The following is a 113502-nucleotide window of genomic DNA, read 5'->3' as shown; positions in this document are numbered from 1 at the left end:
CAGAAGCTGAAGGTTTGCCACGCGGGTTCGGCGAAAAAGCGCGCCTGCGCGATGGCCCAGAAGCGGCGCGTGCCGAGCACTTCGCGGATGCGGCGTTGCTCGCCCGGGCGGTTCGTCACGGGCGTTTGCCCTTCGATGATCGCGTTCTTCTCCTGCTCGCCGATCTTCGGATGCTCGCGCGGCCCGCGATACAGCCAGTACCAGAACGCGGCCCAGACGAAGCCCATCGCGCCGGTCACGACGAACGCGCTTTGCCATCCGTAGCGCAGCGAAAGAAAGACGACGAGCGGCGGCGCGAACAGCGAGCCGAGCGACGTGCCGGCGTTGAAGTAGCCGACCGCGACCGACTTCTCGCGATTCGGAAACCATTCTGCGACGACCTTCATCCCCGCCGGAATCGCGACGGCTTCCGAGAGGCCCATGAGTCCGCGCAGCGCCGCGAGCGACACCCAGCCGCCGGCGAGCGCGTGCGCCATGCCGGTCGCGGACCAGAGGCACGCGAACAGCGCGAAGCCGAGCCGCAGCCCGATTACATCGATGATGAGTCCGCACACCGGCTGCATGATCGTATAGCCGACCTGAAACGCGGCGACGACATAGGAATACTGCTGCGTGCTCATGTTCATGAGCGTTTTCAGCTCGGCGGCCATGACGCCGAGCGCGTTGCGCGAAAGATAGTTGACGATCGTGCCCGCGCAGACGAGCGCGATGATCCACCAGCGCAAGCCGATGACTGTTTTCAAGATTGAGTCTCCGTTGTTCTCGACGGGCGATGAGCGGCGGCGCGCCGTGCCCTTTCTGTTCGGCTATCGCGATGATCGAATTCGAACGTTCGGCATCGAAAAGCCGGTTCAATCCTACTCTCGGCGACCGAAATTTATCTCAATTGCGACAAATAGTTTCGTTTCATCGATCGAATGTTCGTTTGCGATCATGTGGCGTCGAGCCAATGCGCAAGCCCCGGGCAAACGCCTACGCCCGATTTAACCGGCCATTACCCTTTGCGCGCGCGGCTTCCTAAACTTCACTAAAAAGGGGAGGCGCTCATGTCAAAGCTCATTCACACGATGATTCGCGTGCAGGACCTGCAACGCTCGCTCGATTTCTACGAGAAGGCTTTCGATCTCGGCGTCGCGCACCGGCTGGACTTTCCGGACTTCACGCTCGCCTATCTGCGCAACGACGAAACCAACGCCGAGCTCGAACTCACCTGGAACAAGGGACGCGCCGAGCCATACACACATGGCGACGGCTACGGCCACGTCGCGGTGAGCGTGCCGGATGCGAAGGCGGAGCGCGAGCGTCTGATCGGCCTCGGTCTCTCACCCAACGACGTGCGCGAATTCAAGAACGACGACGGCTCGCTCATCGCGCGTTACTTCTTCATTCAGGATCCGGACGGCTACAAGATCGAAGTTCTCGAACGGCATGGACATTACGAATAGTCAGATAGTCAGCGGCATCACGCGGGACCACACACATAAATAAGCTGTTGCAGTGCCCCACAAGGAGAGAGACATGCGAGACACGATCATCCCGATCGTCGCGCAGCGGCGCGCGCACGACGGTGAAGAGCATCACGACCACGACGACATCGCCGCGCCACCGAACATCGCACTGACGCGACGCGAATTTCTGCGCGGCACCGGCGTGCTGGTCGGCACCATCGCGGCGACCTCGATCTTCGCGAGCCTCGCGCCGAGCCGCGTCTGGGCGCTCGAAATGCAGGGGCTCGACACGCATCAGGGCGAAGTGCTGCTGCAAGTCACGCGACAGATCTATCCGCACGCAACACTCGATGACGCCGTCTACGCGCTCGTCGTCAAGGATCTCGACGCCAAGGCGAAAGCCGATCCCGCCGTGCGCCAGCAACTCGCCGACGGCGTCGCGCAGCTCGACGCCAAAGCCGGCTCCGACTGGACGAGGCGCGGCGCGAACGACAAGGCGCAGGACGTCGCCGCGCTCGCGGGCACGCCGTTCTTCAACACCGTACGCAGCACGGCCGTCGTGTCCCTGTACAGCAACGCGCTGGCGTATCAGCACTTCGGCTATGGCGCATCGAAGGGCGATGGCGGCTATCTCTATCAGGGTTTCAACAACCTGTCATGGCTGCCCGATCCGCCTCTCGCGAACAGCGGTCCGATTCCGAAAGACAGCTAACCCATTCGAGCGATCCGACGGAAAACGGAGACAGACATGTACACGGACAACAAGGTGCAGTTCAGGCACAACGACGATCACGTCGTGGTGATCATCGGATCGGGCGCGGGCGGCGGGACGCTCGCCAACGAACTCGCGCAGAAGGGCGTCGACGTGGTCGTGCTCAAGCAGGCGCGATGCACACGCAAGGCGATTTCGCGACGGAAGAGTGGAGCGCGTTCAAGCAGCTTTCATGGCTCGACAATCGCACGACATCGGGCAACTGGCGCGTCGCGAAAGATTTCCCCAACCTGCCCGCGTGGATCTGCAAGACCGTGGGCGGCACGACGGTCCACTGGGCGGGCGCGAGCCTGCGCATTCAGCCGCACGAGTTCAAGGCCAAGACGACTTACGGCGACGTGCAGGGCGCCAATCTGCTCGACTGGCCGGTGACGCGCGCGGAGCTCGATCCCTACTACGACCGCGCCGAAAAGAAGATGGGCGTCACGCGCACGAACGGCAATCCGGGCCTGCCGGGCAACAACAACTTCAAAGTGATGTCGGCGGGCGCGGCGAAGCTCGGCTACAAGGAGTGCAACACCGGCCATATGGCGATCAACAGCACGGTCCGCGACGATCGCACGCACTGCTTTCAGCGCGGCTTCTGCTTTCAGGGCTGCCGCATGGGCGCGAAGTGGTCGACGCTCTATACCGAACTGCCGCGCGCGCAGGCGACGGGCCGCATGGAATTGCGCCCGCAATCGCATGTCGTGAAGATCGAGCACGATGCGCGCGGCAAGGCGACGGGCGTCGTCTATTACGACAAGGACGGCAAGCTGCAACGGCAGAGGGCGCGCGTCGTCGCGGTGGCGGGCAATGCGATCGAGACGCCGCGGCTCCTGCTCAACTCGCAGTCGAGCAAGTTCCCCGATGGCCTCGCGAACGGCTCGGGCCAGGTCGGCCGCAACTACATGCGGCACACGACAGGCTCGGTCTACGGCGTGTTCAACGACAAGGTCGAGATGTTCAAGGGCACGACGATGGCCGGCATCATCGAGGATGAATCCGTGTTCGATCCGAAGCGCGGCTTCGCGGGCGGCTATCACATGGAGACGCTTTCGCTCGGGCTGCCCTTCTATGCAGCGTTTCTCGACCCCGGCTCGTGGGGGCCGAACTTCGCGGCGGCGATGGATCAGTATCAGTACACGGCGGGCATGTGGATCGTCGGCGAGGACATGCCGCGCGAACAGAACCGCATCACGCTCAACACCGACGTGAAGGATCAGTACGGCTTGCCGGTGCCGAACGTCCACTTCGACGATCATCCGAATGACGAAGCGATGCGCCAGCACGCGTACAAGCAGGGCAGCGCGGTGTACGAAGCGGCGGGCGCGAAGGCGACGTATCTCGTGCCGCCGTATCCGTCGACGCACAATCTCGGCACCGCGCGCATGAGCGCGAAAGCCGCCGACGGCGTCTGCAATTCGCATGGCCAGACGCACGAAGTGGCGAACCTGTTCATCTCCGATGGCAGCCAGTTCACGACGGGCGCGGCGGAAAACCCGACGCTCACGATCGTCACGCTGGCGATCCGTCAGGCCGACTACATCGCCGGCCAGTTGAAGCAGCGCAGGGTTTGACGTGATTGCCGATGATTGCGTAGCGGAATAGTTTGTTCGGTCGGCCGTCGTGCGACGAGCATGGCGGCCCGTTTCCTGGAGATCAACGTCATGTGTCGGGTGTACATCAACGCCGATCCGATCCTCTATGAATCGCGCACGCGTTCGCTGCGCATTCATGGTGTGATCACTACGGTCCGGCTCGAAAATCTCTTCTGGGACGTGCTGCACGAAATCGCCGGGCGCGAAAATCTCACGACGAGCCAGTTCGCCGTCAAGCTCTACGACGAACTGATCGCGCTGCGCGGCGAAGCGCCGACCAACTTCGCGTCGTTTCTGCGCGTGTGCTGTTTGCGCTATCTGTCGATGCGCGAGGCGAAGCAGGCGGCCGAAGGCGAGGCGGCGGGCGCGGTGGCCCTGCGTGTGCTGAAAGCGGGCTAGTTCGACGCATTCCTCATTGAACGCGAGCGCGCCGGGCTTCGGCGTGCCCCTTTCCGTCAGCCAAAGCGATGGTGACATCGGCCAAGCGCCGCCCGCCGTCCCATTCAGCATCTAGCATCCTGTTCGACCGACAACGAACGACGACGCATCCGCGGTGATGCACGCCCGGACGCCGTTTGCCGCGGAGTCTCGAGCATGCTTTTCAATTCCTATTCGTTCATCTTCGCGTTTCTTCCCGTGGTTTTCGTCGGCGCGTTTCTGCTCGGGCGTTATAGCCATCGGCTCGCTGCGCTCTGGCTCGGGCTGGCGTCGCTTTGGTTTTATGCAATATGGACGCCACGCTTTGTCGTGCTCTTGCTCGGTTCCATCCTGTTCAACTATGCCGCCGCGTGGTGGATCGGCAGGGAAAGCGAAAGGAAAAGCGGCCATCCGAAGCTGATTCTTATCGGCGCCATAACAATCGATCTGGGTCTGCTCGGCTACTATAAATACGCCAACTTTCTCATCGATTCATCGAATCATCTGCTGGGGATGAATCTTGCGGCGCTCGACATCATTCTGCCGTTGGGAATCTCGTTCTTTACGTTCACGCAGATCGCCTTTCTCGTCGATGTCTATCGCGGCATCGCGCGCGAATATAACTTCGTCAACTACTTACTGTTCGTCACGTATTTCCCGCATCTGATCGCAGGACCGGTGCTGCATCACAGTCAGATGATGCCGCAGTTCGGCAATCCGAAAACCTTCCGGATGAATCCGGAGAACATATCCGCCGGATTGACGGTTTTCGTGCTGGGGCTCGCGAAGAAAGTTCTGATTGCAGACACGCTAGCCAAAGGCGCCGTGCCGCTTTTCAGCGCGGCGAGTGCGGGCGTGCCGCTGACTTTCTTCGAAGCCTGGACGGGCGCGCTCGCGTACACGCTCCAGTTGTATTTCGACTTTTCCGGCTATTGCGATATGGCCGTGGGCATCTCACTGCTCTTCAACGTCAAACTTCCGATCAATTTCGATTCGCCCTATAAGGCGGCCAGCATCATCGACTTCTGGCGGCGCTGGCACATGACGCTATCCGCGTTTCTGCGGGATTACCTGTATATACCGCTCGGCGGAAGCAAACACGGCGGCCCGCTGCGCCGCTACGTCAATCTGATGATAACGATGCTATTGGGCGGCTTGTGGCACGGCGCCGGATGGACGTTCATCGCGTGGGGCGGATTGCATGGCGCGTATCTGATCGTGAATCACGGCTGGCGCGCCGTGTCTCCGCGTCTGGGAATAGATGGTTCGAGCCGGTTCGCGCGAATCGCAGGCGTAGCGCTGACCTTTTTAGCCGTCGTCGTGGGATGGGTTTTCTTCAGGGCCGAGAACTTTCAGACCGCCTGGAACATGCTCGCGGGCATGGCGGGTTTTCACGGTGTTTCGCTACCTGCGTCTTTGGAACGGCATATCGCTCCCGTTCTCGGTTCGAAGCTGCGTTTCGACGGCTTTCTGCCATCCGTCGGCATTCCGTCGATGGTGCTCGTCACGCTGCTGTTCGGCTTCGTTCTCGTGTGGGGATTTCCGAACCTGCAGCGTTTGCTGGAGCGCTACAGGTCGGCTGAACTTTCATTCACGCGCGTCCGGAACCGGATATTGCCGCGCCGGGTCGACGCCACGTTATTGGCCGCAAGTCTTTCGGCGTTGCTCTTTTTCGTCGTGGTTCTGGCTATTGGATCAGCGGGTCCATCGGAGTTTCTCTATTTCGAGTTCTGACCATGACGTATCTGAAAATCTTCGCGACGTCGCTGGCCATTATCGCGATCGCCTGGTTCTCGGCGGCATTGATGCTCGCGCCCGCGCCAATTGCCGGCGAGTATTGGGTACGGGAAATGACGGTCGTGAAGCGGAGCATCGCGCAGCATTACAAGGGACAGCGAAAACTGATCGTAGCGGCCGGATCGAACGTGCTTTTCAGCGTGGACACGACGCAACTGAGCAAGGATCTCGGCATTCCGGTTTTGAATTACGGATTTCACGCGGGACTCGCGCTCGATGAAATCCTTGGCGAAGTGACGTCCGTCGCCGAGAACGACGACACCGTGATTCTCGCTTTGGAGCGCGAATACTATTGCGACGATGCCAACAAGGAGAATGCCACCTGGAGAGCGCGAAACGCCATCGCCTGGGATCACGACCGCTGGCGGACGTGGTCGGTATTCCGGCGGCTGGACGCAATTACATCGATGGGTCCTGGACTCATCTTCGAACTCGCGCAGGCTCGAATTCGCGAGACATGGTTTCCGAAATCCATCGAAGACAGGCTTCGCGCATTTCACGATCAGGAAATCGTGACGAGATTCATCGATGCGCCGCCGCCGACATCATTCGCCTATTCCGCGTATCACCTCGACGGCCTGGGCAACATGCAGCAGATCGATGGCTCGAATTACACGGGACGTCCGGAATCGGCGGAACAGGAAACGGAAATCTGTCCGGATAGCTTTCTCGTGCTGAAGCGATTCGTCCATGCGATGCACGACAAGGGCGTGTCGGTCTACTTCGCCAATACGCCCTATGTGCAGACGAGCACGACGCGCGCGGATCGGGTCGAAGAGGCATCGAAGCAATTCGCCAGCGCCATTTCTCCGCTCGGAACCGTGCTCGACGACCGGAACCAGCTTCTTTTCAACCGCAAACTGTTTCTGAACACCGACCTCCACATGAACACCGAAGGCAGGACATTGAGAACCGGATTGCTCGAAGACTCGATCAAAAGCCATCCCGCATTGAAGCAATGGCTCGACTTGCGATGAACGCGAAGTTGTCGCGAGCGGCTATCGGCAGGCCATAACTTCCTTCCATTTCGAACCAGGAGACAATGCGAAGCGGGGGTATCTGCGAATTTTGCGCGTTGCTGGCACGATTTCCGTCACGCTGCTAGATTACCGTGCAACAGAATCGTTGATCGAGAGACTACGATGCCTGACAAATCCGCTTCCCCGCGTTCGCCTCTTCCCGCGCTGATCCTCATCGCGGCCATCGTCGCCGTGCTGGTCGCGGCCTTCGCCTACACGGCGGGCTGGCTCACGCCGAATCGCCTCACACCGGCGAAGATCGTGGGCAGCCTCGCGCCACCGGGCGGCGCGGTGCCGGGCTTCAGACGCAATCATGCGAAGGGCATCTGCTTCAGCGGCGATTTCGAATCCAACGGCTCGGGCGCGGCAATCTCCAAAGCCAGGATGTTCATGCCGGGTACGTATCCCGTCACGGGGCGCTTCAATCTCGCGACGCCGGACCCGAAAGCATCGGATGCGATGGCGCGCGTGCGCGGCCTGAGCCTGCGCATCGTGATGCCCGACGGCAGCGAGTGGCGCTCCGCGATGATCGATGCGCCGTTCTTCCCCGTTGCGACACCGCAGGCCTTTTTCGACCTGCAACGCGCGCTCGCGAACAAGAGCGATCCCGAGTCGATGCAGAAGTTCGCCGCCGCGCACCCGGAGATCGCTGCGTTCGGCGCGTGGGCCGGCAGTGCGCCGTGGACGGCATCGTATGCGGACGAGCGTTACAACAGCCTCAACAGCTTCGTCTTCACGAACGCGGAGGGACAGGATCAGACGGTGCGCTGGTCCTTCGTTCCCGCCGCGAAGCCCGAGACGCTGACGCCGGACGAATTGAAGCAGAAGGGCGCGAATTTTCTCGATGCCGAGATCACGCAGCGCGTGCAAGGCGCGCCGCAACGCTGGGCGATGGTCGTCACCGTCGCGAATCCCGGCGATCCGACCGCGGACCCGAGCAAGGCGTGGCCGGAAGACCGGCATACGGTCGAAGTGGGCACGCTCGTCGTGAAAGCCATCGAACCGGAGCCGGACGGCCCTTGCCGCGATCTCAACTTCGATCCGACCGTGCTGCCCTCGGGCATGCGCGTATCGGACGATCCGTTTCCTGCCGCGCGCTCGGCTGCCTATTCCGTATCGTTCAATCGACGCACCGCCGAGGACAAGGCCTATCCGCACACGCCTTCGCAAGGAGCGCAGCAATGAACGCGATCAACGAGCGGTTCTCGCCGCTGCAACGCGCCCTGCACTGGATCATGGCGATCTGCATTCTGTCGATGCTGTTCATCGGCGTCGGCATGGTGTCGACGGTGAGGCCGGACTATCTGACGCTCGTGTCGATACACAAGCCGCTCGGCATCGCGATACTCGTGCTCGCGCTGATCCGTCTCGCCGTGCGAATCGCGCGCGGTGCGCCGCCGCTGCCCGCGAACATGCCCGAGCCGATGAAGCTCGCCGCGCATCTATCGCACTATGCGTTCTATGTGTTGATGATCGCGTTGCCATTGCTCGGCTATGGCATGTTGTCGGCGGCGGATTATCCGGTCGTGATAGGCGGCTATCGCCTGCCGTCACTTTTGCCGCATAGCAATTCGTTGCACACGCTGCTCTGGAACGCGCATCGGTTCCTCGCGTTGTGCTTCTTCGCGCTGATCGTCGTGCATCTCGCGGCGGCGCTGTTTCATGCGCTCGTGCGTCGCGATGGCGTCTTTCACGCGATGGCGCCGTGGAAATAGACGCGCACGTTCAGGGGCGCCGCTGCTGCACGACTTGGGCGAGCGCCCGCACGCCCGGCTCGATCAGCTCCGCGCGTATCGCTGAAAAACCCATGCGGAAGCATCGCTGACCATCGGCGGGATCGGCGAAGAACACGCTGCCCGGTTCGATGAGCACGCCGAGCGCTTGCGCGTCTTTCGCGAGACGCGTCGCGTCGAGCCACGGCGGACCTTCGACCCAGCACGAAGCGCCGCCCGTCACGTTCGATGCGCGCAATTCCGGCAGATGCGTGGCGAGCGCATCCATCAGCACTTCGGCGCGTTCCTTGTAGACGCGCCCGAGCTTGCGCAATAGCGTGTCGTGATGACCGAGCGCGAGAAAGGTCGCGAATGCGCGCTGGATGTACGCGGCCGGATGACGAATCATCAGACGGCGCAGCGCGCGCAGCTCGCGTATCAGCTCGCGCGGCGCGACGATATAACCGAGCCGCAGTCCTGGCGCGAGCGTCTTCGACAGCGAACCGATATAGACGACGCGCTCTGCCGTATCGAGGCTCTTCAACGCGGGATGCGGCGTGCCCGAGAACGTGTTCTCGCTCTCGTAGTCATCCTCCACGACGATGAAATCATGCTTCACCGACAGGTCGAGCAACTTGCGTCGCCGCTCGATGGGCATCGTGACGGTCGTCGGACATTGATGGCTCGGCGTGACATACACGTAATCGCAAGGCGCGATCACGCTTTCATCGTCGATGACGGCGCCGTCTTCGTCCACTTCGAGCGGCACGATTTGCGCGTTGTGATGCTGGAAGATGTTGCGCGCATCGGGATAGCCGGGGTTCTCCATGCCGACTTTCGTCTGCGTGCCGCACAACAACGCGCCGATGAGATAGAGCGCCTGCTGGCAGCCGTTCGTGACGACGATCTCTTCGGGCATCGCGAAGACACCGCGACGCGGCAGCACGCGCGTGCGTATTTGTTCGACGAGCGTTTCGTCGTCGCGTTCGATGAGATCGGGCGCCCAGTTGCGGATTTCCATCACCGACAAGCCGTGCATGCAGCTCTCGCGCCAGTCGCTCGTCGGGAAGAGTTCGGTGTCGAATTGCCCGTAAATAAAGGGATATTCGTAACTCTGCCAGTTCGACGGCTTGACGATATTGCGTTGATGCGACGGGGCGTGCCGGATGCGCGCGCTCCAGTCGGGATGACCTTGCTGCGTCTCGATGCTCGATGTTTCCGCGACGCCCGCTGCGGTGAAGCCGCGTTGCAACTCGTCGGTCGCAGGATTCACGAAATGGCCGCTGCGCTCGCGCGAGACGAGATAGCCTTCCTCGACGAGTTGCTGATACGCGAGCACGACGGTGTTGCGCGACACGTTGAGCTGATCGGCGAGTTCGCGGCTCGAAGGCAAGGCGGAATCGGGCGCGATATGACCGCTCAGAATCGCATTGACGATCATCTGGCGGATCTGGTTTTGCAGGCTCATCCCCGAGACCCGCGAGCGCTCGAAGAGCTGCGCCCAAAGCATCGCGGTAGGACGGATGGGCATGCATGTCTCCTTGTGGAACGTTTATTGGATGTGTCGATATTACGTGGGGCTTGCCTGTCGCGCCAGTTGAAAAATAGCCCGAAGGCAGACGAGCTGTTAGCCGCGAATCCGTTCGCGCGATGACGCTGAAGTAAAAAATGATCCCGGATAGCGGATGCGGCGCGACGATTGAATAGAATCGCCTGCGTTTTCTCACGGATGACGACTTCGTAAGTTGGTTCTATTGACGATATCGGCGGCGCGCTGGCGTGATCTCCAAGCCGAATCGAACAGTCACCCCATCGAGCTTTCCGATAAGTATGCCCAAGGTTCTTGTTCTAAGCGTGAGCGCGGGCGCCGGCCACGTTCGCGCAGCAGAGGCGCTGTGCGCTTATGCAAAGACTCATCCCGCAAGTGTCGAAGCCGTGCATCTCGATGTCATGGACTTCGTTCCCGCAAGTTTCAAGGCGCTTTACGCGGAGTTCTACATCAAACTGGTCGCTCGCCAGCCGGCCCTCTGGAGTTATCTCTATCAGAAGACGGACAACGCTTCGCCACGATCATTCGGCGAACGTCTTCGACGCGCGGTCGAGCGGCTCAACTGCCGCGCGCTGATAACGGAGATCGAGCGGCATCGCGCCGATGCGATCATTTGCACGCATTTCCTGCCTGCCGAGTTGCTTTCGCGTGAACGTCGTCTCGGCAACATTCATACGCCGGTGTGGGTGCAAGTCACGGACTTCGATCTTCATCGCATGTGGGTCGTGCCGGGCATGCAGGGATATTTCGCCGCAAACGACGAAGTCGCTTGGCGCATGACGAACCGCGGCGTTTCATCGGCATCGGTTCACATCGGCGGGATACCTGTCATGCCCGCCTTCAGCGAGCCTCTCGACCGCGCGGCGTGCGCGGCGCAATGCGGCCTGGACCCTGCGCGCATGACTCTGTTGATGATGTCCGGCGGCGAAGGTCTTGGCGCGCTCGACGCACTCGCCGAACGTCTGCTGAACATGGACGGCGATTTTCAGTTGATCGCTTTGGCGGGTCGCAACGAAGCGATGCGCGCCGCGTTGCGAAAACTGTGCGCGTTCCATCCAGCACGTTTGCACGTTTCCGGCTTCACGCCCAACGTCGAGCGCCTGATGGCGTGTTCCGATCTCGTCATCACGAAGCCTGGCGGGCTGACCACGTCCGAGTGCCTCGCAATGAAACTGCCGATGATCGTCACCTCGCCGATCCCGGGGCAGGAAGAGCGCAATGCGGATTACCTGCTCGAACACGGCGTCGCGCTGAAAGCCGTCGATGCAGTGGCGCTGGAGTATCGCGTTCGCGCGCTGCTCGACGATCCGGCCCGGCTCGATGCGATGCGCGAGCGAATCGCGCCGCTCTCGCGTCCGTATGCAGCACGTTTCGTTCTGGATACGGTGTGCGATGCGCTCGGCAATCCGGATACAAAGGTGGCGGCATGAACGCACGTGTCCTCGTGCCTGGCGGGCGCACGCTCGCGCTCGTCGGCTGGGTCGCGCTGCTAGGCTTCTTGTTCGCCAACGTCGAAATACAGATCGAAGGCAACGCAGGTTGGGCCGCGAGCTTGCCGACATGGCGCATCGAACATCACTGGTTGCTCGACATCTTCTGGGGCGGCAGACCGATGACGGGGTATCACGCGTGGGTCTTTCCATTCGTCGCGTTGTTCTTTCATCTGCCCGTGATCTTTTTCGGTCGATGGTCATGGCGCATCGAGGCGCGCATCGTCGCATGCGTCATGACGTTCTGGCTGATCGAAGACTTTCTCTGGTTCGTTCTCAATCCCGCGTTCGGCATCGATCGCTTCGATGCGCTTCATGTGCCCTGGCACAAGCACTGGATCGGGTTCGCACCCACCGATTACTGGACCATGAGCATTGCAGCGCTCGTGTTGTTTCATCTGTCGCGTGAGCCTGGCACGGGGCGGTCGTCGCATGAATAAAGTCTTCCGCATTTTGTTTTACGGCGCGGGCTTCATCGCTGCGGCATACGTCCTGCAGTCGAAGATGGCGGCAGCGCCCGCTCCGGCCACGTCTGCATCCATGACGGTCGAACGCCCGCTGAACTGGGCCGAACCGATCGTGTACGCAGGCGTCGACAATCTTCATCGCATCACGCCTTCGCTTTATCGGAGCGCGCAGATATCGGCGGCCGATATCGTGCAACTGCGCGCACTGGGTATCCGCAAGATCGTCAGCTTCCGTTCGTTTCATTCCGATGAGGATGTTCTCGAAGGCAGCGGCATCGCGCTGCAGCGCCTCCGTATCAACACATGGAACATCAAGGACGAGGACATGATCGCCGCGCTCAAGGCGCTGCGCGATGTCGACCGCGATGGTCCGATTCTCATTCACTGTCAGCATGGCGCGGATCGCACGGGGCTGGTATCGGCGCTGTATCGCGTGGTGTATCAAGGGTGGACCAGGCAACAGGCCGAAGATGAGTTGCTGCATGGCGGCTATGGATTTCATCCGGTGTGGGGAAACATCAGAAGCTATCTGCAGCACGTCGATGTCGAATGGTTGAGGCGGCAGGTTGGCGTTGCGGGGAGTCCCGCGTGATGCGCGCCTCCATGATTCGCATGGTGCTGATCTGCCTGCGACGTATCACCGTGCCTTTCGAACGCGCCGACGTCGCCGTGCTCTTCCGAAATGCGCTCCAAGATGACGGCACGCCAAAGCCCATTCTCGCGGCGCGGCTCGAGACCGCCTTGAAGTGTCATCGTGCGGGTCTTTGCTCGCTATTTCCACCTTCCACGAGCGCAGCTCGCGTTCGAGAGCCTTGGCGCAACGGTCTTGCCGGGTGCGTTTCCGCGTGAAGTCAGGGCGATGGACGCGTATTCGATTTGGCGCGAAGTGCCCGCATACGCCGTCTATTTTGCCCGGCTCTCGCTCGACGAGCACGCCGAGCCGGTGTCGTTCAGGCCGGTGAAGTTTTTGATGAGTCTCTTCTTCTGAGCTGCAAGTCAACTCGCGCCCCGCACCGAAAACGCCATCTCCCTTCTCTGCCGCAACCCGACCCACGCCGCCGACATCGCACTGACGATGCCCGCTGCGAGGCAGTATCCCGCGATCATCCACGGATCGCCGCCGTTGCGTTGCAAGAGCCACGTCGCGATGATCGGGCTGATGCCGCTCGCGAAGATCCCCGAGAACTGATACACGAACGAGATGCCCGAGTAGCGCACTTTCGCATCGAAGAGTTCGGAGAAGAGCGCGGCTTCCGGACCATAGATCGATGCATAAACCACGCCGAGCGGAATCACGACCGCGAGCCACGCGAGCATCGTATTGCCGCCGCTATTCTTCATGAGCCAGAAGCCGAGGAACGCGGAAAGCCCGGTCGCAAGCGATCCCCAGAAGTAAATGCGCGCACGCCCAACGCGATCCGACAGCCGTCCGAAGAACGGAATCGTGAAGATCATCACGAACGCGGCGACCATTACGCCGAGCAGCGCGTCCGTGCGTTGCAGATGCAGCGTGCCGGTGAGATAAGAAATCGAAAATACGCCGAACACGTTGAAGAACACGCCATCGATGAAGCGTGCGCCCATGCCCGCAAGCGTATTGCCGGGATACTTCGTGATGACATCGACGATCGGCATGCGCGCTTCGCTGCCCGTCTTCTGGATGCGCGCGAACTCCGGCGTTTCCATCACGTTCAGGCGGATATACATGCCGATGAGCACAAGCGCGAACGACAGGAAGAACGCGATACGCCAGCCCCACGCGAGGAACTGCGCGTCGGTCAGCATGAGCGAGAGCCCCGCGACGACGCCCGACGACAGACACAAGCCGAGCGCGAGCCCGATCTGCGGAATGCTCGCATAGAAGCCGCGCTTGTTCTCGGGTGCGTATTCGAACGCCATCAGCACGGCGCCGCCCCATTCGCCGCCGAGACCGATGCCTTGCAGCACGCGCAGAAACAGCAGCAGCGATGGCGCCCATATGCCGATCTGCGCATACGTCGGCACCATGCCGATCAACACCGTCGCGACGCCCATGATCGTCAGCGTCATCACGAGCATGCTCTTTCTGCCGACGCGATCGCCGAAGTGCCCGAAGATCACGCCGCCCAGCGGCCGGCTGAGAAAGCCGACGGCGAAGGTGCCGTAAGCGAGCATCGTCGAGATGAGCGGATCGCTGCCTGGAAAATAGAGCTTGTTGAAGACGATGCCGGCGACCACGCCGTATAGAAAGAAGTCGTACCACTCGATCGTCGCGCCGATCAGACTTGCGACGACGACCTTTCTCATCTGTTTGCCATCGGTTCGGGGCAGTGCGTTCATGGTTTGTCTCCGTGATGGGTTCGAGACTTGTGCTCAGTCTCTTTGGCCTGCATGGGCCATGGGCTTTTCCGCAACGACCTGGGTTACGTCTTCCACATGCGTGACGTGCTGATAGCGCTGGTCTTCGAGAATCATGTCGGCCGCCTTCTCCGCGATCATGATGACAGGCGCATTCGTGTTGCCCGATACGAGCTCCGGCATGATCGACGCATCGACCACACGCAGTCGTCCGATGCCGCGCACCTTCAGGCGCTCATCGACGACCGCGGATGCATCGTTGCCCATCTTGCAGGTGCCCGCCGGGTGATAGATCGACTGACTGAACTTGCGCGCGACGTCGAGCAGATCGGCATCGGTTCGATACTCCGAACCAGGAATGAACTCCGACACGATGTGCTTCGCGAGCGAAGGCGCCGCCGCGATGCGTCGCGCCACCTTGATGCCGCCGATCACGACGGGATGATCGCGTTCGTCGGAAAGATAATTCGCATGAATCGCGGGATATTGCAGCGGATCGTTCGAGCGAATCTCGACGCTGCCGCGGCTGTACGGCCGCAACTGACACACCGAAGACGTGAACGCCGAGAACGGATGCGCGCCTTGTCCGGGCTTGTCGGCGGAAAGTGGTTGCATGTGAAACTGGATGTCGGGACGCGCGACATCCGGCGACGAACGCGTGAAGATCGCGACCTGGCTCGCCGCGAGCGTCAGCGGCCCGGTGCGCGAGATAACGTATTGCAAGCCGATGAGCGCTTTCTTCAGCGGATTGTTGATCTCGTCGTTCAACGTCCGCTCGCGCGTCTTGAACACAAGCCGCACTTGCAGATGATCCTGCAGATTCCGGCCCACGCCCGGCAGTTCGTGCCTCACTTGCACGCCTGCGCCGTTCAACACGCTCGAAGGCCCGACGCCCGAGTTCTGCAGAATCTGCGGCGACCCGATCGCGCCAGCCGCGAGAATCACTTCGACACGCGCGCGTACTTTCTTCACGACGCCTTCATGCATGTACTCGATGCCGACCGCTTCCTTGCCGTTGAACAGCACCCTGCGCGTTTGCGCCCGCGTCTCGACGATAAGATTGCGCCGGTCGCGCACCGGCTTGAGAAAGCCCTTCGCGGTGCTCCAACGAAAGCCCTTGTAGGCCGTCTGCTGAAAATAGCCGACGCCTTCTTGCGTCGCGCCGTTGTAATCCTCGTTGAACGGGATGCCGATTTCCTGCGCCGCCGCGATGAAGTGATCGGCGATCGGACGGCGCAAGCGCAAATCCGATACTTTCAACGGCCCGCCCGCGCCGTGATATTCGCTCGCGCCGTGCTCCTGATCTTCCGATTTCCTGAAGTAGGGCAGCACGTCCTTGTAACTCCATCCCGCGTTGCCGAGTTCGGCCCAGCGATCGTAGTCCTCGCGCTGACCGCGCACATAGAGCAGCCCGTTGAGCGAACTGCAGCCGCCCAGCACCTTGCCGCGCGGCCAGTCGATGCTGCGTCCTGCGACGGCATCGTCCGGTTCCGTGCGATAGCACCAGTCGAGCTCGGGATCGTGCATGGTCTTGAAGTAGCCGACGGGGATATGAATCCACGGGCTCGCATCGGGCCCGCCCGCTTCGAGCAGCAGCACGGTGTTGGACGGATCGGCGCTCAGACGGTTGGCGAGCACGCAACCTGCCGAGCCCGCACCGACGATGACGTAATCGACTTCCTGCTGCATGACACCTGTCTCCTGAGGTCTTCTTTTGGAACGAATCGTTTCGCTTGCGTTTCGTTCAATGTGGAAGAAGCGGGCAAGGAAGCCAAGAGAAAAGCGCGGAAGCTCGCGAAAGTGAAACGGAAAGTGCGAATTCCGATTCAGAAGCGAAAGGGGATTGGGGTTGTCCCTGAGCCGCGATTTATTGATTCGCCATCCGAAGTAACGATGCTGCGGCGCGTCAGAAAGTGGCCGTGAGCTCGGCGGCGGCTTCCTGCAGGCGCGGCACGAACGTCAGCGCACGGGACAGCGCCATGCGCGAGACCGGCCCATGCACGGCGATGGCCGCGATGCACTTGCCGCGCGAGTCGAAAACCGGCACGGCGACGCAGGCGATGCCCAACACGAACTCTTCGTTATCGACGGCGATGCCCTTGTTCGCGATGCGATCCAGTTCCGCTTCGAGCAGGTTCGGATCGTCGAGCGTGTTGGGCGTGAAGCGTTCGAGCCGCATCGCGCGAACGAGCGCGCTGCGTTCGTCGCGCGGCATCATCGAAAGAAGCAGCTTGCCGCTCGCGCTGCAATGCGCGGGAACATGCGATCCGGGCTTGAGCTCCAGTCGCAGCGCCCACGGCGATTCGCAGCGGTCGAGATAAAGCACTTGCGTGTCGTGCAGCGTGCTCAGGTTGCACGTTTCGCCGAGATCGGCGACGAGACGCTCCAGAATCGCATGACGCTGGCGCCGCGCGCCGCTGTGCATCATCACGTCGACGCCGAGCCGTTCGAGGCGCGGGCCGATCACGTAAGCGTTCTTCTGGCCCGGCTCGCGCGCGACGAAGCCGCCCGCTTCGAGCGATTGCAACATGCGATGCAGCGATGCCTTCGGTTGCTCGATGATGTTCGCCAACTCCGCGAGCGACAGCGCGCCCTTCGCCGCGACCAGATGTTCGAGCACGCTGAATGCGCGCAGCGTAGGCGTTTCGTTGCGCGCGGCGCTTTCGGCGAGCGGCGCGCTATCCGTCGATTCAGGGTGAGCGAAGGCTTCCGTATCGGCTCGCGTGTCCATGTTGCGCGCTCACGCCGGGTGATGCCGCGCTGCCTGCGCCTGCACGCAAGTCACGGCGATTACGTGAAAGATATCGTCCGCGCTGCAGCCGCGCGACAGATCGTTGGCGGGCTTCGCAAGCCCTTGCAACAACGGGCCGATAGCCTTCGCACCGCCGATGCGCTCCGCGAGCTTGTAGCCGATGTTGCCCGCTTCCAGACTCGGGAAGATCAGCGTGTTGGCGTGTCCTTCGATCTGCGAGTGATGCACCTTGCGCATCGCGATTTCGGCGACGATCGCGGCGTCGAGCTGCACGTCGCCATCGATGGCGAGGCCGGGGCGCGCTTCCTTCACGCGCCGCGTCGCGTCGATGACCTTGTCGACGGCCGCATGATGCGCGCTGCCGCTCGTCGAAAACGACAGCATCGCGACGCGCGGGTCTTCCATCAGCAGACTGCCTGCGCTGTCGGCCGCGGCCATCGCGATTTCGGCGAGTTGCTCCGCATTCGGCTCGACGACGAGCGCGCAATCGGAAAAGACGAGGCCGCCTTTCATCGCATGAAAGGGCTCGCAGAGCATCATCAGAAAGAAGCTGGAAACGAGCTTGAATGAAGGCCGAACGCCGATGATCTGAATCGCGTTACGCACGACATCCGCCGTCGTGTTGACCGCGCCGGAGACCGATCCGTCGGCCTCGCCCATACGCACCATGAGGTTCGCGAAGCACAGCGGATCGCGCACGGCGGCGCGCGCCTGATCGGGCGTCATGCCCTTTTTCTCGCGCAACGCGAAAAGCTCTTCCGCAAAGCGTTCGCCAAGCGATGATTGAGAAGGATCGATCACCTCGATGCCTTCGAGATCGATGCCCGCGCCATCCGCGACCTGATACGCGCGCGCTTTCGCACCCGCGAGCACGATGCGCGCGATACCTTCCCTGTGCGCGCGTTGCGCCGCCTGAAGGACGCGCGTGTCTTCGGCTTCGGAGAGGACGACGCGCATCGGCAGGTCGCGAGCCTGATCGATGATGCGATGCATGGCTTTCATGGCGGGCTCTCGATGGTCGGTCGGAAAACGCCGCTGCGCGGGCGCGCAGCGGCGTGAGGCAGGACTTAGACGTAGTCCTTGTACTTGTCCAGCATGCGTACCGGCTTCGAGAGCGCATCGCGGCGGAACGGATCGCCGAGCTCACGCGTGCACATGATTTCGATGATCGTCGTCTTGCCATGATTCATCTGCAGATCGATGGCCTTCTTCAGCGCCGGGCCCACATCCTCCAGCTTGTCGACGACGATGCCTTCCGCGCCCATCGCCTTCGCGATCTCGGCGAAGCTTTGATTGTCGAGCTCGCCCGCGACGAAGCGGCGGTTATAGAAGTCCACCTGATTCTTCTTCTCCGCGCCCCATTGACGGTTATGGAAGACGACGGCCGTCACCGGAATGTTGTGGCGCACGCATGTCATGGTCTCCATCAGGCTCATGCCCCACGCGCCATCGCCCGCATACGACACGGCCGGACGATGCGGCGCCGCGACCTTCGCGCCGATGATCGTCGGGAACGCATAGCCGCAATTACCCCAGCTCATCGCCGCGAAGAAGCTGCGCGGTTTGTTGAAGCGCAGATAGCTGTTCGCGACCGAGTTGATGTTGCCGATGTCCGTCGAGACCATCACGTCTTCCGGCATCGCCTTTTCGAGTTCGCGCAACACCTGACGCGGATGCAGATATTGGCCGCCGCTGAAGGGCTTCTCGCCCTTTTGCTCTTCGATCATGTCGAGGCTGTACGGATCGCGCTCGTGCGTCCACTCGTCGAGCTCCTTCTCCCACGCGGCTTTTTCAGAAGCGATGGTTTTCGCGCGGGCATCCTTCGTCGCATCGCAATCGAGCTTGCGGTCCGCGAGACGTTGCGTGAGCGCGATGGCAGTCGCCTTCGCATCGCCGCAAATGCCGACGGAAATCTTCTTCACGAGGCCGAGCATCTTGTGATCCGCATCGATCTGGATGACCTTCGCTTCCTTCGGCCAGTAGTCGAGACCGTGCTGCGGCAGCGTGCCGAACGGTCCGAGGCGCGAACCGAGCGCGATGACGACATCGGCCTGACTGAGCAGCTTCATCGCCGCCTTCGAGCCTTGATAACCGAGCGGGCCGCACCACAACGGATGATTCGCCGGGAACGAGTCGTTATGCAGATAGCTGTTGACGACCGGCGCGCCCAGACGTTCGGCGAGCGCCTTGCACTCTTCGATGGCATCGGACATCACCACGCCGCCGCCCGAGATGATGACGGGGAATTTCGCTTGCGCGAGCAGATCGGCCGCTTCGTTCAGGCTCTGGTCGCCACCGGGGCCGCGATCGAGACGCTGCGGCTTCGGAATCTCGACCTTCACCTGGCCGTAAAAATAGTCGCGCGGAATATTGAGCTGCGTCGGTCCCATTTCGGACATCGCGCGATCGAAGCAGCGCGCGGTGAATTCGGCCATCCGCGCCGGATGCGTGACGTGGCCCTGATACTTCGTGAATTCCTGGAACATCGGCAGTTGCTTCGCTTCCTGGAAACCGCCGAGGCCGATGCCCATCGTGCCGGCTTCCGGCGTGACGATCACGACCGGGCTGTGCGCCCAGTACGCCGCAGCGATGGCCGTCACCGCATTGCTGATGCCCGGACCATTCTGACCGATGACGACGCCGTGACGACCGGACACGCGCGAATAGCCGTCGGCCATATGACCCGCGCCCTGCTCGTGCACGACCGGAATGAGACGGATGCCGGCGGGCGCGAAGATGTCCATCGCGTCCATGAATGCCGAACCCATGATGCCGAACATCTCGGTCACGCCATTGGCGGCGAGCGTTTCGACGAATGCTTCGGACGGGGTCATCGCCTGCGGACCGCTGGGCGCCGCGCCGGTGGCGGCGAGGGTGGTCTTGGACGGACGTGCTTGGTCGTGCTCGCTCATGAATGTCTCCGGGTGAAATAAAACGGAACGTTCGGTTCCGGAATTCGTATCGTGAAGACATCGTAGGACAGGCCGATTCCGCGGTCAACCTGTTTTTCGAATAAATGGAATGATTCGTCTCTAAAAAAATCGGAATGACGTCGTTCAAAAGAAGGGCGAATCGCCGCCGATGCCCGTGCGGCGGGCTTCGGCGGGAAGTTCGGCGGGAAGTTCGGCGAAAAGCGGAGTCAGCGTGCGGCGGGGCGTTGACGCGTCATGAGCGTCAGTCCGTCGGACGTATCGATGAGCGTTGCGAGTTTCACGGCGGTTTCGCGCAACTGCGGAACCGCCTGCAGCAGATCGTTCAGATTCGCGCGCGCGGTCGGCGCATGCGCGGCGAGGCACGCGAGCGCGCGCCCGGTGGAGGCGTCGGTGATGGGCACCGCGACCGCGACCATGCCGAGCACGAACTCCTCGTTATCGATGCCGATCCCGCGCGCCGCGAGCCGGTCGAGCTCGGCTTCGAGCAACGACCGGTCAGTCAGCGTGCGATGCGTCTTCTTGGTGAGCGTGAGGCGTCCTAGAATCTGGCGGCGCTCGGCCAGCGGCATCTGCGAAAGAAACAGCTTGCCGCTCGCCGTGCAATGCAGCGGCACGCGCATGCCGGCCTGCATGTGCAAGCGCAGCGGCTCGGCCGTTTCGACGCGCTCGATGTAAAGGACGGTATCGCCGTCGAGCGCGGTGAGATTGCAGCTTTCGCCGATCACGTCGACGAGCGAGCGCAGGATCGACCGGCATGCGCGCGTGAACGAATTGTTGGCGAGCGTGGCGAGTGCAAGCTGGGCGGCGCGCGGCCCGAGCGCGATGCCGCGATCGGTGCCGCGCGAGTCGGGCATGTGCGTGACATAGCCCTGCGCTTCGAGCGAATCGATCAGCCGGAGCAATGTCGCCTTGGGAATGCGTACGCGCGCCGCCAGTTGCGACAGCGTGTAGGCGTGGCCGGCGGCCGCCAGTTGTTCGAGCACGGCAAGCGGGCGAAGCGTCCGTGCTTCATCGCCGGCGTGTTCGGAAGGATCGAGATGTGTGACGTCGCGCATGAATCGGAAACGGAACGGTTGGTTTCGGATTACGACTACTTTACGCCGGGAAGCGGCGGCGACGCCACGATTTTCAGAACGTCCGGTTGCGTTTTTTATACGGCTGATCGGGAACGGGCCTTCAGAATGTCTTGCCCAACTCCACCGCGGCTTCCTTCAGACGCGGCACCATTTCCAGCGCGCGCGAGAGCGGCGTGCGCGACACAGGCGCGTGAACGGCGATCGCCGCGATACATGTGCCGTGCGCGTCGGCGATGGGCGCGGCCGCGCACACGATGCCCTGCACGAACTCCTCGTTGTCGATCGCCACGCCCTTCTTCGCGATGCGGTCCAATTCCGCTTCCAGCATTTCCGTGTCGGTGATCGTGTTTGCGGTGTAGCGCTCGAGTTTCATCGCGCGCACGAGCGCATTGCGTTCCTCGCGCGGTTGCAGCGCGAGTAGCAGCTTGCCGCTCGCGCTGCACCAGACGGGTACATGCGAGCCGGGCTTGAGGTCGAGCCTGAGCGGCCACGGCGCTTCCACGCGATCCAGATACAGCACTTCGTTTTCATGCAGCATCGTCAGATTGCAGGTCTCGCCGAGATCGGAGACGAGCCGGGTGAGGATCGCATGACGCAAACGCCGTGCGCCCGCGTGCGTCATCACGTTGAGACCGAGTTGCGCGAGACGCGGGCCGACGACATACGCGTTTCGGTCGCCGGGCTCGCGAATCACGAGTCCGCCCGCTTCGAGCGACGCGAGCATGCGATGCAGCGAAGGCTTCGGCATACCCATGTCGTCGGCCATGTCCGTCAGCGACACGGGGTTGCCCGCCTGGACCAGATATTCCAGCAGCGCGAAGGCGCGCAGCGTGGGCGTGTCGGGCTTGTCCATCGGCATGATTTCCATATCAATTTGTCGACATTATTTTAAATGAGGTGCCGATCGCCGCCTCATACGCCGTTTGGATAAAAATAAACGAAATGAATTGTTCCGAAAAAGAATAGTTGCTATGCTGAAGTCTCTGCTACGGGAGACGAAGCCTCATGATGCGCGACACATGGATGGACGAGCCGGATCGGAAGGTGTCCGTGCGCTCGCTTTTCGGAATCGACACCGATCTGGACGTTCCTGCGTTCAGCACGCGCGATCCGCACGTTCCGGAAATCGACGAGGCGTACCGCTTCAATCCCGAGGTCACGCTGGCGATTCTCGCCGGCTTTGCATTCAACCGGCGCGTGATGGTGCAGGGGCTGCACGGCACCGGCAAGTCGACTCACATCGAACAGGTGGCGGCACGGCTCAACTGGCCTTGCATGCGCGTCAATCTCGATGGCCACGTGAGCCGCCTCGATCTCGTCGGCAAGGACGCGATCGTGGTGCGCGACGACGTGCAGATCACCGAGTTTCAGGAAGGCATCGTGCCTTGGGCGCTGCAACGGCCGGTTGCGCTCGTGTTCGACGAATACGACGCCGGCCGTCCCGACGTGATGTTCGTGATTCAACGAATTCTGGAACGCGACGGCAGTTTTACGCTGCTCGACCAGAACCGCGTGATCCAGCCGCATCGTTTTTTTCGGCTGTTCGCGACGACCAACACGATCGGCCTCGGAAACCTGAACGGCATGTATCACGGCACGCAGATGTTGAATCACGCGCAGATCGATCGCTGGAACGTCGTCGCGACGCTCAACTATCTGTCGCGCGAGGAAGAGGCCCGCATCGTGCTCGCGCGCGTGCCGCAGCTCGATGACGACGCGGGCCGCGCGCTCGTCGATTCGATGGTGAGCATGGCGGGCCTCACGCGGCGCGGCTTCGCGGCGGGTGATCTTTCGACGCTGATGTCGCCGCGCACCGTCATTAGCTGGGCGGAAAACCGCGAAGTTTTCCGCGATACGAAGCTCGCGCTGCGTCTCACTTTCCTGAACAAATGCGATGAAGCGGAACGGCCGATCGTCGCGGAATATTTTCAGCGCGCGTTCGGCGAGGAACTCGATACGCCATCGCAGTGGCACGACGAGTCGGCGCGATGAACGACTCGCGCGAACGCGCGCGACGCGATGCGCTGTGCGCGGCCACCGTGCGAGCCCTGACCGGCGACGACGCATTGCATTACCGCGGTGGCAAGTTGTATCGGCATCTGCGGCCGGTGCCGTTGCGTGCGCCACATTTGCGCGGCGAGCACAGAGAGGAAGATGACGCCGATTCGACGCGCGGCGCGGCCGATGCGTCCGCGTTGCGCATCGCGCATTCGGATGCCGCGCTGCATCGCGAACTCGCTCCCGGTGAACCCGTCGCGCGCATGGTCTTCGACATGCTCGAACAGTTGCGCTGCGAAACGCGCGTGCCTTCCGGCATGGAAGGCGTGAAGCGCAATGTGCGGCATCGCTTCGATGCGTGGTCGCTCGCGTGCTACGAATCGGGCTTGCTCGACAGCGAAATCGGCTTGTTGATTTACACGGCCGCGCAAATGGCGCAGTCGCGTCTTTCGGGCCGCGCCGTGCTCGAAGAAACCGAAGGGCTCATCGAAGCGACCCGTGCGGCGCTCGCGCCATCGCTCGGCAATGCGCTTGCGGGCATGCGCCGCCATCGTCACGACCAGCGCGCGTATGCGGTCCATGCGCTGGAAATCGCGCGAACGATAGGCGAAATGGTGCAGGAAGTGCGGCACACGTTCGTCGAGAGCGATTCATCCGACGACGAAGAAGAAGATGCCGCGCGCACCATGCTCGGCACCTGGTTCGATACCGACGACGAACATGGCGAACTCGAACGGCTGGCGCTCGCTGCGAGTGGCGACAGCAGCGCGCGCGAGGCGACGGGCGAGGCGTATCGCATCTTCACCACGCGTTACGACAAGACCGTTCGCCCATCGACGCTGATCCGGGCCGCGTTGTTGCGCGAATATCGCGAGCGGCTGGACGCTCTGATTGCCGCGCGGCATATCAACGTGCCGCGTCTCGCGCGCATGTTGCAGGCGTCCATCACCGTGCCGCGTCGCGATGGCTGGTCGTTCGGCGAGGAAGACGGGCGCATCGACGGCCGGCGGCTCGCGCAAGTGGTGGCATCGCCGGATGAGCGGCGTGTCTTCAGACGCGAGCGCGAACGTCCGCACGCGGACTGTGCGGTGGGCTTTCTCATCGACTGCTCGGGCTCGATGAAGGCGAGCATCGAGCCGGTCACGGTGATGATCGACGTGCTCGTGCGAGCGCTTGGCATGGCGGGCGTCACGACGGAAGTGCTCGGCTTCACGACCGGCGCATGGAATGGCGGGCGCGCGAAGCTCGACTGGCTCGCGAAGGGCCGGCCGAAGTATCCGGGCCGGCTCAACGAAGCCTGCAACATGATTTTCAAGGAAGGGGATGCAGGCTGGCGTGCCGGGCGACGCGATATCGCGGCGCTATTCAAGGCCGATCTGTTCCGCGAAGGTATCGACGGCGAAGCGGTGGATTGGGCATGCTCGCGGCTCATCGCGCGTGACGAAGCGCGCCGCATCCTCGTTGTCATCTCCGATGGAAGCCCGATGGACAGCGTGACCGCGCAAGCCAACGATCCGAACTATCTCGATCAGCACTTGAGAGAGGTCGTCGAGAAGCACGAAGCATCGCGCGCTGTGGAAGTGCTCGGCCTTGGCGTCGGCCTCGATTTGAGCACGTACTATCGGCATCACTTCGCAGTGGATCTGAGCGTTGCGCCGGACATGACGCTATTCGCGAAGCTCGCCGCATGGCTCGGTGCGCGGCGCAGAGGCACGACTTAACGCGCGATGTATGTCGTCGGTTTCGAACAGGCCGATGAAGACGATGGCGGTTTCGTCGACATCGCGGCATGGCATGACTTGCCAGCGCTTGCCGACGACGTGAATCTCGGCACACGTTCCATCACGAGCCGCGCGATGCTCTTCGCGCGCAAGAGGCGATCGCCGATCGACGCGCACGTGGCCTTGGGCAAGCGGCGATCGAAACGCTCATCGGAGCGAAAGGCAATGCTGCGCAGATCGGCGGGAAGATGACTCGAAGGCATGAATGCTTGCCCTTCGATGCCTGAGAGCGCTTCGGCATGGGTCACTCCGCATGATCATTGGCCTCCCGAGACATTCGGTGCGAGAGAGAAGGGATTCGGCTCAGTATGACCAGACAAAAAGCGCGCGCGGTAGTGCCAGACGCGACCAATCGCTGGGGCCAGCGGCGGCGGCATCCTGGCACTAACGATGGTTTCGGCGTGGCTCTAAGCGGTACGTCGAGTTCGGTGCAGTATGAGGGTACTTTCCAAGGAGTCATCGGTGGCTACTCTCGACTACGTTGCGCCGGCCTTTCGTGGCGCGTGCGCCCCATACGATCCGCTCTACGACCCGCTCGTTTCGCCCATCGGCCGTCAGCCGATGGATTACGCGCCCACCTACTGGGTCGCGACCGCAGGCGAGCCGCCCGAAGACGACGGCCCCTTGCCCGGCGATGCCGACGTCGACGTGTTGATCGTCGGCGCGGGATTCACCGGCCTTTCGACGGCGCTCTTTCTGGCGCGCGAACATGGCATCCGCGCGACCATCGTCGATGCGAATCGCACGGCATGGGGCTGCACGAGCCGCAACGGCGGGCAAGGGCAGAACGCGAGCGGACGCCTCTATCGCTCGCAATGGATCGAACGCTGGGGCAAGCAGACGGCGCTCAGGCTCGATGCCGAGATCCGCGAAGGTTTCGACACCTTCAAGCAATTGATCGGCGAGTTCACATGCGATCCGCAGCCGGGCGGGCATCTGTACATCGCGCATCGCGCGCGCAAGATGGACTTTCTCGCGAACGAATGCAAAGTGATGCGCGACGTATTCGGCTACGACGCGCGCATGCTGAGCGCGAAGGAAGTCGCGCAATCGTATGTCGACGATCGCGAGAATTGCGGCGCGCTGCTGGAGCCCGATGGCATCGGCGTACATCCGTTGAAGCTCGCGTTCGGCTATATGCGTATGGCGCGCTCGCTCGGCGTGAAGGTGCATCCGGGCACGCCGGTCCTCAACGTCGAGACGATTCGCGGCGTGCATCATGTCCGCACGCCGCGCGGCGTGATTCGCGCGAAGGCGATCGCGTTCGCGACCGGCGGCTATACGCGCAACGACATGCATCGCGCGCTATCCGCGAAGATCATGCCGATACTCTCGAACTCGCTCGTTACGCGGCCGCTTACGCAGGAAGAACTCGCATCGACCAATTTCCTCTCGCGCCAGGTCATTACCGATACGCGCACGCTGCGCTTCTACTATCGGCTGTTGCCGGATAACCGCGTGCAGATCGGCAGCCGCAGCGCGATCACCGGCGCCGATGCGGCAAACCCTCGCCATATGGACGTGCTCATCGAGGGCTTGCATCGCAAGTTTCCATCGCTCAAAGGCATTCGCATCGATTACTCGTGGTGGGGTTGGGTCGATGTGAGTCACGACATGATGCCGCGCGTCGCGCAACCCGATCCGCAGCAGAGCATTTTTTATGCAGTCGGTTATGGCGGAAACGGCGTGTCGTTCTCGGCGCATGCGGGGCGGCGTATGGCCGAGCGCGTCGCGGGAAAGTGGCAGCACAGCCGCGACGATCTGCCGATCTACGACTCCGCGCTCGAATATCCGAACGTGATGGGCATGGTGAAGTGGAAAGGCTTCGCGCCGTTCCGCCGCGTCGGCCAACGGTTTCTGTATCACAAGTATCTGACGCAGGACGAGAAGCGCTGAACGCATTTTGGTCTCTTTCGCAACGCACTGAAAACATCGACACATGAGCACACAAACGAATCAGGATTACATTCGCCTCTTGCAGACGTTCAACGATGCATGGAACCGCCACGACATCGACGCGCTGATGAACTGCATGGCGGACGAATGCGTTTTTCACGGCGTGGCCGGACCCGATGCGCTGGGCCGCACGTTCAAGGGCCGGGACGAAGTGCGCAAGGGCTTCACGCTTGCGTGGGAAACCTTTCCCGATGCATCGTGGAATGACGGCGAGCACTTCGTGAGCGGCAATCGCGGCGTATCGGAATCGACGTTTTGCGGCACGAAGGCGGACGGCTCGCGCATCGAGGCGCGCATGGTGGACGTCTTCACGTTCAGCAATGGCAGGATCGCGGTGAAGAACGCCTATCGAAAGGATCGTCCGGCGCTTTGAAGCGTCATTGAACGAACGCCTCGACCCGCCGGCAACGAACCCGCGGGCGAGCGCCGAATCGGTACAAGCAAATCAGGAGACGACATGCAATCGAGTACGGAGCAGAGCGATCTCAAGTGTGGCCTCAAGCAGCGCCACATGACGATGATCGCATTGGGCGGCGTCATAGGCGCCGGACTATTCGTCGGGAGCGGCGTGGTGATCCAGCAGGCCGGACCCGCGGCGATTCTCTCGTTTCTCATCACGGGCGGCCTCGTGGTTCTCGTCATGCGTATGCTTGGCGAGATGGCCTGCGCGATGCCCGCCGTCGGCTCGTTCTACGAATATGCGCGGCTCGCGTTCAAGACGCAGCGCGGGCCGGGCCGTCTCGCCGGGTTCCTGACGGGCTGGATGTACTGGTACTTCTGGGTCATCGTGATCGCGCTCGAAGCAGTCGCGGGCGCGAAGCTCGTGCAGTTCTGGATACCGGATGTGCCTGCATGGATGATCAGCCTCGTGTTGCTCGTCGTGCTCACGCTGACCAATCTCATTTCGGTCGGCAGTTATGGCGAATTCGAGTTCTGGTTTTCGTCGATCAAGGTCGGCGCGATCATCGTGTTCCTGTTTCTCGGCGGCCTGTACGTCTGCGGCTTCTGGCCCGCATCGATGCACACGACCGATGTCGCCGCGACGTTCCTCGGCCATGGCGGCTTCATGCCGAAGGGCATCGGGCCCGTGATGACGGGCGCGGTCGCGGCGACCGGCTTCTACTTCGGCGCGGAAATCGTCACGATCGCGGCGGCCGAAGCGAAGGAGCCTGCGAAGGCAGTTGCGAAGGCAACTAATTCCGTCATCACGCGAGTGCTCGTGTTCTATGTCGGATCGGTGGCGCTCGTCGTCGCGCTGGTGCCGTGGAATTCGCATCAGATGGCGACGCCTTATGTCAGCGCGCTCGAAGTCATGGGCATGCCCGCCGCAGCCAACGTGATGAACGCGATCGTCCTCACCGCCGTGCTGTCCGCGCTGAACTCGGGCCTCTATGCGGCATCGCGCATGCTGTTCGCGTTGACGCGTCACGGCGATGCGCCGCTCGGACTCGCGAAGGTCAACAAGCGCGGCGTGCCGACGCGCGCCATTCTGCTCGGCACGGTGTTCGGGTATGTGTCGGTGGTGATGTCGTATGTATCGCCGGATACGGTGTTCGCGTTCCTCGTGAATTCGTATGGCACGGTGGCGATCTTCGTGTATCTGCTGATCGCGTTTTCGCAACTGCGCTTGCGCGGCCGTATGACGAGCTTCGAAGTAAGCGACCTGCGCGTACGCATGTGGGGATTTCCCTATCTCACGTGGCTCGCGATCTTCGGGATGATGGCGATTCTCGTCGCGATGGCCTTAATTCCCGATCAACGCAAGCCGCTGTGGCTGGGCGTCGCGAGTCTCGGCATTCTGATCGTCGCGTATGTCGTGTTCAAGCGCGGCCGCAAGGAAGTCGAGGTCGAAGACGAACACCATTCGACGCGGCATCTCCAGACCAGCGAACGATAAGCACTGAAGCAAAGGCCGGTTTGCCGAATCGAAAACCGGCCTTCAATCCTTGAACGTCTTCGCGGTTTCTTCTGCAGCACGGCGCAGATCGGGTTCGAACGCAAGCAACCGATCGAGTGCCACGCGCCCCACCGGCGCCTGAATCGCAATCGCCGCACACGCGCGATTGCGATCGAGCATCACCGGCACCGCGATCGCAACGAGTCCCTGCAAATGCTCCTGATTGTTGATGGCGAGCATGCGGCGGCGTGTCAATGCGAGCTCCTTGCGCAGTGCGTCGCGATCGGTGATCGTGCGCTCCGAATACGAACGCAACGGCAAGCGTTCGATCATGCGTTCGCGCCGATCCTTCGGCAAAAAGCTCAGCAGCAGCTTGCCGCTTGCGGAGCAATGCAACGGCACATGCGAACCTGGCTGCAGATGCATGCGCAGCGGCCATCCCGTTTCGACGCGATCCACATAGACGACGTCGTTGCCCGCGAGCATCGTCAGATTGCATGTTTCGCCGACGCGCATGACGAGCTGTTCCAATAGCGCATGACGCGCCGCAGCGGGACCCGCGTGCATCAGCACGTTGATGGCGAGCGTACGCACGCGCGCCGAGCATTCATAAAGCTTGTCGCTTGCGCCGCGCGTGACGAGCCATGCGTCCATCAACTGCACCAGGATGCGATGCACGGTCTGTTTGGGCAGACCCAATGCATCGACGAGCTCGGTCATGGAAAGCGGGCGATTCGCCTCGGCGAGCGTTTCGAGCACGCGAAACGCTCGCACGGCGGCGGCATTCGATTGATTCGAAGTCACGCTTGTCTCCGTCTGCATACTTTTCGGTTTTATTTCATTGTGCGTCGAAAACACCGGTTTTCGGGACTCTGAAAAGTCCCGAAAAGCTGAATTTCCGATGCTCGCGCTATCGCTGCACGCGTTAGTCCAGAAAACGGGACCGCGCGACGGACGCGGCTGACTAGATTGGAAAGCACCTTCAATCTTCCAACAGCCGAGGTTTATCGCATGAATCACATGGCAAGCGGCGCGACGCTCGCACGTCCTCACGACGATGCGCCGAATCAACCAGAACCCGATGTGGAGCGCATCGTTGCCGCGCTCGTGGCGCGAGCGCGCGCCGCGCAACGACGCTTCGAACAAGCGGGCCAGGAGACGCTCGACTTAGCTGCATCGGCCGCTGCGTGGGCCATCATGGAGCCGCAGCGCAACCGGCAACTCGCGGACCTGGCCGTGCGCGATACGGGCCTCGGCAACGCCGACGACAAATTCCGCAAGAACCATCGCAAGACGCTCGGCCTGCTGCGCGATCTTCACGGCGTCGCGACGACGGGCGTGATCGCCCGCGACGAGGAACACGGCATCGTCGAAATTGCGCGCGCGGTCGGCGTCGTGGCGGCGATCACGCCATCGACGAATCCGGCCGCGACGCCCGCCAACAAGATCATCAACGCGCTCAAGTGCGGCAACGCGGTCATCGTCGCGCCCTCACCGAAGGGCTATTCGTCGTGCGTGTTGCTCATCGAGTTCATTCATGCGGAGTTCGCGAAGGCCGGTCTCGATCGCGATCTCGTGCAGATGTTGCCGCATCCGATCGGCAAGGCCGCGACCGCCGCGTTGATGAAGCTCGCGGATCTCGTCGTCGCGACGGGCTCGCAGGCGAACGTCCGCATGGCCTATACGAGCGGCACGCCCGCGTTCGGCGTGGGCGCGGGCAACGTCGCATCGATCGTCGCGGCGAGCGCGATTCCCGATGATGCAGCGCGCAAGATCGCGGTGTCCAAGACGTTCGACAACGCGACGAGTTGTTCATCGGAGAACAGCGTCGTGATCGAAGAAGCGATCCATGCGCGCATGCTCGATGCGTTGACGAAGCAGGGCGGCGTGCTGCTCGACGCTGCGCAGAAGGCGCGGTTGCAGGCGGCGATGTGGCACGACGGCAAGCTCTCGGCGCGCTGCACCGCGCGCTCGGCGACGGCCATTGCGCGCGAAGCGGGCCTCGACGATATCGCGGCGCGCGAGCCGAAGTTCTTGATGGTCGAGGAGAGCGGCTACGGTGCCGAGTATCCGTTCTCCGGCGAAAAGCTCTCGCCCGTGCTGACGGTCTATCGCGCGCGCGACATCGACGCCGCAATCGGCATCGTGCGCGGCATCTACGAATACATGGGCGCGGGACATTCAGTCGGCGTGCACGGCGCGGACGATGCCCTCGCCGTCCGGCTCGGCACTGAATTGCCGGTGGCGCGCGTGATCGTCGATCAGGCGCACTGCCTCGCGACCGGCGGCAACTTCGACAACGGCCTGCCGTTCTCGCTGTCGATGGGATGCGGCACTTGGGGCGGCAACAACTTCTCGGCGAATCTCGGCTATCGGCAATACCTGAACGTGACGCGCATCGCGTATCGGATTGCGGAGCGCGTGCCGGAAGTCGACGCGTTGCTCGGCGATTACTTCAGGAGGATCGGGCGATGAGCGCGCTAGCGGATCGAATCGTTCCTTCCGATCGTGCGCCGGTCGTTGCATCCACGTTGCGCGCATTGATCGACGCTCGCGCCGGACGCGCGCCGGACAAACCCTTCCTGCTCTCCGCGGTCGGGGACGACATGCTGACCTTCGGCGCGTTGCGCGAAGCATGTCTCGCGCTGGAAGAGCGTTTTCATGCTGCGGGCCTGCGTGCGGGCGATGTCGTGTCCGTCTTCATGGGCAACGGCATTCAGACCGCGCGGCTGCTGCTGGCGGCGATGTATAGCGGCCTGGTGGCGAATCCGCTGAATCTCTTGTGTCAGCCTTCGCAGGTGCGCTATATCGTCGAGCATTCGGAGACGCGCGCGATCTTCGTCGCCGATGACACGCACGACACCATCGTCGAAGCGATCGACGTGTTGCGTCGCGAAGGCATGGACCGTGACGTCGCTGTGGTGCGTACGTCGCCCGATGCGAACGCTTTACCCGATATCCCGACGCTTCCGTCACGCACGATCGGACTCGTGCGCGACGAAACGCCCGGCACGCATATCGTCGCGAGCGATGCGGGCGCGATGAATCCCGGCGATACGGCGCTGCTCATGTACACGTCGGGCACGACGGGCGCGCCCAAAGGCGTGCTGCTGAGTCATCGCAGCCTGCTCGCCAACATGCGCAACATCAGCGACGAACATCGGCTATCCGATGATGATCGCGTGCTCGTATCGTTGCCGCTCTATCACATCAACGGTCTCGTCGTCGCGCTGCTGTCGCCACTGTGGCACGGCGGATCGGCCGTGATGACGCCGCGTTTCTCGGCGCGCACGTTCTGGAACGAGGCATCGCAGTTCGGATGCACATGGATCAACGTGGTGCCGACCATCGTCGCTTATCTGCTGAACGGCGAGGGCGCTGAGGGCTGCGATCTGTCGGCGCTGAAATTTTGCCGCAGCGCGTCGGCAGCGTTACCGGCCGATCATCATCGGGCGTTCGAGAAGCGCTTTCGCATCGGCGTCATTGAAACGATGGGCATGACGGAGACCGCCGCGCCGATATTCAGTAATCCGTACGACGAAACGTTAAGGCGAATCGGCAGTATCGGCTTGCCTTCCGGCGGCGAAGCGAAGATCGTCGACATCGATGGACGTGAGTGCGCGCCCAACGAAACCGGCGAGCTCGTGCTGCGCGGCGAGCAATTGATGAGCGGCTACTACAAGCGTCCGGAAGAAACGCGCAACGCGTTCACGGAAGACGGATGGCTGCGCAGCGGCGATCTCGGCTACCGCGACGAGGCGGGCTTCTTCTACATCAATGGACGCGCGAAGGAACTGATCATCAAGGGCGGCGAGAACATCGCGCCGCGCGAGATCGACGAAGCGCTGCTGCGTCATCCCGGCGTGCTCGAAGCAGCGGCCGTCGGCGTGCCCGATGCGGCGTATGGCCAGGACATCGTCGCGTACATCGTGCCGAACGGCGGCGCGGCATCGCTCGATGTGGCCGACTTGCGCGCGCACTGTCTGCGCGAACTCGGCCGTTACAAGACGCCGCGTGAATTCCGCTTCACCGATGCCTTGCCGCGCGGACCTTCGGGCAAGGTGCAGCGCCTGAAGCTCGTATAGCTGACACGGCTCGATATTCCACATCAGATGGACCAAAGGAAGGAGACACTGTGAACAAGCAACGTCAGCGCGTGAAGACGCGCCATATCATTCTCGGCGTGATGTGTCTGATGTACTTCATCTCGTACATCGATCGGGTGAACATCGCCGTGGCAGGACCGTTGATCCGGCAGGAGATGGGCCTCACGTCCGTGCAGCTCGGGCTCGTGTTCTCCGCGTTCGCGTATCCGTGCGGTGATGCAGATCGTCGGCGGATGGCTTGCCGATCGATTCGGCCCGAAGCTCGTATTGACCGTGCTCTCGTTGATATGGGGCGCGGCGACGCTCGCGACGGGCTTCGCGGGCAGCATCGGCATGCTCGTGCTGTTGCGCCTTGCGTTGGGCATCGGCGAGGGCGGCGCGTTTCCGACCGCCACGCGCGCCTTCACGTTCTGGATGCCGGTGCGCGAACGCGGCTTTGCACAAGGCATCACGCATAGTTTCGCGCGGCTCGGCGGCGCGGTGACGCCGCCGCTCGTGCTTGCCGTGGTCGCAGCGAGCGGCTGGCGCGAGGCATTCGTTCTGCTGGGCATCGCGAGCCTTGCGTGGACGGTGCTGTATCTCTTCGTCTTCACCAATTCACCCGATGAAAACCGCCGCGTGACGCCCGAGGAAACCGCTGAGATCGGCTATCGCGCGGGGGAATGCGCGCGCGCGAGAAAGCAGCCGACGCCGTGGCGCATGCTGATTCATCGCATGTGGCTCGTGACCTTCGTCGACTTTTGCTATGGCTGGCTGCTGTGGGTGTATCTGACGTGGCTGCCTTCGTATCTGAAGGAATCGCGCGGCTTCGATCTGAAGCATCTCGCGCTGTTCACCGCATTGCCGCTGCTTGCCGGTGTGATCGGCGATACGCTCGGCGGCGTGCTGTCGGACCGCATCTACCGGATCACGGGAAAACTGCGGCTCGCGCGCTGCAGCATTCTCGTCGTGGGCATGGGCGGGTCGCTCGCCTTCCTTCTGCCGATGGTCAATGCGCCGAGCCCGATCATGGCGGTGTGGTTCCTGACGGCATCGTTCTTCTTCCTCGAGATCACGAATCCGGTGCTGTGGACGTTGCCGCTCGATATCGCGGGCAAGTATGCGGGCACGGCGGGCGGCATGATGAACACGGGCTTCGGCATCGCGGGAATGGTGTCGCCGGTCGCGTTCGGTTATCTGATCCAGCAGACAGGAAGCTATAACGTGCCGTTCACGATTTCAGCGGGATTGCTCGCGGTCGGTGCGGTCGCGGCGCTTTTCATCGATACGAGCAAGACCGTGGAAGCCGATGAAGCGCGTGCGGCGCGCAGTCGCGAGGAGATGGGCGTGCCGGCGTTCGCGGGAGGGGCGGGGCAGTGGCATGAGTAGCGGCGTTCGCGCGTCGCATTGTTACGGTTGAGACGCTCGGCTCTGTTACGCTCCGGCATCCTTATTGAACGACGGAAGAGCGATGGAGCATGACATCAGGGAGCGAGCGACGGCGCTCGCCAGCGCTGCTCAGGCTGCAATCGAGCGTGGCAAACGCGACCAGGCAATCGCCTTGTGGCACGGGACGTTCGATATCGAACCTCACGAGGCTCATTACGCGATCGAGGCCACCAATGGCCTCATCCGATTAGGTGAGCCGCTTCTCGCGCTGGAAATGTGTACGCGATGGATCGCGCGGAACCCCGACAACGCGATCGTCCGCGTACAGCGCGGCATCATCTATCTGAACGAATGCGGGGATCGGGAAAGCGCGATCGAGTGCTTTGTCGAGGCGCTCGAATTCGATCCCGACAACTGCGACGCACATTCCGCCCTCGCGCAGATTTACCTGTTCGCTGGTCGACCGGAACTGATGCGGTTCCATGCGAAGCAGGCGCTTATCCGGGCCGACGAGAAGAGCGCGCTGCATCTTCGCGGACGATTCCTCTCCGATTATGCCGGGGTCATCGAACGTGCGGGCGCGCTGCTCGCGCAGACACCCGACGACGTCGACATCTGGCTGATGTTGGGGAAAGCGCTGTACATGCAGAGCCGTTATCTCGAAGCGCTGGATGCATTTAGCCGAGCCGAAGAGATTGCACCGCACCGAGTGGATGCCTTCGGTCCGCTTGGGGACGTGCTCATTCTGCTCGGACGCGAGCGCGAGGGATGGCGCAAGCTCGAAGGGGTGTCGAGCGATGAGTATGTTCTTGCGCTTGATCCGGATATTGCCCCGTATCTTTCAAAATGGTGGCGGGGTCAATCGCTGCAAGGCAAGCGTATCTTGGTCGCCTACCATGCGGGCGTCGGCGACAATCTGATGCTCGCGCGTTACGCGAGCCGGCTGACAGCGGCGGGCGCGTCGGTTCACTTCGTTTGCCGGCCGGAACTGCACCGGCTGTTTCGCGATCTCGACGGCGCGCAAAGCGTTGCATCTGGCTGGCGGCCGGACGAACTGGCGAATTACGATTACTGGGTCTTCGACTACTTGCTGCCCGCATACGTGCACGAGACAGCAGCGGCCATCTCCGACAGTCGACGCGGATACATCGAGGCGCCAGCTGATGCCCGCGCTCGCTGGGACAGCTTCATGCAGCCGTATGCGGGCAAGCTGAAGGTGGGACTGTGCTGGTATAGCGGGCCGCACAACTTCAGCGGCATCGACCGCTTCGTGCCTGCGCGCGCATTGAAGCCGCTGTCGGAGATCGAGGGTATCGAATGGTTCGTGCTGCAGAAGAACCAGGCGAACGCCAGTTTGACGAGGCAGTCGGGCATTCGCGCGCACGACGTGTCGTCTCAGTGGACGGACTTTGCAGATACCGCCGGCTTCATCGATCATCTCGATCTCGTGATATCGGTGGACTCTTCGCCGTTGCATCTCGCTGGCGCGCTCGGCAAGCCGACATGGGGAATCTTGCCGTCCGCGCCCGAGTGGCGCTGGGGGCTGCAGGGCGAGCGAACCGAATGGTATCCTGCCGTGCGTCTGTATCGACAGAAGAAGCTGCATGACTGGGAGCCGGTCATCGGCCGGATCGCGCACGATCTTCGCGAGTTGGTCGGCGAGCGGGGGGCTTCGGTGTAGCGCGCGAATCAGCCCGCGCGCAAGCTGATTCAAATCCTGCCCTCGCGCACGCGCCGCTCCAGCCGGAAAACGCCGGGCGGCACGAAGTACGTTCCGAAGCGCACGAGGCCCGCGCGCTTCAGATGACAGGTCATTTCGAAGCTCACTTGCAGGCCCGGCTCGGACGTATCGACCATCGCGACGTCGATCGCGCGGATGCGCGGCTCGTACTTCAGCAGCGCGACTTCCATCTGCTCCTTCAGCGCCTGTGAAGAAGCCGGCAGCGCCTTGTAGATGTTGGTCAGATCGGGCAGCCCGTAGTCCGGCAGATGCTTGAGGGCACCGGCGCGCGTGTTCAGGATGCGTCGCACGTTCTGCTGCACGCTCAGGACTTCGAGCGTGCGGTCATCGAAATCGCTGAGCGGTTCGCCGTCGATCTGACCGAGCAGCATTTCATATAGGGACGGGCCTGGCATCTTTTCTCGCTTCAGGCGGTTGCGGGCACGGACGAGTCGCGATCGATGAACTCGATCGTCAGATTGCCTTCCTCTGAATAGGCGAGACGAATCTCCGCGGGTGCGGCGCCGCTCGCCATGCGCGTCAGGAGTTCGCGCGAGACAGTCGGCAGAATGCGCTGGTCGAGGAAAGCGTCGATATTGCGAGCGCCCGAATCGCGCGACAGGCACATTTGAGCGAGCGATGCGATCAGCGATTTCTCGCAGGCGAGCGTCACATCGTGCTGACGCTTCAGGCGATCGGCGATCTTCGCGATCTTGAGGCGCACGATATCGCCGAGCGCGCTTACGTCGAGCGGGCGGAACACGAGCGTCTGGAAACGCGCGAGCAGCGCCGGCTGGAAGTGCTTCACGAGCGGATCATGGATGGCGTCGAGCAACGCGGCGTGCGCGATGCCGGGCGTGTCCGTGGTCGCATCGTGAATCTGTTCGGAGCCGAGGTTGGACGTCATCAGAATCACGCAGTTGCGGAAGTCGATTTCCCGACCTTCGCCGTCACGCATCGAGCCACGATCGAACACCTGATAGAACATGTCGAGCACGTCGCGATGCGCCTTCTCGACTTCATCCAACAGCACGACGCTATATGGGCGCTGACGCACCGCTTCGGTCAGAACGCCGCCGCGGCCATAGCCGACGTAACCCGGCGGCGAGCCCTTCAACTGCGACACCGTGTGCGCTTCCTGATACTCCGACATGTTGATCGTGGTGAGCGCGGCCTCGCCGCCGAACAGCACATCGGCGAGCGCGAGCGCCGTCTCCGTCTTGCCGACGCCCGAGGGTCCGGTCAGCAGGAACACGCCGAGCGGCGCATGTTCGCTCTTGAGCCCCGCCTTCGCGGTGCGCAGGCTTTGCGCGAGCATGCCGAGCGCGTCGTCTTGCGCGACCACGCGCTTCGCCAGTTGATCTTCGAGCGTGAGCAGATTGAGCAGCTCGTCTTCGACGAGATTGCCGACCGGCACGCCCGTCCATTCGGCGACCACGCGCGCGATGGCCTGTGCGTCGACATCGGCGAAGATCAGCGGCGACTTGCCTTGCGCATCCGTGAGGGCGTGCTTCGCTGCGGCGAACGCATCTGCATGCGGCTTCGTCTTGCCGTCGCCGCGTTGTTCCAGCAGCGCGCGCACCAGCGACAGTTCGCGGTCGTAGCGCGCCTGAACGTCCGCGAGTTCCTGATTCGCTTGCGCCAGTGAGGCGCGGAGCGCGTCGCGATGCGCGGCTGTATCGTCGATGCCCGCCCGTTCGTCGGCATCGATGCTCGCGCCTTCGAGTTCCAGCGCGGCCACGACCGCGCGCGCGCGCTGCAGTTCGGCGGGCGGCGCGTCGAGACCCATACGCACGCGCGCCGCGGCGGTATCGATGAGATCGACGGCCTTGTCCGGCAACTGGCGCGCGGGGATGTAGCGGCGCGACAGTCTGACTGCCGCAACGAGCGCTTCGTCGCGGATATGCACGTTGTGATGCCGTGCGTAGCGCGTCGCGAGGCCACGCAACATGAGACAGGCGGCATCGTCGTCCGGCTCTTCCACCTTGACCATCTGGAAGCGCCGCTCGAGCGCCGCATCCCGCTCGAAGTATTCCTTGTATTCGGACCACGTCGTCGCGGCGATGGTGCGCAACTCGCCGCGCGCGAGTGCAGGCTTCAGCAAGTTCGCAGCGTCCGAGCCGCCGGCCGAGTTGCCCGCGCCGATCAGCGTGTGGGCTTCGTCGATGAACAGCACGATCGGCGTCGCCGATGCCTTGACTTCATCGATCACGTTTTTCAGGCGCTGCTCGAATTCGCCTTTCACGCCCGCACCGGCTTGCAGCAGCCCGAGGTCGAGCGTGAGAATGCGCACGTCGCGCAAGAGAGACGGCACACTGCCTTCGGCGATGCGCAGCGCGAGCCCTTCGACTAGCGCCGTCTTGCCGACGCCCGGCTCGCCCACGAGGATCGGGTTGTTCTTGCGCCGCCGCACGAGCACGTCGATCATCTGCTGGATCTCGCGATCGCGGCCGAACACCGGATCGATTTCGCCGCGACGCGCCTTCTCCGTCAGGTCGATGGCGAAGCGCTCGAGCGCCTGGCCTTCGGTCGAGCGCGGGGCCGCCTGCTTGACGGGCGCTTGAGCATCTGCAACTGGTGCGCTTGCGTCGCCTTCGTCTTCCTGCGCGGGCGCGTTCTCGCACGACGCGCGTCCGAGACGCGGCACGAGCCGTTCGATCTGCGCATCGGAAAGCGAAAAAAGCGGCCACGCGTCCTGCGTCCGCATGACATGCGGTGCGCCGATGAGCGCGCGCAGCAGATGCGCCGAGCGGATCGTGCCGTCGATATCCTCGCGCGATGCGAGATTCCACGCGTCCTGAAGCACGCTCGCGAGCTGGATGGAAAGCGACGGCATGCCCCGCAGATTGCGCGGCAGGCGGTCGATTGCGGCGAGCAGTGCGTTCCAGATCGCATCGACATCGATTTCATAGTGACGCAGGATCGCGGGAATGTCGCCTTCGTCCGCCTCGATGAGCTTCAGCAGCCAATGCTCGACGGTGATTTCGTCGGAAAGGCGCGTCTGGCACAGGCTCGCGGCCGCTTCGAGCGTGCGGGCGCAGTGCTGGTTGAGCCGGCGAAGCAGATGAGTGGAGTCGCGCATTGTCATATGAAGTCGGTGCCGAGGTGAATGAAAGAGGGCGTACGGTGGGGATGAATTGCAGAAGAAAAGCCAGCCCGCAAGCAGGCTGGCTTCGACGGCTCACGTTGTCATGAGCCGCTGGGTCACGCGCTTACGCGCGCTCGTTCCACGTGTCCTTGTGGATGATGTTGCCGTCCTTGAACGACCAGGTGATCTGCTCGTAGCGCAGTTCGACTTCTTCGAGATGGTTGTGCTTCTCGAAAGCCGGGTTCTTGATGTCGAGCATCTTCGGACGGACCGCGACGACCTTGACGTTGTCGAGCTTGGTGTTGAAGTATTCCTTCTCCTTGCCCGCGTCGTCGATCTTGTACCACTTGATCTCGACCGACTTCAGCGTCTGGCCGCTCGTCACCGCCTTGTACAGATACGGCGTGGACGAATCGGTTTCCTTGGTCAGCGTGATCGGCGCGTGCACGCGCGTGCCGGTGAGCTTGCCGGTGTTGCCATCGGTCGGGATATGCACGCCATGACCGAACTCGACGATCTCGACGCTGCCTTCGCGGCCTTGCACGGTGACGGAACCCTTGATGTCGGCGCCGCCGTCATCCTTCAGCCACATGTATGCGGGAATTGCCATTTACTACTCCTCTTTGGTACTGCCAAGCAATGCTCAGAAAAACAACTCCTGAGCGACAAGATCCCGAAGAGAGAACTCCGGGAATTCGATTAACGATGTCAGTTCGCGACGTTCGCGGTGTCCGGTACGAGAGTGATTTCCACGCGACGGTTCTTCGCGCGCCCTTGTGGCGTGTCGTTCGCGACGATGGGGCGTGTGTCGCCGTAGCCCTGAACCGCAAACTGCGTAGCCGGTATGCCGGACGCTTCGATCAGCCAGTCGCGCAGAGCCGCGGCGCGCGCGTTCGACAACTTCAGATTGCTCGCGGCATTGCCCACGTTGTCCGTATGGCCCGCCACGAGGATCCGCTTGCCCGGATGCGCCTTGATCATTTCGACGGCTTCGACGAGCACGCGCGTCGATCCCGGTTTAAGTTGCGCCTTGCCGCTGTCGAAGAGCGACATGCTGTCGAGCGTCACCACGGCGGGCGGCGGCGCAGGCGGCTGATAGCTGGCGATGGCGGTATTCAACGTCGGCAGCAATTGCGCGCCGCGATAGAGCCCGAAGGACAGTCTGAGCGGCACGCCCGTGCGCGCGTAGCGATCCAGTTCATCGCGATCGGCGACGAGCGCCTTCAACGCGTCGCGGCGCGCGGCGTCGTGCTCCGGCGTGACGGCTGCGTAGCGGTCCATGTCCGCCTGCAGGCGCTCGAGCAGCGCCGCATTGTTGCGGCCCGCGCCGAGGATCGCGGCGCCTGCCGCCAGTGCCACGATGCCGATGGCATGTGCGAAGGCGGCCACGCGCGGCGACGTCACGATGCGGCGGGGCATTGCTTCGATCAGCGATTGCGGCAACGGCCACGGAGCCGGGCTTGCATCGACGCTCGCGGGCGCGACGTGCGTTTGCATCTGCACGTCCTGCTCCCACGGTTTATGTGCGTCGCTGGCGGGCCCGCAGTCGATCCAGCCTGCGCCGTAGAGCGCCCAGGGCGTGGCCGGCTGGCGCGGATCGGTCAGCGTGCCGAACACCATGCGTTGCGTCCAGCCGACGATGGATGCCAGTGCGGCCGCATGGGCGGACGCGTAACGATCGCCCGCATGGCGGCAGGCATCGTCTTCCGCATTGCGGATCAGCGCTTCGAAGCGCCGGGCGTCGACGAGCGGCGTCCCCGACGACACACAGTGCCATCGGCGTGCCGCGTTTGCGTCGCTGGACGCGATACGCGTCAGGCGCTGATACACCGCGACATAACCCGGCAAGCGCACGCTCACGATGCGCGAGGAATCGGCGAGCGCCTGGCGCGCCACGCGCAGGCTTTGCGAGAGCACATCGGCGTCGGCGTGGAGCGCGGGCGCAATGCTCAGCACGACGCCGTCGGGCGCCTCCCGGCGCGTTAGGTGCGCGCGCCGAACTTCAACGGGTGGTTTTGCGAGACATGCTGAACGAGGCGCTTTCACATGGTGTCGCTCTCGATATGATGGAAGACCTCTCGCGCTTCAAAGGGGACACATTCCAGCGATTCACCTTGGCCAACCCCATCTCCGATGGTCGAACAACATACAAAATCTGGGAGCTAATAAAGGCCTACCGTGAAATCGTGCCCTACGCTCCGCGCCTGAATTTTGTCGATCACATGCAAGTCTTCCTGCGCTGGATGGCGGTTCGATACATGTCGCCGGAATTCCGCGCCACGGTGACGAATCAGTTCGATGCTTTGGCTACCCAACACGAAGCTCTGTTGAAGGAACGTAAGGACGCAGAGGCGGCCTATCTGGCTTTGCGCAAGCAAACGCCCACACCTGATGCGGTTACTTTGGGCAAAGCACAGAATCGCATGGATGCGGCGGCTAGAGCCGAGATGGAATCGCTACGCAACGCAAGTGTCGAGAGGGCCAGACCGTCCGTGGGCGTTTGGGAGCGCATCCAGGCCGAATCGGATGACATGATGCAGCGCGAATCGTACGTGGCGGGAATGACCGGTGCAGCGAAGCAAATCCGTGCCGGCACGTCAGCCGCGGAGCAGCCCTATGACGCCGACTCGGAATTGAGCGCTTCGCTTGTCGAGAGCTATATGGGCGCGATGATTACGCCCGAGCAGGAACTTCTGGTTCAGGCGTGGAAGATGGGGTTGAGTGGCAAGAATCCGCTTCCGCCGAAGGTCATGGCGTTATTCGACCTGCTCGTGCATGACACGATGCTCACGAGCTGGCACGATCATGTTCTGTCGCCCACGCTTTATTTCCAGACTCGCGGTGTTGATATGTTCGGCTCAACGGACTTCGATGCCGAAGAGAAGGAACGCGAGCGCGTAGAGAAGAATGCGGACCGCGCTTCGCGGATCAGCCGTGGGTTGAACCCAGCTCCGCGAATGCCTGCGCGCATCTGAATCAGTGCGGTGGTTGCACGCCTCTGGAGCAATGACCGCGTGCCAATTTTCTCGAGAAACAAGACATGTCAGGCATCATCCGAATGGGCGACCGTCACACGGGAGACGGCGCGGTCACGCAAGGTTCGTCCACCTGCGTATTCATGGGCCGCCCCGTCGCCCGCCTTCACGATCGCGTCACATGCCCCAAGCATGGCGACGCCGGGCATCACGGACATGAAGCTGATCTCATCGGGCCAGCAACTGCACTACTTCAACCAGATGGAACAATGGGTGCCGTTCGAATGGCCGGCGCAGGCGCTGGATAACAACGCGCAGCTTCAGTGGGAGACTGAGGAAGGCGGCTTGCGTTCGACGATGTACTCGCAGGGTCGCTTCGCATTCATCCGGCTGCTCGAGCGCGCGAGAGTTTCGCAGCAGGATAATGCGCGCTATCTGCTGTCGTGGACGCCGGACCAGGGCGCGGGGTCCTCGCTCTCGGTGCAGTTGCGCGCCGAAGCGGGCGCGGGTCCGCTTGACGTGCTGGCGCTGCGTCACTTCACACTGCCCTCGCGCATCTTCGTGACGAAGACGCTCGCCGAGAAGGCAACCGGGCAGCCGCCGCCGCCCTTGCCACCTGGTGCGCTGGCTGCCGCGCAGAAGGTTGGCGTCCCGTTACCGGGGGCGAACTGATGCACGCGGCGCGTTAGTCCACGCCGATCTGGAACGCGCGAGTGCGTGGTCCGAAGCGCCCCATCGGCGAATACATCGAACTGTGCAACCGAAAGCGGCCCCCCACTCGAGCCTGGCGGATCAAACGCCGGACGAGGCATACTTTGCGACGCTAACCGCGATTAAATCGGCAGCATGATCGCCCCGGACGTTCCACCTAAAAAACTCAGAAAACCCTCCGAACGAGCGAGGCCCCCTCTGGCCTCCGCTCAACAGGAAAGAGAAAGCCCCGCGCAAAGCGGGGCAACCATCCTCTCAAACCTCCAACTGCTCCAGCACCTTCCCCTTCGTCTCGATCCCCATGAAATGCACCGCCGCCGCCGCGACGACCGGCACGACCGCGAGCGCATAGAACGCGATGTCCATGTTCCCGCCCATCAGCGTCTTGCCGACGAGCGCCGGCGCGAAGATCGCCGCGATCTTGAGCCATGCGCCACCGAGACCACAACCGAAAGCGCGGATACTCGTCGGATATAACTCCGGCGTATAAACATAAGCGGTGATAAACCCGCAAGCCATGAAGCCGAGCGCGAGCGCGCAGAACGTCGCAACCACATACACAGACTGCGCGACGAACACGCCCGCGCATACCAGCGACACCGCGCACAACACGAACGACCAGTTGATGACCGGCTTGCGCCCGACCTTGTCGACGATCAGCGCGCACGTCAGCGAGCCGATCACGCCCAGCACCGACGCCGCCACCGCAAGATTCAGCGCAAGCTGCAGCGGCGCGTGATAAACCGTCTTGTAGATCGTCGGCAACCACGTCGAGAGACCGTACTGCAGCACGCCGCACGTCATCCACAGCAGCGCGACGGCGATCGTGCGCTTCAGATACGCCGGCCCGATCAGATCGAGACGGCGCCGCTTCGGATGCCGATTCGCCATCGCTTCGAATTCGGCGAGATTGCCGAGCGGCGGCAACGGCTGCTTGACGGTCGCTTCGAATGCGGAAAGCGCATCGCCCGCTTCCTTCATGCGGCCGCGTTCACCGAGCCAGCGCGGCGATTCCGGCACCAGCGCGCGCAACATGAAGAACAGCACGAGCGGAATGCCGCCGATGAAATACATCGCTTCCCATCCGAATCGCGGAACGATCCACGCGCCGAGCGCATTCGATGCAAGCAGGCCGATCGGAAACACGATCTCATACAGCAGCACGAAGCGCCCGCGTCCATGCGCGCGCGTGATCTCGTTGATGTACGTCGCCGCCACCGGCAACTCGCCGCCGAGTCCGAGCCCCTGCACGATGCGCAACGCGACGAACACGGCGAACGAAGGCGCGAAGCCGCATGCAATGCTCGTCAGTCCGATGATCCCCGAGCTCCACGCGATCGAACGCACGCGCCCGAAGCGTTCCGCAAGCGAAGGAAACAGGAATGCGCCGATCAATTGTCCGATCGATCCCGACGCGATCAGAAAGCCGACCTGTCCCGGCGTAAGCCCCCAACGCTGGATGAGCAGCGGCAAGGTCGCCGCGATGACGATGACATCGAAGCCATCGAAGAACGTCGCCGCGCCGATCAGAATCCGCGCGCGCACCTGCATCGCATTGGCGGGCAGCCGTTCGATGCGCGCGATGATCGATCCCTTCGTGACCGCGTGAGCGGCCGCGCTCGCGTCCGCGACTGTCGTGGCCGTGCCGCCGTGCTCAACGGCCGTGTTGCTCATGCTCCTCATGCCTGCTCCCGTCAATGTGTTATGCGAGTGCCTTCGCCGTATCCGCGAGCGACGCGATATCGACCGCGCGTCCCTGGCTCATCCATTTCTTCGCGACCTTCAGATCGCGCGTCGCGTTGATCGCGATGACGCCGCGCAATACATCGCCTTCGAAGAAGAAGAGCGATGCACGACGCGCGTCCAGATCGCCGCGCACGACAGGCGTCGCGCCCGGCGGAATGTCGCCGAGAATCTGCAGGTTCACGTCGTACTGATCCGACCAGAACCACGGAATCTCCGCATACGGCGTGCGAACGCCGAGCACGGCGCGGGCCGTCGCGATCGCCTGGTTCTGCGCGTTCGCCCACGATTCGAGACGCACGCGGCGCTTCAGCCACGCATTCGGATGATTGGCGACATCGCCGCAAGCGAACACATGTGCATCGTGGGTCGCGCCGAATTCATCGACGACGATGCCGTCGTTCACTTCGATGCCCGCGCTTTCCGCGAGCGCCGTGTGCGGCGCGAGACCGATGCCCGCGACGGCAAAGCCGGCGTCGATGAACGTGCCATCGGCCATCGAAGCGCGCACGCCGCCTTCGCAGTCTTCGAGCGATACGACCGATGCATTCAAACGCACATCGACACCGTTATCGCGATGCAACTTCAGCAGAAAGTCCGACACGCTCGCGGGCACCGAACGTCCGCACAGACGCGGCGCACCTTCGATCACGGTCACATCGACGCCGAGCTTCTTCGCGGTCGCCGCGACTTCAAGGCCGATCCATCCGCCGCCGATCACGAGGAGGCGCTTCGCATGACTCTCGCGCAGACGCTTGCCGATATGCACCGCATCGTCGAGTGTGCGCAGATAGGCAAGATGCGAAGTCTTCACGAGCGATGCCGGCAGACGGCGCGCCGCACCGCCCGTTGCGATGACAAGCCGGTCGTACTGCACTTCGCGTCCGCTCGCGGTACGCACGATGCGCGCGTCGCGATCGATCGACGTCGCGCGTTCCGGCTGCCACGCTTCGACGTTCAACGCGGCGAATGCATCGTGATCGACGAGACGCACGGTTTCGATATCCGCTTCGCCCGCGAGCACGGCCTTCGACAACGGCGGGCGCTCATAAGGAAGATGAATCTCGTCGGCGATCATCACGAGGCGGCCATCGAAGCCCTCCTTGCGCAACGTCTTCACGATCCAACCCGCCGCCTGTCCGCCGCCGATCACGACGACTGTCTGAAGATCAGCCATTTTTCCGCTCCGTCATGAACTTGCCTTCGGGCGCCTTCGCCTCTTTCTGGCGGCGCGTGTTGCCGTCGAGACCTCCATCGACGGCCCATTCCGCAAACACGGTCGGACCCGGCTCGAACTCGCGCGGCTGCCATTCGGGCGTGAGCACGTCTTCATCGGCGTAATACTCGATGAGACCGCCAGCCGGATTCTTGAAGTACCAGAAGTACGCCGACGAAACCGGATGACGTCCCGGTCCGAGTTGCGTGGTCCATCCGCAGCGGCTGATATGCAGGCCGCCGCCGAAGACTTCGTGGATGTCGCGCACCGTGAACGCGACGTGATTCAGGCCGCGTTTTCCATCGGGTAGTTGCAAGAGAAACAAATCGTGATGACCGCCATGCGGCGCGCAACGCATGAACGCGCCGCGTCCCGGATAGCGATCCGATGTCTCGAAGCCGAGCAGCTCGTGATAGAACTTTTCCTGCTCCGCGACGCAGTTCGTGAAGAACACGACGTGTCCCACTTCGACGGGTTCCGCGCGCTCATAGACGGGGCTCGGCGTATCGATGCGCTGCGCGTTGCCCCACACGTTCGACAGTGAGCCCTTCACGTCGATGTCGCGCTTCTTCGTCACTTCCACACGAATCGCCATGCCGTTCGGATCGATGCAACCGACCGCATCGTCGGTTTCGATGTGACCGGGCTGGCCCGCGAAGCGTCCGCGCAACGCGTCGAGTTCGGCGCGCGTCGCGACGGACCACGTCACTTCGCGCAACGTCGGACCGCCTTCGAATGCGGGCGGCAGCGCGGGATCGTCGGCCAATGCAAGCAGCACTTCGCAGCCGTTGAGCGTTTCGAAACGCGCGCGCGCTTCATCGTGCGCGACTTCCTTCAATCCCCAGTCCGCGAAAAAGCGCCGGCAGGTGTCGAGATCGGTCACGCCGTAGGTGATGCGTTCAATGCCAAGGATCGTCATGGCAGCTCCTTCAGTTCGCCCACGGCAGCGGGGCATCGTTCAAGCCCCAGTACAGGCTCTTTTGCTGCATGTATTCGCGCAGGCCGAGACGGCCTTTCTCGCGTCCCATGCCGCTGTCTTTCCATCCGCCGAAAGGCGTCGAAATCGAAAACTGCTTGTACGTGTTGATCCAGACCGTGCCCGCGCTCAACGCGCGCGCGAGGTTCCATGCGCGCTTGTAGTCGCGCGTCCAGATGCCGGCGGCGAGACCGAACACGCTGTCGTTCGCTTGTTGCAACAACGCGGCTTCGTCGTCGAAGGGCAGGGCGGCAAGCACCGGGCCGAAGATTTCTTCCTGACACATGCGCGCATCGTTCGCGAGACCTTCGATGATCGTCGGCAGATAGAAGAAGCCTTTCTCGCGGCCATCGCCCGTCGGACGTTCGCCGCCGCACAACAGCGTGCCGCCTTCTTCGAGACCGAGCGCGACATAGCGTTCGATGCTCTCGCGATGCTGCGATGTGATGAGCGGACCCATCTGCGTGATTTCGCGCGTGGGATCGCCGACGCGCAGCCCGCGTGCGCGATCGACGAGACGCGACATGAACTCGCCGTACACCTTGCGTTCGACGAAGAGCCGCGATCCCGCGATGCACGATTCGCCCGATGAACTGAAGATGCCGTACAGCACGCCGTTCACTGCGTGATCGAGATCGGCATCGGCATAGACGATGGTCGGCGACTTGCCGCCCAGTTCGAGCGATACCGGCATCAGCTTTTCCGCGGCAAGACGCGCAATACCGCGACCGACTTCGGTGCCGCCCGTGAACGCGACCTTCTTGACGAGCGGATGACGCACGAGCGCATCGCCGATGACCGAGCCCTTGCCGGGCAACACGCTCACGACCCCTTTCGGCACGCCCGCTTCCTCGCAGATGCGCGCGAGCGCAAGCGATGCCAGCGGCGTCACTTCAGCGGGCTTCAGCACGACCGCGTTGCCGGCCGCGAGCGCAGGCGCGAGCTTTTGCGCATCGGATGCGATCGGCGAATTCCACGGCGTGATTGCCGCGATGACGCCGAGCGGTTCGTGCACGCTCATCGTCAGATAATCGCCGCGCGAAGGCGTGAGTTCTTCTTCGAGCGTTTCGAGGCACGCTGCGAAGTAGCGGAACGTGTTGGCCGCGCTCGTGACCAGGGCGCGCGTTTCGCTGATCGGCTTGCCGTTGTCGCGGCGCTGCAATTGCGCGAGCGCTTCATGACGCGCTTCGATCAGATTCGCGATGCGATGCAGAACCGCAGCACGCTGATGCGGCTTCAGTCCGGCCCAATCGGCCTGCCTGTAAGCGCGATCCGCGATCTCGACGGCTTCGCGCGCGTCGTCGGCATCGGCGGTGCTGATCTCCGCGTTGACGGATTGATCGGCGGGATAGATGCTCGCGTACTGATTGCCGCGCCCTTTGCGCCACTCGCCGCCGATATAGATATCGCCGGACGCTACGAGCGAAGTGTCGGGATGATTCATCTTTCTGAAGCTCCTTAGATGACGCAACGCGCGGCGCGATTGCGCAACGCACGGATCGCGCTGAATGCAGTCAACGCCGATGTCTTCGGATTCGACGGCAACGGCTTGCCGCACATTTCCAGCGACATCTCGCCGAACGCGCCGCGTGCGACGATGCGATGCACGTTGCGCTCGACAGCCGGATCGGCGATGAGACGCACGCGTGTGCCATCGAGCCCGAGTCCCGCCAACGCAATGGTCGCCGCGACGTTCGCGTTCTTCGGATAGAGACGCGCCGCATCGCGTGCAGTGCCTTCGAAGATGACCTTCTCTTCAGTCAGCGACTTCAGATCGCAGAGCGTTTCAGCAGGCGTGCCGAGCCAGCCGAGCGGCGGCTTGCGGCCGGTGTACTGCACGTCGTCCAGGCCGCCTTCCTTCGCGGCGGCGAGCGCATCGACGCCGCCGATCGCACCCGAGAGCAGCGTGATCGTGGCCGCGCCTTCATTGGCGGCATTGGCGAGGGCATCGAGCAAGCCGGCTTCCGACAGCGCGCCGATCGATGCGACCGCGCAATCCGTGCCCGACTTCAGCAACGGCACGACATGATCGACGAGCGCCGCATGTCCCGCGCATTCGAGCGCGAATTCCGGATGACTGGCGAGCGCATCGACGTGCGACACGACATCGACGTTATCGCCGAGCACGGCGCGCACGTTGTCGCGATCGCGTTCCGGCACGATCACATGCGAGATGCGAACGAGCGGATCGTTGTCGAGCGCGCGATACACCGCCGAACCGATCGCGCCGAAGCCGATCATCGCGATGTCGATCGCTTGCCGTGCATGGAGGGGATCACGCATATTCCGGCTCCTTCGGCTCTTCCTTCTTGACGGGCGGCCCGGCGAACGCGGTCGCGAACGAGCCGACCGACAGCATGTCCACTTCGACCAGCACCGGGCCATCGATCGCGAGCCCTTCGCGCACGATGTCATCGGCCTGATCGAGCGACGTGATGCGGCGATGCGCAAGGCCGAGACTCGCGCAGAACTGCGCGAAATCCGGCTGATGCAGATCGACGAACATGCGGCGTCCGCCGTAGTTCGCGTCCTGAATGTTGCGGATCACGCCGTAGCATTGATCGTTCATCAGCACGATCATGACGTTGGCCTTTTCCTGCACGGCGGTTGCGAGCTCGCCGACATTGACCATCAGACCGCCATCGCCGACGAGCGCGACCGTCTTCTTCGCCGCGCCCGAAAGCGCGGCGCCGATCGCCATCTGCATGCCTTGCCCGATGCCGCCGCCGAGCGCATGCACGCCCGCGCGCGGATTGAAAATCTTCAGCAGGCGATTGCCCCACGTGCTGTTGGAGATCGTGACGTCGCGGACCCAGTTGTAATCGCGGCCCACCGCGCGTTGCAGCGAATCGACGAGACGCTTGTACGGTCCAAGTCCCTTCGACACTTCCGCGACGGCCGTTTCGCGCGCTGCCGCGAGATCGCTCGCGAACGCGGCATCGATGCGGATGCGGCCTTCGAGCAGCGTCGCGAGTTCATCGAGCACGCGCGATGCATCGCCATGCACGAAGAGTTCGTTGCGATAGCCGCGGTTATCGGCGAGCGCATCGGCGTCGATGCGATAAAGCGGCTGCGGCAGCGCGAGCTTGTACTTCAGCGTTTCGTTGCCGCGCAGACGCGAGCCGACGACGACGAGCGCATCGCAGGTCTTGTAGAACGCTTCGACGGACGGATGCACGTTGAATGCGCCGAGCGTCGCCGGATGATCTTCCGGCAGCACGCCGCGACCTTGCACGCTCGTCACCACGCCGAAGCCGAGCTTCACGAGGCGCTCGACCGCGCCGCGTGCATGACGCGTGCCGCCGCCGAGCCATAGCAACGGACGCTTCGCGTTCGTGAGCGCATCGGCGAGCTGCTTCACGCGCAGACTGTCGTGCGTGAGCATGCCGACGTGCGGCGCGGCGAGATCGGCGGGCCATTCGATTTCAGCGGCCTGAATGTCGATGGGAATCTCGACGCTCACCGGGCCCGCAGGCGCAGTGAGCGCGACGCGCACGGCTTCGCGAATCGTCGGCAACGCGGTGTCCACGGTGCGTACGCGAAACGCCGCCTTGGAGATGGATTGCAGCATCGACAACTGATCGGGCGCTTCGTGGATATACGCGAGATCCTGATCGAGATACTCGGTTTCGATCTGCCCGGTGATATGCAGCAACGCCGTGCCCGCGGTCAGCGCTTCGACCATCGCGCCCGCTGCGTTGCCGGCAGCCGTGCCCGTCGACGTGAACGCGACGCCGAGTTCGCCGGATACGCGCGCGAGGCCGTCGGCCATGTTCAGGGCGCCCGCCTCGCCGCGCGCGCCGACATAGCGGATGTTGCCGCGACGCCCGATCGCATCGAGGATCGGCATGTTGTGAATCGAGATCACGCCGAACGCCGTGCGGACGCCGCATTGTTCGAGGAACGCGGCGATCAGTTCGCCGACCGTGGTTTTTTCAGACATGACGAGCAAAGCCTCCGGAAACATCGATATGGCTGCCGGTCGTGTACGACGACAGCGTTGTTGCGAGATAGAAGAGCGCCTGCGCCGCTTCTTCGGGCAAGCCGAAGCGGGCGAGCGGAATGTTTTTCTTGCGCGCGAGCTCGCCGGTCCATTCTTCCCAGCTTTGGCGCGTAGGGTTATCGGCGTTTTCGTTCAAGTAGTTCTGATAGCGACGCTTCCATTGCCCCGATTCGACGATGCCGATGAGAATCGAATTCACGCGGATGCGTTGCGGCGCGAGTTCCGTCGCAAGCGATTTCACGAGACTCAACACGCCCGCGCGCGCCGATGAAGTCGCGACCATATGCGGCTCCGGTTGCAGCGCGAGCAGCGAGTTCACGCAGACGATCGCGGGCGAAGGCGCATCTTTCAGCATCGGCAAGAAGGCGCGCGTCGGACGAATGATGCTGAAGTACTTCAGTTCCAGTTCGTCGCGCCAGGCGTCGTCGGTGGTATCGGCGAATGTGGAGACGCGGCCCTGACCCGCGTTATTCACGAGCATGTCGACGCGGCCGAAGCGTTGCATTACCTGCGATGCGAATGCGTTCACTTGGTCCGCGTCGAGCACGTCGCAACGCGCGGCGAACAGTTGCGCTTGCGGGAATTCATCGGCGAGCGTTGCCTGCGCGCCTTGCAGACGTTCGCTGTCGCGCCCGCAAATGGCCACCGATGCGCCCGCTTGCAAGAACAACTTCGCCGTCGCGAGACCGATGCCCGACGAACCGCCGGTGACGACAGCGACCTGGTCCGAGAGATCGATTCGAATCATTGCAACCCCAGAGATTTCATGTAGCGGTTCGACGCGGAAGCACGCGCGCCCGGGCGATAGTTGAGACGCATCGAGAGCGCATCGGCGGCTTCGCGAACCTTGTCGACGAGACCGCTGTCGAGCAACGCTGCGTCGATCTCGGGACGCGGAATCGTCGTCGTGATGACGGCGACGATGCGTCCCGTGTCGTTGCGAACGGGCGCGGTGACGACCGATATGCCGCGCTCGAACGACGACTGGCTTGTCGCGTAGCCGCGTTCGGCGTCTTCCTTCACGCGCTCGAAGAGCTCTTCGACCGTATCGGGCGTGGACGTCGTGAAGCGTTCGAGATGCGCTTCCGGATAGAGCGCGCGCAGTTCATCGAGCGAAAGATCGCCCATCAGAACGTGGCCGTGCGTCGTCGCATGGGCGGGAAGGCGCGTGCCGACGTTCACCTTCACCGAACTGAAGATAGGCGCGTGACTCTGCGCTTTCGCGACGAACACGACATCGCGCCCATCGCGAATGAGGATGTGGCTCGTGAGACCGGTCGCGTCGCGCAATGCTTCGATGATCGGCAGGCCGAGATCGGTGAGTTCGAGCGAGCTCAGATATTCGAAGCCGAGACGCAGCACGGCGACGCCCAGCCGATAGTTGCGGTCCTTGTCCGCGCGCTCCAGAAAGCCGAGCGATTCGAGCGTCTGCAACAGGCGGAAAACCGTCGTGCGCGGAATGCCGAGGCGTCGCGACAATTCGGGCGCGCCAAGCACCGGTTCACGCGGCGAGAACTCGGTGAGGATCTTCAATCCGCGTTCGAGTCCCGGCACGATGTAAGTCGGTTCGCCCTTGTCGGCTTCTTCCGTGGCGAGGGATGTCATTGCGGTACTCCGTCTTTCGTGTGGCATTCGATGCTTTCGCAAAACGCATCGATCAATGCGGTGTATGCAGCGGGTGATTCGACGTAGCCTGCATGGCCCGCACGCGGCATCACTTGCAGATTGACCCGCGCGGCCTGCGCGATGCGCTCGCATGCGTCGGGCGGCGTGATCGCATCGTCCGCGCCGACGGCGACCGCGATGCGTCCGTGAAAGCGCGCGATATCCGCTGCGAGATCGGCGTTGGCAAGCAGATGCGTCGCTTGCGCATAGCCTGCGGGGACGATGCGCGCCATGTTCCAGCGGACCCATTCGCGCGCTTCATCGTCGGCGTAGTGCGAAAGCATGTTGGCGCTGCGCTCGCGTGCGAGTCCTTGCGGGCCGAGTTCGTTCAGCATCTTCAAACGTGCATCGCGTTTCGATTCGCGCACTTCCTTCGATGCAGCGCCATAACCCGCAGCCGGCGATATCAGCAGCAGGCCCGCGACGCGCTGTGGCGTATGCACGGCGAATGATCCCGCGATGATCGCGCCGAGCGAATGGCCGACGATCACGCATCGATCGATATCGAGCGCATCGAGCCACGCGCGCAACGCTTGCCCGTAATCGAGCGCAAGCGGCGAATCGTTACGTATGCAACTAGATTCGCCATACCCCGGCGCGTCCCATGCGATGACACGCCGCTTCGCACCGAGCGCGTCGAGCTGCCGGACCCACGACGCCGCGCCCGACCCGATCCCATGCAGCAGCACGACGGGCAGCGCGCGCCGATGCATCGCACCTGCCTCGCGATAACCCGTGATGCCGTGCGCGGTTTCGATATGCGTGTCGGGAAAGCACGCGAGCGTCTGGATGTTCATGCGAGCCTCAGCGCTTCAACTTCGCCAGCGGCGAATCCGGCGGATACGTCGGCGTGATGGGTTTCGGCGCGCCGAGCATCACGCACATCAGCGCGTCTTCCTCGCCGATGTTGATCTCGGTGCGATACACGCCCGGCGGCACGGAAATGAGATCGCGCTCGCCGAGCACGGCTTCCCACGTTTGTCCGTCCTTCTCGCAGACGACTTTCATCTTTCCGCGCAGCACGAAGAAAATCTCTTCTACGTCGATATGAATATGACTCGGCCCGATGTTGCCGGCGGGAATGACCATCGTCGAAAACGTGAAGCTGCCTGCGGGAATCGTGTTCATGTCCTTCGATACACCCGTGCCGCCCGTGCCGACATAACGCATCTGCGCGCGGCGATACTTCGGGTCGTAGTCGGCCTGGAACTTGAGCGCGTCCCAGTCGTAACGGCGCGTTTCGAGGCGCGCGACGCGCGTGTCCATCCATTGTGCGAAGCTCGCTTCGGCGGGCTGATCCCACGACTTGCGTTCGATGTCTGCATCGGCCATTGCTTTCTCCAGGTTCCAATCAAATAGAGCGAATCAATTCATCACGAAGCCGCCGTTCACCGGCAGCAACTGGCCCGTTACGAAGCGCGCCGCATCCGAGAGCAGGAACAGCACGGGGCCGTTCACGTCGTCGGGGACTTGCGCGCGCGTCAATGCGCGGCCTTTGAGGTAATACTCGTGACGCTCGGCGGGCACATATGCGGTGGCTTCCACTTCGGTGAGGCCGGGCGCGATCGCGTTGACGGTCACGTTGTCCGCGCCGAACTCGCGGGCGAGCGAGCGCGTCATCGCGATCACCGCGCCCTTGCTCGCGACGTATGCGAGCAGCTTCGGCGCGCCCCACAGCGCCGTATCGGATGCGATGTTCACGATCGCGCCGCGTCCCGAATCCTTCAGATGCGGCAGGCACGCGACGCTCATCAGCCAAGTGCCGCGCACGTTCACGTTCATCACCGCATCCCATGTTTGCGGTGTGAGCTCGCTGGCGGACTTGCCGCCCGAGTTGGTGATCGCGGCGTTGTTGATGAGCGCATCGAGACCGCCCAACGCATTCGTGCCTTGTTCGACGAATTCGGCGATGCTTCGCGGTTCGTTCAGATCGAGCGGGAAGAAGTGCACGTCACGCAGTTCGCGCGCAAGTGCTTCGCCTTCTTCGCTAAGCACATCGCCGAACGCGACGTGCGCGCCTTGCCCGACGAGCGCGCGCACGAAGGCCGCGCCGAGTCCGCGAGCGCCGCCGGTCACGATCACGCGACGGCCGTCGAGCGCTTTCGACGCATCACGCATGAGCGTGCTCCGTGTTCTTCGGCAATGCTTCGAGCGCGGCGAGATGTTGCTGCGCGCGCTGCTTCAACATGCGACGCACGCGCGTCATGCCGACATCGTGCTGATAGAGGAATTCGTGATCGCGTGCGTTGGGCGCCAGGCTTTCGAGCACATAGCGGTCTTGTTCGAGCACGGCCCAGTGCAGTCCTTCGAGACGATTGCGATACAGGAAGCGCCACGCATCGCGCTGCCATCCGGAGACCTTGCGCGTGCGCCAGAAGTAGACCTGGCAGTTGTCGTTGTCGACGGGCGTAGCAAAGCCGATGATCCCGAAGTTGCCGCCGGGCCCGAACTTCTTCTTGTACGGAATCGCGAGGCGCATCCACAGGCAGCCGGTTTCGCCGAGCTCCACCCAGTCGAAGTTCACGTCGCGCTGATTGACCTTCTCGAACATCAAGCCAGTTTCGGTCTTGCGCACGCGCATGTCGGCCTGCTTGTCGCCCTCGGCCATCGAATGCGATGTCGCGTGGAGATACGCGCCGTGCATCGGGTCCATCACGTTGTCGATCGCGTACTGGTAATTGCACTTCCAGTGCGACATGCACAGGAAGCTCGCGTATTCCTCGCCGACGAGTTCTTCGGGCAGCACGAGCGGCGCGGGTTCCTTGTTGGCGTCGTCGCCGAACCAGAGGAAGATCGCGCCCGCGCGTTCTTCGACGGGGTACGACTTCACGCACTTCTGGCCTTCGAGCGGGCACGCGGACACGGCGGGCACTTTCTGCACAGTGCCGCTGCCATCGACTTCGATGCCGTGATACCAGCACGCGACGCTGCCGCCGAGATTCCAGCCGAGCGACAGACGCGCACCGCGATGCGGACAGCGATCTTCGAGCGCATGCACTTTGCCTTCGTTGTCGCGCCAGAGCACGATCTGATCGCCGAGTCGCGTCAAGCCGATGGGCGCATTCGCCACTTGCCAGCTCGGCGCCACGGGATACCAGTAATTGCGCAAGCCGCGATCGAGATAGGCCTGAACGGGATCGGCGGCGGTTGTTTGCTGAGGGCAGGTCATGGGAAGAAGCTCCTTCTTTATTCGGCGAGCGTGCGCAGTTCGGCGGCGAGGCGGTCGGCGGTCCATGCGGTGCCTTCCGGCGTGCGGAAACCGTCCTTGTTCAAGCCCGCGACCACCTGTTCCAGTTCCAGCGCGCCCGCTTCGAAGGCGCGTTCGAGCGCATCGCCGAAGTCGTTTTCGTATTGCGTCGGCTCGGCCTTGCGCGTCTGCCAGATGAAGTTTTCAGTCTCGCCCGGCTTTTCGATCACGCCCTTGCCGGCGACGTTGTTCGGCTGCGGCGCGAGCCACGGCTTGAGATGCGGGTTGAAGTTCACGACTTTTTCCATGTCACGCCACCTTGATCTGAATTTCCTCGCCGGCGAGGCGCACCGAATACGTCTTCAGGTCGCGGCCGCCGGGCTCTTTCAGGCATTTGCCCGTGGGGATGTGAAACACCGCTTCGTGCAGCGGACATTCGACGGTGTCGCCATCGACGAAGCCTTGCGTCAGCAACGCATATGCGTGCGGGCAGACGTTCTCGAGCGCATATAGCGCGTCGCCCACTTTGTAGATTCCGATTTCCGCGCCGTCATCGAGCTTGAATTCGATTGGTGCGTCTTCCGACAGATCGCCGGCATGCCCGGCGCAGCGCCATTGTTCAGACATCTTTCACCCTTTCCTCTGGTTCGTCTGCGTTCCACTAAAGGAACAACAGTTCGTGTATGGTGATTATAGGAGTCGACTGGCTCGGAAAAAATATAAAAGTAGATATCTAGGTGAAAACACTTAAGTCGACGCGGTTCAAAGCTCGCGGATGAAGTAAGAACGCCCGTTTGTCATTGATCCGTAAGCTCTTTTGCCCGGCAGACGCGCCGTGTCCGGGTCGTCTCAGGGTCTACCCGGCTTCATCACAAATTTATTTTTTTGGCGCGGAAAAGCTCACTATACTTTCCATAGGCAGGACGGTGATCCATATATGGAACGCAAACGAGTGGCGGGACGTCTTGCTGGGAAGGGCAACAACTGCGATCAGCAGGAACAGGAAAGCGGGCGAGGCCCGCGTTCGAACCACACGATCAGGAGAACGAAGGGTGAAGCACATCATCGCAGCGGGGCTCATCGGGGCCGGGGTCGCGACCGGCGCGGCCGCGCAAAGCACGGTCACGCTCTATGGCAGTCTCGATGCCGGCATCGCGTATATCAACAACGTCGGCGGCCATCCGAAGTGGATGGAGGAGCAGGGCAACATGCAGCCGGATCGCTGGGGCTTTCGCGTGGTCGAGGATTTGGGGGGCGGGCTCAAGACCGTCGCGCAACTCGAGAACGGCTTCTACACGAACACGGGCAACTTCGCGAAGGCGGGCACGCTTTGGAATAGGCAGGCGTATCTCGGGCTCGAGCAAGAAAACGTCGGCACGCTGACGCTCGGTCATCAGACGCCGTTCAGCTTCGACATGCTCGGACCGCTATCGACCGCGTATCTCGCGGCGAGCTGGTACGCGTTCCATCCAGGCAACATCGATCAATTGGCGGATACGGGCGTGGTGCCCTACGACAACTCGGTGAAATTCCGCTCGGCGAACTTCTATGGCTTCTCTGCGGGCGCGATGATGGGCCTCGGCAACACGACGAACTTCTCGACGGGCCGCAACTACGGCTTCGGCATTACGTATGCGAACGGTCCGTTCAAGGCGGCGGCCACGTATTCGAACGAGCACAATCGCACGCCCGCGATCGCGACGACCGGTCTGACGACGTTTCAGGGTCAGCCGGCGGCGACTTACATGGCGGACAAGCAGGAGGAGATGGGCGCAGGTGCGTCGTATGAGATCGGCAAGTTCGTCGTGCATGCGCTTTATACGCGCGTGAAGCTGCAATCGAACGGGCAGTCCGATACGTTTCAGTCATACGATGCGGGGTTGACCTTTAAACCGGTCGCGTGGAACTGGATCGCGGGCGGCGCGGCGACGACGACGTTCGCGGGCGGACGATGGACGCAGTTCGAAATCGGCGATATCTATATGTTGTCGAAGTCGACGCAGCTTTATGTCAATGCGCTTTATGAGCATGCTACTGGGGGGGTGAAGGCGGCTTTCTTTACCGCTGGGGTGTCGAGTACGGCGAATCAAGTCATCGTGCTGGCGGGGATTCATCACTCGTTTTGATTTTTTGGTTTTGGTTTTGGTTTTCGCCGGATCCCGTATTCGCGTCGGTCTATTGGCACTGCCCCTGTGCGGGGCGGCGCCTACTTTCTTTGCAAAATTAACCATTACCACGGAAATGGTACGGTCCGTCAGATTCTGGATTGGGCGGCGATGCGCGGCTCGCGCAGCGGCCCGAACCCGGCACGCTTCGACGGGCACATCGAGCATCTCCTCGCGAACCGATGAAGGCGAAGCCGACCCGTTCAACCTTGCTTTCCATCGCAGAGTGCGAAGTTGCGGGTTGTGTCGCGTGTGCGCCAGCGGCAGCATGCACCGTTCAAGCGATCGTTGTTGACGGTAACGCCATTCTGAACGTCAACAGCTCGGGCGCGAGCGACGAGCGCGCGGTCACGGTTGGCGCTTCCTCGACGAGCGCAACTGTGACCATCAGCAAGCTATCGATTATGGGGAACGTGCGGACCTACCCAGGCGACACGCAATATCCGATTGGGCTTATCAATCTTCAAGCGGGGGCCGTGGCACTCGCTGATGTCACGGGCAACGATTTCAGTGTGCCCGCTATGCCGTTTGGAATTGCGCTATCGACAGTACGACAGCGGTAGCGCCATTTCAGTCCTTCGACAGCGGGAACCTGCTGCCCGGGCAGCGCGTATTGCGAGGCACGGCTCCGCCGACCTCCGGAACGTGGGTCATCGGTGACAGCATGACCAATAGCAACCCGGCCGGAACAGCCGTCGCCGGGTGGACCTGCACCGCAGCAGGCACGCCGGGAACGTGGAAGGCTTTCGGAGCGCTCTCGTAAAGCGTCGCTCCGCTATGTCCATCCGCTACGCCGCAGCGCTGCTACCCCACGTATAGGACTGTCCGTAGGTGGTTTTATCGTCGCGCGCGAGATTGACTTGCGCTTCGATCGGCTCCCATGAACGCAGGGGGTTGTAGTCGCGAACGCGGATCGACTGCGCGACGGTCACACTCTGCTGCTGCAACGACAAGACCGCTTCGTGGCCCGTTTCCAGCCCTGAAGTCTCGCGATAGAGCACGTTTGCCGTTCCAGTCGCGCGGCGTGCCGTCGCCGGGTAACGGCTCGATGCTGAACGTCGCGTTGTGCCCGAGATAGTCGGCGCGCGCCAGTTCCACATTGGCGGTCAGTTCAAGCGTGATGTGATACGGACTGCCTAGCCGTTCGATCGCCTTGACGGAGATGATCGAGAGGCCATCGCTCGGCGGTGCGCCTCGCACCTTGAGATAGTAGTTCTGCCTGCCCGTGATCCAGCGCGCGAGGGCGGTGGATCGCTTTGTTTGTGCTTCCATTCAGATTCCCTGCATCGAGATGCTGTCAGGCCATGGCCTGATAAACATTCCTATCTAATCGGGCGCATACGGATTCAGCGCACGACCGGCGAAACGTAGGCGGGAATTATTTCGAGAGGAAGCAAAAAAAACCCTTAGGCCAAAGACACTGCCAAGAAGCAGCAATACAAGGTCGGATTTCTCTTAAAATGATTTCGCGCAGGTGCGACGCATAATTACATCGCTGGCGCGTGGTAGCGCCAGCCAGGACTCGGCGGTTTTGAAGACACTCTGCACCCGTGAGCCCGCGCAATGCGGGCTGACGTTCGTCGCGCTCTTTCGACATGGAGCGCAGCTAGACCACGTGCGCCATCTGATCAACGGCGCTCGATGCTTTGTCGGGCCTAAGAGCGGGACGTGGCAGAGAACCCGCGAGGGTTGCTGGCAATGGTGTAGCGTCCCGGTCTTCCAACCCTGTCATTGTTCCCACCCCCCCCCAACTGAGAGACAGGGGGCGGCTCCGGGTTTGTCCAAAACAGGAGCTAGACCGGTGCTACATCAAAAACAATCGGCAGTCTCACACGCATCCTCACGGCGACAACCTTCCTCAGCGTACTCCGAGCCTTCCACGCTCGATCCACGTATCGCTGCCATGCGACTGCTATTTCGCACGCTTCAAAGAACCGTCGACATAATGCGCAACCATGAAGACAGCCTCTATGAAATGCGCGACGTAACAAGTGCGGCTTGTCTCAGGACCGAACTTGGCGGAATGCGCGAAAGCGTCGATGCGGCGTTTTTGCTCGACACTCCTAGTGTCTACCAATGTGTACGCTCGCGGTATTCGACGGTCGAGAAATTCTTTTAATATTAAACTCGTAGACAAGAAAACTTACTTTCTTTGCAGCAAAGAAAGTGACCGCCGCCCCGCACAGGGGCAGTGCTAATAGACCAAAAAGAAAACGGGATCCGGCGAGAGAAAACCTCAAGCACTCGCAGCGCGCCCCACAGTACGATCCCCCTCAGAAGGCCGATAATTCAGCCGCATGGAAAGCTCGACCGCAGCGCCACATACCTTCGCGACAAGCCGCGCTTTCTCATCATCGGCGCCGATATCCGACCGCGGCACGGTCGCCGCCACCGCCGCGACGATCGCGCCGGAATGATCCCGCACGGGCGCAGTAACGACCGAAATCCCCCGCTCGAACGATGCTTCACTGAGCCCATACCCGAGCGAAGCACATTCTTCCACGCGTTCGTAAAGCTCCTCGATAGTCGCGGGCGTCCGCTCCGTATACTTCTCCAGTTGAGCCTCGGGATAAAGCGCCTTCAGCGCGGCCATCGACAAATCGCCCATCAGCACATGACCATGCACGGTCGCATGAGCAGGAAGACGCGTACCGACATGCACCTTCACCGAGCTGAACAGCGGCTCATGACTCTGCGCTTTCGCGACGAACACGACATCGCGCTGATCGCGGATCAGCAGATGCGTCGAAAGTCCGGTCGCATCGCGCAGACGTTCGAGAATCGGCGTGCCGAAATCGGTCAGCTCCAGCGAGTTGACGTACTCAAACCCAAGCCGCAGCACGGCGACGCCGAGCCGGAAACTACGATCGCCGTTCACGCGTTCGAGAAAGCCCAGCGCTTCGAGCGTTTGCAGCAGACGGAACGTCGTCGTGCGCGGAATGCCGATGCGCCGCGAGAGCTCCGGCGCGGCCAGCACCGGCTCGCGCGCCGAGAATTCGGCGAGGATGCGCAAGCCGCGTTCGAGGCCCGGCACGAGATAGCTGGAACCGCCGCCAGATGACGCGTCCTCATCCGTCGTGTCGAGAGTCTCCGCCTGAATGTCTTCCTGTTTGCTTCGTCGGGCCATGTTGGCTGTCGTTGTCGTCGTGCAATGGGCAATCATAGCGCGAGACCATGCATCGTCGGCTTTTGCCGCTCGTTATAACATGTTATATTGATTCCTTGGCGATACCTCACCGATGCTTTGACGATGAGTTTCGAAGCCACATTCTGGCTCTTTTGCACGGGCCTGGGCGCGAGCGCGGCGGGCGGCATGCTGGGCATGGCGAGCGGCCTGTTCATCGTGCCCATCCTGACGATGTTCTTCCATATCGACATGCACGCCGCCATCGGCACGAGCATCGTGTCGGTGATCGCGTGTTCCTGCGGCGGCGCGGCCGCGTTTCTGCGCGGCGGTCTGACGAACGTGCGGCTCGCCGTCGTACTCGAAACCGGCACGACGCTCGGCGCGCTGACGGGCGTGTTCGTCGCGGGCGTCGTACCGGTGGCCGCGCTCGATTTCCTCTTCGCGGGCGTGCTGCTGGTGTCGGCGTGGCAGATGTTCATCCGCCGCGAAGATCCGGCGGGCACGTCGAGGCCGATTCCATCGAACGGACTCGCCGCCGCGCTCGGCCTTCATTCCAGCTACCCCGACAGAACCTTGCGTCGCGACATCCCTTACGAAGTGCGCCGCGTGCCCGTCGGCCTCACGTTGATGTACGCGGCAGGACTCGTTTCCGCGCTGCTCGGCATCGGCAGCGGCATCCTGAAGATTCCGGCGATGGACAACGCATTGCGTCTGCCGATCAAGGTATCGACGGCGACGTCGAACTTCATGATCGGCGTCACGGCCGCCGCGAGCGCGAGCGCGTATTTTCTGCGCGGGGAGATCGTGAGCGCGATCGCGGGACCGGTCGCGCTCGGCTCGGTGATCGGCGCGATCGCGGGCGCGCGCGTGCTGATGAAAGTCCGCGGCGAGCGCCTGCGCCTGCTGTTTCTGTCGATGCTGCTGCTCGTCGCCTGTCAGATGTTCATGCAAGGCATCGGTATCGATCTGCTGCGATGAAGGACCTCACGCCGAAAACGCTCGATCGCCTGCTCGCCGGTTTTCTACAGTGCGGCACGTGGGCCGCGTGCGCGCTGATCGGCGCGGGTCTCTTCGCCGGCACGAAACTTCTGACGGCGGGCGTCGCGCTCTTCATCTTGCTGCCGGCGCTGCGCGTCGTGCTGATGCTCGCCGTGTTCGCGCGGCAACGCGATTTCCTCTACGCGACGATCGCCGCGACCGTGCTTCTCGTGATCGCGGCGGGCTGCGCGATCGGCATGCGTCTCGGGCCGCTCGCCGGTTGATGCACATCGCCACGAGCGCGCATCCAGCGGTTATTCTCCCTGACGGCAGTCGATGACATTCGCCGGTTTCCTCAGGAGAAACACGCATCATGTTCGATTCGACCGATGTGCTGATCGCCGGTGCGGGGCCCGTCGGCCTCATGCTGGCTGCCGAACTGCGCCGCGATGGCGTGAACGTGCGCATCATCGATGCACACGACGAGCGCGCGTTTTTCGTGAAGGCGCTGGGCGTCACGGCGCGCACGCTTGAGATTTTCGAGGATATCGGCATCGCGCGCGACGCGATCGATGCGGGCGTGTGGCTGACCGGCGCCGACACGTATCAGGACGGCGCGCCCGCGTTCAGCGCCGAAGTGCCGCGCGCCGGGCTGCCGTACGGCGCGCTCTCGCTCGCGCAGTTCGAGACGGAACGCATTCTCGAAGCGGCGCTCGCGCGCAACGGCGGGCACGTCGAATACGGGGCGACGCTCATCGATTTCAGCGAATCGGCCGATGCCATCGACGCATGCGTACAGGCCGCATGTGGCGAGAGCCGCACGGTTCGATGCCGCTGGCTCGTCGGCTGCGACGGCGCGCGCAGCACGGTGCGTCGTCACCTGAACGTCGCGTTCGAAGGAGATCAGTATCCGCAGACCTTCATGCTCGCCGATGTCGATGTCGACTGGAATCTGCCGCGCGGAAGGATGTATCGCTTCAATGTGTCGGGTGAGGACAGGGCCGCATCGACGACGCTCGCCGCGTTGCCGGTGCGCGGTTCGGTGCGTCGCTATCGTCTGTCGATGGTCCTGCTTCCCGACGATGCCGCCAGACACGCGCCGAACGCCACGCCCGCTTTCGACGAGATCGAGCGCATCATGCTGCCGGTCCTGCCGAAGGGCACGCGGCTTTCGTCGATGCGCTGGTCGTCGGTGTATCGCGTGAGTCACCGGATCGCGCAGCAGTATTCGCGCGGCCGCGTGTTTCTCGCAGGCGATGCGGCGCATATTCATCCGCCCGTCGGCGGGCAGGGCATGAACACGGGCTTGCAGGACGTCCACAATCTCGCGTGGAAACTCACGCTCGCGTCGCGCGGTCTCGCGAGTCAGACGCTGCTCGACAGTTACGAAGCGGAGCGGCGGCCAGTCGGGCTCGATGTCGTCGAATCGACGAGCCGCGCGCTGAACACGGTTCTCGCGCACGGCGAGATCAAGCCCGCGATGCGCGAGACGCAATTGCTGGTGAGTTATCGCGGCAGCAGCTCGATAGTTGCAGACGAAACCATCGACATGACGCCCGCATTGCCCGCGCCCGGCGATCGTGCACCGCAAGCCGGCGGTCTCGTGGAGGCGTTCATCGGTCATGCGCAGCGCTTGCACGATCATCTCGGACGCGGACGTCACACGCTCATCGGCTATATCGATGACGATGCCGATGGCGCACGCGTCGCCGCGTTCGCTGCAACGGTCGATGCGTGGCGCGCCGCACTCGGCACGGCGGCGAGCGCGGTGCTGATCGTGTCGCCGGACGTTGCGAAGGCGGCGTCGTTCGTGCCTGCGTGTGAAGCGTATCGGACGTTGAGCGACGAAGCGCGCGAATTCGCCGATGCCTTCGGCGCGAAGAACGGCATGGCGTGGGTCGTGCGGCCGGACGGACATATCGGTTATAGAAGCGCGCGTTGCTCGCCGGATGCGTTGATTGCATGGCTCGGACGCGTGCTCGGTTAGCGCCGGATTTCGATGACGTGCGCCTGAATCTTCCCGTCCGGATAGTCGGAGCCGAAGCGCGCGGCGATGGCTTGCGCGCATATCGATGTCGCTTCGTCCAGACTCGCGCCCGCACGCGATTCGATCTCGTTGCGCAACGGTGTGCCCTGGCAATAGGCGAGCGCGACCTCTTGCGCCGACGATGCGCGGCTGCGTCGCGTGACGGTTTCGAAACGCGGCATCGCGTCGAAGCCCGCCGATGCGAGATCGCGTGAAATCGCTCCGCGATCGAAGTAGCCGTGCGGCGTGCGCTTCATGAAAAGCGGCGGATCATCGGGAAAGAGATGGCCGAGTGCATCGGTGATCGTATTGGCAAACGCGTTCTCTTCGATGCGATCCCATATGTTAAAGAGCAGCGCGCCGCCCGGCCGCAGCACGCGACGCGCTTCTGCGAAAGCCGCGGGCTTGTCGGGAAAGAACATCGCGCCGAACTGACAGACGACGATATCGAAGCTTGCATCGTCGAAAGGCAACTGCAACGCGTTCGCCTGCCGCCATGTCACGGTGCGTCCGATGGGCGTCGTCGCGGCGCGATCGAGCATCGCCTGATTCAAATCGGTCGCGACGATATCGACATGAGCGGGCAATGCAAGCGCCATCGCGCGCGTGACGGCGCCGGTGCCCGCTGCCGTTTCCAGCACGCGCGATGGAGCGAGCGCCGCCGCGCGCGCTGCAAGATCTTCGGCGTAGGGCGCAAAGAGCATCGGCACGAGAAGCCGCTCGTAAAGCTCGGGAATCTGACCGGCGAACTGAACGTCCGTGCGAGGCATAGTCGTATTCATGCGCCGTCTCCGATCGATTATTCGCGTGAGGCCTCAAGTCTTTTCACTCTACGCTGCTTTATCGCCTTGGCGGAGATGGCTACATTTCATCCTGTCGCGCCGCTCTTGCAAAACGCAACGGCGCATCCGGGCATTAAATAACCTCTTCAAGGATTCCATCATGAGCAAACTCGCAGGCAAGGTCGCGGTCGTCACGGGCGCATCGAAAGGTATCGGAGCCGGGATTGCAAAGGCGCTCGCGGCAGAAGGCGCGTCGGTCGTCGTCAATTATGCGAGCAGCAAGGCGGGCGCGGATGCAGTCGTCGCGGAGATCACGGCATCGAACGGCAAGGCGATCGCCGTGGGCGGCGATGTGTCGAAAGCGGCCGATGCGCAGGGCATCGTGAATGCGGCGATCGAGACCTACGGACACCTCGATATCCTCGTGAACAACTCGGGCGTCTATGAATTCGCCGCGCTCGAAGAGATCACCGAAGAGCACTTTCATAGACAGTTCAATATCAACGTCCTCGGCACGCTGCTGACGACGCAAGCCGCCGCGAAACACCTCGGCGAAGGCGCGAGCATCATCAACGTGAGTTCGGTCGTGACGCGTATCACGCCGCCGACGAGCGCGGTCTACAGCGGCACCAAAGGCGCCGTCGATGCGATCACGGGCGTGCTCGCACGCGAGCTGGGCGCGCGCAAGATTCGCGTGAACTCGATCAATCCGGGTGTCGTCGTGACCGAAGGCACGCATAGCGCGGGCATCATCGATTCCGACTTCGACAAGGCCGCGCTCGCGCAAACGCCGCTCGGACGTCTCGGTCAGCCGGACGATATCGCATCGATCGCGGTGTTCCTCGCATCCGACGACGCGCGCTGGATGACCGGCGAAAGTCTCATTGCAAGCGGCGGCATGCGTTAAACACGAAGTGTATAGACGGGCGACGCCGGTTCCGTATCTGGCGTCGTTGAAAACCGCGCGGGAGAATGCATCGACATTATTTCCGCCGGAGTCCGTCGATGCCTCATACGCCGCAACTGTTCGCTTTCGCCCTGGTCGCGCTCGGCATGGCGCTCACGCCAGGGCCGAACATGGTCTATCTGATCTCGCGCTCGATCTGTCAGGGCCGCAGCGCAGGACTCATCTCGCTCGGCGGCGTCGCGCTCGGCTTCGTGGTCTACATGCTATTCGCGGCGTTCGGCATCACCGCGCTCCTCATCGCAATCCCGTTCGCCTATGACGCGTTGCGCTTCGGCGGCGCGCTCTATCTGCTCTATCTCGCGTGGCAGGCCGTGAAGCCCGGCGGACGCTCGCCGTTTCAGGTGCGCGATCTGCCGATCGACAGCCCGCGCAAGCTCTTCACGATGGGCTTCGTCACCAACCTGCTGAATCCGAAGATCGCGGTGCTGTATCTGTCGCTGTTGCCGCAGTTCATCGATCCTTCGCACGGCGGCGTGCTCGGCCAGTCGCTCGTGCTCGGCGTCGTGCAGATCATCCTCAGCATCACCGTCAATTCGATCGTCGCGATGACCGCCGGAACCATCGCGCTCTTTCTCGCGCGCAAGCCCGCATGGCTGCTGATCCAACGCTGGCTGATGGGCACCGTGCTCGCCGGCCTCGCGTTGAGAATGGCGACCGAAGCGCGCCGCTGATCCTTTCAGCCGGGTTGATCCGTATACACGCGTCCGAGCAGGTCGTCGTATTCGTCGCGACGCGCGGCGACGATCGCCCGCAGCATCCGGATGAACGCGTTGCCATCCTCGAAGTGCTGCACGAGCACGCGCGCCGTGCGCAGCGATATGAATTCGGTCATGGGTCGCGACGGCTCGTCGTCGATCCTGAAGCTGAACCGATGCACCTCCACGGACGATACTTCCGACGGTACTTCGTGGGAGAGGATGGTGGCCCGCATTTGCGCTTCCTTCATCGTTCTTGTTATCGGTCTCGGGCATTGGGACTTCGCGCGGTTTATGCGCAAGTCGCCCGGTTTTCGGGTCTTGGCATGCAGCAATGGACATGCCGTCGACCCCCTTCGCAACAGCGGCGCGAAGGGATGCGTTAAGTACACGATGAGCGCATGTGCGGTGTCCCACAATGAATCATCGACATGAGAAGCGGTGATTCCAGTGAATCAATCGAGCGGCCGACGCCCTAAGCTGGTCCTGTATCCGACGCGCACGATGACGCCTACGCCCGGAACCAGCGAGGACGACTTTCAAATTTACGCCTCGTACCGGGGCAGCAGCGCAAGCGGTTTTTTCGGCACGCTCAAGGTCGTGCGCAAAACCGACGGCAAGCTGCTGTTTCCATTCGACGGCGCCGACAGCATCGGTCCGTTTCCGTCGAAGGCGGCCGCGGTCGCCGCCGCGCTCGACCGAGGCGACGAGCTCGTGAAGGCCGACCTGGCGCGCCCGGAGTTGTGAACGTACGGTCGTGCCGCCTAAAGGGATTACTTTCGTACGATATTTGATTATGGTTTCCCCTGATCGTCGGCTCATTCTTCTGATGGACAATCTGCGCACAGCCTACGGGCATTCACACTGCCCGAAAGAGCAAGGGACGGTCATTAGATAAAAGAGAGAGGGCACGCCATGAACCAGCCTCAAGTCACCTATCGCGGCTTCGTCATCATGCCGATGGCCGCATTCGACGGCGGTCTCTACGCCGCGATGACGATCATCTCCGACACCGGAGGGCTCCAGCGCGCGACGGGCGTGCTTGGACATTTCGCGTCCGTCGAGGAAGCCCGTGCGTTCGCGCTCGTCGCGGGCAAGGACGAGGTGGACCGCCGTCTGTGGCATTCGGCAGCCGCCGCCTGAAACGATCGTTCGCATCGTTTCGAAACAAGTCGAGCGGGATCCCGCTCGTTCCTTCGACTGCGTCCGAAAGTCCGAAAATAACGGGTTTCGTACCTTGAACGCGCGTTTCGGACTGTCATACTGCAGGCATCCGTGCGTCTGTCCGTTATGGCTCGCGCACGATCTTTGCACCGGAAAAAGGCCGAACCGATGGCAACCGTCGTATACGTTTTCGAGGAAAGCAGAGGTGTACCGACCCACGAGCGCGACTTGCTGGAGATAGACTCCGCGGGTTTTCTCGTCGATATGAGCGCGGTCTTCGTCGAGCGCTGCAGTTGCACGATCGCCGCGGCTGCGCGCCCCGCGTTCCAGCGCGCGTTGCGACGGCTGCAGGCGGGCGACACGATGATCACGACGAGACTCTGGTGTCTCGGCAACAGCGTGCAGGACGTCGTCGCGACGATCGGCCTGCTGGAGCGGCGCGGCATCGCCACGATCTGTCTCGCGTACGGCAAGAGCGATCTGTGCTCGAAGGAAGGTCTCGCGTTCGTCGAGACGCTGCGGCTCGCGGAAGAGCTCGAGCGCGTCACGCGCCGCAGCCGCGCGCGCGAGGCGGCGAGCGCCGCCAAGGAGCGTGGCGTCGCGCAGGGCCGCCCGAGTTCGCTTTCTGAAGCGCAGCAACGTCAGGCGATGCTCGGTCTCGACGCCGGCCTCACCGTGACCGAGATCGCCCGCTCGCTCAACACGTCGCGGCAGACCATCATGCGCTTGCGCAACGCGCACGCCGCTCCGCCGCAAGAGCGCGCGGTGCACGCGGTCATCGAGGCTCCGGACGGACCCGAGCCGCTCGCCGCCAACGACGCGAAGTAGCGCGACGCACGGTTCGTCTCCGGGCGACGTTTCTCTCCCTGCGTGTCCTGACGCAGCGGCCGGTTTTATGCTTCCATGTCTGACGACGCGTGCCAAACGCGTCGAATTGAAACCCGCGCGCCGAATGGTCGCGTTGCGTACACTACAATCGATGCCTCAAGAGGCGCGCCGCGCGTCCCGCGCCGCGTTTTCATTACAACGACATGGCTCACGAGTGAACTCAAACAATATGCGCGGTGATCGGAAACAAGGGATGAACCCGGAGGATTCGGAGACATGACCAGCAGTCGATCGAAGGCGGCGGCATCCGAGAACTTCGAACCCTTGCCTTTCGCCGTAGTCGGCATGGGCGCGTCCGCGGGCGGCATCGAAGCATTGCTCAATTTCTTCGATAACGCGCCGGCCGAAATGGACATGGCGTTCGTGGTCATCGTGCATTTGCCGGCGGATCGCCTGAGCCGCGCCGATGAAGTCCTGCAACGCGTGACGGACATGCCGGTCATGCAGGTCTCCGCGACCACGGCCATCGAGAAGAATCATATCTATATCAACGCGCCCGACAAGCATCTGGAAATGTCGGAGGGTCATCTTCGTGCGGTGGATCGCGCGGCCAACGGCGCGCCCACGACCATCGACCACTTCTTCGCCACGCTCGCGTCGGCGCACGGCACGCGTTCGATCGGCATCGTGATGTCCGGCTCGGGCTCCGATGGCGCGGCGGGACTCTTGCGCATCAAGGAGATGGGCGGCATCACCGTCGCGCAGAAACCGGAAGACGCGCATTTCGCCGAAATGCCGCAACACGCGATCACCACGCGCCAGGTCGATTTCATCCTGCCGGCGGCGGAGATGCCCGAGAAGCTGCTGGATCTCTGGAACAACGCCAAGAAAATCCACCTGCCGATCGCCGAGGCCAACGAAGCGGCCGAGAAGGAAACGCCGCCCACGGCGGGCAGCGCCGAGCGCGCGCTGGGCGATATCCTCATGCAGCTGCGCGTTCGCACCGGACACGATTTCCGTCATTACAAACGCGCGACCATCCTGCGGCGCATCGAGCGGCGCATGCAGGTGAACGGGCTGCGCGATATCGGCGCATACCGCGATCATCTGCGCTCGAATCCGGACGAGACCACGTCGCTGCTCGCCGACATGCTGATCGGCGTGACGCAGTTCTTTCGCGATCGCGAGGCGTTCGACGCGCTGCGGCGCGATGTCGTGCCGCAGTTGCTCGACGCGACCAAGGGCGAGTCGCAGATACGCGTGTGGGTGCCCGGCTGCTCGACCGGCGAGGAAGCCTATTCGCTCGCGATCATGCTCGCGCAGGCGCGCGAAACCGCCGGTTTCGAGGCGACCTATCAGATCTTCGCCACCGATATCGACGAGCCCGCCATCGCGCAGGCGCGCAGCGGCTCCTATCTCGGCTCGATCGCGACCGATATCCCGTCTGAGCTTTTGCGCCGCTATTTCAAGCACGAAGGCGGACGCTACCAGATCGTCAAATCGGTGCGCGAGCGCATTCTGTTCGCCGCGCACAGCCTGCTGCGCGATCCGCCGTTTTCGCATCTCGATCTGATCTCCTGCCGCAACGTGCTGATCTATCTCGATCGCGCGGTGCAGCGGCAAGTGCTCGAGCTCTTTCACTTCGCGCTGCGGGCGGGCGGTTATCTCTTTCTCGGCACGGCCGAATCCGCCGATACCGCCGACGATCTTTTCACCATCGTGGACAAGAAGAGCCGCATCTATCGCGCGCGCACCGTGCTGAACCGCGTGAAGCCGCCGGTCTCGTTTCCTTCGCTCGGCCCCACGAACATCGGGCCGCGCGAAGAGCTGATGACGACCGCCGCGCCGGTGAGCATGGCCGCCGGGCCCGAAACGCCGGAGCGCCGCAGCTTCTCCTTCGCGGCGCTGCATCAGCGCGTGCTGGAAGAATATGCGCCGCCTAGCGTCGTTGTCGATCGCGATTCGAACATCGTGCATCTGTCCACGACGGCCGGGCGATTCCTGCGGCACGGCGGCGGCGAATTGTCCTCAAACATCATGGCGCTCGTGCTGCCCGAGTTGCGGCTCGACCTGCGCACGACGCTCTTTCGCGCGCATCAGACGGGCGGCAGCGTCGAGGCGCGGCGCGTCAAGCTGACTCAGGACGGCCGCGCCGTCTGGGTCAACATGACGGTGCGTCCATTTCATGACACCGGCGTGAACGCCGACTTTTTCCTCGTATTGTTCGACGAGGTGCAAGAGCACATGGCCGACGAAGGACTGCCCGAGCAACGCGGCCAGGATCCGCTCTTGTTGCAACTGGAACGCGAACTGCAGCACACGCGCGAGCAACTCGCGACGACGATCGAGCAGCATGAGACGACCGTCGAGGAACTGAAGGCGTCGAACGAGGAATTGCAGGCGATCAACGAAGAGCTGCGCTCGGCGACCGAAGAGCTCGAAAGCAGCAAGGAAGAACTGCAATCGGTGAACGAGGAACTGACCACGGTCAACGCCGAATTGCAGGCGCGCGTCGAGGACACGGCGAAGGCGAACGACGACCTGCAGAACATCATCGCGGCGACGGAAATCGCCACGGTGTTCGTCGACAAGCAGATTCGCGTCAAGCGCTTTACGACGAGCGCGACGCGCGTGTTCAAGCTGATCGACGTCGATATCGGCCGCTCGCTCTTCGACATCACGCATTCGCTGCGCTATTCCTCGCTCGCGGACGACGTGAAGCAGGCTTTCGATACGCTCAAGCTCATCGAGCGCGAAGTCGAGAGCCACGACGGCAAATGGTATCTGATGCGCCTCTTGCCGTACCGCACGGCCGATGACCGCATCGACGGCGCGGTGCTCACGCTCATCGACGTCACGGCGCGGCATGTGGCCGAAGAGACGGCGCGCATCGGCGAAGAGCGTCTGCGGCTCGTCGCGCAATCGACCGCCGACTACGCGATCATCGTGCAGGATCCGAACGGCACGATCGTCACCTGGAACGCGGGCGCGGAGCGCATCTTCGGCTTCTCGGAGAAGGAAGTCGTCGGGAGGAACATCTCGCTCATCTACTCGCCCGAAGACCGCGCGGCGAACGTGCCGGCGAACGAGCGCGAACTCGCGGAACGCGACGGACGCGCCGACGACGAACGCTGGCACATCACGCGCGACGAACGCCGCGTGTATTGCAGCGGCGTGGTGACGCCGATCTCCGATCCGTCGTTCACGGGTTACGCGAAGATCGCGCGCGATCTGACCGAGCGCAAAATGCGCGAGGACGCCAACCGCGAAGCGCTCGCGCACGAGCACGCCGAGCGCGAGAAGGCGTCGCTGTCGAACCAGTTGAAGGACGACTTCATCGCGATGCTGTCGCACGAACTCAAGCATCCGCTGAACCTCATCGGCATGAAGGCGGAAATCCTGCCGCGCCTGCCGGAAACGCGCGGTATCGAAGTGGTGCAGGAAACCGCCGATTCGATCCGCCGCGCGGTGCGCGGGCAGGCGCAGATCATCGACGATCTGCTGGATCTTTCGCGCGTTCGCACCGGCAAGCTCGCGCTGAGCATCGCGCCGGTGGATGTCGCGGGCGTACTCGCGCGCATCGCGGATGTCGCCGAAACGGAAGCCGTGCAACGTGGAATCGCGCTGCTCGCGAGCAATCGCGCGGAGCCGATCTACGCATTCGCCGATTCTGTGCGTTGCGAGCAGATTCTCTGGAACCTCGTTTCCAATGCGCTGAAATTCACGGATCGCGGCGGTTCCGTCGATCTGCGGATCGCGCGCGACGGCGGCATGGTGCGTATCGATGTCGTGGATACCGGGCAGGGCATCGAGGCGTCCGCTCTGCCGCATATCTTCGACATGTACCGGCAAGGCGGGCGCAATCCGACATCGTCCGGGCTCGGCATCGGCCTTGCACTCGCGAAGCAGCTCGTCGACATGCACGGCGGGCGCATCGAGGCGCGTTCCGATGGCCTCGGCCGCGGCACGACGGTCTCGGTCTGGCTGCCCGCCGCCGCGACGCAACAGGCCGTGCCGCCGCGCAGCGAGGACCGCGCGCGGCCCGTCAGCGGCGCGCGCCTTTTGCTCGTCGACAACGACGTCGAAGCGACCGCATCGTTCGCCGCGCTGCTCGAGCTCGAGCAGGCGTCGGTGCAGATTGCATCGAGCGCCGAGCAGGGTCTCGAACTGCTCGGCAAGGGTTCCGTGGATGCGGTGATATCGGATATCCAGTTGCCCGGCATCGACGGCTACACGTTCATCAGGCGCGTGCGCGCAGACACGACGCTCGCGGATGTGAAGGCGATCGCACTGACGGGGTTCGGCCGCGACGAGGATAAGCGCGCGGCGCGTCAGGCGGGCTTCGACGCGCATCTGACCAAGCCGGTTGATTTTTCGGAGCTGCTTCATACACTCGATGTATTGCTCGAGCCGGGGCGCGAGAAGGAGCGCGGCGGCTGAAGCACCGGCGCCGGTCCGCCGATTGCTTCCCAGATCAGACAGGAGGCGCTATGGCTGAACGGGACATCGTGGTGATCGGTGCATCGAGAGGCGGTTTTCAGGGACTCAGGGCGCTCGTTAGCGCGCTTCCCGCCGATCTTCCGGCTGCGGTGTTCGTCGTGCTGCATATCGGCCGTCACGCCAGCATGCTGCCGGACCTGCTCACGAGTTGGGGACGGTTGATCGCGCGTTATGCAACGCATGGCGAAAAGGTCGAACATGGAACCATCCGTGTAGCGCCGCCGGACCGGCATCTCGTGTTGTCGAAAGGGCGCGTGTGGCTCAGCGAGGGTGCGAAGGAAAACTTCTCGCGGCCCGCCGCCGATCCGCTGTTTCGCAGTGCCGCGATGGAATACGGGGCGCGTGTCGTCGGCGTCGTGATGAGCGGCGATCTCGACGATGGCGCTGCCGGTCTCGCCAACATCCGCGCCCAACGCGGTTTCGCCATCGTGCAGAATCCGGACGATTGCGAAGCGCCGAGCATGCCGCGTGCCGCACTCGAATCGTGCGGCGCCGACTTGCTGTGTGTCGAGCGCGAACTCTCGCGGTGCATTCAGGCGGCGGTGCACGGGATGTCGTCCGACGAAGCTTCCGAGGGAGCGCAGATGAACAAGAACGTGTTCGAGAAAGAGGCTCGCCTCGCAGCCAGCCGCCTGTCGGATATCGATTCGCTCGACGAAGTCGGCGAGCGGTCGGCGCTGACATGTCCCGATTGCGGCGGCGCGCTGTGGCGCATCAAGGACGATCATCCGATGCGCTATCGCTGCCATACCGGACATGCGTTCACCGGGCTGTCGCTGGAGGAGGGCATCGAAGCGCGTTCGGAGACGGCGATCTGGTCGGCCATGCGCGCGGTGCACGAGCGCGTCATCTTCGCGAAAGAGCGGCAGCGCTGGGCGGAGCGGTCGGGCAATGAAGATCAGATAAAAATCGAGCAGGCGCGCATCGACGAAGCGGAACGTCTCGTCGAATTGTTGCGCGAAGCGGTGCAGACAGCATCTTCATCCGCGAACTGACGAACTGACGGGAAACGGAGGATCGAATGGATCTCGAAGCGGAGAGCCTGGCGCTTGTCCAGGCTGATCGCGATATCAACGAAGGCAAGGAACGCATCGAGCGTCAGCGCAAGATCATCGAGCAACTGCGCTCCGGCGGACACGACACGACGGATGCGGTCAGGCTGCTCAGCACGCTCGAAGACACGCTGACGGCCATGATGCAGCATCGCTCGCTCATTGTCGCTCGCATCGCGCAGTGGAAGAGCGGGATCTTAACGTAGGACGTGCTCCGCGCGGGGTCTGTCGGCGGCGATGCAGCGTGCCGACGCCGCGACACGCGCGTGCGGCGATGCACTCGCGCATACGCGCCATGACGAGCGAATTGAGGCTGGGCGAGCGTGCCGCGCGTGCCTTGCGTCGCGGCTCCCTGGATAGCGAAGCGTGCACGTCGTGAGCGAATTTTTGCAGCGCATCCGCCGATCCGCTGACGCTCATGTACGCCTGCTGTCCGATCCTGCCGTCGAGCAGAACGGTCATTCCGGATTCACGGGCCAGCTTCAACATGTCGGATTGCATGATTGTTCGGGCTCATCGCCCGCTCTTGTCGTTGGCTTCGCGCGGGTTTGCGCGAAGCCTTTCATGCTTTCAAAACAGCATTCGCTGTGCCCCGGCCGCGCTAAATAATCGGCTTGCCGCCCGTTACCGCGATGGTCGCGCCTGATATGTAGCTCGCCTCGTCCGATGCCAGCATCACATAAGGCGCCGCGAGTTCCGCAGGCTGTCCGGGGCGCTTCATCGGCACCTGCTTGCCGAAGTTCTCGACGCTCGAAGGCGGCATCGTCGATGGAATCAGCGGCGTCCAGATCGGCCCCGGCGCCACGCAGTTCGCGCGTATGCCGCGCTCGGCCAGCAGTTGCGCAAGCCCGCCCGTGAAGTTCTGGATCGCGCCCTTCGTGCTCGCATACGCGATCAGTCCGGGATTCGGCGCATCGGCATTGACGGACGTCGTGTTGACGATCGAACTGCCTTCTTTCATATGCGCGAGCGCGGCCTTCGTGATGCGGAACATCGCGCCGATATTCGTCGAATAGGTCTTGTCCCATTCGTCGTCGCTGATGTCTTCGAGCTTGTCGTAAGTCGCCTGATACGCCGCGTTGTTCACGAGCACGTCGATGCGCCCGAACGTTTCGGCCGTCTTCGCGACGATCTGCTTGCAATGCTCGCGATCCGTGATATCGCCGGGCAGAAGCAGCGCGCGGCGTCCGGCTTTCTCGACCCAGCGCTTCGTTTCCTCGGCGTCGTCATGCTCGTTGAGATAGGAGATGGCGACGTCCGCGCCTTCGCGCGCATAGGCGATCGCCACCGCGCGGCCGATGCCGCTGTCCGCGCCCGTGATGAGCGCGACTTTGCCGGCGAGCCGGTTGCTGCCCTTGTAGCTCGATTCGCCGTGATCGGGCGGCGGGTCCATCGGGCCGGTGAGTCCCGGGCGATTGTCCTGCTGTTGCGCCGGCATCGGCGGGCGTGGGTATCCGCTATCGGTGGTATTGCTCATGTCGTGCTCCTTACGCTGCCGCTTCAAGAACGACCGTGGCCCGGCTTTCCCTGAGGGCGCCTGTACGAGCGGCGCTGCGCGCTCTTTCATTGACGAGTGTTTTCATTCACGACTCCGGTGCTGGTTAGAAAGACGACCGCATGCGCGGTCATGCGGTCGTGTCAGCATCGAGCGTTCCAGGAATCGAAACACGGCGTGCGGAATCCGCGCCTTACGACGCGCGAAGAGCGGTAATGGCGATCAGTGGTCCGCTTCGTCGACTTCCTTGACCACGGTCTTGCGAAGCTGATCGAGCGCGCGCAGGCTGGTGATGAGATTGCGCAACAGGCTTTCCGAGTCGTCGGTGTTCCATCCGCACTGTCGGAGCGATTCGAGGCGTTCCGTCTGCTCGACGATGCGCCGCCCGCAATTCTCGATATGCAGGTCAAGACGTGCGAGTTCCTCTAAAGCTCTGGTGTTGGCCATGGCGGACGTTCGCGTAGTAGGAAATTTTGTCCAGTCAACCATGGTACAACGCGCCGCGAATCGCCGATGCGGCGCAGTGAATCGGTCACTTTCGCTTCGTCAATTCAAGGTTGCGCGCGCTTCGAGACCGCATCGCGCATGCTGCGCACGTCGCGCGTCGTGACAGGCGAAGCATCGTTGCCCCATGCCGAGCGGACGAAGGTCAGCACGCGGGCGATTTCCGTATCGGTGAGCTTGTCGGCGAACGCGGGCATCTTCTTCGGCTGCGGCCCATGTTCCGTGGATGGCGCGTTGCCGCCCTGCAGCACCATCCGCACGAGCGAATCGGGCTTCTCCGACAGCACGGCCGGATTGCCCGCAAGCCGCGGATACTTGAACGCTTCACCCGCGCCGTCGCTCTTGTGACAGCGCGCGCATGCGCTTTGATAGAGACCCGCGCCGGGACGCTCGTCGTCGCCGGTGCGCAATGCGGCCACGCTCTGTTGCGCCGCGCGCGAGCGCGCATCGTAGGTGCCGCCGTTTCCGTTCGCCGGCAGGCTCTTCAGATACGACGCGATCGCGAGCAGATCCTGATCGTCGAGATATTGCGTGCTGTCTTCGACCACCTGCACCATGCTGCCGAAGGTGGCGAGACCCGCGCCGTGCCCCGTCTTGAGAAACGCGGCGATGTCGTCGGGTGCAATGCGTCCCAGTCCCGCGCCCGATACGCCGGTCAGGTTCGGCGCGTACCAGTGATCGTTGGTGCCGCCCGTGAGATACGTCCGCGACGATTCGGTATAGCCGCGTTCGTTATAGGCAGGTCCGCGCGGCGTATGGCACGCGCCGCAGTGCCCGAGCGATTGCACGAGATAGGCGCCGCGATTCCATTGCGCTTCGCGCTTCGGATCGGGCGTGAACGGTTCCGTCGGCCTGAAGGCCAGATTCCAGAAGACGAGCGCCCAGCGCTGGCTGAACGGAAACGGCAGATGCGTTTCGGGCGCGGCTTGCGCGACGGGTTCCACGCCGTGCATGAAATAGGCATAGAGCGCGCGCATGTCGCCGTCGCTGATCTTCGAGAACGATGGATAAGGCATCGCCGGATAAAGATGCTTGCCGCCCGGCGCGACGCCTTCACGCAACGCGCGCGCGAAGTCCTCGTAGCTATAACGCCCGATGCCATGTTGCGGGTCCGGCGTGATGTTGCTCGACCAGATCGTGCCGAAGGGCGAGCCCATCGGCAGGCCGCCCGCGAACGGATGCGGCTGCGGTTTGCCGGGCGCGGGCGGCGCGGTATGACAGCCGGCGCAATCGGCGGCCTTCGCGAGATACGCGCCGCGCGTGACGAGATCGGGCGTCTGTCCGCGAGCGAGCGGCATCGATGCGATCAGCGTGAAAGCGCAGAAGAGCGCGCGGCGTCGGAACGTCGTCACGATCAGCGTCCTCTACATGGCGACACGAGCAGCCACGCGAGATCCGTCGCGATCAGCGCGAACACGAAGAGCGCGCTCGCAAGCGCCCCCGCCCGCGCGATGAACGCATCGCGGGCCGCATGTCTGTCGATCGTTCCATGCTCTTTCAGCGTCGATGCAAGCTCGCCCGTACGCCGCCAGTTGCGCCACGCGACGACGCCGCCCGCGACGCCCAGCAGCAACGCGACCAGCGCCAGCAGCACGATGCCGTGCTCGAGCCAAGGCATCGCGGGCGCGTTCACCGGACGCTCATGCGGGAAGCAGCCCCACGCGGCGATGGTCTGCGCGAGCGTCGTCTGCGTCATCCACGCGGCGGGTGCGAGCAGGAGACCGATCGCGAGCGCCATGCCGCCCGGACGCACGGGATGCCGCTTTTCGTCGATGGGCGATGCATCGTTCATTTCATTTCGCCAGCACGTAGGGCGACAGATACAGCGTCGCGAAAATGAAGAGCCATACGACATCGACGAAATGCCAATACAAGCCGCCGATGGTCAGCGCCGCCGAACGCGCCCGGTCGAAGTAGCCGAGCGCGGTCCATAGCAGCAGGAACGCGAGCACGACGAGGCCGACGAGCACATGCATCATGTGAAAGCCGGTGATCGTGAAGTAGAGCGAGCCGTAGAGATGCGTCGTCAGGCCGTAGGGATGATCGGCCCATTCCTTGAGTTGTATGCCGACGAAGATCGCCCCGAGCGCGAGCGCGATAGCGAGCATCAGCACGCCCATGCCGCGTTTTCCGCGCCGCACGAAGCGCTCGCTTGCCCATACGAACACGCTGCTCGACAACAGAATGCAGGTGTTCGCGATGCCGAGGCCGAGCTTCGGCATGCCTTCGGGCGGCCAGTGTTGTGTCGTCTGCGAAGCGAGATACAGATACGAGAAGATCAGATAGCCGAAGAGCGCCGCTTCGGTCGCGACGAGCGTGAGACATCCCCACCATCCGCCCGACCGTTCGCCCGGACTGCCGATGGGCAGACGCGCGCGTTCGGGCAACGCTTCCGCGAAATCGCTCATGGTGTCGCTCCGGTTTCGTGCGGCTCGGGCGTATCGTCGCGCTGGCCGAGTTCGCGGCGCGGCCACAACCATACGACGATGGCCGCGCCGCATCCGATCAACCCGAGCGCCGCGAGCCACCATGCGGTCAATGCGAGGCCCGAGAAGAACACCAGCGACGCGACGCCGAGCCAGAAAGGCGCATACGAGTCTTCCGGCATCTTGAGAATCACGTCGGGATCGCCGTCGAGCGCGGTGGTGCCGAGCGCCTCGCGTCCCTTGTCGAGGATGTACCCTTCGTCGAGCCGCGAACGCATCTTGCCGGAAATGCGTTCCTCCCATAGCGGATGACGGCTCGCGATGCGCGGCGCGATCGCGAAGTTATACGGCGGCGGCGGCGATGAAGTCGCCCATTCGAGCGTGGGCGCATCCCAGGGGTTATCGCCCGCAACGGGACCGCGCCGCAGGCTGTACACGAAGTCCCACACGAAGATCAGCACGCCGAACGCGAACAGGAACGCGCCGATCGACGTAATCATGTTGACCGTGTTCCAGCCCATGTCGGGCGCGTAGGTATAGATGCGTCGCGGCATGCCGAGCAAACCCGCGATATGCATCGGAAAGAACGCGATATTGAAGCCCGTGAACAGAATCCAGAAGCCGATGCGCCCGATCCTCTCGCTCATCATGCGCCCGGTGAATTTCGGGAACCAGAAGTAGATGCCGCCGATAACGGGAAACACGTTGATGCCGAGTAGCACGTAATGCAGATGCGCGACGACGAAATAGGTATCCGTGAGTTGCCAGTCGAAAGGCACCGCTGCGGTGAGCACGCCCGACAATCCGCCGATCACGAAGAGAAACACGAAGCCCGCGAAATACAGAAAAGGCACGCGAAACACGGGACGTCCCGTCCATATCGTCGCGATCCATGCGAACGTCGCGACCGCGCTCGGTATCGCGATCACCATGCTCGCCGCGCCGAAGAACGACAGCGCGAGCGCGGGAATGCCCGTCGCGAACATGTGATGGATCCATACGACGAAGCCTATGACCATCGTCGCGACGGTCGACAGCGCGACCGGCAGATAGCCGACCAGCGGCCTGCGGCAGAAGACCGGGAGCGCATCGGAGACGATGCCCATCGCGGGCAGCACCACGGCATACACCCACGGATGCGCGAAGATCCAGAAGAGATGCTGCCAGAGCAGCGCGCGGCCGCCGTTGACGACGTCGAAGAAATGCGTGCCGATGCGCCGGTCAAGCCACAACAGAAAGAACGCGAGACTCACCGATGGCACTGCAAGCAGGTTGCCGCCCGATGCGGTGAGCGTGCCCCACACGAGCACCGGCACGCGATCGAGCGACATGCCCGGCGCGCGCATGCGCAGGAACGTGACCACGAAGTTCATCGAGCCGACTGTCGTCGAGATGCCGAGCAGCACCATGCCGAGCGCATAGACATCGATGTTGGGACCGGTGTTGTAAGTGAGACCGGCAAGCGGCGCATAGTTGAACCAGCCGGCGTTGGGCGCTTCGCCGAACGGAAAGCTCGCATACAGAAAGAGTCCGGCGAAAAGAAAGATCCAGTACGACAGCGCATTCAGGCGCGGAAACGCCATGTCGCGCGCGCCGAGTATCAGCGGCCACAGATAGTTGGAGAAGCCGGAGAGCACGGGCAACGCGTAAAGGAAGATCATCGTCACGCCGTGCATCGTGAAGAGCTGGTTGTATTGCTCGGGCGTGAGCAGCGTCGAGTCCGGGCGCGCAAGCTGCACGCGCATGATGAGCGCCTCGATGCCGCCCGCGATCAGAAACGCAAACGCGGTGAGGAGATAGCGCAAGCCGATGCTTTTATGATCGACGGTCGAAAGCCAGCCGCGCCATCCCGGTGGCGTTTCCCATGTCTCGCGCAGCTTGCGTTCTTCGGCGCTGCCGGGTTCGATGCGGCCGATCGCGAGCGTGCGTTGCAGCGGCGGCGGGGACGTGGCGTGTTCGGTCATTGCAGTGTCCGAAGATAAGCGGAGAGCGCGGCGGCTTCGGCCGCTGTGAGCGCGATCGATGGCATCAGCGAATCCGGTTTGATGCGCTGTGCATGGCGTATCCAGTCGAGTTGATTCGATTCGGTGTTCGGCAACGTGCCGGCGGCGATGAGCCTGCGCGAATTCAGATGCGTGAGATCGGGCGCTTGCGTGCCGTTCGCATCGCTGCCGCGCACGGCGTGACAGCCCGCGCAGCGATCGAGAAAGAGTCGCTGCCCGGCGCTCGCGGTGGCGTCGGCGGCATGCGGGCGCGCTTGCGCCGCGTACCACGCATCGAATTGAGCACGCGGTTCCGCGATCACTTCGAAGGCCATATGCGCGTGTTGCGCGCCGCAAAACTGCGAGCATTGCCCGCGATACACGCCCGCGCGATCCGCCTGAATCCATTGCTCGTTGACGACACCCGGTATCGTCTGAGTCTTGCCCGCGAGACGCGGCACCCAGAACGCATGAATGACATCGGCGCTGCGCAATTCGATTTTCACAGGCTCGCCGACCGGTATGTGAATCTCGTTGGCCGTGGTCACGCCCGCATAGTCGATCTTCCACCACCAGTCGTAGGCCGTGACCGCGATGGTCAGCGCGGGCTCCTTTCTCGGCGACGCGACCGATTCGAGCGTCACGAGCACATAGGCGAGCGCGACGAAAAGCGCGACCGACGAGATGCCCGTGCCGATCCAGACCCAGCGCATGCCGCCGCCTTCGCCCTGCACGTGCGATGCATCGCGCTTCGTGGGCGGCGGACGCTTGCGGATGATCGCGCCGACGAGCAATGCGCTCACGATCAGCGCGACGGCGACGGCCAGTGCCGCGAGCGCCCAGCCGAGACGCATCGTCGGCGTGGCGGCGGGACCGTCGGCGTGAAGGAAGTAATTGAGCGGCGCGTCGGCGCGCGCGCTCGCGTGACAAACGAATGCGGCGAGAAAAGCGATCATGGCGCGGGTGCTACGGCTGGCACAATGGATCGCTTTGTGCGTAGCAGGCATCCGCATGTATCTCCTTGAAAGATTGGCTCGCAGTGAGGTTCCGGCACGCCAGACGGGTGCGCGGGGCTTCGTTCCCCGAGCAATCCACGATCCCAACGATAGCCTTACGGCGCAACGCATGTAATGCGCTTTATTTCGCGAAGCGTTTTCATCAGTCCAATGGATCTTATCGATTCGATAAGTATTCTTCGCCGATTCACTCGCAATGCTTGAATAAGCGCGCACCGACGTTATGATGTACTAACGTATTTGCGACATGCATGTCCATGCATGTTCGTGTCTTTCGATGGTTTCCGATTCTCCTTCGCGCGCTCGATTGAAACGCAGCGCGAAGGCCCTTTGTTGCGTCCGGCGATTGCCACGCTCGCGCCATCGCGTTTGCGCGCATCGGTCAGTGGGGCGTCGTCTTATCTCTCGTATCGAAGCGGGGCCGCGTTCGTCATTCGTCGAACGCGGCTGAGCCTGTTCGCGCTCGCATTTCGCCGCGCGACGCGGGCGTTTCAATTCCGGCAATGAACCGGCCGCTCGATATCTATTTTGAATATTCCGAACGCGCCATGAAAGCCATTACTTTCGTTCGATCCGTTGCTCATATCTTCAAATCGCGGCGCATTATTTCAGCGGGGCGGCTTTCGATATGGCCGGGTTTCGCGATCGCGCTTCTGTTGGCCGCATGCGGCGGCGGTGGCGGCGGTGAAACTGGCGGCGCGAGCACGACCGGTGGCGCGCAATCGAGTCCTTCGGGTGCATCGAGTCCCATAGCGGCGTCGAGCCCTTCGGACGGCGGAGCGTCGGCGCCTGCGGTTGCATCGGCGCCAGCGGTTGCATCGGCGCCGTCGGCGGCGAGCAGCCCCGGCGGCGCGAGCAGCACCGCAAAGCCTGTGATTGCGCCTGCGGGCAGCGTGTTTTATGGCATGAACGGTCATGCCAACTGGGTCGGTCCATATCAGACGTCGACGCCGGAGCAACAAGCCGCGCAACTGAAAGACCTCAACATGACGATGTACCGCAACGACATTTCCAACGTAGCCGGCGCGAAAAATCTCGCGAAGTTCGCGAAGATCATGGCGCAATCCGGCGTGATGGTTTATCCGGTGATCCTGCAAGACCTCAACTTCGCCGATGAGAATTCGGCTTATCAGGCGAGCTTCACGCTCGCTCAGCAAATCGTCAGCGTGCAGCAATATGCCTATTACGAAGTCACCAACGAACTTGCACCGACATGTCTCGTCGGTGCGGTCGACGGCGTGAATCCGGCCGATTACCACAACGATTGTTATCGGATCGCGCGCGGCGTGATTCGCGGATTGATCGCGGGCATCAAGTCGGTGGATGCTGTCGGCAAGATCATCATCGGCGGCAATACGTGGATGCACCTCGGCCTCGATACGATGCTCGCCAACGGCACGCAACCCGACGGCACGAGCGGACATCCCATCGTGACGTGGGACATCACCGCGTGGCACTGGTACTCGGAGCAGGGCGATATCACGCACGCATGCGGAATCCGCTGCTACAACGTAGTCGGCACGCTGCTGTCGTTCGGCAAGCCGATCTGGATCAACGAAGTGGGCATGCGTCCGGACTTTCCCGGCACCGTCGATCAGGCGGCCACTTACATGGCCAACGACATGATGGGCAGGCTTCTCTCAATCGCGCCGCAATACAACATTCAGTCGATACAGGTCTACGAGCTCTACGACGATCCGCCCACCGGTCAGGGCCCTTACGGCATCATGCTCAACGACGGCGTGACGAAGAAACCCGTCTATACCGCGCTCAAGAATTTCATCGCGGCGAATCCGCGTTGAAGATCATCCGATGAAACCGGGAAGGCCGAGAGCCGCGTCGCTGCGCGCCAGACCGGCGGCGCGTTCGAGCAGCGCGTCGAATTGCGCATCGTCGCGCGGTCGCGGGAAGTGCGCGCGAAAGAAGTCCGCCCAGCGAAAATCGGCAAGCGGCACGTCGGTTTTTTCGTAGCCGCCCGCGCTGCGCACGAAGGCCGCAAGGCTGCGGAAATCGTCGTCGATGGCGTCCCGCATATGCACCGGCATGTCCTTGAAAGCGATGCGGCGGCCATCGGCGTCGTAGGGATGCACCCACGCCTCGTTCTCCATCGTCAGCCAGAACGCCGCGCGCGATAACGACGACAAGTCCCGCACCAGCACGAACGGCACGTCCTGCACGCCGATGCGGGCCAGCGCGCAAGCCACATGATGATGGTCGATGACATACGGCTCGCCGCCCGGCCCGAGCACGACGGCAATCGGCTTCGCGGCTATCGACATTGCCAGTTCATGTGCGCTCAGCGCGCGATATTCCTCGGCTTTGCGGCGGACCTGCCGTTCTCCGTGCGTCGCCTGCGTCGGATGCAGATCGCCGATGCGCAGCGTATTCATGGCGCATTCCTCGATGTGTGTCGAACATGCGGGCAAGCGCCGTACCCGGTCTGGACCCGCTGTTGCTTCTCGCTGAAACGAAAGTCCCTAATGCGGTGCGCGGGCGCATCCATTGCTGAAATCGCACACGGACCCGGCCATTCAAGGAGTGTGCAATGAAAGCGGTTGTGTTTCATGGAATAGGCGATATATCGCTCGATAACGTGCCCGACCCTTCGATTCGTCACGATCAGGACGCGATCGTGCGCCTGACCGCGAGCGCGATCTGCGGCACCGATCTGCACATGGTGCGCGGCACGCTGCCAGGGATGGTGCCGGGCACGATACTCGGCCACGAGGGCGTCGGCGTGATCGAGCAGGTCGGTCGCGGCGTGCGCAACCTGAAGCCGGGAGACCGCGTGCTGATTCCATCGACGATTTCGTGTGGCTGCTGTTCGTATTGCCGCACGGGCTACACGGCGCAGTGCGACTCGGCGAATCCCAATGGCGCGGCCGCGGGCACGGCGTTCTTTGGCGGACCGAAGTCGACAGGGCCGATCGACGGATTGCAGGCCGAATACGCGCGCACGCCGCTAGCCCATGCGAGCCTCATCAAATTGCCGGAGAATATCGACGACGAACGCGCGATCCTGCTGTCCGATATCTTTCCGACGGGCTTTTTCGGGGCGCAACTTGCCGAGGTGCGTGACGGCGATACCGTCGCGGTCTTCGGCGCGGGACCGGTCGGCCAGTTCGCCGTCGCGAGTGCGTTCATGCTCGGCGCGGGACGCGTGATCGTCGTGGATCGCCTGACGGATCGTCTCGCGATGGCGCGCGCGCAAGGCGCGGAAGCGGTGAACTTCGACGAGGAGGATCCCGTCGCAACGATTCTCGCGTTGACGGGCGGCATCGGCGTGGATCGTGTGATCGATGCCGTGGGCGTCGATGCAGTGCACGCGCAGGGCGGGCCGGCTGCATCGCAGGATGCCGTCAAGCAGGGCGAAGCGGAAAGCAGGACCGTCACGGCGCAGCGCAACGAACACGACGGCAACTGGATTCCCGGCGATGCGCCCACGCAGGCGCTCGACTGGGGCGTGGCTGCATTGGCGAAGGCGGGCACGCTCGGCGTGATCGGCGTGTATCCGCCGAACGACCGCTTCTTTCCGCTCGGTGTGGCGATGAACAAGAATCTCACCATCAAGATGGGCAACTGCAATCATCGCGCGGTGACGCCCGGACTCGTCGAGCGCGTGAGGAACGGATCGTTCGATCCGCTGCGCGTGCTGTCGACACGCGAGCCGATGATGAACGTCATCGACGCATACAAGGCATTCGATCAAAGGCAACCGGGATGGATCAAGGTCGCGCTCGATCCCGCCGCGTGACGGCCGCGCGGCCTTCATGGCGCATCGTCGCGGGCGTCGGCGCGTGCGCGTTCGTGGCCTGGGCGGCGATCGAATGGAAGCGCCTCAAGCGCACGCCCGCCCTTTCCGATGAAAGCGCCCGCAAGGGCATCACGGCGCGCTACACGCAGGCCGGACCGTATCGCATGTTCTCGCGTCACGCGGCATGCGAAGGTGGCCACGCGAAGCGCCTGCCCGTGGTGCTCGTGCATGGTCTCGTGATATCGAGCCGCTACATGGAGCCGCTCGCGCTCGCGTTGCGCAGCGACTTCGACGTGTACGCGCCCGATCTGCCCGGCTTCGGCGAAAGCAAACTGCGCGGCGGCGCGCTGTCGGTGCCCGAACTCGCCGATGCGTTGCGCCTCTGGCTCGGCGCGCGCGGCATCGAGCGGGCGATGTTCATCGGCAATTCCTTCGGCTGCCAGATTCTCGCGGATTTCGCCGCGCGCTATCCCGAGTCGGTCGACCGGCTCGTGCTGCAAGGACCGACCGTCGATCGCGATGCGCGCTCGCTCTTCACGCAAGTTTGTCGCGACTGGCGCAATGGACGGCTCGAACAGGCGAGATCGTCGGCGCCGATCGGGCGCATCGACTATGCGAAAGCGGGCGTGGTGCGCGCGCTCGCGACGATGCGCGAACTCATGCGCGATCGCATCGAGCGCAAGCTGTCGCGCATCGTTGCGCCGACGCTCGTCGTCGCCGGATCGCGCGATCCCGTCGCGCCGCTCGCGTGGGCGAGCGAAGTCGCGGCGCGCGTGCCGAACGGCGCGTTGCTGGCGATAGACGGCGGCACGCACACGCTCAACTATGTCTATCCGCATAGCTTCGCGCTCGCGATCCGCACGTTTCTTCTTCAGGGCGGCGCATCGAGATGACGAAGCCACCGCGCGGCATTGCCCGCTTCGATTCGGCCGCGGGCATGGTGCAGGCGCTCGCCGCGTGTCTGCATGGCGAACGCTTCAGCAGCCCGAGCCAGTCGCCGCTGCTCGATAGCCTGATGCCGCCGATCAACCTGCTGCCGAAGCGCGCCCGCGAATGGGTGTACACCGTGGGCGGCATGTCGGAGGGCATCACGGCGCGGCAGGCGCGGCGTCTCGATGTGGAAGGCATCGGCGAATGGATCGCGGGGCTTTACCCGCAGCGCACCTACGATGCCGCGTTCATCGGTTCGTCGAATGGCGCGCTCATGCACGTTGCGGCGGCGCTCGGCGTGCCCTGGCTGCCGCAGACGTTTCTGTGCCCGGTGCGCGCGCCCTTCAGCGATCCCGACGATGCGCAAAGCGGCTTCGATGACGGCCTCGCCGCCGTCGATGCGTTGCTTCGCGCCGATCCGCGTATCGCGATTCATCATATGCAGGATCCGAATCAGGACCGGCTGATGCTCTCCGCGATGAGCTACTTCCGGTTGAAGCTGCGCGCGCTGCCGCTGGCGTATCGCGAGTTTCTGCTGCGCAGTCTCGCGCCGGACGCGACGCTTCATATCGTCCGATGCACGCGCGACTGGCCCGTTACGCGCACCGGCGACCGATCGTTCTATCAGTTCGGCGCGCTGGGCGGCGCGACCGAGCGCGAGTACTTCGAAGGCGGGCCGCGTGTCGCGCGCTATCTCGCGCGTTATGGCGTGAAGCGCACGCGATGGGACGCGCCCGTGCCGACCCTGCGCGCGCCCGAAGCCGAATGGGGCTATGACGTGGCGCTCACCGAATCCATCGTCGCGCTGGCGAAGCAGAAGAACTGGCGCGTCGTCGAATGGCGGTTCGAAGAGCCGGAAGCGTTCAGCTTCGCGACGGCCGAGTTGTATCGCGCGTGGTATCGCGAGATGGGGATCGAGTCGAAGCGGCTCGTCGTCGATTCATTTCTTCTGATGGACCCGTACACGACGCTGCGATTGCGCGCGATCCCATTCTGGCTCGTCTTCTGCACCGACCCTTCGGCAGAGACGCTGCGCCGCTTTCTCGAACGCGAGTCCTTCGACGAGATCGACATGATGCTGTTCTCGCATGGCACCGAAGGCGTCGGCGTGACGAGCATCGACGAATGGGGCGCGTTGACCGCCAAGGCGAAACGCGAAGGGCGCTTTCTCGGTGTCGATGCACGGCGTTATCCGCGCGACTTCGCGACCTTCGTGCGCTTCGATCGTGCGCTTGCCGAACTGAAGCCGCAATACGGCTTGCCGGAGCCGATGCCGCCCGCGTTCTTCGAGGACGCGCTGCGCAAGCATGGCGCGCGTCATGGCATCACCGCGCACGATCACAACGCATGAAGCGAATGCCGGTCATCGTCGTTACGCGCGCCGACGCATCAAGCGCGCGATGATGGCGCCCAGCCCGAGCCCCGCGCAAAGCAGCAGGCCGCGATGCGTCTCCACCCAAAACGACGCGCTCGCGCGCTTCGCCTCGTCCGTGAAGCGCCCATGCACCCGATGCAGTTCAGTGACCGGTTGCGAGAGATTGCCCGGACGTTCGCCGCTGGAGAGAGCGGGGTCCTGCTGCGCGCGAAAGCCCGTGCGTCCGAGATAGACATCGAGCAAACCGGGGATGATTGCATTCGCAACTATCGCCTTGACCGACGACATGCCGACCCACAGCTCGCGCCGCCGATGCGTGGCCGCCCACCATATCGCGCGCGCTGCGACTTCGGGTTCGTAGATCGGCGCGACGGGACGCGGCGCGTGCGGCATCGCGCTCCTGGCCCAGTCGAATTGCGGCGTGTTGAGCGCGGGCATCTGCACCATCGTCAGATGGATGCGGCTCTTGGCATGATGCAACTCGCAACGCAGCGAATCGGTGAACCCGCGTATCGCGTGCTTCGCGCCGCAATAGGCCGATTGCAGCGGAATCGATCGATACGCGAGCGCCGAACCGACCTGCACGATGACGCCGCGATTGCGCGGCGTCATGCGTTTCAACGCGGCCCTCGTGCCCCACACGAAGCCGAGATACGTGACGTCCGTGATGCGCCTGAAATCGCGTTCGGGCATATCGGCGAAGCGCGCGAACGAGGTCAGCATCGCGTTGTTGACCCATACGTCGATGGGGCCGAGCTCGGCTTCGACGCGCGCGGCGGCACTGTCGAGCGCGCCGCTTTCGCTCACGTCGAGCGCGATGCTCAGCGCACGCACGCCGAGCGCGCGCACGTCGGCGGCGGCGTCTTCGAGCGCTTGCGGATCGCGCGCGATCATCGCGACGTCCACGCCGCGTCGGGCGAATTCGAGCGCCGTCGCGCGGCCCACGCCCGCGCTCGCTCCGGTGATGACCACGACCCGAGGCTTTCTCATCGCGATGACTCCCCGCGTGCGGCAAGCGCTTCGATTTTGTCCGCCGTGCAACGCGCGATCGCCTGAATGGTGAGAGAAGGATTCACGCCGCCGACGGTCGGATATGCCGAGCCGTCGTGAATCCTCAGATGCATGGACGATCACTTGTCCTTGTGGCCCGGCAGCACTGCGCCCAGCACTTGCTTCGCCGTATCGACGATCACATGGCTCTGGTTCGGATCGCCCTTCATGAGCGTGGTCGCGAAAGCCTTCGCCTGCGCGATCGTGATGTGCGGCGGCAGCGGCGGCACGTTCGGATCGGCCTTCACTTCGATCACGACGGGACGATCCGCCGCGAGCGCTTCGTCCCACACGGCGGCCATGCGCTCGGCATCGTCGACATAAAAGCCCTTCAGCCCGATCAATTCCGCGAACTTGTGATAAGGCACCGAAGGAATGTCCTGCGATGCCTCGAACTTCGGATCGCCTTCCATCACGCGCTGTTCCCACGTCACCTGATTCAAGTCTTCGTTGTTGAGCACCATGCAGATCCAGCGCGGATCCGACCATTGCTTCCAGTACTTCGCGACCGTGATGAGCTCGGCCATGTTGTTCATCTGCATCGCGCCATCGCCGACGAGCGCGATCACCGGACGCTCCGGATACGCGAATTTCGCCGCGATCGCGTAGGGCACGGCCGCGCCCATCGAGGCGAGACCGCCCGAGAGCGAGCACTTCATGCCGCGCTTGACCTTGAGATCGCGCGCGTACCAGTTCGCGACCGAACCGGAATCGCTCGTGACGATGGCGTTCGCGGGCACGCGCGGCGACAGCTCCCAGATCGTGCGCTGCGGATTCACGCCGGCTTTCGCAGGCTCTATCGCGCGCTTTTCGAGTTTCTTCCACCAGTCGTCCATCCAGCCTTCGATGTCCTTGCGCCACGCGCCATCCGTCTTCTGTTCCAGAAGCGGCAGCAACGCGCGCAAGGTCTCGGCACTGTCGCCGACGAGATTCACTTCCATCGGATAGCGGATCGAAAGCATGTCCGCCTTGAGGTCGATCTGCACGCCGCGCGCCTCGCCTTCCTTCGGCAGGAACTCGGCGTAGGGAAAGCCCGAGCCGATCATCAAGAGCGTGTCGCATTCGGTCATCAGCTTGTAGCTCGGCTCGGTGCCGAGCAGGCCGATCGATCCGGTGACGAAGGGCAGATCGTCCGGCAATGCGGCCTTGCCAAGCAGCGCCTTCGCGACGCCCGCGCCGAGTTTGTCCGCGACAGCGATGACTTCGTCCGTGGCTTCCAGCGCGCCCGCGCCAACGAGAATCGCGACCTTCTTGCCGGCGTTGAGCACATCGGCGGCGCGTTGCAGATCGTCGGCATAAGGCACCGTCTTCGGTGCGCGATAGCCCACGCCCGAATGCAGTGTGCCGTGCTTGCGGCCCGGCGGCTCGTATTCCAGATCCTGCAGATCGTTGGGCAGCACGAGCGCCGTCACCTTGCGCTCCGATAGCGCAATACGCACCGCGCGATCGACGAGATGACGAATCTGCGAGGGCACGCTCGCCTGTTGAACGAAGGCGCCGGCGACGTCCTTGAACATCGCGGGCAGATCGACTTCCTGCTGATAGTGTCCGCCCAATGCGGCGCGTGCCTGCTGGCCCGCAATGGCGAGAACGGGCATGTGATCGAGGCGCGCGTCGTAGAGACCGGTGACGAGATGCGCCGCGCCCGGACCCGATGTCGCGATGCATACGCCCAACTCGCCGGTGAACTTCGCATGTGCCGATGCCATGAACGCAGCCATCTCTTCATGACGCGCCTGAATGAATTCGATCTTGCCCTTGGCGCGACTGAGCGCGCCGAATACGCCGTTGATGCCGTCGCCGGGATAACCGTAAATGCGGCGCACGCCCCATGCATGCAGGCGATCGACCAGAAAATCGCCGACGGTAATAGCCATGATTGAAGTCTCCGGAAAACACGATCGAAAGAATGCGCCGCATTGCATGCACGCCTTGTTTGGCTTGCGCGCAATGGCCATGCCGCTGTCTTTCAATCGCTGCAAGGTGCGATGAACCCATGCGGGCGTGATGATTGCTAGAGCGCTTTACGCGGACGATTGCTTCAGGACACATACGATGGCGCTCATGCCTCTCACCCTCGAATGGCCGGATGTCTGCATTCGAATATCGCTGGCGGTGCTTGCCGGCATTCTCATCGGATTGAATCGCGGCGAATCGGGCAAAGTCGCCGGATTGAGAACCACGCTGCTCGTATGCCTCGCGGCGTGTCTCGCGATGCTGCAAGTCAACGCATTGCTTGCTCAGGCGGGCAAGACGCCCGGTTCGTTCGTGCAGATCGATCTGATGCGCCTGCCGCTCGGGATACTGTCGGGCGTGGGCTTCATCGGCGCGGGTGCGATTCTTCGCAAGGATGGCCTCGTCAAAGGCGTGACGACAGCGGCGACGTTATGGTTCGTGACCGTGGTCGGACTGTGCTTCGGCGGCGGTCAGCTCGGACTCGGCGCGGCGGGACTCGGGCTCGGGATCGTCGTGCTCTGGTTTCTGAAGGAGGTCGAAAGACGCATACCGCGCGAGAATCATGCGGAGCTCCGGATAACTTATGAAAGAGGCGTCTTTTCGCGGGACACGCTGGCTGAATCGATGCAGGCCGCGGGTTGCAGGCTCGCCTCGATTGCGGGCGCGGCGAAGGGACCGGAACGGATGGAAGAGCGCTTCGAAGTACGCTGGCACGGCGCGCCCGATACGCAGCCGGTGCCGCCGTTCAGCGAGTGCGCGATGGCTGCGGGCGCGATCGAGTCCGAGTGGAGCATCATCCGCTGAACGGTGTACAGCGAATTAACGTGGTGGTTAAAGCGTGCTCGAGGCGACCCAAGAGGGGACCCAACACGCGACCCATAAGGCACCCATAAAGAACAATTGGCTGTGCGTTCGTTTTGACATATAAATGAGAGACGATCTTCTTGGAACTTCGGGAGTACAGATGCTTATACGCTGTGCAGCATGCAACAAGCTCATATATTCAGACGATGCTCTCGAAGACGATACGTGCCCCGCATGTGGATCCACGAACACCGAGCACATCGCAATGGGCTTCGTTTTCGATCAGACGGTCGCTGTGCCGGACCCGCCGGCAAGGACCACGGAAAGCGCCGATTCGCCCGGCACGATTCGCAGGAAGCTGTAGTCGCACGAATCGATTCGTAACGTACCGCGTTGGATGTGCGCTTCGACCCCCTCTCGTTTAAGCGCATCTTGCCCGCCTCGACAGGCGGGCTTTTCTTTATGCGCATTCAACGCAGATCAATGCGACAACACGACCTGCGCGATGACGCCCGACGCGACCGCAACCAGCAGATAGTCCGCACCGACGCCGACCCACTGATAACCGCGCGGCGGCTGACGCAGGCCTTGTCCGCGCCAGTCGTCGACGACGTACTGACGGCTTCGGTAATCGTTATCAAGACGCTCGCCCTTGCGCCAGTCGCGACGCGGCTCATCGTTGGCATGCTGCGGCGGGCGGGGCGCGTCGCGGCCATTCATCTCCGGACCATGACCCGGCGCGCCGGGACCGCCCTTGGCAGCCGGACCGCCCGGACCGCCCGGTGCGCGATGCGCGTCGTGATAGCCGTCCGGACCGCCGGGTGCGGGCTGTGCGAAAACGGCGCCCGTCGTCAGTCCGATGCTCGCGCAAACCAGTGCGGCGACGATTCGACTCTTCTTCATGTTCGTTCCTCTCGAAGTGGCAAAGGGATGTTCTGGATGCCCGGACTGTACGCAATGGGCAACGAAAATGACGTGAGCATGTGTAAGCAACGCTTACGTTCCATTACGCGCTCCATTACGCGCAAACGCGCGTCAGACGCCGAACGGAAAGGTTTCTGGCGTCTCGTGCGTGACTTGTGAAGGCTCGATCGCGCTGACCGCGCGCGTCGTATCGAACCACACGAACGCATCGAATTGCGCCGACAGCTCGGCTTGCGCGTAATGGCTGTATAACTCGGTATCGGGCCGATAGACCACGCCGATGAAGCGTTCGAGCCGCTCCTCGCCCAATGCGTCGCGCAGTGCATCGTTCACGCCCGCACGAAGATCGACGAGGCACGGACTCACGCCCGCAAGATGAAACTGATGCTCGTAACTATCGGCGCGCGATGGCCGCACCTGCATGATCTGCATCGGCTCCTCCCAGTCCGATGCCGCCGCGACCGTGCCCGCGTGCGTGCCGAAGCCGATGAGCGCGGCGTCGTCGCCGAAGCGCTCGCGGCATAGCTGACCGACGTTCAACTCGTCGCGCATGCGGCCCATCTCGGTCGCGGATGCATCACCGAGATGCGAGTTGTGCGCCCATACGACCGCGCGCGCGTCCGGTCCCCATGCATCGAGCAGGCTGTCGAGCGTGTCGAACATGTGCGTGTCGCGCAGATTCCAGCTTTCCGCCGATGCCCCGTACATCGCGCGATAGTACTGCTCCGCCGATGCGACGAGCCGCGCGTTATGCGTCGCGTCGAGCAGTCCGTGATCGCTCGCGGACGTGGCGAGCCGTCTGTCCAGCAGATCGCGCAATTGCGCGACGACGGCTTCCTCGCATGTGCCGAAGCCCGCCTGCCACGCGGCGCGTCCATAGACAGCGGGGTTTTTCTGCCAGGGCGTGAGGCATCCATAGCGCACGCGGGCAATGCGCGCCGCGCCCGGGTCCTGTGCGTCGAGATACGCGAGCACGGCGGCGATGGATTCGGAAAGGCTATACAGGTCGAGTCCATAGAACGCGGCGCGGCGCTCGTCGGGCAACGCGGCGTTGTGCTGCCGCAGCCACCCGACGAACGCGGCGAACTCGGTATTGCGCCACATCCACGTAGGGAAACGCGTGAACGGTCGTGCTTCGGGTCGCGCGCGCGGACGGCCGCGAACGTGCTCGTCGATGATCGCGGCATCGGGCCAGTCCGCTTCCACCGCGACGAAACTGAAGCCGTGCCGTTCGATGAGACGCCGCGTGATGGCGGCGCGCGCTACATAGAACTCGGCGGTGCCGTGGCTCGCTTCGCCGAGCAACACGACGCGCTTGTCCGCGAAACGATCGAACGCATGTGCGAAGTCGGGCGCATCGAGCGCGGGCAGACGCACCGCCGATGCGCGGATCAGATCGGGCAACGTGCGCGCAACGGGCTCCTCGAGCGTGGGTTTGTCCGTGCGAATGTCGGGTTCGTCGCTCCAGCCTTGCGCGCCGATCAACGGCACGAACATCACGCCGCCGAGGTCTTCGTCGCGCCACACATCGTCGTCCGTGCGCGTGTATTTCATCAGACGCTGGGATTCGCGCGCGTCGCCGACGGGCATCACGAGCCGTCCGCCTATCTTGAGTTGCGCGCGCCATGCGTCGGGCACGGATGGACCGCCCGCCGCCGCGATGATCGCGTCGAAGGGCGCGTGCTGCGGCATGCCGAGCGTGCCGTCCGCATGATGCACGCTGACGTTCGTGAGCCCGAGCGCCTTGAGCAAGGCGGCGGCATCGTCGGCGAGTTCGCGATGTCGCTCGATCGTATCGACGCGCGCCGCGATACACGCCGCGATCGCCGCCGCATAACCCGAGCCGGTGCCGATGTCGAGGACATGATCGCCAGGTTGCAGGTTGGCGGCTTCGAGCATCAGCGCGACGATGTACGGTTGCGAGATGGTCTGACCCGCGGCGATCGGCAACGGGCTGTCCTCGTAGGCGAATTCGGCAAGGGCTGGGGGAACGAAGGCATCGCGGGCGATGGCGCTCATGCATTCGAGCACGCGCGCGTTCCTGATGCCGCGCCCCTTCAACTGACGTTCGACCATGCGTTCCCGCGCTTCTTCAAAGGTGTTCATGAACATTTCCCGAAAAAGGTCAGAACGTTGAAAAGGCAGCAAGCGACAGTCCCAGTTCGCCGCTGCTCGCGAGCACGCGGAATGCGATTTGCTGTGCGTTCGGCACGGCATAAAGGAGGCGCATACCTCGGATGACACTCACATCGAACGATGCCCGCGAGCATCGGGCCTTGCGCCCCGCGCGCGATGACGGCAGCGATCGTCGATCGACGCCAGCGCCGAAGCAAGCGTTAACGGGCCTCATGCTGCGCGCTAAGACCCATTCGGCATCGAGCGCGAAATACTACGGACTTCGAAGCGAAGGTGTCGTCGAACTTAGCGTGCAGATCGTGCTCTGAATCCAAAACATGCCAATACACAATGTGAAGCCAACCCGTCCGCTCATCGCCGTGAGCTTCTTCGCGGCGGACGTCCAGGCGGGCGTCGGCCCGTTTCTTGGTATCTATCTGCAAGCGCACGGCTGGACGCCGGACCGCATCGGCACGGTGCTGACCATCGGCGGCATCGTCGGCATGCTCGTGACGACGCCCGCCGGCGCGCTCGTCGATGCCACGCCGCACCGGCGCGCCATCGTCGCGGTCGCGAGCGCGCTGTCCATCGTCGCGGCGATCATCATCTGGATGTGGCAAGGCTTCTGGCCCGTCACGCTGTCGCAAGTGGCCACGGCGATCGCAGGCGCGACGATGGGACCCGCGCTCGCGGGCCTCACGCTCGGCATCGTCGGACGGCAGAATTTCGATCGCCAGTTCGGACGCAATCAGGTGGCGAATCACGCGGGCAATATTGCGGCCGCGGCGCTTTCGGGCTGGCTCGGCGCGTGGCTCGGCATGCCGTACATCTTCGCGTTGAGCGCGGCGTTCGGTGCGGGCTGCATCTTCGCGGCGCTGTGGATTCCGCCGCGCTCGGTGCATCGGCATTTCGCGCGCGGCATTGCAAAGGACGACAACGACGATCCCTCCGACACGCGCGCCGATGCCATACAGGTTCTGCTGCGCAACCGCTCGCTGCTCGTGCTGGCGGCCGCGCTCGCGGCGTTCAACCTCGGCAATTCCGCGATGCTGCCGCTCTACAGTCTCGCGGTCGCGTCGGCGCATACTGCCGATCCCAGCCATGTGACGGCCGCCAATATCGTGATCTCGCAGATCGTGATGCTCGTCGCGGCGGCCTATGCGAGCCGCCTGATTCGCCGATGGGGCTTCTGGTGGATCATCCTCGTCACGCTCGCGACGCTCCCGCTGCGCGCGATGACGGCCGCGTGGATCGCGCCTTCATGGGGCATCGTGCCGGTGCAGGTGCTCGATGGCATCGGCGCGGGCTTGCAGACCGTCGCGGTGCCCGCGCTCGTCGTGCATCTCCTGCACGGAAGCGGACGAGTGAATCTGGGGCAGGGCGCGGTGCTTGGCGTCCAGGCGGCGGGCGCGTGCCTGAGCCCGATGCTCGGCGGCTGGATCGCGCATCACTATGGCTATCCGGCGGCGTTCATCACGCTTGGAAGTTTGTCTGTCGTCGCGTTCGCGATCTGGATCGGCTTTGGGCAGCGCGTGCGCGATGCATGCGATACGCGGCGCGAAGAACTCGGCAAGCTCGCCGATCTGGATTCATCGACGTTGTTGCCATGACAAGGGCCGCGGCATGGGGAATGCGGAAGTTCATCTGACCGACAAACCGGAGATGAGGATGAACTCACCGCGCTTTCCCGCAGACGCCGACCAACGCATGCAAATCCCGCCGCCCGACGTCGATCCCGATCCTTCCGTACCGGATGACGATCCCGTGCCGCCCGATGGCGCGCCGCATCCCATCGGCGATCCGCCGAATCAAAGACCGCCGGAGCGCTTAGGCCCCGGCCTCGTCGCCGGGGGGCAGTGCGTCGGCCTTGGCGTTCGCGTGCGTCGTGGCCGCTTCCCTCGCGGCGTCCGCGCTTTCCAACGGCCGATCGCGCATTTCAGTGAAGCCGTCCGCATCGATCGTGTAGGACCAGGTGCATTGACCCGTTGGATCGTGATCGATCGTGATCTCGACGCGATGTCCGTTGCGAACGTAAGTCTCGGTAGACATGATTTGATCCCTCGTTGAATGACCTGCGCGATGCATCGGCTACGTTGCGTTGGAATCCGGCGGAACGGGATTCTTTTCCTGCGTCGACGGCAATTCGTTTTCCGATGCGTCGTGCGTGCGCTTTTCGCGTTCGTCGAGTTGACGCTGCTTCGTGTCTTCGCCTACGGGTTCGTCCATATCGTCGGCGGTGGCATGCGGCACGGGCTTGTCTGGCGTCATGATGGGCCTCCCGGAATCGTGATGCGGCACGCGGCGCGCGCCTTCGTATCGGGCGCAGCAAGCAACGGACCCGTTCGCGTTACAGACAGGAGCGCGGCTTGCTGGGCGATTATCGAACAGGCATCCAGGAGAGCGAGGAATGAAATACACCGATCAGGATCAGCGCGTGGAGGAATTGCAGGTGGCGTTGTCGCGTGCGTTCGATGCGCGGAAGACGCCGTTCGTAGGCGTGGTGGACGAAGGCTACGACATCGTCATCAACGTATCGTGGGCCATCGAGACGGGCCGCGACACGACGCTCGATGCGCGTTGCAGCGTCGTGTTGCGCATCGCGGCGCGTCAGTTCGAGCGATATGGCGCGATGGATACCGCGCAGCGGCTCATCGTGCAGGATCGCGTGATCGCGCACGTGCGGAGTGCGTTCGACCAGTCGCGCTCGGGTCAGGCGAACGCGAACGAATGCTCGCTCGAACTTCGCGCCGCCGACGACTGGTTCGACACACCCGACACGCCCTGACGCATTACCAGCCTTGCGCGCCGCCGCCGGTCGTCGACGGGCTCGTCTGGCCGTTCGTGCCGCCGCTGCCGTTCAGACGCGGCTGCATGCCGCCCGATCCTTGGCGTGTGCCCGCACCCGCGCCGCTCGTTCCATTCGATGAGCCGCCCACGCCGGACGGCCCGGTCGACGGCCCGCTGCTGTGGCCGGAGTTCGGCGTGATGCCAGCCGCATCCTGCGCGTTCTTCGCGCTCGACGGTCCGTGGCTTGCGCCCGGCTGCGTCTGATCGGCTGCGGCGAATGCGCCGCCCGAGAGCGCCATCAGTAAAGCCGAAATCGCGATGGTTCTGTTCGCTTGCATGACCTGCCTCCGTAAGTCGATGTTGGTACGAAGCATGGCGCAAGGCGCGTTCCGGGCTTTGCGGCCAGCAACGCGTTTCCCTCATTCAAGCCCTTCGTGCTCGAACGCAAGTTTCACTGCGGGGCGCTCGCGCATGCGCTTGTAGAACGCCTGGAGCTCGGCGGGCATATCGACGCCCATTTTCTGCGCCCACGTCAGCATCGTGAAGAGATAGGCATCCGCGACGCTTACATCATTGCCGAAGAGATAATCGCCGCGCATCGTCTTCGCGACATACGCAAAGCGCTGGCCGATTTTCTCGCGCGCCGCCGACGCTTCCGCATCGGATGTCGGCCGGAACACGCGTCCGAACTGCTTGTGGATCTCGGTCGAAATGAACGCAAGCATTTCCAGCAGACGCAGATGGCCGTCGTCGCCGGAAGGCGCGAGCGATGGCGCTTTTTGCGCGACCCACGAAAGAATCGCGACGTTTTCGGTGAGACGCTTGCCATCGTCGAACTCGACGACGGGCACATAACTCTTCGGGTTGATTTCGCCGAAGAGCGTGCCGTCTTCCGTCACCTTGGTCTTGAGATCGACCTTCACGCGGTCGAAGGTCAGGCCGGCTTCGTGCATCGCGATGTGATCGGCGAGACTGCATGCGCCGGGCGCGTAATAGAGCTTCATGATGCGCGTCTCCTTTGGACGAGGATATGTGTATTCGGCGAGCAAGGGCCATGCCGCAATGCCGCCATGCGGACGTCGCGCTATATCGTGCGAAGCTCGCGGGCCGCAACATGCTGACCGTATGAAGCGATTGACGCCGATGCACGCAGCGTATGCGCGGCCGCGACCATGTTGCGCAGCGCGGGAATCACTTCGCCCCATTGACGCGTCTTGAGTCCGCAGTCGGGATTCACCCACAGACGCTCGCGCGGAATCCGCTCCGCTGCCTTCGTCATCAACGCGACGATTTGCGCTTCGCTCGGGATATTCGGCGAGTGGATGTCGTACACGCCCGGCCCGATCTGATTCGGATACTTGAAATGGTCGAAGGCTTCGAGCAGTTCCATGTCGGAGCGCGACGTTTCGATGGTGATGACATCGGCATCCATATCGGCGATCGATGCGATGATGTCGTTGAACTCCGAATAGCACATGTGCGTGTGTATCTGCGTTTCGTCGCGCACGCCGTTCGCGGCGATGCGAAACGCTTCCACCGCCCAGCGCAGATAGCCATCCCATTGCGCGCGGCGCAGCGGCAGGCCTTCGCGCAACGCGGCCTCATCGATCTGGATCACGCGAACGCCGGCCTCCTCCAGATCGAGCACTTCAGCGCGGATCGCGAGCGCGAGTTGCCGGCACGATTCGGAACGCGGTTGATCGTCGCGCACGAACGACCAGTTCAGGATCGTGACGGGACCGGTCAGCATGCCTTTCATCGGCTTCCGGGTTTGCGCTTGCGCATAGCGGGTCCATTCGACGGTCATCGGCTTCGGACGGCTGATATCGCCGAACAGAATCGGCGGCTTCACGCAGCGCGATCCATACGACTGCACCCAGCCGAACTCGCTGAACGCATAGCCGTCGAGCCGCTCGCCGAAGTACTCGACCATGTCGTTGCGCTCGGCTTCGCCGTGCACGAGCACGTCGAGCCCGAGCGCCTCCTGTTCCTTCACGGCGCGCGTGATTTCGCGTTCCATCGCGGCGCGATAGGTGGCTGTATCGAGCTGTCCGCTCCTGAACTGACGACGCGCATGACGGATTTCGTTCGTTTGCGGAAACGAGCCGATGGTCGTCGTCGGATAGGCGGGCAGCGCGAGCATCGCGGCCTGCTTCTGCGCGCGCGTTTCGTATGCGCTCGCGCGCTGGCCGAGCGTCGCGTCGATCTTTGTGAGCGCTTCTTTCACCGCCGGGTTATGCACGCGCGATGATGCGCGGCGGCTCGCGATCGCGGCCGCGTTGCACGCGAGCGCATCGGCGACGCTTGCGCGACCGTCGTTCAAGGCGCGTGCGAGCACATCGAGTTCATCGAGCTTTTGTAGCGCGAATGCGAGCCACGACCTGATTTCGGCATCGAGCTTCATTTCGCTCGCAAGATCGACGGGCGTATGCAACAGCGAGCACGATGGCGCGATCCACAGCCTGTCGCCGAGCGATGCATGCAGCGGTTCGAGCCAGTCGAGCGTGGCGTTCAGATCGGTTTTCCAGATGTTGCGGCCATTGATCGCGCCGACCGATAGCACCGACGAATCCGGCAACAGCGATGCAGCGGCGCCGACGTCATCGCGCGCGTTGATCGCATCGATATGCAGGCCGTCGATCGGCAGCTTGCACGCGAGATCGAGATTCTCCTGCAACTGGCCGAAGTAGGTCGCAAGCAGAAGGCGCACGCGTCGTTGTGAGAGCGCATCGTAAGCGGTGACGAAAGCGTCGCGCCATTGCGTATCGAGTTCGGTGACGAGCGCGGGTTCATCGATCTGCACCCATTCGATACCGAGCGCCGCGAAGTGATCGAGCAGCGCCGCATAGACGGGCAACAGGCGCGGGAGAAGCGCGAGCTTGTCGGAGTCGTCCTTCGCCTTGCCGAGCCAGAGATACGTCACCGGCCCGATGATGACGGGCTTCGCGTTCACGCCGAGCGCGCGCGCTTCGCCGAGCTGCTCGACGAGACGCGACGTATCGAGCGTGAACTGCGTCGCCGCATCGAACTCGGGGACGATGTAGTGATAGTTGGTATCGAACCATTTCGTCATCTCACCCGCAGCCACGCCCTCGCAGCACGCTGCATGTTCCTCAGCGCTTTCGGAAGAGCGTCCGCGAGCGACGCGGAAGGCGTTGTCGAGCGCATCGCCGTGAAAGCCGCGCACGCGTTCGGGCAGATTGCCGAGCGTGAAGCTCATGTCGAGCACATGATCGTAGAACGCGAAATCGCCGGCCGGCACGAGATCGAGACGCGACTGATGCTTCCAGTGGCGCTCGCGCAAGTGAGCGCCGACCGCCTTCAACTCGTCGCGCGATGACTCTTTTTTCCAGTACTTTTCGAGCGCGAACTTCAGTTCGCGGTTTGCGCCGATGCGCGGGAAGCCGAGGTTGTGTGTCGTGGCCATCGTTGCGTGTTCTCGTCGGAAAGAGAGTGAATGGCGACGATGATAGAATTTCCCATGCATGAATGAAAATGGTTTAATTTCATGCATCGATTAAATTCGTTCATGGAGACGCCTATGCTCGAACGCGCGCATCTGATGGTCGTGCGAGAAGTCGAGCGCCAAGGCTCGCTGACCGCCGCCGCCGCCGTGCTCAACCTCACGCAATCCGCGCTGAGCCATACGGTGAAGAAGCTGGAGCAGCAGTTGGGCACGGCGGTGTGGACGCGCGAAGGGCGCAGCATGCGGCTCACGCAGGCGGGCCAGTATCTGCTTGGCCTCGCCAATCGCATGCTGCCGCAGTTCGAACTCGCCGAAGCGCGCATGAGGCAATATGCCGAAGGCGAGCGCGGCACCTTGCGCATCGGCATGGAGTGTCATCCGTGCTATCAGTGGCTGCTCAAGGTCGTGTCGCCGTATCTCGCGCGCTGGCCCGATGTCGATGTAGACGTGAAGCAGCGCTTTCAGTTCGGCGGCATCGGCGCGCTGTTCGGTTACGACATCGACGTGCTCGTGACACCCGATCCGCTGAAGAAACCGGGCTTGCGCTTCACGCCCGTCTTCGATTACGAGCAGGTGCTCGTCGTGCCCGAAGCGCACACGCTCGCCGATGCCGCTCATGTCACGCCGGAGCAGGTCGCGCAGGAAGTGCTGATCACGTATCCGGTCGAAACCGATCGCCTCGATATCTACACCCAGTTCCTCACGCCCGCGAATGTCGTGCCGAGAAGGCACAAGACGATCGAGACGACCGACATCATGATGCAGATGGTCGCGAGTGCGCGTGGCGTCGCGGCGCTGCCACGCTGGCTCGCGGAAGAATACGCGGACCGCATGCCGCTCGCCGTGCTCAAGCTAGGGAGGAAGGGCATTGCGAAGAAGATTTATCTCGGCACGCGCGAAGCCGATGTCAGCGTCGAATATCTCGCGGCGTTCATCGCGCTTGCGAAGAAGGCCGACTGGGCGAAGGCGCGCGTGTCGCGTTGACGTTCAGCGCCGCGCATCGAGCGCATGGCGGATCGTGCGTGCGAGGTCATCGAACGTGAAGGGCTTTTTCAGCAGCACGACGCCTTTGTCGAGCCGCCCTTCGTGAAAGATGATGTCGCGCGTATAGCCCGATGCGAACACCACGGTCGCGTTATACGGCGGCGCGCTCGCGATCTTCGCGAGCTCGTTCGCGCGCAGCGTGCCGGGCATCACGACATCGCTGAAAAGAAGATCGACGTGGCCATGCTTCTGCAGGACGGCAAGCGCCGATTCCGCGCTCGGCGCCGACAGCACCTTGTAGCCGAGCTGCGCAACCATGTCGATGGTCGCGAGGCGCACGTCGGCATCGTCCTCGACGACGAGCACCACTTCGCCGCCGCTCGATGCACGCGGGCGCGCGCCGTGCGCATTCGTCGATTCGACTTGCGTGCAGCGTGGGAAGTACAACGCGACGGATGTGCCTTCGCCCACCTGCGTTTCGACATCCACGCAGCCCGCGCTTTGCGACACGAAGCCGAACACCATGCTCAGGCCGAGGCCGGTGCCTTGGCCTTCGGCTTTCGTCGAATAGAAAGGCTCGAACATGCGTGCTTTTACGCTGTCGGGCATGCCATCGCCGTCGTCGGTAACAACGAGCTTCACGTAATCGCCCGCGGGCAACGCGAGACCGGTCGTCATCTGATCGCCGAGGGTCGCGTTCGAGACTTCGAGCTGAATGTTGCCGCCTTCATGAATCGCGTCCCGCGAATTGATGACGAGATTGAGCAGCGCGTTTTCCAGTTGATGGCGATCGACGAAGAGATTCCAGGCATCGCACGATACCGTGGTCTTCAGCTTGATCGATTCGGGCAGCGCGCGTTGCAGGAACTCGCACATGTCCGCGACGAGCTTCGCCGGATCGACGACGGCGGGATTGAGCGGCTGACGTCGCGCGAAGGCGAGCATCTGCGAGGCGAGCTTGCCGCCGCGCGCGACGGCTTCGCTCATCACGCGCAGCCTGCGTGTGAGATCGGGTTTGTCGCGCGTCGCGAGTTCGATCAACTGCAGGTTCGCGGAGATGATCTGCAAGACGTTGTTGAAGTCGTGCGCGACGCCGCCCGTCAGATTGCCGATGGCTTCCAGCTTCTGCACCTGACGAAACCGCTCCTCGGCCTCGACGCGCGCCGTGACCGCTTCCGCGACGCGTTCTTCCAGCGTCTGCATGAGCTTGAGCAGCTTGTCTTCGGCAAGCACCTTGCGAGTCGTTTCGACGACGACGGCAATCACGCCTGCCGGATGACCGTCGTCTTCTGCAACAGGACTGTAGTGCAGATCCATCCACACGTCTTCGGGCCGGCCATTGCGATGCAGCGTGAGACGCTTGTCGGCGTAGGACAGCGTTGCGCCGGACAAACAGGTGTCCACGACATTGCGATTGAACGCGGCGATCTCGGGCCAGCCGTCTTCGACAGGCTTGCCGAGCAGAAACGGATGACGTCCACCGGCGAAGCCCGCATAGGCGTCGTTGTAGATCATCGTGCCGCGCCGGCCCCAGAGCATGACGAGCGGCACAGGCGAAGCAAGCAGAAGTTGCACGGCTGCCCGCAGACTCTTCGACCATCGACCGATCGGGCCCATGGCCGTGTCCGACCAGTCGAAGCTGGCGATGCGCGAAGCCATCTCGCCGCGCCAGCCTTCACAGTCGAAGGATTGCTCGGGCCAAACCGTTTCGGCGTTCATAGAGTTGAAGGGAAAATTGATGTGCCGCCGTCTTCGTAAAAAGCGGCAGGAGCTTGTCTTGGATCAAAGGCTACATCTTAGTCCACGCATCGGCCTGCACTCCATACTGGACGCTGCTTTGCGAGGAGTGGGCGACCTGAAGGCTCGCATATCGAACACGAAAGGCCACCGTTTCGGACAGGTGAAGCACATGTATCAAGGTAAAGTCATCGCCGTCGACATGATCGGGAGGCGCGCATGAACGGCAAGCGCATCGTCGCGGCGTTGCTCGTGTTGCTCTTTTGGACGGCTCGTGTGTACGCGCAAGAGCCTTCGCTTACGGATGAACAGATGCTCGGCGTCGTCTTCGTCGCCAATCAGGCCGAGATCGCGGCGGCCAATCTCGCGTTGCGCAAGACGCGCTCCAACAGCCTGCAGGTCTACGCGAAACGGATCGTGTCGGAACACGCGCAGGTCAATCAGGAGATCATGACGCTGACGCAGCGCTTCGGCACGGAGCCGCAACGCAGCGCGACGAGCGACGCATTGACGAAGCAAAGCAACAGCGAGATCGCCGAGCTCGATGAAACCAGCACCTACGATTTCGACGAAGCGTATCTCGAACACGAGGTCGTCTCGTTGCAGAAGCTGGTGCGTACCGTCGAAGGCTATATCCGCACGGCGCGCAGCGCGGACGCGCGAACCTTGCTGATCCGCTCGCGTCCTTCATTCATCTTTCATCTCGATCAGGCGCAAAGGCTGCAAATCACCATAGGCAGTCCGGGCCTCATCCGCTGATGTCGCTCACGAATAAAAACAGGAGAAATGCATGAATGCATCGGAACGTATCGACGAACTGATCGCGGGCATCGCGGATTGGCGCGGCGAGACCTTCGCCAATGTGCGCAAGATCATCCTCGCGACGGACGAAGGGATCGTCGAGGAGTGGAAGTACATGGGCAGCCCGGTCTGGTATCGCGACGGCATGATCGCGGTGGGCAACGCGCACAAGGACAAAGTGAAGCTCACCTTCGCGCACGGGGCGAGCCTGCCGGACCCCGACAAGCTCTTCAACGCGAGCCTCGAAGGCAACGCGCGGCGTGCAATCGATTTTTTCGAAGGCGACAAGATCGATGCACACGCGCTTAAGAATCTCGTGCGCGCGGCGATCTCGTTGAATCAGACGAAAGCGAAGAAGAAAGCGGCTGGTTAAGCTGCGCGCGTCCATGCGCCGATGAAGGCGGCGATGTCGACCGCATCCGCATTAACGAATCCAGTCCAGGCCATGCGTGCCTGGCGCGGCTCGGGCAGATCGAGAGTGTCGTTTTTGGACTAAAGATTTCCAATCGATTCTTTACAAAGACAAAACATCTTGTCACAATGCGGACGCAAATAATAACGATTCGCATTCACACGCAATGGACCTCAAAAAGAAATGAGCATGAAGACAGGAACGACGAGCCCGGTCGCGATGCGGCCTTTGAAACTGGCCGCCTTGCTGCTGTTCGCGGCAGCGCCGCTCGCCCACGCACAGTCCGCGGATGCGCCGTCGGGTGCATCGGCGGCTGCGGCGTCGAACGCGCCGGCCGAAAGCACGCTGCCCGCGGTGAAGGTCACGGCGCAGAACGTCGATGAACCGTATGGTCCGACGAAAGGCTACGTCGCGAAAGAATCGACGGCGCTCAAGACGGGCACGTCGCTCCTCGAGACGCCGCAGTCCGTCTCGGTCGTCACGCGCGAGCAGATGGATCAGCAGAACGCGCAGACGCTCAATGCGGCCGTGCGCTATGTGTCGGGTGTCACGCCCGAAACGCGCGGCGGCATCGCGACGCGTTACGACATGCTAAAAGTGCGCGGCTTCGACGCCGACAAGTACTGGAACGGTCTCAAGCTGCTCGACAACGGCTGGTACGCGGTGCCGCAGATCGATCCGTATTTGATGGAGCGCGTCGAAGTGCTGAAGGGCCCGGTCTCGGTGTTGTACGGTCAGGCGGCGGCGGGCGGCCTGCTGGATCAGGAAAGCAAGATGCCGACGGTCGTGCCGTTGCATGAAGTGGGCATCGAGTTCGGCAACTACGCGCACAAGTCGGCCAAGTTCGATTTCTCCGGGCCGATCGCGGGCGACGATCGCTATCTGTACCGCATCACCGGCATCGCGCGTTCGGAAGACGGGCAAGTGCAATCGACGTACAACAAGCGCATCGCGATCGCGCCGTCGTTCACGTGGCGTCCGGACAACAAGACTTCGCTCACGCTGTACGGCCTCTATCAGCACGATCCGGACAGCACGTCCTATGGCAGCGTGCCGCCGCAAGGCACGGTGCTCTACAACCCGAACGGCAAGCTGCCGAGCGACTTTTACGACGGCGATCACAACTTCGAGAGCTTCAATCGCGTGCAGGAATCGATCGGCTACAAGTTCGACCGCAAGCTCAACAACGCGTGGTCGTTCCGCTCGAACGGACGTCTGCTGCATCTCGCGCAGGACTACAAGAGCGTCTATGCGAGCGCGCTCGAAGACGACTTGCGCACGCTCGATCGCGGCACGGCTGCGTCGAAGGACAACCTGAACACGATTCAGCTCGACAATCAGCTCGAAGGCAACGTCTCGACCGGCCCGATCGACCATACGCTGCTGTTCGGCTTCGATTACCAGCACTATGCGAGCAACTTCGATGCGGGCTTCGGCACCGCGCCGTCGCTCGACATGTTCGCGCCGAACTACAACCAGGTGATCACGCCGCCGGACCGCTATCACCAGATCCTGAGCGGCACGCAATACGGCGTGTATGCACAGGATCAGGCGCGCTGGGGCAACGTGATTCTCACGCTCGGCGGACGCGAGGACTGGGCGAGCAGCGATTCGAACAACACGACGTACGGCGTCGTGTCGCATCAGTTCGATCGCGCGTTCACGGGTCGCGCGGGCCTCACGTATGTTTTCGATAACGGCATCGCGCCGTATGTCAGCTACACCGAATCGTTCACGCCGCAAGCGGGCACGGACATCAACGGTCAGCAGTTTTCGCCGGAGAAGGGACGTCAGTATGAAGTCGGCGTGAAGTTCCAGCCGAAGGGCTACAACGCGTTCTTCTCGGCCGCGCTGTTCGACCTGACGCGCAAGAATCTGCTGACGGTCAATGCGGACAACCCGAACTTCCAGTCGGCGGTCGGCGAAGCGCGCTCGCTCGGCGTCGAACTCGAAGCGAAGGCGAGCCTCACGGATTCGTTGAACGTCACGGCGAGCTACACGTATCTCAGCACGAAGTACACGAAGGACAACAGCGGTCTCGAAGGCAAGTTCCTGCCCGCGATTCCGCAGAATCAGGCTTCGTTGTGGGCGTATTACACGGTCAATCGCGGACCGCTCGCCGGTCTCTCGATGGGCGCGGGCGGACGCTACACCGGCACGACGTATAGCAGCGACAACAGCTTCAAGGTGTCGAGCTTCTTCCTCGTCGATGCCACGCTGAACTACGATCTCGGCCGCGCCATGCCGCAGTTCAAGGGCGTCGAGCTGTATGTGAACGCGCAGAACCTGTTCAACAAGGAATACGTCGCGTCGTGCTACTACGGCAGCTGGTGTGCGTTCGGTTACGGACGTCAGGTGTTCGCCGGCATGAACTATCACTGGTAAGCATGTTGCACCGCACTGCGTCTTTCGAACGGCGCAGTGCATCGAATCGTCGTGAGCGCCGCCCTGGCGCTTATCGCGAACGAAGCTATCCGTATCGGGATTTCTTCGTTCGCGTGTGAGGAAGCGGCTAGTACATTGATCGCTCGCCGCTCATCCACGATATCCCCGCATGATCCCGACGACTTCATTGCATCGCCTCTTCGCCATGCTCGCGTTGATGGCGGCATGTGCTTTACCGATGCATCGCGCGCACGCCGAAGGCAAGGTGAAGATCGTCGATCAATATGGCATCGGCTCGTTGCTGCTCAAGGTCGCGAAGGACCAGAAGCTCATCGAGAAGGCCGGCGCGCGCGCGGGCCTCGATATCGACGTGCAGTGGAACACGCTTTCCGGCGGCGCGGCCGTGAACGAAGCGCTGCTCTCGGGCGCGGCGGATATCGCGACTATCGGCATCGGGCCGTTGATGACGATCTGGGATCGCACGCGCGGGCATCAGGATTTTCGGGCCATTGCGGCGCAAAGCGCGGTGCCGGTGTATCTCGTGACGAACGATCCGCGCATTCGCAGCATCAGGGATATCGGCGAGAAGGATCGCATCGCGGTGGTGTCCGTCGCAGTGTCGCAGCAGGGACGTCTGCTGCAAATGGCGTCGGCCAGGGCGTTCGGCGATGCCGAGTATGCGCGGCTCGACCGTTTCGAAGTCAACATGCCGCACGCCGATGCGACGACCGCGATGTTATCGGGCAACTCGGTCGTCAATCTGCATTTCTCCAACGCGCCCTATCAGTATCAGGAACTCGAAGATCCGAAGATCCACAAGGTCACGAGTTCCACCGAAATCCTCGGCGGACCGTCGACGGGCAGTGTTGTCGTGACTTCCGACAAATGGCGCAAGGACAATCCGAAGACCTACGCCGCCGTGCGCGCGGCGCTCGACGATGCGGCGAAGCTCGTCGAGAAGGACAAGGCTCAAGCGGCGGCCATCTATATTCGTCAGGACGGGTCGAAGCTCTCGCCTGCGTTCGTCGAGCGCATTCTCAGCGACAAGGAAGCGAGTTTCGCGACGACGCCGCAAAACACGCTGCAACTGGGCACATTCCTGCATAAGGTCGGCGTGATTCGTCACGAGCCGAAATCATGGCGCGACTATTTCTTCGCTGACGATTCGAGCGCGCAAGGCAGTTGACACGTCTTTCATTTATCCATCATCCAAAGGAATCCGAAATGAATGCAGTGGCCATCGGGAATGAAACGGAAGTGACTGTCAGCCCGCTGTCGGCGCATATCGGCGCGGAGATCGGCGGCGTCGACCTCACGCGTCCCTTGTCTTCCGCACAGGTCGAAGCAATTCGCGCCGCGTTGCTCAAATGGCGCGTGGTCTTCTTCCGCGAGCAGTTCCTGAGCCACGAACAACACATCGCGTTCTCGGCGCACTTCGGCGAGCTCACGGTGGGGCATCCGGTGTTCGGCCACGTCGACGGGCATCCGGAGATTTACTCGATTTCGAAGTTTCGCAAGGCCACGCGCTTCGAAGGGCAATCGGTGCTGCGTCCGTGGACGGGCTGGCATACGGATGTGACTGCCGCGGTGAATCCGCCGTTCGCATCGATCCTGCGCGGCGTCACGATTCCGCCCTATGGCGGCGATACGCAATGGACCAATCTCGTGATCGCATACGAGAAGCTGTCGGCGCCGCTGCGCGCGTTCGTCGATGGTCTGCGCGGCGTGCATCGTTTCGCGCCGCCGCAAGGCGCAAGCGGCACCGATGCGTTCACGAAGGCCGTGACGGATCACACGCTCGTCGCCGAGCATCCATTGGTGCGCGTGCATCCGGAGACCGGCGAACGCGCGCTGTATGTCAGTCCGGGCTTTCTCAAGCACATCGCGGGGCTCGCGCCGCGCGAAAGTCAGGTGTTGCTCGAACTGCTATGGGAGCATGTGACGCGGCCGGAATTCACGGTGAGATTCAAGTGGGAGCCGGGCAGCATCGCGTTCTGGGACAACCGCACGACCGCGCATCTCGCGCCGACGGATATCTTCGATCTCGACTTCGATCGCCAGTTGTATCGCACGACGCTCGTCGGCGATGTGCCCGTGGGGCCGGACGGGCAGAAGTCGGTGGCGATCGAAGGCACGCCCGTTGGCGCGGCGGCTGCGGTCGCGTTGAACTGATCGGCGTTCAACCTGATTCGCTACGCGTCACGAAGATCAATATCAGAAGAAACGTGATGAAGAAGCGAAACGCGCTTTCGGTGCCGTTCCATTGCTGCGATTGCCACATGCCGAACCATTCGCCGCCGATCGACATGAAGCAGACTTGCCAGGTGAGATAGCCGAGCGTGAGGCCCGCGATCGCCCAGCGTTTGGCTCGCGCGAAGGCCGCGCTCTCCTGGCGCAGTGCGCGGGCCATCGCGATGACGCCTGTCCAGCAAAGAAGCGCGGTGAGCGTTTCGAGAAAAATGATCGCGTCATAGCCGAGATGCTGAAGCACCGGCGACGTGATCGCGCGATACATGTTCGCGTTGCCGGGAAACGTCGTGTCCATTCGCATGACGTGCTCGACGAACTGCAGGTTGCTGCCGTAGTCCGTCAGATTGCCAAAGCTGACGAGCGACGCGAGCAGGGCCATCGAAGCCACGACGAGAAGTTTCGCGAGGCGTTCGGTCATCTTCATCTTCATTCTCCAGCAGCGTTGGGAACGTGATTGTGCAAGAGAAGAATGAGATGAGCTTGATTTCTCGCTGCAACTAACTGTCTCGTTGCGCCAGCGCCTTTCTGCACGAAACGATCGTCGGATGAATGTACGACGCCGACCCGTATAATCGCGGCCTCGCACACGTTTGCGCGTCCATTGCGGCACGCGCGACGACTCGTTTATCAACATCCCGAACCCCTGTCTCAGACAGGCCGAAGCAAGAAAGGAACGCCCAAGCGTGGAAAGTCTCTTCCAATCCGTGAATGCATTGTTTGCCTGCATTGCGCCCGTCTCGGATTTCTTGTGGGATTTCCCCACGAATTTCAAGGCTTATTCACAAATCCCCGTGCTCGGGCAGTTTTCGTTCGCGATCCTTTTGCTTGTCGGCGTGGGCATTCACTTCACGATCCGCACGCGCTTCATCCAGACGATGAACGTCGGCAAGATCGTTCGCATGATGCTGCGCAGGCAGTCGTCGAAAACCGGCGTCAGCGCGCTTGCGTCGTTCATGCTCGGGCTCGCGATGCGTGCCGGGCCCGGCAATATCGTCGGCATTACGGGCGCGATTTCCGTCGGCGGACCGGGCGCGTTGTTCTGGATGTGGGTGGCCGCGTTCTTCGGCATGGCGACCGCGTTCATGGAATCGACGCTCGCGCAGCTCTTCAAGGAGAAAAAGCACGACGAGTTCGTCGGCGGCTTGCCGTTCTATGGGCGGCGCATTCTCGGCGACAAGCGCTTCGTCGGCACGTTGCTGTCGCTCGTATTCATCGTCTATGCGCTTTTCAATGTGCCGCCGCAAACGTTCAACGTGTTCACCGCGATCGGCACCATCGCCGATACGGTGACCGGCACGCATCTCGGGCGTCAGTCGACGGTGTATTACGTCATCGCGGCGGTGCTCATCGCAGCGTGCTCGTTCATCATCATGGGCGGCATTCGCCGCGTGACCGCTTATACCGATGTGCTCGTGCCGATCAAGGCGACGCTCTTCTGTCTGATGTCGCTCGTCATCATCGTCATCAATCTGCCGCTGATTCCCTACTTCTTTCATGAGGTGATCGTCGGTGCATTCGCGCCGCATGCGCTCTTCGGCGGCGCGATCGGCACGGCGCTCGCTCAAGGCGTCAAGCGCGGGCTGATGTCGAACGAAGCGGGGCAGGGCACCATCACGATGGCCGCGGCGATCGCCGATAACGATCACCCTTGCGAACAGGGCTTCGTGCAGAGCCTCGGCGTGTTCTTCGACACGATGGTCATCTGCACGATGACCGGCTTCATCGTCGTGATGGCGCACGTATGGACCGGCACGGTGGACGGTCAGGCGTGGGAGTCGGTCAGGGCATCGAAGATCACGGTCTATCTCGCATCGGTCGAAACGCTCGTGCCGGTTTCGGTCGCGCATGTCGTCAAGATCGTGATGTGCGTGTGCTACGGCCTCTTTGCGTTCACGACGTTGCTCGGCATGATTTCGTTCGCCGAAATCTCGGCCAACTTCATTTCACGAAGCAGAGGTTTCATCATCGGCATTCGCGTCGTCGGCTCGCTCGTGTTCGTGCCGTTCGGCGCGCTCACCGTGCTTGCGGGACTCGAATTGCCTAACCTGTGGGCGCTTTCCGATCTGATGAACATCGTGATGGTGCTGCTCAACGTGCCGATTCTGCTGATCGGGCAACGTCTCGTGTACAAGGCGCTCGCGCACTACCGCTCGACGCGCGGCGGACCGTTCGTGTCGGAGGACATCGGCGTGCGAACCGAGTATTGGTCCGCGAAGCGCGGTGTCGTCAGGCAAACGGAAGAACTTCGCGAGCGCGTCGAAAGTTAAGAGCCGAAGAAGTCCACCGCGCCGGTGCCGAGGTTGTACATCGCGCCGGCTATCTTGATGGCGTGCTGCTTCTCCATGTCGCTCAGCACGGCGCTTTCCTGGCGAATCTGCGCGATGGTCGACTCGACGTTCTTGCGCGCCACCATGTCGACGAACGTGTAATTGGTCGCCGTGCGCTCGCCGTCGTACTTCGTGGCTTCCACGGCGGGTTTGATGCGCGCGAGCAACGCCGTGAGATGACCTAGTTCGGCATTGGCGATCGCGCCTTTGATCGCGCCGCAAGACGTATGTCCCATCACCAGCACGACTTTCGCGCCCATCAGCTTGCACGCGAATTCCATGCTGCCGAGAATGTCGTCGTTTTCGATGTTCCCCGCGACGCGGCAGTTGAAGATATCGCCGATGCCCAGATCCATGATTACCTCGGCGGGCGCTCGCGAATCGATGCAACTGAGCAGCACGGCCGCGGGATATTGTCCCTTTGCGCTCGTCTTTTGTTCGGCAAGGTAGTTGCGCGCCTTGCGTTCGCCTCTGCGGAAACGCTCGTTGCCGCGCTTCATCGCATCGAGAATCTGCTCGGGCGACATCGCGTCGCGCTGCGCGTGCGTCAACGCGTCGGCGTGAGCGGATGTCATGAGGAGCGGCGGAACCGCGAGCCCGGCGATAGTTGCAGACGCAACTGATTTGAGAAAGCTCCGGCGGCACGCGGGCGTGCATTGCAGCGGATGCTTCAGATCTTCGCGCATGACCTTGCTCCTCGACCTGACGGGAATCGGCCTTCTTCAACGCTCTTCTTGCGACATGAAGTGTTGGACGAAAAATCGTCGAATGCAATGCACGCTTGTTCTGATGACAATGTCAGGTCGATGACGTAACGATCTGCCGCGCGATATCGAGAAAGTTGGCGGTCTTGGCGGTTGTCGCATCGATGCGCGATGCAAGCGCCAGACGAATCGTGATCGCGCTGCCGAGCGCATCGGTGTAGGCGACGCCATCGACCTGAATCTGGCACACCGACGCCGGCACCAGCGACACGCCGAATTCCGCCGCGACCAGATTGACGACCGATGATAGCTGCGGCGCCTGCTGGCCGGCGACCGGCTCGAATCCCGCTTCACGGCACGCACCGATGATGACGTCGTGCAATGTCGGACTTGCCTCGCGCGGAAGCATCACGAAAGGATCCTCCGCCAGCGTCGCCAACGGCACCTTGCGCTTTTTCGCGAGCTTGTGCGTGGCGGGCAGCACGATTTTCATCGGCTCGATCGCGATGTGATTGATCTGCACGCCCGCGGGCGACTGGCTGCCGAGACGGACGAACGCGACATCGACGCGGCCGGCGTCGAGATGCGCGAGCAGTTGCGCGGTATTGCCTTCGGTCAGCGTCAGCATGACGTTCGGATAAGCCTGCCGATACGACCGTATGAGCTTCGACACGACCGGATTGAACGCCGCCGATCCCGTGAAGCCGATATTGAGCTGCCCGATCTCGCCGCGCCCCGCGCTCTGCGCTTTCTCGACGGCGAGACGCGCGTCGTCGACGAGACGCTTCGCGTCGGCGGCGAACGCCTCGCCGGCTTCCGTCAGCACGACGCCGTGCCCCGTGCGGCGAAAGAGCCGCACGCCGAGTTCGTCTTCGAGCGCGTGAATCTGCTGACTGAGCGGCGGCTGTCCGATGCCGAGCCGCTCGGCCGCGCGCGTCACATTGCGTTCCTCGGCGACGGCCAGAAAGTAGCGGAGATGTCGCAATTCCATCCGATATATGAAAAAGCTATTTCAGAAAGACGAGATAGATATTGGACAGTATATCAATCGCGCGACAAAATACCGCTATCGCGCAGTGCGCGGGCTAGAACTATCCCCGAATACGTTGCCGGTTGCTCGTCAAAGCGAATCGGCAGGGCGGGTCGCGCCCGTGTCGATCGTCGACGGCGCGCGAATCGTCAATCAGTTTGGGAAGGGGTCTAATGTGGCTGAAGCATTAAAAAAACCAAGGCCGGAATACCGGAACATCGGGATCGGTCAGATCGCGAAGTATCGCTTGCCGCTGGCGGGCAAG

General features: G+C 62.8%; 103 protein-coding genes and 4 pseudogenes (1 of these 107 only partly in view). 53 read left to right on the top strand and 54 right to left on the bottom strand.

Features of this window, described 5'->3' with window-relative positions:
• Positions 1-743: the 5' portion of an MFS transporter gene (locus NCS00_RS28605; protein ID WP_008346087.1), read on the bottom strand. Its footprint begins 544 nt before the window's first position; 743 of the gene's 1287 nt are visible here — the first part of the coding sequence; it begins with the start codon at positions 741-743; the stop codon falls past the left edge of the window.
• Between the two features lie 303 nt (positions 744-1046).
• On the opposite strand from NCS00_RS28605, the gene NCS00_RS28600 reads away from it, so the two are divergent.
• From NCS00_RS28600 to NCS00_RS28565, 9 genes are all read left to right on the top strand, one after another.
• Positions 1047-1445, top strand: coding sequence for a VOC family protein (locus NCS00_RS28600; protein WP_008346085.1), 399 nt, complete (start codon positions 1047-1049; stop codon positions 1443-1445).
• A 73-nt stretch (positions 1446-1518) separates the two neighbouring features.
• On the top strand, positions 1519-2160 hold the full coding sequence (locus NCS00_RS28595; protein WP_008346083.1) for a twin-arginine translocation signal domain-containing protein: 642 nt from the start codon (positions 1519-1521) through the stop codon (positions 2158-2160).
• 36 nt (positions 2161-2196) lie between these two features.
• On the top strand, positions 2197-2592 hold the full coding sequence (locus tag NCS00_RS33575) for an FAD-dependent monooxygenase (RefSeq protein ID WP_350029741.1): 396 nt from the start codon (positions 2197-2199) through the stop codon (positions 2590-2592).
• Positions 2475-3779, top strand: coding sequence for a GMC family oxidoreductase (locus NCS00_RS28590; RefSeq protein ID WP_350029740.1), 1305 nt, complete (start codon positions 2475-2477; stop codon positions 3777-3779). The genes NCS00_RS33575 and NCS00_RS28590 overlap by 118 nt, the downstream gene beginning before the upstream one ends.
• Before the next feature lie 90 nt (positions 3780-3869).
• The gene (locus NCS00_RS28585) at positions 3870-4199 is read left to right on the top strand and encodes a ribbon-helix-helix domain-containing protein (RefSeq protein WP_033536923.1); all 330 of its coding nucleotides are present in this window, start codon (positions 3870-3872) and stop codon (positions 4197-4199) included.
• 195 nt (positions 4200-4394) lie between these two features.
• On the top strand, positions 4395-5951 hold the full coding sequence (locus NCS00_RS28580) for an MBOAT family O-acyltransferase (RefSeq protein WP_250441610.1): 1557 nt from the start codon (positions 4395-4397) through the stop codon (positions 5949-5951).
• A gap of 2 nt (positions 5952-5953) precedes the next feature.
• A complete protein-coding gene (locus NCS00_RS28575; RefSeq protein WP_175980318.1) occupies positions 5954-6991 on the top strand; it encodes a hypothetical protein in 1038 nt (345 codons plus the stop codon).
• 165 nt (positions 6992-7156) lie between these two features.
• The gene (locus NCS00_RS28570; RefSeq protein ID WP_008346074.1) at positions 7157-8218 is read left to right on the top strand and encodes a catalase family peroxidase; all 1062 of its coding nucleotides are present in this window, start codon (positions 7157-7159) and stop codon (positions 8216-8218) included.
• Positions 8215-8748 (top strand): cytochrome b, encoded by a 534-nt coding sequence (locus NCS00_RS28565; RefSeq protein ID WP_250441609.1) that lies wholly within the window; start codon positions 8215-8217, stop codon positions 8746-8748. The genes NCS00_RS28570 and NCS00_RS28565 overlap by 4 nt, the downstream gene beginning before the upstream one ends.
• Positions 8749-8758: 10 nt before the next feature.
• Here NCS00_RS28565 and pdxR read toward each other — a convergent pair whose 3' ends face one another.
• Positions 8759-10276, bottom strand: coding sequence for a MocR-like pyridoxine biosynthesis transcription factor PdxR (gene pdxR / locus NCS00_RS28560; protein WP_250441608.1), 1518 nt, complete (start codon positions 10274-10276; stop codon positions 8759-8761).
• A 299-nt stretch (positions 10277-10575) separates the two neighbouring features.
• On the opposite strand from pdxR, the gene NCS00_RS28555 reads away from it, so the two are divergent.
• From NCS00_RS28555 to NCS00_RS28540, 4 genes are all read left to right on the top strand, one after another.
• Positions 10576-11724, top strand: coding sequence for an MGDG synthase family glycosyltransferase (locus tag NCS00_RS28555; RefSeq protein WP_250441607.1), 1149 nt, complete (start codon positions 10576-10578; stop codon positions 11722-11724).
• The gene (locus tag NCS00_RS28550) at positions 11721-12224 is read left to right on the top strand and encodes a hypothetical protein (RefSeq protein ID WP_250441606.1); all 504 of its coding nucleotides are present in this window, start codon (positions 11721-11723) and stop codon (positions 12222-12224) included. The genes NCS00_RS28555 and NCS00_RS28550 overlap by 4 nt, the downstream gene beginning before the upstream one ends.
• Entirely contained in the window at positions 12217-12843 is a 627-nt protein-coding gene (locus NCS00_RS28545; protein WP_250441605.1) for a dual specificity protein phosphatase family protein, read from the top strand. Before NCS00_RS28550 ends, NCS00_RS28545 begins: the two co-directional genes overlap by 8 nt.
• A 162-nt stretch (positions 12844-13005) precedes the next feature.
• Positions 13006-13239: an ElyC/SanA/YdcF family protein gene (locus NCS00_RS28540; RefSeq protein ID WP_175980324.1), complete on the top strand. Its 234-nt coding sequence runs from the start codon at positions 13006-13008 to the stop codon at positions 13237-13239.
• Between the two features lie 8 nt (positions 13240-13247).
• Here NCS00_RS28540 and NCS00_RS28535 read toward each other — a convergent pair whose 3' ends face one another.
• The 7 genes from NCS00_RS28535 to NCS00_RS28505 form a co-directional block, all read right to left on the bottom strand.
• Entirely contained in the window at positions 13248-14561 is a 1314-nt protein-coding gene (locus tag NCS00_RS28535) for an MFS transporter (RefSeq protein ID WP_372492603.1), read from the bottom strand.
• Positions 14562-14603: 42 nt separating this feature from the next.
• Positions 14604-16277, bottom strand: a complete 1674-nt coding sequence (locus NCS00_RS28530) for a GMC family oxidoreductase (RefSeq protein ID WP_250441604.1) — start codon at positions 16275-16277, stop codon at positions 14604-14606.
• A 217-nt stretch (positions 16278-16494) separates the two neighbouring features.
• Positions 16495-17319 (bottom strand): IclR family transcriptional regulator, encoded by an 825-nt coding sequence (locus NCS00_RS28525; RefSeq protein ID WP_250441603.1) that lies wholly within the window; start codon positions 17317-17319, stop codon positions 16495-16497.
• Between the two features lie 9 nt (positions 17320-17328).
• Positions 17329-18342 (bottom strand): phosphate acetyltransferase, encoded by a 1014-nt coding sequence (gene pta, locus NCS00_RS28520; RefSeq protein WP_250441602.1) that lies wholly within the window; start codon positions 18340-18342, stop codon positions 17329-17331.
• A 65-nt stretch (positions 18343-18407) separates the two neighbouring features.
• Positions 18408-20174, bottom strand: a complete 1767-nt coding sequence (gene xsc / locus NCS00_RS28515) for a sulfoacetaldehyde acetyltransferase (RefSeq protein ID WP_051078970.1) — start codon at positions 20172-20174, stop codon at positions 18408-18410.
• Between the two features lie 305 nt (positions 20175-20479).
• Positions 20480-21328: an IclR family transcriptional regulator gene (locus tag NCS00_RS28510; RefSeq protein ID WP_008346055.1), complete on the bottom strand. Its 849-nt coding sequence runs from the start codon at positions 21326-21328 to the stop codon at positions 20480-20482.
• A 121-nt stretch (positions 21329-21449) separates the two neighbouring features.
• Positions 21450-22202, bottom strand: coding sequence for an IclR family transcriptional regulator (locus tag NCS00_RS28505; RefSeq protein ID WP_008346053.1), 753 nt, complete (start codon positions 22200-22202; stop codon positions 21450-21452).
• Positions 22203-22354: 152 nt separating this feature from the next.
• Here NCS00_RS28505 and NCS00_RS28500 point away from each other — a divergent pair, with 152 nt between their 5' ends.
• From NCS00_RS28500 to NCS00_RS28480, 5 genes are all read left to right on the top strand, one after another.
• On the top strand, positions 22355-23341 hold the full coding sequence (locus NCS00_RS28500) for an AAA family ATPase (protein WP_008346051.1): 987 nt from the start codon (positions 22355-22357) through the stop codon (positions 23339-23341).
• Complete coding sequence (locus NCS00_RS28495; protein ID WP_250441601.1) at positions 23338-25068, top strand: cobaltochelatase CobT-related protein; 1731 nt, start codon at positions 23338-23340, stop codon at positions 25066-25068. The genes NCS00_RS28500 and NCS00_RS28495 overlap by 4 nt, the downstream gene beginning before the upstream one ends.
• A gap of 522 nt (positions 25069-25590) precedes the next feature.
• Positions 25591-27024 carry an NAD(P)/FAD-dependent oxidoreductase gene (locus NCS00_RS28490; RefSeq protein ID WP_008346045.1) on the top strand — a complete coding sequence of 478 codons (1434 nt, stop codon included), beginning with the start codon at positions 25591-25593 and terminating at the stop codon, positions 27022-27024.
• Between the two features lie 43 nt (positions 27025-27067).
• The gene (locus NCS00_RS28485) at positions 27068-27457 is read left to right on the top strand and encodes a nuclear transport factor 2 family protein (protein ID WP_250441600.1); all 390 of its coding nucleotides are present in this window, start codon (positions 27068-27070) and stop codon (positions 27455-27457) included.
• An 84-nt stretch (positions 27458-27541) separates the two neighbouring features.
• The gene (locus NCS00_RS28480) at positions 27542-28981 is read left to right on the top strand and encodes an amino acid permease (protein WP_250441599.1); all 1440 of its coding nucleotides are present in this window, start codon (positions 27542-27544) and stop codon (positions 28979-28981) included.
• Positions 28982-29023: 42 nt separating this feature from the next.
• Here the strand turns inward: NCS00_RS28480 and NCS00_RS28475 are convergent, their stop codons facing one another.
• Positions 29024-29803 carry an IclR family transcriptional regulator gene (locus tag NCS00_RS28475; RefSeq protein WP_250441598.1) on the bottom strand — a complete coding sequence of 260 codons (780 nt, stop codon included), beginning with the start codon at positions 29801-29803 and terminating at the stop codon, positions 29024-29026.
• Positions 29804-29992: 189 nt separating this feature from the next.
• On the opposite strand from NCS00_RS28475, the gene sauS reads away from it, so the two are divergent.
• From sauS to NCS00_RS28455, 4 genes and pseudogenes are all read left to right on the top strand, one after another.
• Positions 29993-31456 carry an acylating sulfoacetaldehyde dehydrogenase gene (gene sauS, locus NCS00_RS28470; RefSeq protein ID WP_250441597.1) on the top strand — a complete coding sequence of 488 codons (1464 nt, stop codon included), beginning with the start codon at positions 29993-29995 and terminating at the stop codon, positions 31454-31456.
• The gene (locus NCS00_RS28465; protein WP_250441596.1) at positions 31453-33066 is read left to right on the top strand and encodes an AMP-binding protein; all 1614 of its coding nucleotides are present in this window, start codon (positions 31453-31455) and stop codon (positions 33064-33066) included. Before sauS ends, NCS00_RS28465 begins: the two co-directional genes overlap by 4 nt.
• A gap of 50 nt (positions 33067-33116) precedes the next feature.
• Positions 33117-34455 (top strand): annotated as a pseudogene (locus NCS00_RS28460) (MFS transporter).
• Between the two features lie 82 nt (positions 34456-34537).
• Positions 34538-36136, top strand: coding sequence for a tetratricopeptide repeat protein (locus tag NCS00_RS28455; RefSeq protein WP_250441595.1), 1599 nt, complete (start codon positions 34538-34540; stop codon positions 36134-36136).
• A 29-nt stretch (positions 36137-36165) separates the two neighbouring features.
• Here NCS00_RS28455 and tssE read toward each other — a convergent pair whose 3' ends face one another.
• The 4 genes and pseudogenes from tssE to NCS00_RS28435 form a co-directional block, all read right to left on the bottom strand.
• Complete coding sequence (gene tssE, locus NCS00_RS28450; protein WP_033536886.1) at positions 36166-36591, bottom strand: type VI secretion system baseplate subunit TssE; 426 nt, start codon at positions 36589-36591, stop codon at positions 36166-36168.
• 11 nt (positions 36592-36602) lie between these two features.
• Positions 36603-39263: a type VI secretion system ATPase TssH gene (gene tssH / locus NCS00_RS28445; protein WP_250441594.1), complete on the bottom strand. Its 2661-nt coding sequence runs from the start codon at positions 39261-39263 to the stop codon at positions 36603-36605.
• A 124-nt stretch (positions 39264-39387) separates the two neighbouring features.
• The gene (locus tag NCS00_RS28440) at positions 39388-39873 is read right to left on the bottom strand and encodes an Hcp family type VI secretion system effector (protein ID WP_008346030.1); all 486 of its coding nucleotides are present in this window, start codon (positions 39871-39873) and stop codon (positions 39388-39390) included.
• A 98-nt stretch (positions 39874-39971) separates the two neighbouring features.
• A pseudogene (locus tag NCS00_RS28435) lies at positions 39972-41234 on the bottom strand (OmpA family protein); the annotation flags it as partial.
• A gap of 53 nt (positions 41235-41287) precedes the next feature.
• Between NCS00_RS28435 and NCS00_RS28430 the strand changes: the two are divergent.
• The 3 genes from NCS00_RS28430 (at position 41288) to NCS00_RS28425 (ending at position 42910) form a co-directional block, all read left to right on the top strand.
• Positions 41288-42238, top strand: coding sequence for a hypothetical protein (locus tag NCS00_RS28430; protein ID WP_250441593.1), 951 nt, complete (start codon positions 41288-41290; stop codon positions 42236-42238).
• A 65-nt stretch (positions 42239-42303) separates the two neighbouring features.
• Positions 42304-42546: a PAAR domain-containing protein gene (locus NCS00_RS33570; protein ID WP_350029739.1), complete on the top strand. Its 243-nt coding sequence runs from the start codon at positions 42304-42306 to the stop codon at positions 42544-42546.
• Positions 42455-42910 carry a type VI secretion IcmF C-terminal domain-containing protein gene (locus NCS00_RS28425; protein WP_350029738.1) on the top strand — a complete coding sequence of 152 codons (456 nt, stop codon included), beginning with the start codon at positions 42455-42457 and terminating at the stop codon, positions 42908-42910. The genes NCS00_RS33570 and NCS00_RS28425 overlap by 92 nt, the downstream gene beginning before the upstream one ends.
• A gap of 294 nt (positions 42911-43204) precedes the next feature.
• Here the strand turns inward: NCS00_RS28425 and NCS00_RS28420 are convergent, their stop codons facing one another.
• The 14 genes from NCS00_RS28420 to NCS00_RS28355 are packed head-to-tail and all read right to left on the bottom strand — an operon-like array spanning position 43205 to position 56366.
• The gene (locus NCS00_RS28420; RefSeq protein WP_250441592.1) at positions 43205-44623 is read right to left on the bottom strand and encodes an MFS transporter; all 1419 of its coding nucleotides are present in this window, start codon (positions 44621-44623) and stop codon (positions 43205-43207) included.
• 28 nt (positions 44624-44651) lie between these two features.
• A complete protein-coding gene (locus tag NCS00_RS28415; protein ID WP_250437497.1) occupies positions 44652-45869 on the bottom strand; it encodes an NAD(P)/FAD-dependent oxidoreductase in 1218 nt (405 codons plus the stop codon).
• Positions 45862-46827: a VOC family protein gene (locus tag NCS00_RS28410; protein ID WP_008346011.1), complete on the bottom strand. Its 966-nt coding sequence runs from the start codon at positions 46825-46827 to the stop codon at positions 45862-45864. The genes NCS00_RS28415 and NCS00_RS28410 overlap by 8 nt, the downstream gene beginning before the upstream one ends.
• A 10-nt stretch (positions 46828-46837) precedes the next feature.
• Complete coding sequence (locus NCS00_RS28405) at positions 46838-48328, bottom strand: aldehyde dehydrogenase (protein ID WP_008346009.1); 1491 nt, start codon at positions 48326-48328, stop codon at positions 46838-46840.
• A gap of 14 nt (positions 48329-48342) precedes the next feature.
• Positions 48343-49167, bottom strand: coding sequence for an aspartate dehydrogenase (locus NCS00_RS28400; RefSeq protein ID WP_008346008.1), 825 nt, complete (start codon positions 49165-49167; stop codon positions 48343-48345).
• Entirely contained in the window at positions 49160-50827 is a 1668-nt protein-coding gene (locus NCS00_RS28395) for a thiamine pyrophosphate-binding protein (protein WP_008346007.1), read from the bottom strand. Before NCS00_RS28395 ends, NCS00_RS28400 begins: the two co-directional genes overlap by 8 nt.
• The gene (locus NCS00_RS28390; protein WP_175980341.1) at positions 50820-51635 is read right to left on the bottom strand and encodes an SDR family oxidoreductase; all 816 of its coding nucleotides are present in this window, start codon (positions 51633-51635) and stop codon (positions 50820-50822) included. Before NCS00_RS28390 ends, NCS00_RS28395 begins: the two co-directional genes overlap by 8 nt.
• The gene (locus NCS00_RS28385) at positions 51632-52492 is read right to left on the bottom strand and encodes an IclR family transcriptional regulator (protein ID WP_250441591.1); all 861 of its coding nucleotides are present in this window, start codon (positions 52490-52492) and stop codon (positions 51632-51634) included. The genes NCS00_RS28390 and NCS00_RS28385 overlap by 4 nt, the downstream gene beginning before the upstream one ends.
• On the bottom strand, positions 52489-53349 hold the full coding sequence (locus tag NCS00_RS28380) for an alpha/beta fold hydrolase (RefSeq protein ID WP_034470071.1): 861 nt from the start codon (positions 53347-53349) through the stop codon (positions 52489-52491). The genes NCS00_RS28385 and NCS00_RS28380 overlap by 4 nt, the downstream gene beginning before the upstream one ends.
• A 7-nt stretch (positions 53350-53356) precedes the next feature.
• Complete coding sequence (locus NCS00_RS28375; protein ID WP_008345999.1) at positions 53357-53884, bottom strand: cupin domain-containing protein; 528 nt, start codon at positions 53882-53884, stop codon at positions 53357-53359.
• A gap of 33 nt (positions 53885-53917) precedes the next feature.
• Complete coding sequence (locus NCS00_RS28370) at positions 53918-54670, bottom strand: SDR family oxidoreductase (protein WP_008345996.1); 753 nt, start codon at positions 54668-54670, stop codon at positions 53918-53920.
• Positions 54663-55721: an aromatic ring-hydroxylating dioxygenase subunit alpha gene (locus NCS00_RS28365; RefSeq protein ID WP_250441590.1), complete on the bottom strand. Its 1059-nt coding sequence runs from the start codon at positions 55719-55721 to the stop codon at positions 54663-54665. The genes NCS00_RS28370 and NCS00_RS28365 overlap by 8 nt, the downstream gene beginning before the upstream one ends.
• 17 nt (positions 55722-55738) lie before the next feature.
• Positions 55739-56047: a recombinase-like helix-turn-helix domain-containing protein gene (locus NCS00_RS28360; protein WP_250441589.1), complete on the bottom strand. Its 309-nt coding sequence runs from the start codon at positions 56045-56047 to the stop codon at positions 55739-55741.
• A 1-nt stretch (position 56048) separates the two neighbouring features.
• Positions 56049-56366 (bottom strand): non-heme iron oxygenase ferredoxin subunit, encoded by a 318-nt coding sequence (locus NCS00_RS28355; RefSeq protein ID WP_008345991.1) that lies wholly within the window; start codon positions 56364-56366, stop codon positions 56049-56051.
• 425 nt (positions 56367-56791) lie between these two features.
• Here NCS00_RS28355 and NCS00_RS28350 point away from each other — a divergent pair, with 425 nt between their 5' ends.
• Positions 56792-57865, top strand: a complete 1074-nt coding sequence (locus NCS00_RS28350; protein ID WP_008345987.1) for a porin — start codon at positions 56792-56794, stop codon at positions 57863-57865.
• An 876-nt stretch (positions 57866-58741) separates the two neighbouring features.
• On the opposite strand, the gene NCS00_RS28345 is transcribed toward NCS00_RS28350, so the two are convergent.
• Positions 58742-59176, bottom strand: coding sequence for a hypothetical protein (locus NCS00_RS28345; RefSeq protein ID WP_250441588.1), 435 nt, complete (start codon positions 59174-59176; stop codon positions 58742-58744).
• A gap of 964 nt (positions 59177-60140) precedes the next feature.
• Positions 60141-61031 (bottom strand): IclR family transcriptional regulator, encoded by an 891-nt coding sequence (locus tag NCS00_RS28340; RefSeq protein ID WP_008345979.1) that lies wholly within the window; start codon positions 61029-61031, stop codon positions 60141-60143.
• Positions 61032-61154: 123 nt separating this feature from the next.
• Here NCS00_RS28340 and NCS00_RS28335 point away from each other — a divergent pair, with 123 nt between their 5' ends.
• From NCS00_RS28335 to NCS00_RS28325, 3 genes are all read left to right on the top strand, one after another.
• A complete protein-coding gene (locus NCS00_RS28335; RefSeq protein ID WP_250441587.1) occupies positions 61155-62009 on the top strand; it encodes a sulfite exporter TauE/SafE family protein in 855 nt (284 codons plus the stop codon).
• Entirely contained in the window at positions 62006-62293 is a 288-nt protein-coding gene (locus NCS00_RS28330) for a DUF1634 domain-containing protein (protein ID WP_250437486.1), read from the top strand. Before NCS00_RS28335 ends, NCS00_RS28330 begins: the two co-directional genes overlap by 4 nt.
• 89 nt (positions 62294-62382) lie before the next feature.
• The gene (locus tag NCS00_RS28325) at positions 62383-63996 is read left to right on the top strand and encodes an FAD-dependent monooxygenase (protein ID WP_250441586.1); all 1614 of its coding nucleotides are present in this window, start codon (positions 62383-62385) and stop codon (positions 63994-63996) included.
• Here the strand turns inward: NCS00_RS28325 and NCS00_RS28320 are convergent.
• Positions 63993-64817: a class I SAM-dependent methyltransferase gene (locus NCS00_RS28320; protein ID WP_008345972.1), complete on the bottom strand. Its 825-nt coding sequence runs from the start codon at positions 64815-64817 to the stop codon at positions 63993-63995. The two genes, NCS00_RS28325 and NCS00_RS28320, sit on opposite strands and share 4 nt — an antisense overlap.
• A gap of 160 nt (positions 64818-64977) precedes the next feature.
• Between NCS00_RS28320 and NCS00_RS28315 the strand changes: the two genes are divergently transcribed.
• Both NCS00_RS28315 and NCS00_RS28310 read left to right on the top strand, forming a co-directional pair.
• Complete coding sequence (locus NCS00_RS28315) at positions 64978-65724, top strand: glucose 1-dehydrogenase (RefSeq protein ID WP_250441585.1); 747 nt, start codon at positions 64978-64980, stop codon at positions 65722-65724.
• Positions 65725-65822: 98 nt separating this feature from the next.
• Positions 65823-66455, top strand: a complete 633-nt coding sequence (locus NCS00_RS28310) for a LysE family translocator (RefSeq protein WP_239295444.1) — start codon at positions 65823-65825, stop codon at positions 66453-66455.
• A 5-nt stretch (positions 66456-66460) separates the two neighbouring features.
• Here NCS00_RS28310 and NCS00_RS28305 read toward each other — a convergent pair whose 3' ends face one another.
• Positions 66461-66715 carry a hypothetical protein gene (locus NCS00_RS28305; RefSeq protein WP_250441584.1) on the bottom strand — a complete coding sequence of 85 codons (255 nt, stop codon included), beginning with the start codon at positions 66713-66715 and terminating at the stop codon, positions 66461-66463.
• Positions 66716-66983: 268 nt separating this feature from the next.
• Here NCS00_RS28305 and NCS00_RS28300 point away from each other — a divergent pair, with 268 nt between their 5' ends.
• From NCS00_RS28300 to NCS00_RS28275, 6 genes are all read left to right on the top strand, one after another.
• Complete coding sequence (locus NCS00_RS28300) at positions 66984-67226, top strand: DUF6723 family protein (RefSeq protein WP_033536913.1); 243 nt, start codon at positions 66984-66986, stop codon at positions 67224-67226.
• A gap of 168 nt (positions 67227-67394) precedes the next feature.
• Positions 67395-67622, top strand: coding sequence for a hypothetical protein (locus NCS00_RS28295; RefSeq protein ID WP_034470053.1), 228 nt, complete (start codon positions 67395-67397; stop codon positions 67620-67622).
• A 189-nt stretch (positions 67623-67811) separates the two neighbouring features.
• On the top strand, positions 67812-68471 hold the full coding sequence (locus NCS00_RS28290) for a recombinase family protein (protein ID WP_051078960.1): 660 nt from the start codon (positions 67812-67814) through the stop codon (positions 68469-68471).
• Positions 68472-68747: 276 nt separating this feature from the next.
• A complete protein-coding gene (locus NCS00_RS28285; RefSeq protein WP_250441583.1) occupies positions 68748-72911 on the top strand; it encodes a CheR family methyltransferase in 4164 nt (1387 codons plus the stop codon).
• 50 nt (positions 72912-72961) lie between these two features.
• Positions 72962-73966: a chemotaxis protein CheB gene (locus NCS00_RS28280; protein WP_008345959.1), complete on the top strand. Its 1005-nt coding sequence runs from the start codon at positions 72962-72964 to the stop codon at positions 73964-73966.
• Positions 73967-73992: 26 nt separating this feature from the next.
• Positions 73993-74229, top strand: a complete 237-nt coding sequence (locus NCS00_RS28275; RefSeq protein WP_008345957.1) for a hypothetical protein — start codon at positions 73993-73995, stop codon at positions 74227-74229.
• 395 nt (positions 74230-74624) lie between these two features.
• Here NCS00_RS28275 and NCS00_RS28270 read toward each other — a convergent pair whose 3' ends face one another.
• The 7 genes from NCS00_RS28270 to coxB form a co-directional block, all read right to left on the bottom strand.
• The gene (locus tag NCS00_RS28270) at positions 74625-75500 is read right to left on the bottom strand and encodes a glucose 1-dehydrogenase (RefSeq protein ID WP_175981939.1); all 876 of its coding nucleotides are present in this window, start codon (positions 75498-75500) and stop codon (positions 74625-74627) included.
• A 240-nt stretch (positions 75501-75740) separates the two neighbouring features.
• The gene (locus NCS00_RS28265) at positions 75741-75965 is read right to left on the bottom strand and encodes a hypothetical protein (RefSeq protein ID WP_250441582.1); all 225 of its coding nucleotides are present in this window, start codon (positions 75963-75965) and stop codon (positions 75741-75743) included.
• Positions 75966-76069: 104 nt separating this feature from the next.
• Positions 76070-77320, bottom strand: coding sequence for a c-type cytochrome (locus tag NCS00_RS28260; RefSeq protein WP_250441630.1), 1251 nt, complete (start codon positions 77318-77320; stop codon positions 76070-76072).
• Between the two features lie 56 nt (positions 77321-77376).
• Positions 77377-77814, bottom strand: a complete 438-nt coding sequence (locus tag NCS00_RS28255; RefSeq protein WP_250441581.1) for a hypothetical protein — start codon at positions 77812-77814, stop codon at positions 77377-77379.
• A gap of 1 nt (position 77815) precedes the next feature.
• The gene (locus NCS00_RS28250; RefSeq protein WP_008345952.1) at positions 77816-78430 is read right to left on the bottom strand and encodes a cytochrome c oxidase subunit 3; all 615 of its coding nucleotides are present in this window, start codon (positions 78428-78430) and stop codon (positions 77816-77818) included.
• Complete coding sequence (ctaD, locus tag NCS00_RS28245) at positions 78427-80412, bottom strand: cytochrome c oxidase subunit I (protein WP_250441580.1); 1986 nt, start codon at positions 80410-80412, stop codon at positions 78427-78429. The genes NCS00_RS28250 and ctaD overlap by 4 nt, the downstream gene beginning before the upstream one ends.
• The gene (coxB, locus tag NCS00_RS28240; RefSeq protein WP_250441579.1) at positions 80409-81386 is read right to left on the bottom strand and encodes a cytochrome c oxidase subunit II; all 978 of its coding nucleotides are present in this window, start codon (positions 81384-81386) and stop codon (positions 80409-80411) included. Before coxB ends, ctaD begins: the two co-directional genes overlap by 4 nt.
• A 608-nt stretch (positions 81387-81994) precedes the next feature.
• On the opposite strand from coxB, the gene NCS00_RS28235 reads away from it, so the two are divergent.
• Positions 81995-83248, top strand: coding sequence for a hypothetical protein (locus tag NCS00_RS28235; protein ID WP_250441578.1), 1254 nt, complete (start codon positions 81995-81997; stop codon positions 83246-83248).
• A 3-nt stretch (positions 83249-83251) separates the two neighbouring features.
• On the opposite strand, the gene NCS00_RS28230 is transcribed toward NCS00_RS28235, so the two are convergent.
• The gene (locus NCS00_RS28230) at positions 83252-83836 is read right to left on the bottom strand and encodes a ParB-like protein (protein WP_250441577.1); all 585 of its coding nucleotides are present in this window, start codon (positions 83834-83836) and stop codon (positions 83252-83254) included.
• 155 nt (positions 83837-83991) lie between these two features.
• On the opposite strand from NCS00_RS28230, the gene NCS00_RS28225 reads away from it, so the two are divergent.
• The 3 genes from NCS00_RS28225 to NCS00_RS28215 are packed head-to-tail and all read left to right on the top strand — an operon-like array spanning position 83992 to position 87481.
• Positions 83992-85200, top strand: coding sequence for a zinc-dependent alcohol dehydrogenase (locus NCS00_RS28225; protein WP_034470047.1), 1209 nt, complete (start codon positions 83992-83994; stop codon positions 85198-85200).
• The gene (locus NCS00_RS28220) at positions 85167-86093 is read left to right on the top strand and encodes an alpha/beta fold hydrolase (protein ID WP_250441576.1); all 927 of its coding nucleotides are present in this window, start codon (positions 85167-85169) and stop codon (positions 86091-86093) included. Before NCS00_RS28225 ends, NCS00_RS28220 begins: the two co-directional genes overlap by 34 nt.
• A complete protein-coding gene (locus tag NCS00_RS28215) occupies positions 86090-87481 on the top strand; it encodes a hypothetical protein (RefSeq protein WP_250441575.1) in 1392 nt (463 codons plus the stop codon). The genes NCS00_RS28220 and NCS00_RS28215 overlap by 4 nt, the downstream gene beginning before the upstream one ends.
• A 21-nt stretch (positions 87482-87502) precedes the next feature.
• Here the strand turns inward: NCS00_RS28215 and NCS00_RS28210 are convergent, their stop codons facing one another.
• From NCS00_RS28210 to NCS00_RS28200, 3 genes and pseudogenes are all read right to left on the bottom strand, one after another.
• Positions 87503-88495, bottom strand: a complete 993-nt coding sequence (locus NCS00_RS28210) for an SDR family oxidoreductase (protein ID WP_250441573.1) — start codon at positions 88493-88495, stop codon at positions 87503-87505.
• A pseudogene (locus NCS00_RS28205) lies at positions 88492-88626 on the bottom strand (GMC oxidoreductase); the annotation flags it as partial. The pseudogene NCS00_RS28205 and the gene NCS00_RS28210, both read right to left, overlap by 4 nt.
• A gap of 9 nt (positions 88627-88635) precedes the next feature.
• Positions 88636-90432 (bottom strand): thiamine pyrophosphate-requiring protein, encoded by a 1797-nt coding sequence (locus tag NCS00_RS28200; RefSeq protein ID WP_250441572.1) that lies wholly within the window; start codon positions 90430-90432, stop codon positions 88636-88638.
• A gap of 178 nt (positions 90433-90610) precedes the next feature.
• Here NCS00_RS28200 and NCS00_RS28195 point away from each other — a divergent pair, with 178 nt between their 5' ends.
• A complete protein-coding gene (locus NCS00_RS28195; RefSeq protein ID WP_250441571.1) occupies positions 90611-91315 on the top strand; it encodes an MgtC/SapB family protein in 705 nt (234 codons plus the stop codon).
• Between the two features lie 480 nt (positions 91316-91795).
• Here the strand turns inward: NCS00_RS28195 and NCS00_RS28190 are convergent, their stop codons facing one another.
• Together NCS00_RS28190 and NCS00_RS28185 are read right to left on the bottom strand one after the other, a co-directional pair.
• Complete coding sequence (locus NCS00_RS28190; protein WP_239295448.1) at positions 91796-92218, bottom strand: RcnB family protein; 423 nt, start codon at positions 92216-92218, stop codon at positions 91796-91798.
• 132 nt (positions 92219-92350) lie between these two features.
• Positions 92351-94345, bottom strand: coding sequence for a protein-L-isoaspartate(D-aspartate) O-methyltransferase (locus NCS00_RS28185; RefSeq protein ID WP_250441569.1), 1995 nt, complete (start codon positions 94343-94345; stop codon positions 92351-92353).
• A gap of 347 nt (positions 94346-94692) precedes the next feature.
• Between NCS00_RS28185 and NCS00_RS28180 the strand changes: the two genes are divergently transcribed.
• Positions 94693-95964 carry an MFS transporter gene (locus tag NCS00_RS28180; protein ID WP_250437469.1) on the top strand — a complete coding sequence of 424 codons (1272 nt, stop codon included), beginning with the start codon at positions 94693-94695 and terminating at the stop codon, positions 95962-95964.
• Positions 95965-96181: 217 nt separating this feature from the next.
• Here NCS00_RS28180 and NCS00_RS28175 read toward each other — a convergent pair whose 3' ends face one another.
• Both NCS00_RS28175 and NCS00_RS28170 read right to left on the bottom strand, forming a co-directional pair.
• Positions 96182-96403 (bottom strand): hypothetical protein, encoded by a 222-nt coding sequence (locus tag NCS00_RS28175; RefSeq protein ID WP_008345935.1) that lies wholly within the window; start codon positions 96401-96403, stop codon positions 96182-96184.
• Positions 96404-96442: 39 nt separating this feature from the next.
• A complete protein-coding gene (locus NCS00_RS28170; RefSeq protein ID WP_033536881.1) occupies positions 96443-96622 on the bottom strand; it encodes a hypothetical protein in 180 nt (59 codons plus the stop codon).
• A gap of 139 nt (positions 96623-96761) precedes the next feature.
• On the opposite strand from NCS00_RS28170, the gene NCS00_RS28165 reads away from it, so the two are divergent.
• On the top strand, positions 96762-97139 hold the full coding sequence (locus tag NCS00_RS28165; RefSeq protein WP_008345934.1) for a DUF3022 domain-containing protein: 378 nt from the start codon (positions 96762-96764) through the stop codon (positions 97137-97139).
• 4 nt (positions 97140-97143) lie between these two features.
• On the opposite strand, the gene NCS00_RS28160 is transcribed toward NCS00_RS28165, so the two are convergent.
• The 3 genes from NCS00_RS28160 to metE all read right to left on the bottom strand — a co-directional run bounded on the left by NCS00_RS28160 (position 97144) and on the right by metE (position 100568).
• Positions 97144-97479 carry a hypothetical protein gene (locus tag NCS00_RS28160; protein ID WP_051078958.1) on the bottom strand — a complete coding sequence of 112 codons (336 nt, stop codon included), beginning with the start codon at positions 97477-97479 and terminating at the stop codon, positions 97144-97146.
• 81 nt (positions 97480-97560) lie between these two features.
• The gene (locus tag NCS00_RS28155) at positions 97561-98145 is read right to left on the bottom strand and encodes a glutathione binding-like protein (RefSeq protein WP_250441568.1); all 585 of its coding nucleotides are present in this window, start codon (positions 98143-98145) and stop codon (positions 97561-97563) included.
• A gap of 80 nt (positions 98146-98225) precedes the next feature.
• The gene (gene metE / locus NCS00_RS28150) at positions 98226-100568 is read right to left on the bottom strand and encodes a 5-methyltetrahydropteroyltriglutamate--homocysteine S-methyltransferase (RefSeq protein WP_250441567.1); all 2343 of its coding nucleotides are present in this window, start codon (positions 100566-100568) and stop codon (positions 98226-98228) included.
• Between the two features lie 114 nt (positions 100569-100682).
• Here metE and NCS00_RS28145 point away from each other — a divergent pair, with 114 nt between their 5' ends.
• Complete coding sequence (locus NCS00_RS28145) at positions 100683-101591, top strand: LysR family transcriptional regulator (protein ID WP_250441566.1); 909 nt, start codon at positions 100683-100685, stop codon at positions 101589-101591.
• Positions 101592-101594: 3 nt separating this feature from the next.
• Here NCS00_RS28145 and NCS00_RS28140 read toward each other — a convergent pair whose 3' ends face one another.
• A complete protein-coding gene (locus NCS00_RS28140; protein ID WP_409014124.1) occupies positions 101595-103310 on the bottom strand; it encodes an ATP-binding protein in 1716 nt (571 codons plus the stop codon).
• Here NCS00_RS28140 and NCS00_RS28135 point away from each other — a divergent pair.
• From NCS00_RS28135 to NCS00_RS28110, 6 genes are all read left to right on the top strand, one after another.
• A complete protein-coding gene (locus tag NCS00_RS28135; protein WP_250441564.1) occupies positions 103207-103551 on the top strand; it encodes a hypothetical protein in 345 nt (114 codons plus the stop codon). The two genes, NCS00_RS28140 and NCS00_RS28135, sit on opposite strands and share 104 nt — an antisense overlap.
• The gene (locus NCS00_RS28130) at positions 103548-104087 is read left to right on the top strand and encodes a DUF4142 domain-containing protein (RefSeq protein ID WP_250437464.1); all 540 of its coding nucleotides are present in this window, start codon (positions 103548-103550) and stop codon (positions 104085-104087) included. The genes NCS00_RS28135 and NCS00_RS28130 overlap by 4 nt, the downstream gene beginning before the upstream one ends.
• 31 nt (positions 104088-104118) lie before the next feature.
• Positions 104119-104502 (top strand): DUF1801 domain-containing protein, encoded by a 384-nt coding sequence (locus NCS00_RS28125; protein WP_250441563.1) that lies wholly within the window; start codon positions 104119-104121, stop codon positions 104500-104502.
• Between the two features lie 228 nt (positions 104503-104730).
• Positions 104731-106926 (top strand): TonB-dependent siderophore receptor, encoded by a 2196-nt coding sequence (locus tag NCS00_RS28120; protein ID WP_250441562.1) that lies wholly within the window; start codon positions 104731-104733, stop codon positions 106924-106926.
• A gap of 169 nt (positions 106927-107095) precedes the next feature.
• The gene (locus tag NCS00_RS28115; protein ID WP_008345925.1) at positions 107096-108112 is read left to right on the top strand and encodes an ABC transporter substrate-binding protein; all 1017 of its coding nucleotides are present in this window, start codon (positions 107096-107098) and stop codon (positions 108110-108112) included.
• A gap of 38 nt (positions 108113-108150) precedes the next feature.
• A complete protein-coding gene (locus tag NCS00_RS28110) occupies positions 108151-109098 on the top strand; it encodes a TauD/TfdA dioxygenase family protein (RefSeq protein ID WP_175981903.1) in 948 nt (315 codons plus the stop codon).
• 7 nt (positions 109099-109105) lie between these two features.
• On the opposite strand, the gene NCS00_RS28105 is transcribed toward NCS00_RS28110, so the two are convergent.
• The gene (locus NCS00_RS28105) at positions 109106-109594 is read right to left on the bottom strand and encodes a DUF2165 family protein (protein ID WP_033536907.1); all 489 of its coding nucleotides are present in this window, start codon (positions 109592-109594) and stop codon (positions 109106-109108) included.
• Between the two features lie 265 nt (positions 109595-109859).
• Here NCS00_RS28105 and NCS00_RS28100 point away from each other — a divergent pair, with 265 nt between their 5' ends.
• The gene (locus tag NCS00_RS28100; protein WP_175981901.1) at positions 109860-111443 is read left to right on the top strand and encodes an alanine/glycine:cation symporter family protein; all 1584 of its coding nucleotides are present in this window, start codon (positions 109860-109862) and stop codon (positions 111441-111443) included.
• On the opposite strand, the gene NCS00_RS28095 is transcribed toward NCS00_RS28100, so the two are convergent.
• A complete protein-coding gene (locus NCS00_RS28095) occupies positions 111440-112189 on the bottom strand; it encodes a carbonic anhydrase family protein (RefSeq protein ID WP_250437462.1) in 750 nt (249 codons plus the stop codon). The genes NCS00_RS28100 and NCS00_RS28095 overlap by 4 nt on opposite strands.
• Before the next feature lie 112 nt (positions 112190-112301).
• Positions 112302-113198, bottom strand: coding sequence for a LysR family transcriptional regulator (locus tag NCS00_RS28090; protein WP_250441561.1), 897 nt, complete (start codon positions 113196-113198; stop codon positions 112302-112304).
• A 7-nt stretch (positions 113199-113205) separates the two neighbouring features.
• Between NCS00_RS28090 and NCS00_RS28085 the strand changes: the two are divergent.
• Positions 113206-113502: pseudogene (locus tag NCS00_RS28085) on the top strand (hypothetical protein); the annotation flags it as partial.

The sequence above is a fragment of the Caballeronia sp. AZ1_KS37 genome (genome assembly GCF_023631165.1).
GTDB classification, from domain to species: Bacteria; Pseudomonadota; Gammaproteobacteria; order Burkholderiales; family Burkholderiaceae; genus Caballeronia; species Caballeronia zhejiangensis.
This window is presented reverse-complemented; position numbering and strand designations above follow the sequence as displayed.

What these genes read in the sequence shown, in the direction of transcription:
- NCS00_RS28510 (WP_008346055.1), bottom strand. Translation starts at nt 21,328, where the DNA reads ATGCGCGACGTCACACATCTCGATCCTTCCGAACACGCCGGCGATGAA.
- NCS00_RS28145 (WP_250441566.1), top strand. Translation starts at nt 100,683, where the DNA reads ATGCTCGAACGCGCGCATCTGATGGTCGTGCGAGAAGTCGAGCGCCAA.
- NCS00_RS28230 (WP_250441577.1), bottom strand. Translation starts at nt 83,836, where the DNA reads ATGAATACGCTGCGCATCGGCGATCTGCATCCGACGCAGGCGACGCAC.
- NCS00_RS28180 (WP_250437469.1), top strand. Translation starts at nt 94,693, where the DNA reads ATGCCAATACACAATGTGAAGCCAACCCGTCCGCTCATCGCCGTGAGC.
- NCS00_RS28305 (WP_250441584.1), bottom strand. Translation starts at nt 66,715, where the DNA reads ATGCGGGCCACCATCCTCTCCCACGAAGTACCGTCGGAAGTATCGTCC.
- NCS00_RS28300 (WP_033536913.1), top strand. Translation starts at nt 66,984, where the DNA reads ATGACGCCTACGCCCGGAACCAGCGAGGACGACTTTCAAATTTACGCC.
- NCS00_RS28380 (WP_034470071.1), bottom strand. Translation starts at nt 53,349, where the DNA reads ATGAACATCCAGACGCTCGCGTGCTTTCCCGACACGCATATCGAAACC.
- NCS00_RS28415 (WP_250437497.1), bottom strand. Translation starts at nt 45,869, where the DNA reads ATGGCTGATCTTCAGACAGTCGTCGTGATCGGCGGCGGACAGGCGGCG.
- NCS00_RS28375 (WP_008345999.1), bottom strand. Translation starts at nt 53,884, where the DNA reads ATGGCCGATGCAGACATCGAACGCAAGTCGTGGGATCAGCCCGCCGAA.
- NCS00_RS28250 (WP_008345952.1), bottom strand. Translation starts at nt 78,430, where the DNA reads ATGAGCGATTTCGCGGAAGCGTTGCCCGAACGCGCGCGTCTGCCCATC.
- NCS00_RS28555 (WP_250441607.1), top strand. Translation starts at nt 10,576, where the DNA reads ATGCCCAAGGTTCTTGTTCTAAGCGTGAGCGCGGGCGCCGGCCACGTT.
- NCS00_RS28140 (WP_409014124.1), bottom strand. Translation starts at nt 103,310, where the DNA reads ATGAACGCCGAAACGGTTTGGCCCGAGCAATCCTTCGACTGTGAAGGC.
- NCS00_RS28500 (WP_008346051.1), top strand. Translation starts at nt 22,355, where the DNA reads ATGATGCGCGACACATGGATGGACGAGCCGGATCGGAAGGTGTCCGTG.
- NCS00_RS28495 (WP_250441601.1), top strand. Translation starts at nt 23,338, where the DNA reads ATGAACGACTCGCGCGAACGCGCGCGACGCGATGCGCTGTGCGCGGCC.
- NCS00_RS28165 (WP_008345934.1), top strand. Translation starts at nt 96,762, where the DNA reads ATGAAATACACCGATCAGGATCAGCGCGTGGAGGAATTGCAGGTGGCG.
- metE (WP_250441567.1), bottom strand. Translation starts at nt 100,568, where the DNA reads ATGGCCACGACACACAACCTCGGCTTCCCGCGCATCGGCGCAAACCGC.
- NCS00_RS28395 (WP_008346007.1), bottom strand. Translation starts at nt 50,827, where the DNA reads ATGTCTGAAAAAACCACGGTCGGCGAACTGATCGCCGCGTTCCTCGAA.
- NCS00_RS28370 (WP_008345996.1), bottom strand. Translation starts at nt 54,670, where the DNA reads ATGCGTGATGCGTCGAAAGCGCTCGACGGCCGTCGCGTGATCGTGACC.
- NCS00_RS28430 (WP_250441593.1), top strand. Translation starts at nt 41,288, where the DNA reads ATGCTGAACGAGGCGCTTTCACATGGTGTCGCTCTCGATATGATGGAA.
- NCS00_RS28275 (WP_008345957.1), top strand. Translation starts at nt 73,993, where the DNA reads ATGGATCTCGAAGCGGAGAGCCTGGCGCTTGTCCAGGCTGATCGCGAT.
- NCS00_RS28600 (WP_008346085.1), top strand. Translation starts at nt 1,047, where the DNA reads ATGTCAAAGCTCATTCACACGATGATTCGCGTGCAGGACCTGCAACGC.
- NCS00_RS28135 (WP_250441564.1), top strand. Translation starts at nt 103,207, where the DNA reads ATGGCCGTGTCCGACCAGTCGAAGCTGGCGATGCGCGAAGCCATCTCG.
- NCS00_RS28325 (WP_250441586.1), top strand. Translation starts at nt 62,383, where the DNA reads ATGTTCGATTCGACCGATGTGCTGATCGCCGGTGCGGGGCCCGTCGGC.
- NCS00_RS28480 (WP_250441599.1), top strand. Translation starts at nt 27,542, where the DNA reads ATGCAATCGAGTACGGAGCAGAGCGATCTCAAGTGTGGCCTCAAGCAG.
- NCS00_RS28265 (WP_250441582.1), bottom strand. Translation starts at nt 75,965, where the DNA reads ATGGCCAACACCAGAGCTTTAGAGGAACTCGCACGTCTTGACCTGCAT.
- NCS00_RS28570 (WP_008346074.1), top strand. Translation starts at nt 7,157, where the DNA reads ATGCCTGACAAATCCGCTTCCCCGCGTTCGCCTCTTCCCGCGCTGATC.
- NCS00_RS28130 (WP_250437464.1), top strand. Translation starts at nt 103,548, where the DNA reads ATGAACGGCAAGCGCATCGTCGCGGCGTTGCTCGTGTTGCTCTTTTGG.
- NCS00_RS28170 (WP_033536881.1), bottom strand. Translation starts at nt 96,622, where the DNA reads ATGACGCCAGACAAGCCCGTGCCGCATGCCACCGCCGACGATATGGAC.
- pta (WP_250441602.1), bottom strand. Translation starts at nt 18,342, where the DNA reads ATGAAAGCCATGCATCGCATCATCGATCAGGCTCGCGACCTGCCGATG.
- NCS00_RS28290 (WP_051078960.1), top strand. Translation starts at nt 67,812, where the DNA reads ATGGCAACCGTCGTATACGTTTTCGAGGAAAGCAGAGGTGTACCGACC.
- NCS00_RS28475 (WP_250441598.1), bottom strand. Translation starts at nt 29,803, where the DNA reads ATGCAGACGGAGACAAGCGTGACTTCGAATCAATCGAATGCCGCCGCC.
- NCS00_RS28410 (WP_008346011.1), bottom strand. Translation starts at nt 46,827, where the DNA reads ATGACGATCCTTGGCATTGAACGCATCACCTACGGCGTGACCGATCTC.
- NCS00_RS28550 (WP_250441606.1), top strand. Translation starts at nt 11,721, where the DNA reads ATGAACGCACGTGTCCTCGTGCCTGGCGGGCGCACGCTCGCGCTCGTC.
- NCS00_RS28200 (WP_250441572.1), bottom strand. Translation starts at nt 90,432, where the DNA reads ATGGCTATTACCGTCGGCGATTTTCTGGTCGATCGCCTGCATGCATGG.
- NCS00_RS28215 (WP_250441575.1), top strand. Translation starts at nt 86,090, where the DNA reads ATGACGAAGCCACCGCGCGGCATTGCCCGCTTCGATTCGGCCGCGGGC.
- sauS (WP_250441597.1), top strand. Translation starts at nt 29,993, where the DNA reads ATGAATCACATGGCAAGCGGCGCGACGCTCGCACGTCCTCACGACGAT.
- NCS00_RS28485 (WP_250441600.1), top strand. Translation starts at nt 27,068, where the DNA reads ATGAGCACACAAACGAATCAGGATTACATTCGCCTCTTGCAGACGTTC.
- NCS00_RS28315 (WP_250441585.1), top strand. Translation starts at nt 64,978, where the DNA reads ATGAGCAAACTCGCAGGCAAGGTCGCGGTCGTCACGGGCGCATCGAAA.
- NCS00_RS28220 (WP_250441576.1), top strand. Translation starts at nt 85,167, where the DNA reads ATGGATCAAGGTCGCGCTCGATCCCGCCGCGTGACGGCCGCGCGGCCT.
- NCS00_RS33575 (WP_350029741.1), top strand. Translation starts at nt 2,197, where the DNA reads ATGTACACGGACAACAAGGTGCAGTTCAGGCACAACGACGATCACGTC.
- NCS00_RS28115 (WP_008345925.1), top strand. Translation starts at nt 107,096, where the DNA reads ATGATCCCGACGACTTCATTGCATCGCCTCTTCGCCATGCTCGCGTTG.
- NCS00_RS28210 (WP_250441573.1), bottom strand. Translation starts at nt 88,495, where the DNA reads ATGAGAAAGCCTCGGGTCGTGGTCATCACCGGAGCGAGCGCGGGCGTG.
- NCS00_RS28420 (WP_250441592.1), bottom strand. Translation starts at nt 44,623, where the DNA reads ATGAGCAACACGGCCGTTGAGCACGGCGGCACGGCCACGACAGTCGCG.
- NCS00_RS28335 (WP_250441587.1), top strand. Translation starts at nt 61,155, where the DNA reads ATGAGTTTCGAAGCCACATTCTGGCTCTTTTGCACGGGCCTGGGCGCG.
- NCS00_RS28440 (WP_008346030.1), bottom strand. Translation starts at nt 39,873, where the DNA reads ATGGCAATTCCCGCATACATGTGGCTGAAGGATGACGGCGGCGCCGAC.
- NCS00_RS28320 (WP_008345972.1), bottom strand. Translation starts at nt 64,817, where the DNA reads ATGAATACGACTATGCCTCGCACGGACGTTCAGTTCGCCGGTCAGATT.
- NCS00_RS28365 (WP_250441590.1), bottom strand. Translation starts at nt 55,721, where the DNA reads ATGACCTGCCCTCAGCAAACAACCGCCGCCGATCCCGTTCAGGCCTAT.
- NCS00_RS28235 (WP_250441578.1), top strand. Translation starts at nt 81,995, where the DNA reads ATGAAAGCCATTACTTTCGTTCGATCCGTTGCTCATATCTTCAAATCG.
- NCS00_RS28105 (WP_033536907.1), bottom strand. Translation starts at nt 109,594, where the DNA reads ATGACCGAACGCCTCGCGAAACTTCTCGTCGTGGCTTCGATGGCCCTG.
- NCS00_RS28585 (WP_033536923.1), top strand. Translation starts at nt 3,870, where the DNA reads ATGTGTCGGGTGTACATCAACGCCGATCCGATCCTCTATGAATCGCGC.
- xsc (WP_051078970.1), bottom strand. Translation starts at nt 20,174, where the DNA reads ATGACCCCGTCCGAAGCATTCGTCGAAACGCTCGCCGCCAATGGCGTG.
- NCS00_RS28260 (WP_250441630.1), bottom strand. Translation starts at nt 77,320, where the DNA reads ATGCCGCTCGCTCGCGGACAGACGCCCGATCTCGTCACGCGCGGCGCG.
- NCS00_RS28270 (WP_175981939.1), bottom strand. Translation starts at nt 75,500, where the DNA reads ATGAGCAATACCACCGATAGCGGATACCCACGCCCGCCGATGCCGGCG.
- NCS00_RS28155 (WP_250441568.1), bottom strand. Translation starts at nt 98,145, where the DNA reads ATGAAGCTCTATTACGCGCCCGGCGCATGCAGTCTCGCCGATCACATC.
- NCS00_RS28255 (WP_250441581.1), bottom strand. Translation starts at nt 77,814, where the DNA reads ATGAACGATGCATCGCCCATCGACGAAAAGCGGCATCCCGTGCGTCCG.
- tssE (WP_033536886.1), bottom strand. Translation starts at nt 36,591, where the DNA reads ATGCCAGGCCCGTCCCTATATGAAATGCTGCTCGGTCAGATCGACGGC.
- NCS00_RS28360 (WP_250441589.1), bottom strand. Translation starts at nt 56,047, where the DNA reads ATGGAAAAAGTCGTGAACTTCAACCCGCATCTCAAGCCGTGGCTCGCG.
- NCS00_RS28400 (WP_008346008.1), bottom strand. Translation starts at nt 49,167, where the DNA reads ATGCGTGATCCCCTCCATGCACGGCAAGCGATCGACATCGCGATGATC.
- NCS00_RS28525 (WP_250441603.1), bottom strand. Translation starts at nt 17,319, where the DNA reads ATGGACACGCGAGCCGATACGGAAGCCTTCGCTCACCCTGAATCGACG.
- NCS00_RS28095 (WP_250437462.1), bottom strand. Translation starts at nt 112,189, where the DNA reads ATGCGCGAAGATCTGAAGCATCCGCTGCAATGCACGCCCGCGTGCCGC.
- NCS00_RS28405 (WP_008346009.1), bottom strand. Translation starts at nt 48,328, where the DNA reads ATGAATCATCCCGACACTTCGCTCGTAGCGTCCGGCGATATCTATATC.
- NCS00_RS28330 (WP_250437486.1), top strand. Translation starts at nt 62,006, where the DNA reads ATGAAGGACCTCACGCCGAAAACGCTCGATCGCCTGCTCGCCGGTTTT.
- NCS00_RS28465 (WP_250441596.1), top strand. Translation starts at nt 31,453, where the DNA reads ATGAGCGCGCTAGCGGATCGAATCGTTCCTTCCGATCGTGCGCCGGTC.
- NCS00_RS28285 (WP_250441583.1), top strand. Translation starts at nt 68,748, where the DNA reads ATGACCAGCAGTCGATCGAAGGCGGCGGCATCCGAGAACTTCGAACCC.
- NCS00_RS28090 (WP_250441561.1), bottom strand. Translation starts at nt 113,198, where the DNA reads ATGGAATTGCGACATCTCCGCTACTTTCTGGCCGTCGCCGAGGAACGC.
- NCS00_RS28175 (WP_008345935.1), bottom strand. Translation starts at nt 96,403, where the DNA reads ATGTCTACCGAGACTTACGTTCGCAACGGACATCGCGTCGAGATCACG.
- NCS00_RS28545 (WP_250441605.1), top strand. Translation starts at nt 12,217, where the DNA reads ATGAATAAAGTCTTCCGCATTTTGTTTTACGGCGCGGGCTTCATCGCT.
- NCS00_RS28185 (WP_250441569.1), bottom strand. Translation starts at nt 94,345, where the DNA reads ATGAACACCTTTGAAGAAGCGCGGGAACGCATGGTCGAACGTCAGTTG.
- NCS00_RS28455 (WP_250441595.1), top strand. Translation starts at nt 34,538, where the DNA reads ATGGAGCATGACATCAGGGAGCGAGCGACGGCGCTCGCCAGCGCTGCT.
- NCS00_RS28385 (WP_250441591.1), bottom strand. Translation starts at nt 52,492, where the DNA reads ATGACATCCCTCGCCACGGAAGAAGCCGACAAGGGCGAACCGACTTAC.
- NCS00_RS28340 (WP_008345979.1), bottom strand. Translation starts at nt 61,031, where the DNA reads ATGGCCCGACGAAGCAAACAGGAAGACATTCAGGCGGAGACTCTCGAC.
- NCS00_RS28195 (WP_250441571.1), top strand. Translation starts at nt 90,611, where the DNA reads ATGGCGCTCATGCCTCTCACCCTCGAATGGCCGGATGTCTGCATTCGA.
- NCS00_RS33570 (WP_350029739.1), top strand. Translation starts at nt 42,304, where the DNA reads ATGTCAGGCATCATCCGAATGGGCGACCGTCACACGGGAGACGGCGCG.
- NCS00_RS28425 (WP_350029738.1), top strand. Translation starts at nt 42,455, where the DNA reads ATGAAGCTGATCTCATCGGGCCAGCAACTGCACTACTTCAACCAGATG.
- NCS00_RS28345 (WP_250441588.1), bottom strand. Translation starts at nt 59,176, where the DNA reads ATGGAAGCACAAACAAAGCGATCCACCGCCCTCGCGCGCTGGATCACG.
- NCS00_RS28295 (WP_034470053.1), top strand. Translation starts at nt 67,395, where the DNA reads ATGAACCAGCCTCAAGTCACCTATCGCGGCTTCGTCATCATGCCGATG.
- NCS00_RS28565 (WP_250441609.1), top strand. Translation starts at nt 8,215, where the DNA reads ATGAACGCGATCAACGAGCGGTTCTCGCCGCTGCAACGCGCCCTGCAC.
- NCS00_RS28575 (WP_175980318.1), top strand. Translation starts at nt 5,954, where the DNA reads ATGACGTATCTGAAAATCTTCGCGACGTCGCTGGCCATTATCGCGATC.
- NCS00_RS28225 (WP_034470047.1), top strand. Translation starts at nt 83,992, where the DNA reads ATGAAAGCGGTTGTGTTTCATGGAATAGGCGATATATCGCTCGATAAC.
- NCS00_RS28505 (WP_008346053.1), bottom strand. Translation starts at nt 22,202, where the DNA reads ATGGACAAGCCCGACACGCCCACGCTGCGCGCCTTCGCGCTGCTGGAA.
- NCS00_RS28110 (WP_175981903.1), top strand. Translation starts at nt 108,151, where the DNA reads ATGAATGCAGTGGCCATCGGGAATGAAACGGAAGTGACTGTCAGCCCG.
- tssH (WP_250441594.1), bottom strand. Translation starts at nt 39,263, where the DNA reads ATGACAATGCGCGACTCCACTCATCTGCTTCGCCGGCTCAACCAGCAC.
- NCS00_RS28355 (WP_008345991.1), bottom strand. Translation starts at nt 56,366, where the DNA reads ATGTCTGAACAATGGCGCTGCGCCGGGCATGCCGGCGATCTGTCGGAA.
- NCS00_RS28390 (WP_175980341.1), bottom strand. Translation starts at nt 51,635, where the DNA reads ATGATTCGAATCGATCTCTCGGACCAGGTCGCTGTCGTCACCGGCGGT.
- NCS00_RS28125 (WP_250441563.1), top strand. Translation starts at nt 104,119, where the DNA reads ATGAATGCATCGGAACGTATCGACGAACTGATCGCGGGCATCGCGGAT.
- NCS00_RS28160 (WP_051078958.1), bottom strand. Translation starts at nt 97,479, where the DNA reads ATGCAAGCGAACAGAACCATCGCGATTTCGGCTTTACTGATGGCGCTC.
- NCS00_RS28580 (WP_250441610.1), top strand. Translation starts at nt 4,395, where the DNA reads ATGCTTTTCAATTCCTATTCGTTCATCTTCGCGTTTCTTCCCGTGGTT.
- ctaD (WP_250441580.1), bottom strand. Translation starts at nt 80,412, where the DNA reads ATGACCGAACACGCCACGTCCCCGCCGCCGCTGCAACGCACGCTCGCG.
- NCS00_RS28120 (WP_250441562.1), top strand. Translation starts at nt 104,731, where the DNA reads ATGAAGACAGGAACGACGAGCCCGGTCGCGATGCGGCCTTTGAAACTG.
- NCS00_RS28310 (WP_239295444.1), top strand. Translation starts at nt 65,823, where the DNA reads ATGCCTCATACGCCGCAACTGTTCGCTTTCGCCCTGGTCGCGCTCGGC.
- NCS00_RS28190 (WP_239295448.1), bottom strand. Translation starts at nt 92,218, where the DNA reads ATGAAGAAGAGTCGAATCGTCGCCGCACTGGTTTGCGCGAGCATCGGA.
- coxB (WP_250441579.1), bottom strand. Translation starts at nt 81,386, where the DNA reads ATGATCGCTTTTCTCGCCGCATTCGTTTGTCACGCGAGCGCGCGCGCC.
- pdxR (WP_250441608.1), bottom strand. Translation starts at nt 10,276, where the DNA reads ATGCCCATCCGTCCTACCGCGATGCTTTGGGCGCAGCTCTTCGAGCGC.
- NCS00_RS28530 (WP_250441604.1), bottom strand. Translation starts at nt 16,277, where the DNA reads ATGCAGCAGGAAGTCGATTACGTCATCGTCGGTGCGGGCTCGGCAGGT.
- NCS00_RS28595 (WP_008346083.1), top strand. Translation starts at nt 1,519, where the DNA reads ATGCGAGACACGATCATCCCGATCGTCGCGCAGCGGCGCGCGCACGAC.
- NCS00_RS28280 (WP_008345959.1), top strand. Translation starts at nt 72,962, where the DNA reads ATGGCTGAACGGGACATCGTGGTGATCGGTGCATCGAGAGGCGGTTTT.